This is a genomic window from Rhodospirillum sp. A1_3_36 (assembly GCF_047263945.1).
Classification (GTDB): domain Bacteria; phylum Pseudomonadota; class Alphaproteobacteria; order Rhodospirillales; family Rhodospirillaceae; genus Rhodospirillum.
On the sequence record NZ_JBLAVB010000001.1, the window covers coordinates 57,672 to 173,014 of the forward strand.

The 115,343-nt window shown below is 61.7% G+C and carries 94 protein-coding genes, 1 tRNA gene, 1 pseudogene and 1 riboswitch (2 of these 97 cut by a window edge); of the genes and pseudogenes, 57 read left to right on the plus strand and 39 right to left on the minus strand.

Features of this window, described 5'->3' with window-relative positions:
- The 3 genes from ACLIRY_RS00245 to ACLIRY_RS00255 all read left to right on the plus strand — a co-directional run.
- Positions 1–210 carry the 3' portion of an EAL domain-containing protein gene (locus ACLIRY_RS00245; protein ID WP_413203334.1) on the plus strand. The gene continues 1,512 nt to the left of window position 1, outside the view, so the window shows 210 of its 1,722 coding nt (coding positions 1,513–1,722); its start codon lies beyond the left edge, outside the window; it ends in the stop codon at positions 208–210.
- Positions 211–283: 73 nt separating this feature from the next.
- Positions 284–1,381 (plus strand): M23 family metallopeptidase, encoded by a 1,098-nt coding sequence (locus ACLIRY_RS00250; RefSeq protein ID WP_413203335.1) that lies wholly within the window; start codon positions 284–286, stop codon positions 1,379–1,381.
- Between the two features lie 91 nt (positions 1,382–1,472).
- Entirely contained in the window at positions 1,473–2,396 is a 924-nt protein-coding gene (locus ACLIRY_RS00255; protein ID WP_413203336.1) for a DMT family transporter, read from the plus strand.
- 56 nt (positions 2,397–2,452) lie between these two features.
- Here ACLIRY_RS00255 and ACLIRY_RS00260 read toward each other — a convergent pair whose 3' ends face one another.
- Positions 2,453–3,727 carry a diguanylate cyclase domain-containing protein gene (locus ACLIRY_RS00260; protein WP_413203337.1) on the minus strand — a complete coding sequence of 425 codons (1,275 nt, stop codon included), beginning with the start codon at positions 3,725–3,727 and terminating at the stop codon, positions 2,453–2,455.
- 302 nt (positions 3,728–4,029) lie between these two features.
- Here ACLIRY_RS00260 and ACLIRY_RS00265 point away from each other — a divergent pair.
- Positions 4,030–4,331 (plus strand): annotated as a pseudogene (locus ACLIRY_RS00265) (transposase); the annotation flags it as partial.
- Positions 4,324–4,533, plus strand: coding sequence for a hypothetical protein (locus ACLIRY_RS00270; RefSeq protein WP_413204196.1), 210 nt, complete (start codon positions 4,324–4,326; stop codon positions 4,531–4,533). The pseudogene ACLIRY_RS00265 and the gene ACLIRY_RS00270, both read left to right, overlap by 8 nt.
- Positions 4,534–4,692: 159 nt before the next feature.
- Here ACLIRY_RS00270 and ACLIRY_RS00275 read toward each other — a convergent pair whose 3' ends face one another.
- Both ACLIRY_RS00275 and ACLIRY_RS00280 read right to left on the minus strand, forming a co-directional pair.
- Positions 4,693–6,474: a PHA/PHB synthase family protein gene (locus tag ACLIRY_RS00275; RefSeq protein ID WP_413203338.1), complete on the minus strand. Its 1,782-nt coding sequence runs from the start codon at positions 6,472–6,474 to the stop codon at positions 4,693–4,695.
- Positions 6,475–6,558: 84 nt separating this feature from the next.
- Positions 6,559–7,539: a 2-hydroxyacid dehydrogenase gene (locus ACLIRY_RS00280; RefSeq protein ID WP_413203339.1), complete on the minus strand. Its 981-nt coding sequence runs from the start codon at positions 7,537–7,539 to the stop codon at positions 6,559–6,561.
- Between the two features lie 95 nt (positions 7,540–7,634).
- On the opposite strand from ACLIRY_RS00280, the gene ACLIRY_RS00285 reads away from it, so the two are divergent.
- The 10 genes from ACLIRY_RS00285 to ACLIRY_RS00330 all read left to right on the plus strand — a co-directional run bounded on the left by ACLIRY_RS00285 (position 7,635) and on the right by ACLIRY_RS00330 (position 21,434).
- Positions 7,635–8,528, plus strand: a complete 894-nt coding sequence (locus ACLIRY_RS00285; protein ID WP_413203340.1) for an NAD(P)-dependent oxidoreductase — start codon at positions 7,635–7,637, stop codon at positions 8,526–8,528.
- A 114-nt stretch (positions 8,529–8,642) separates the two neighbouring features.
- Complete coding sequence (locus tag ACLIRY_RS00290) at positions 8,643–9,344, plus strand: CoxG family protein (protein ID WP_413203341.1); 702 nt, start codon at positions 8,643–8,645, stop codon at positions 9,342–9,344.
- Between the two features lie 18 nt (positions 9,345–9,362).
- The gene (locus ACLIRY_RS00295) at positions 9,363–9,521 is read left to right on the plus strand and encodes a hypothetical protein (RefSeq protein ID WP_413203342.1); all 159 of its coding nucleotides are present in this window, start codon (positions 9,363–9,365) and stop codon (positions 9,519–9,521) included.
- Positions 9,514–9,825, plus strand: coding sequence for a DUF1244 domain-containing protein (locus tag ACLIRY_RS00300; RefSeq protein WP_413203343.1), 312 nt, complete (start codon positions 9,514–9,516; stop codon positions 9,823–9,825). The genes ACLIRY_RS00295 and ACLIRY_RS00300 overlap by 8 nt, the downstream gene beginning before the upstream one ends.
- A gap of 754 nt (positions 9,826–10,579) precedes the next feature.
- Positions 10,580–12,604, plus strand: coding sequence for a multiheme c-type cytochrome (locus ACLIRY_RS00305; protein WP_413203344.1), 2,025 nt, complete (start codon positions 10,580–10,582; stop codon positions 12,602–12,604).
- A gap of 4 nt (positions 12,605–12,608) precedes the next feature.
- Positions 12,609–14,045: a hypothetical protein gene (locus ACLIRY_RS00310; protein ID WP_413203345.1), complete on the plus strand. Its 1,437-nt coding sequence runs from the start codon at positions 12,609–12,611 to the stop codon at positions 14,043–14,045.
- 18 nt (positions 14,046–14,063) lie between these two features.
- On the plus strand, positions 14,064–15,308 hold the full coding sequence (locus tag ACLIRY_RS00315) for a 2Fe-2S iron-sulfur cluster-binding protein (protein WP_413203346.1): 1,245 nt from the start codon (positions 14,064–14,066) through the stop codon (positions 15,306–15,308).
- A gap of 78 nt (positions 15,309–15,386) precedes the next feature.
- On the plus strand, positions 15,387–16,430 hold the full coding sequence (locus ACLIRY_RS00320; RefSeq protein WP_413203347.1) for a cytochrome c family protein: 1,044 nt from the start codon (positions 15,387–15,389) through the stop codon (positions 16,428–16,430).
- Positions 16,431–16,464: 34 nt separating this feature from the next.
- The gene (locus ACLIRY_RS00325) at positions 16,465–19,089 is read left to right on the plus strand and encodes a 4Fe-4S dicluster domain-containing protein (protein WP_413203348.1); all 2,625 of its coding nucleotides are present in this window, start codon (positions 16,465–16,467) and stop codon (positions 19,087–19,089) included.
- A gap of 2 nt (positions 19,090–19,091) precedes the next feature.
- A complete protein-coding gene (locus ACLIRY_RS00330; RefSeq protein ID WP_413203349.1) occupies positions 19,092–21,434 on the plus strand; it encodes a cytochrome c3 family protein in 2,343 nt (780 codons plus the stop codon).
- 201 nt (positions 21,435–21,635) lie between these two features.
- Here the strand turns inward: ACLIRY_RS00330 and ACLIRY_RS00335 are convergent, their stop codons facing one another.
- The 3 genes from ACLIRY_RS00335 to ACLIRY_RS00345 all read right to left on the minus strand — a co-directional run bounded on the left by ACLIRY_RS00335 (position 21,636) and on the right by ACLIRY_RS00345 (position 24,477).
- Complete coding sequence (locus ACLIRY_RS00335; RefSeq protein WP_413203350.1) at positions 21,636–22,019, minus strand: 2Fe-2S iron-sulfur cluster-binding protein; 384 nt, start codon at positions 22,017–22,019, stop codon at positions 21,636–21,638.
- Between the two features lie 271 nt (positions 22,020–22,290).
- Positions 22,291–23,847 carry a DEAD/DEAH box helicase gene (locus tag ACLIRY_RS00340; RefSeq protein ID WP_413203351.1) on the minus strand — a complete coding sequence of 519 codons (1,557 nt, stop codon included), beginning with the start codon at positions 23,845–23,847 and terminating at the stop codon, positions 22,291–22,293.
- Positions 23,848–24,309: 462 nt separating this feature from the next.
- On the minus strand, positions 24,310–24,477 hold the full coding sequence (locus ACLIRY_RS00345; protein WP_413203352.1) for a hypothetical protein: 168 nt from the start codon (positions 24,475–24,477) through the stop codon (positions 24,310–24,312).
- Between the two features lie 226 nt (positions 24,478–24,703).
- On the opposite strand from ACLIRY_RS00345, the gene ACLIRY_RS00350 reads away from it, so the two are divergent.
- A complete protein-coding gene (locus ACLIRY_RS00350; protein ID WP_413203353.1) occupies positions 24,704–25,339 on the plus strand; it encodes a hypothetical protein in 636 nt (211 codons plus the stop codon).
- A 22-nt stretch (positions 25,340–25,361) separates the two neighbouring features.
- On the opposite strand, the gene ACLIRY_RS00355 is transcribed toward ACLIRY_RS00350, so the two are convergent.
- Together ACLIRY_RS00355 and ACLIRY_RS00360 are read right to left on the minus strand one after the other, a co-directional pair.
- A complete protein-coding gene (locus ACLIRY_RS00355) occupies positions 25,362–25,802 on the minus strand; it encodes a hypothetical protein (protein ID WP_413203354.1) in 441 nt (146 codons plus the stop codon).
- A 174-nt stretch (positions 25,803–25,976) separates the two neighbouring features.
- Entirely contained in the window at positions 25,977–26,933 is a 957-nt protein-coding gene (locus tag ACLIRY_RS00360; RefSeq protein WP_413203355.1) for a LysR family transcriptional regulator, read from the minus strand.
- A gap of 157 nt (positions 26,934–27,090) precedes the next feature.
- On the opposite strand from ACLIRY_RS00360, the gene rhmD reads away from it, so the two are divergent.
- From rhmD to ACLIRY_RS00390, 6 genes are all read left to right on the plus strand, one after another.
- A complete protein-coding gene (gene rhmD, locus ACLIRY_RS00365; RefSeq protein WP_413203356.1) occupies positions 27,091–28,275 on the plus strand; it encodes an L-rhamnonate dehydratase in 1,185 nt (394 codons plus the stop codon).
- Positions 28,276–28,324: 49 nt separating this feature from the next.
- Positions 28,325–29,311, plus strand: coding sequence for a TRAP transporter substrate-binding protein (locus ACLIRY_RS00370; RefSeq protein WP_413203357.1), 987 nt, complete (start codon positions 28,325–28,327; stop codon positions 29,309–29,311).
- Positions 29,308–29,829, plus strand: a complete 522-nt coding sequence (locus tag ACLIRY_RS00375) for a TRAP transporter small permease (RefSeq protein ID WP_413203358.1) — start codon at positions 29,308–29,310, stop codon at positions 29,827–29,829. The genes ACLIRY_RS00370 and ACLIRY_RS00375 overlap by 4 nt, the downstream gene beginning before the upstream one ends.
- Complete coding sequence (locus ACLIRY_RS00380; RefSeq protein ID WP_413203359.1) at positions 29,826–31,112, plus strand: TRAP transporter large permease; 1,287 nt, start codon at positions 29,826–29,828, stop codon at positions 31,110–31,112. Before ACLIRY_RS00375 ends, ACLIRY_RS00380 begins: the two co-directional genes overlap by 4 nt.
- 31 nt (positions 31,113–31,143) lie before the next feature.
- The gene (locus ACLIRY_RS00385) at positions 31,144–31,890 is read left to right on the plus strand and encodes an SDR family NAD(P)-dependent oxidoreductase (RefSeq protein WP_413203360.1); all 747 of its coding nucleotides are present in this window, start codon (positions 31,144–31,146) and stop codon (positions 31,888–31,890) included.
- A 107-nt stretch (positions 31,891–31,997) separates the two neighbouring features.
- On the plus strand, positions 31,998–32,837 hold the full coding sequence (locus ACLIRY_RS00390; RefSeq protein ID WP_413203361.1) for a fumarylacetoacetate hydrolase family protein: 840 nt from the start codon (positions 31,998–32,000) through the stop codon (positions 32,835–32,837).
- 481 nt (positions 32,838–33,318) lie between these two features.
- Here ACLIRY_RS00390 and ACLIRY_RS00395 read toward each other — a convergent pair whose 3' ends face one another.
- The 3 genes from ACLIRY_RS00395 to ACLIRY_RS00405 all read right to left on the minus strand — a co-directional run bounded on the left by ACLIRY_RS00395 (position 33,319) and on the right by ACLIRY_RS00405 (position 35,600).
- Positions 33,319–33,732, minus strand: coding sequence for a MerR family transcriptional regulator (locus ACLIRY_RS00395; RefSeq protein WP_413203362.1), 414 nt, complete (start codon positions 33,730–33,732; stop codon positions 33,319–33,321).
- Between the two features lie 103 nt (positions 33,733–33,835).
- A complete protein-coding gene (mgtE, locus tag ACLIRY_RS00400) occupies positions 33,836–35,248 on the minus strand; it encodes a magnesium transporter (RefSeq protein WP_413203363.1) in 1,413 nt (470 codons plus the stop codon).
- A 265-nt stretch (positions 35,249–35,513) separates the two neighbouring features.
- Positions 35,514–35,600: transfer RNA gene (locus tag ACLIRY_RS00405), tRNA-Leu, on the minus strand.
- A gap of 124 nt (positions 35,601–35,724) precedes the next feature.
- Here ACLIRY_RS00405 and lipB point away from each other — a divergent pair.
- Complete coding sequence (gene lipB / locus ACLIRY_RS00410; protein WP_413204168.1) at positions 35,725–36,399, plus strand: lipoyl(octanoyl) transferase LipB; 675 nt, start codon at positions 35,725–35,727, stop codon at positions 36,397–36,399.
- A 220-nt stretch (positions 36,400–36,619) separates the two neighbouring features.
- Here lipB and ACLIRY_RS00415 read toward each other — a convergent pair whose 3' ends face one another.
- Complete coding sequence (locus ACLIRY_RS00415) at positions 36,620–37,036, minus strand: ATP-binding protein (protein ID WP_413203364.1); 417 nt, start codon at positions 37,034–37,036, stop codon at positions 36,620–36,622.
- Positions 37,037–37,357: 321 nt separating this feature from the next.
- Here ACLIRY_RS00415 and ACLIRY_RS00420 point away from each other — a divergent pair, with 321 nt between their 5' ends.
- The 3 genes from ACLIRY_RS00420 to ACLIRY_RS00430 all read left to right on the plus strand — a co-directional run bounded on the left by ACLIRY_RS00420 (position 37,358) and on the right by ACLIRY_RS00430 (position 42,185).
- The gene (locus ACLIRY_RS00420; protein WP_413203365.1) at positions 37,358–39,889 is read left to right on the plus strand and encodes an MFS transporter; all 2,532 of its coding nucleotides are present in this window, start codon (positions 37,358–37,360) and stop codon (positions 39,887–39,889) included.
- Between the two features lie 4 nt (positions 39,890–39,893).
- A complete protein-coding gene (locus tag ACLIRY_RS00425; RefSeq protein WP_413203366.1) occupies positions 39,894–41,372 on the plus strand; it encodes a glutamate-cysteine ligase family protein in 1,479 nt (492 codons plus the stop codon).
- 69 nt (positions 41,373–41,441) lie between these two features.
- On the plus strand, positions 41,442–42,185 hold the full coding sequence (locus ACLIRY_RS00430) for a hypothetical protein (protein ID WP_413203367.1): 744 nt from the start codon (positions 41,442–41,444) through the stop codon (positions 42,183–42,185).
- A 21-nt stretch (positions 42,186–42,206) separates the two neighbouring features.
- Here ACLIRY_RS00430 and modD read toward each other — a convergent pair whose 3' ends face one another.
- From modD to ACLIRY_RS00460, 6 genes are all read right to left on the minus strand, one after another.
- Positions 42,207–43,061: a ModD protein gene (modD, locus tag ACLIRY_RS00435; RefSeq protein ID WP_413203368.1), complete on the minus strand. Its 855-nt coding sequence runs from the start codon at positions 43,059–43,061 to the stop codon at positions 42,207–42,209.
- A 95-nt stretch (positions 43,062–43,156) separates the two neighbouring features.
- On the minus strand, positions 43,157–43,831 hold the full coding sequence (locus ACLIRY_RS00440; protein WP_413203369.1) for an HAD family hydrolase: 675 nt from the start codon (positions 43,829–43,831) through the stop codon (positions 43,157–43,159).
- Positions 43,832–43,853: 22 nt separating this feature from the next.
- Positions 43,854–44,249 carry a hypothetical protein gene (locus ACLIRY_RS00445; RefSeq protein ID WP_413203370.1) on the minus strand — a complete coding sequence of 132 codons (396 nt, stop codon included), beginning with the start codon at positions 44,247–44,249 and terminating at the stop codon, positions 43,854–43,856.
- A 171-nt stretch (positions 44,250–44,420) separates the two neighbouring features.
- On the minus strand, positions 44,421–47,660 hold the full coding sequence (locus ACLIRY_RS00450) for an error-prone DNA polymerase (protein ID WP_413203371.1): 3,240 nt from the start codon (positions 47,658–47,660) through the stop codon (positions 44,421–44,423).
- Positions 47,661–47,942: 282 nt separating this feature from the next.
- Positions 47,943–49,538 (minus strand): hypothetical protein, encoded by a 1,596-nt coding sequence (locus ACLIRY_RS00455; RefSeq protein WP_413203372.1) that lies wholly within the window; start codon positions 49,536–49,538, stop codon positions 47,943–47,945.
- A 117-nt stretch (positions 49,539–49,655) separates the two neighbouring features.
- Positions 49,656–50,408, minus strand: a complete 753-nt coding sequence (locus ACLIRY_RS00460; protein WP_413203373.1) for an ImuA family protein — start codon at positions 50,406–50,408, stop codon at positions 49,656–49,658.
- 404 nt (positions 50,409–50,812) lie between these two features.
- Here ACLIRY_RS00460 and ACLIRY_RS00465 point away from each other — a divergent pair, with 404 nt between their 5' ends.
- Positions 50,813–54,010, plus strand: coding sequence for an EAL domain-containing protein (locus ACLIRY_RS00465; protein ID WP_413203374.1), 3,198 nt, complete (start codon positions 50,813–50,815; stop codon positions 54,008–54,010).
- A gap of 278 nt (positions 54,011–54,288) precedes the next feature.
- Here the strand turns inward: ACLIRY_RS00465 and ACLIRY_RS00470 are convergent, their stop codons facing one another.
- The 3 genes from ACLIRY_RS00470 to ACLIRY_RS00480 are packed head-to-tail and all read right to left on the minus strand — an operon-like array spanning position 54,289 to position 57,127.
- Positions 54,289–55,152, minus strand: coding sequence for an ABC transporter permease (locus ACLIRY_RS00470; RefSeq protein WP_413203375.1), 864 nt, complete (start codon positions 55,150–55,152; stop codon positions 54,289–54,291).
- Positions 55,149–56,108 (minus strand): ATP-binding cassette domain-containing protein, encoded by a 960-nt coding sequence (locus ACLIRY_RS00475; RefSeq protein WP_413203376.1) that lies wholly within the window; start codon positions 56,106–56,108, stop codon positions 55,149–55,151. The genes ACLIRY_RS00470 and ACLIRY_RS00475 overlap by 4 nt, the downstream gene beginning before the upstream one ends.
- Positions 56,105–57,127 (minus strand): cation diffusion facilitator family transporter, encoded by a 1,023-nt coding sequence (locus ACLIRY_RS00480; protein ID WP_413203377.1) that lies wholly within the window; start codon positions 57,125–57,127, stop codon positions 56,105–56,107. Before ACLIRY_RS00480 ends, ACLIRY_RS00475 begins: the two co-directional genes overlap by 4 nt.
- A 169-nt stretch (positions 57,128–57,296) precedes the next feature.
- On the opposite strand from ACLIRY_RS00480, the gene ACLIRY_RS00485 reads away from it, so the two are divergent.
- The 3 genes from ACLIRY_RS00485 (at position 57,297) to ACLIRY_RS00495 (ending at position 62,601) form a co-directional block, all read left to right on the plus strand.
- Positions 57,297–58,889, plus strand: coding sequence for a peptide chain release factor 3 (locus ACLIRY_RS00485; RefSeq protein ID WP_413203378.1), 1,593 nt, complete (start codon positions 57,297–57,299; stop codon positions 58,887–58,889).
- Between the two features lie 45 nt (positions 58,890–58,934).
- Positions 58,935–59,564, plus strand: a complete 630-nt coding sequence (locus tag ACLIRY_RS00490) for a LysE family translocator (RefSeq protein ID WP_413203379.1) — start codon at positions 58,935–58,937, stop codon at positions 59,562–59,564.
- 574 nt (positions 59,565–60,138) lie between these two features.
- Complete coding sequence (locus tag ACLIRY_RS00495) at positions 60,139–62,601, plus strand: PAS domain S-box protein (RefSeq protein WP_413203380.1); 2,463 nt, start codon at positions 60,139–60,141, stop codon at positions 62,599–62,601.
- 296 nt (positions 62,602–62,897) lie between these two features.
- Here the strand turns inward: ACLIRY_RS00495 and ACLIRY_RS00500 are convergent, their stop codons facing one another.
- On the minus strand, positions 62,898–64,298 hold the full coding sequence (locus tag ACLIRY_RS00500) for a serine hydrolase (RefSeq protein WP_413203381.1): 1,401 nt from the start codon (positions 64,296–64,298) through the stop codon (positions 62,898–62,900).
- Between the two features lie 313 nt (positions 64,299–64,611).
- Between ACLIRY_RS00500 and ACLIRY_RS00505 the strand changes: the two genes are divergently transcribed.
- The 4 genes from ACLIRY_RS00505 to clpA all read left to right on the plus strand — a co-directional run bounded on the left by ACLIRY_RS00505 (position 64,612) and on the right by clpA (position 69,650).
- Positions 64,612–65,313 carry a hypothetical protein gene (locus ACLIRY_RS00505; RefSeq protein WP_413203382.1) on the plus strand — a complete coding sequence of 234 codons (702 nt, stop codon included), beginning with the start codon at positions 64,612–64,614 and terminating at the stop codon, positions 65,311–65,313.
- 309 nt (positions 65,314–65,622) lie between these two features.
- Positions 65,623–66,459: a phasin family protein gene (locus ACLIRY_RS00510; protein WP_413203383.1), complete on the plus strand. Its 837-nt coding sequence runs from the start codon at positions 65,623–65,625 to the stop codon at positions 66,457–66,459.
- 372 nt (positions 66,460–66,831) lie between these two features.
- Positions 66,832–67,164, plus strand: a complete 333-nt coding sequence (clpS, locus tag ACLIRY_RS00515) for an ATP-dependent Clp protease adapter ClpS (RefSeq protein ID WP_413204169.1) — start codon at positions 66,832–66,834, stop codon at positions 67,162–67,164.
- 140 nt (positions 67,165–67,304) lie between these two features.
- Complete coding sequence (gene clpA / locus ACLIRY_RS00520) at positions 67,305–69,650, plus strand: ATP-dependent Clp protease ATP-binding subunit ClpA (RefSeq protein WP_413203384.1); 2,346 nt, start codon at positions 67,305–67,307, stop codon at positions 69,648–69,650.
- 52 nt (positions 69,651–69,702) lie between these two features.
- Here clpA and ACLIRY_RS00525 read toward each other — a convergent pair whose 3' ends face one another.
- The 7 genes from ACLIRY_RS00525 to ACLIRY_RS00555 form a co-directional block, all read right to left on the minus strand.
- Positions 69,703–71,646 carry an asparagine synthetase B family protein gene (locus ACLIRY_RS00525; protein ID WP_413203385.1) on the minus strand — a complete coding sequence of 648 codons (1,944 nt, stop codon included), beginning with the start codon at positions 71,644–71,646 and terminating at the stop codon, positions 69,703–69,705.
- A gap of 451 nt (positions 71,647–72,097) precedes the next feature.
- On the minus strand, positions 72,098–73,942 hold the full coding sequence (gene thiC / locus ACLIRY_RS00530) for a phosphomethylpyrimidine synthase ThiC (protein ID WP_413204170.1): 1,845 nt from the start codon (positions 73,940–73,942) through the stop codon (positions 72,098–72,100).
- Between the two features lie 105 nt (positions 73,943–74,047).
- Positions 74,048–74,180: riboswitch (TPP riboswitch) on the minus strand.
- A gap of 250 nt (positions 74,181–74,430) precedes the next feature.
- A complete protein-coding gene (locus tag ACLIRY_RS00535; RefSeq protein ID WP_413203386.1) occupies positions 74,431–75,408 on the minus strand; it encodes a biotin-dependent carboxyltransferase family protein in 978 nt (325 codons plus the stop codon).
- Positions 75,398–76,273 (minus strand): 5-oxoprolinase subunit B family protein, encoded by an 876-nt coding sequence (locus ACLIRY_RS00540; protein ID WP_413203387.1) that lies wholly within the window; start codon positions 76,271–76,273, stop codon positions 75,398–75,400. The genes ACLIRY_RS00535 and ACLIRY_RS00540 overlap by 11 nt, the downstream gene beginning before the upstream one ends.
- A 10-nt stretch (positions 76,274–76,283) precedes the next feature.
- Positions 76,284–77,648 carry an acetyl-CoA carboxylase biotin carboxylase subunit gene (locus ACLIRY_RS00545; RefSeq protein WP_413203388.1) on the minus strand — a complete coding sequence of 455 codons (1,365 nt, stop codon included), beginning with the start codon at positions 77,646–77,648 and terminating at the stop codon, positions 76,284–76,286.
- Positions 77,649–77,651: 3 nt separating this feature from the next.
- Positions 77,652–77,888 carry an acetyl-CoA carboxylase gene (locus ACLIRY_RS00550; protein ID WP_413203389.1) on the minus strand — a complete coding sequence of 79 codons (237 nt, stop codon included), beginning with the start codon at positions 77,886–77,888 and terminating at the stop codon, positions 77,652–77,654.
- 49 nt (positions 77,889–77,937) lie between these two features.
- Complete coding sequence (locus ACLIRY_RS00555) at positions 77,938–78,723, minus strand: 5-oxoprolinase subunit PxpA (protein ID WP_413203390.1); 786 nt, start codon at positions 78,721–78,723, stop codon at positions 77,938–77,940.
- Between the two features lie 259 nt (positions 78,724–78,982).
- Between ACLIRY_RS00555 and ACLIRY_RS00560 the strand changes: the two genes are divergently transcribed.
- On the plus strand, positions 78,983–79,897 hold the full coding sequence (locus ACLIRY_RS00560) for a LysR family transcriptional regulator (RefSeq protein ID WP_413203391.1): 915 nt from the start codon (positions 78,983–78,985) through the stop codon (positions 79,895–79,897).
- 23 nt (positions 79,898–79,920) lie between these two features.
- On the opposite strand, the gene ACLIRY_RS00565 is transcribed toward ACLIRY_RS00560, so the two are convergent.
- Positions 79,921–80,931 (minus strand): GntR family transcriptional regulator, encoded by a 1,011-nt coding sequence (locus ACLIRY_RS00565; RefSeq protein ID WP_413203392.1) that lies wholly within the window; start codon positions 80,929–80,931, stop codon positions 79,921–79,923.
- Positions 80,932–81,242: 311 nt separating this feature from the next.
- Between ACLIRY_RS00565 and ACLIRY_RS00570 the strand changes: the two genes are divergently transcribed.
- The 12 genes from ACLIRY_RS00570 (at position 81,243) to ACLIRY_RS00625 (ending at position 92,945) form a co-directional block, all read left to right on the plus strand.
- Positions 81,243–82,307, plus strand: coding sequence for an ABC transporter ATP-binding protein (locus ACLIRY_RS00570; RefSeq protein WP_413203393.1), 1,065 nt, complete (start codon positions 81,243–81,245; stop codon positions 82,305–82,307).
- Entirely contained in the window at positions 82,304–83,221 is a 918-nt protein-coding gene (locus tag ACLIRY_RS00575; protein WP_413203394.1) for an ABC transporter permease, read from the plus strand. The genes ACLIRY_RS00570 and ACLIRY_RS00575 overlap by 4 nt, the downstream gene beginning before the upstream one ends.
- A gap of 2 nt (positions 83,222–83,223) precedes the next feature.
- Entirely contained in the window at positions 83,224–84,072 is an 849-nt protein-coding gene (locus ACLIRY_RS00580) for an ABC transporter permease (RefSeq protein WP_413203395.1), read from the plus strand.
- Positions 84,069–84,797: an SDR family NAD(P)-dependent oxidoreductase gene (locus ACLIRY_RS00585; protein WP_413203396.1), complete on the plus strand. Its 729-nt coding sequence runs from the start codon at positions 84,069–84,071 to the stop codon at positions 84,795–84,797. Before ACLIRY_RS00580 ends, ACLIRY_RS00585 begins: the two co-directional genes overlap by 4 nt.
- Complete coding sequence (locus tag ACLIRY_RS00590; RefSeq protein WP_413203397.1) at positions 84,794–85,558, plus strand: SDR family NAD(P)-dependent oxidoreductase; 765 nt, start codon at positions 84,794–84,796, stop codon at positions 85,556–85,558. Before ACLIRY_RS00585 ends, ACLIRY_RS00590 begins: the two co-directional genes overlap by 4 nt.
- A 66-nt stretch (positions 85,559–85,624) precedes the next feature.
- Positions 85,625–86,851, plus strand: a complete 1,227-nt coding sequence (locus tag ACLIRY_RS00595) for an ABC transporter substrate-binding protein (protein WP_413203398.1) — start codon at positions 85,625–85,627, stop codon at positions 86,849–86,851.
- Positions 86,852–86,930: 79 nt separating this feature from the next.
- On the plus strand, positions 86,931–88,016 hold the full coding sequence (locus ACLIRY_RS00600; RefSeq protein WP_413203399.1) for an ABC transporter ATP-binding protein: 1,086 nt from the start codon (positions 86,931–86,933) through the stop codon (positions 88,014–88,016).
- Positions 88,017–88,029: 13 nt separating this feature from the next.
- On the plus strand, positions 88,030–88,905 hold the full coding sequence (locus tag ACLIRY_RS00605) for a polysaccharide deacetylase family protein (protein ID WP_413203400.1): 876 nt from the start codon (positions 88,030–88,032) through the stop codon (positions 88,903–88,905).
- Between the two features lie 317 nt (positions 88,906–89,222).
- Entirely contained in the window at positions 89,223–89,495 is a 273-nt protein-coding gene (locus tag ACLIRY_RS00610) for a hypothetical protein (RefSeq protein WP_413203401.1), read from the plus strand.
- The gene (locus ACLIRY_RS00615) at positions 89,492–90,553 is read left to right on the plus strand and encodes a CobW family GTP-binding protein (RefSeq protein WP_413203402.1); all 1,062 of its coding nucleotides are present in this window, start codon (positions 89,492–89,494) and stop codon (positions 90,551–90,553) included. The genes ACLIRY_RS00610 and ACLIRY_RS00615 overlap by 4 nt, the downstream gene beginning before the upstream one ends.
- Before the next feature lie 176 nt (positions 90,554–90,729).
- Complete coding sequence (locus ACLIRY_RS00620) at positions 90,730–91,941, plus strand: ABC transporter substrate-binding protein (RefSeq protein WP_413203403.1); 1,212 nt, start codon at positions 90,730–90,732, stop codon at positions 91,939–91,941.
- A gap of 23 nt (positions 91,942–91,964) precedes the next feature.
- On the plus strand, positions 91,965–92,945 hold the full coding sequence (locus tag ACLIRY_RS00625) for an asparaginase (protein WP_413203404.1): 981 nt from the start codon (positions 91,965–91,967) through the stop codon (positions 92,943–92,945).
- Positions 92,946–93,055: 110 nt separating this feature from the next.
- Here ACLIRY_RS00625 and ACLIRY_RS00630 read toward each other — a convergent pair whose 3' ends face one another.
- From ACLIRY_RS00630 to ACLIRY_RS00645, 4 genes are all read right to left on the minus strand, one after another.
- The gene (locus tag ACLIRY_RS00630; protein WP_413203405.1) at positions 93,056–93,988 is read right to left on the minus strand and encodes a putative B6 ABC transporter permease subunit 1; all 933 of its coding nucleotides are present in this window, start codon (positions 93,986–93,988) and stop codon (positions 93,056–93,058) included.
- A 2-nt stretch (positions 93,989–93,990) separates the two neighbouring features.
- Positions 93,991–95,106, minus strand: coding sequence for a putative B6 ABC transporter permease subunit 2 (locus ACLIRY_RS00635; protein ID WP_413203406.1), 1,116 nt, complete (start codon positions 95,104–95,106; stop codon positions 93,991–93,993).
- Positions 95,103–96,701: a putative B6 ABC transporter ATP-binding protein gene (locus tag ACLIRY_RS00640; RefSeq protein ID WP_413203407.1), complete on the minus strand. Its 1,599-nt coding sequence runs from the start codon at positions 96,699–96,701 to the stop codon at positions 95,103–95,105. The genes ACLIRY_RS00635 and ACLIRY_RS00640 overlap by 4 nt, the downstream gene beginning before the upstream one ends.
- 319 nt (positions 96,702–97,020) lie before the next feature.
- The gene (locus ACLIRY_RS00645) at positions 97,021–98,049 is read right to left on the minus strand and encodes a putative B6 ABC transporter substrate-binding protein (RefSeq protein ID WP_413203408.1); all 1,029 of its coding nucleotides are present in this window, start codon (positions 98,047–98,049) and stop codon (positions 97,021–97,023) included.
- A gap of 104 nt (positions 98,050–98,153) precedes the next feature.
- On the opposite strand from ACLIRY_RS00645, the gene ACLIRY_RS00650 reads away from it, so the two are divergent.
- From ACLIRY_RS00650 to ACLIRY_RS00680, 7 genes are all read left to right on the plus strand, one after another.
- Complete coding sequence (locus ACLIRY_RS00650; protein WP_413203409.1) at positions 98,154–98,618, plus strand: hypothetical protein; 465 nt, start codon at positions 98,154–98,156, stop codon at positions 98,616–98,618.
- 620 nt (positions 98,619–99,238) lie between these two features.
- A complete protein-coding gene (locus ACLIRY_RS00655) occupies positions 99,239–100,726 on the plus strand; it encodes a 4-hydroxyphenylacetate 3-hydroxylase N-terminal domain-containing protein (RefSeq protein ID WP_413203410.1) in 1,488 nt (495 codons plus the stop codon).
- A 118-nt stretch (positions 100,727–100,844) separates the two neighbouring features.
- Positions 100,845–102,302: an amidase gene (locus tag ACLIRY_RS00660; RefSeq protein ID WP_413203411.1), complete on the plus strand. Its 1,458-nt coding sequence runs from the start codon at positions 100,845–100,847 to the stop codon at positions 102,300–102,302.
- The gene (locus ACLIRY_RS00665) at positions 102,299–103,660 is read left to right on the plus strand and encodes an amidase (RefSeq protein ID WP_413203412.1); all 1,362 of its coding nucleotides are present in this window, start codon (positions 102,299–102,301) and stop codon (positions 103,658–103,660) included. Before ACLIRY_RS00660 ends, ACLIRY_RS00665 begins: the two co-directional genes overlap by 4 nt.
- Before the next feature lie 14 nt (positions 103,661–103,674).
- On the plus strand, positions 103,675–104,709 hold the full coding sequence (locus ACLIRY_RS00670) for a leucyl aminopeptidase (protein WP_413203413.1): 1,035 nt from the start codon (positions 103,675–103,677) through the stop codon (positions 104,707–104,709).
- Between the two features lie 90 nt (positions 104,710–104,799).
- Entirely contained in the window at positions 104,800–105,954 is a 1,155-nt protein-coding gene (locus tag ACLIRY_RS00675) for an AbrB family transcriptional regulator (RefSeq protein WP_413203414.1), read from the plus strand.
- Positions 105,955–106,131: 177 nt separating this feature from the next.
- Positions 106,132–106,665, plus strand: coding sequence for a flavin reductase family protein (locus ACLIRY_RS00680; RefSeq protein ID WP_413203415.1), 534 nt, complete (start codon positions 106,132–106,134; stop codon positions 106,663–106,665).
- A 48-nt stretch (positions 106,666–106,713) separates the two neighbouring features.
- On the opposite strand, the gene ppaT is transcribed toward ACLIRY_RS00680, so the two are convergent.
- On the minus strand, positions 106,714–107,892 hold the full coding sequence (ppaT, locus tag ACLIRY_RS00685; protein WP_413203416.1) for a pyridoxamine--pyruvate transaminase: 1,179 nt from the start codon (positions 107,890–107,892) through the stop codon (positions 106,714–106,716).
- A gap of 328 nt (positions 107,893–108,220) precedes the next feature.
- Between ppaT and ACLIRY_RS00690 the strand changes: the two genes are divergently transcribed.
- Both ACLIRY_RS00690 and ACLIRY_RS00695 read left to right on the plus strand, forming a co-directional pair.
- Positions 108,221–108,946, plus strand: a complete 726-nt coding sequence (locus ACLIRY_RS00690) for a FadR/GntR family transcriptional regulator (protein ID WP_413203417.1) — start codon at positions 108,221–108,223, stop codon at positions 108,944–108,946.
- A gap of 107 nt (positions 108,947–109,053) precedes the next feature.
- Positions 109,054–110,595 (plus strand): GMC family oxidoreductase, encoded by a 1,542-nt coding sequence (locus tag ACLIRY_RS00695; protein ID WP_413203418.1) that lies wholly within the window; start codon positions 109,054–109,056, stop codon positions 110,593–110,595.
- A 191-nt stretch (positions 110,596–110,786) separates the two neighbouring features.
- Here the strand turns inward: ACLIRY_RS00695 and ACLIRY_RS00700 are convergent, their stop codons facing one another.
- The 4 genes from ACLIRY_RS00700 to purE form a co-directional block, all read right to left on the minus strand.
- Positions 110,787–112,076 (minus strand): DUF2325 domain-containing protein, encoded by a 1,290-nt coding sequence (locus ACLIRY_RS00700; RefSeq protein ID WP_413203419.1) that lies wholly within the window; start codon positions 112,074–112,076, stop codon positions 110,787–110,789.
- A gap of 305 nt (positions 112,077–112,381) precedes the next feature.
- Positions 112,382–113,143, minus strand: coding sequence for a hypothetical protein (locus ACLIRY_RS00705; protein WP_413203420.1), 762 nt, complete (start codon positions 113,141–113,143; stop codon positions 112,382–112,384).
- Between the two features lie 137 nt (positions 113,144–113,280).
- The gene (locus ACLIRY_RS00710; protein WP_413203421.1) at positions 113,281–114,393 is read right to left on the minus strand and encodes a 5-(carboxyamino)imidazole ribonucleotide synthase; all 1,113 of its coding nucleotides are present in this window, start codon (positions 114,391–114,393) and stop codon (positions 113,281–113,283) included.
- A 5-nt stretch (positions 114,394–114,398) separates the two neighbouring features.
- Positions 114,399–114,899 (minus strand): 5-(carboxyamino)imidazole ribonucleotide mutase, encoded by a 501-nt coding sequence (gene purE, locus ACLIRY_RS00715; protein WP_413203422.1) that lies wholly within the window; start codon positions 114,897–114,899, stop codon positions 114,399–114,401.
- 179 nt (positions 114,900–115,078) lie between these two features.
- Between purE and ACLIRY_RS00720 the strand changes: the two genes are divergently transcribed.
- Positions 115,079–115,343 carry the 5' portion of a hypothetical protein gene (locus tag ACLIRY_RS00720; RefSeq protein WP_413203423.1) on the plus strand. It continues 638 nt past the right edge of the window, so 265 of the gene's 903 nt are visible here — the first part of the coding sequence; its start codon is at positions 115,079–115,081; its stop codon lies beyond the right edge, outside the window.

The following is a 115,343-nucleotide window of genomic DNA, read 5'->3' on the forward strand; positions in this document are numbered from 1 at the left end:
TTGACCGAGCTCTGTCGCCGGTTGGGGGTGCGGACCACCGCTGAAATGATTGATAGCCCGGAAAGCCTGGGTTTTGTGCGAGACTGTGGGTGTGACTTTGTCCAGGGGTTCCTTTTCGGACGGCCTTCGCTCGACATCAGGGACTTTCAACCGTTGCCCCAAGCCAAGCTTTTCCGACCCGAGACCTGGGTACCGGTTGTCCCAAGGTAGGGGGCGTTTTATGGTGACCTTTCAGGGTATTCCAAATTGGCGCAGGTGGAAACCGACTATCGAGGGACGGCTTATGGGCAGCTTGAATGGATGGCTATCGCAGACCTTGTTGCTGATCGGGTTGGCCTTTGGGGGACTGGGGGCTGCTGGTTCTGCCGTGGCTCAAGGGGCTGGCACAGCGCCCTCCGATGGTATCCGGGGCGGAAGCCAGCCCCGTTTGGTTTTTCCCATGGATTGCACCATTGGTAAGGATTGCTGGGTCACCAGCTATGTGGATGACGACCCGGGCCCTGGGGTCGAGGACTATATGTGTGGTGTCCTGTCCAAGCGGGATTCCCGCCCCGGGAAAGGGGAAACGGACATTGGGCACAAGGGGACCGACATCGGTATCGGCCACCTGCAAGAGGGGCGGAGCGTTTCCGTTCTTGCCGCTGCGGCGGGAACGGTGGTTGGGACCCGTGATGAATTGCCCGATATCAGCAGCCGGGCAAAGAATGCTCCCAATGTATCCGGCAAGGAATGTGGCAATGGGGTGCGCATTGACCAGGGCGACGGGTGGGCGATCCAGTATTGTCATATGAAGCGGGGCAGCATCGCGGTGCGCGCCGGGCAGGCGGTCCAGGCTGGGCAGAAACTGGGGGAGGTGGGGCTGTCTGGCATGACCGAGCATCCTCATCTACACATGCAGGTCACCCATGATGGCGTGGTCTATGACCCCTTCAAGGGGCGTCCGGCGGCGGAGGGGTGCAAGGGAACGGACGTCCCGCTGTGGACGCCGGAGGTCATGGCAAAGCTGCATTATTCTCCCTTGGTTTTGAACAATGTGGGGTTCGCCTGGGAGAAGCCGGATCGGGTGCGCGTGCGCGATGGGCTGTACGCCAAGGACAGCTTTCCATCCGATGCCCCCGTCATGCTGGTCTTCGTGGACCTGATGGGGGCGAAAAAAGGGGACCATTTGATGATGCAGATCCTCGGTCCGGACCGCGCGCCCTTCCATGAGTCCAAGCTCGATTTTGACAAGAAGGGGTTCACCCAGTGGTTCGGTTTCGCCGGGAAGCGGCTGGGCAATCGGGACCATTGGCCTCTGGGGACCTATACTGCGGTGGTGACCGTCGAACGGCCGGGGAAGGGCGTGGTTGGTTGGCGGGAGGCACAGATCACCGTTCAGTGAGCGCTCAGGGGGGGGTGAGGCTTGCCTTCCCGACGCGGGGCGTCCATGGTGCCGATACAATTTTGTCCTCCCCCGTTCAGGCGTTCCTCCCTTGTCCACTTCGCTGTCCGACCCCGCACATAGTGTCGCTGCCAAAGCACATGCCCGCCGTAACGGCATTCTGATGACTTTGGTGGGCATCTTGATCCTCGTCCCTGATACCCTGTTGATCCGCTTGTCGGACATGCCCGCCTTGCCCCTGCTGGTGCTTCGGGGGAGCATTTCTGGCCTTGTGCTACTGTTGGTCTGGATGACCTTTGAGCGAGGGCGGCTGTGGGACCTGCCACGGGTCCTGGGCCGGGAGGGACTGGGTGTGGCGGCCTGCTATGGGGTGAGTACCTTTGGCTTTCTGATGGCTGTTGAGACGACCACCGTCGCCAGCGCCGTGTCTGTTTTGGCTTGTATTCCCTTGGTCGCTGCAATTCTGTCGCGGCTGTTTCTGGGCGAAGGCATCAAGCCGTCGACCCTGGTGGCCATCGCAGGGGCTGCGGTTGGTCTGTCCCTGGTGGGTGGGGGCGATATCATGGCTGGGCGGCTTGTCGGTCTGCCATGGGCTCTGTTGACCGCCGTTGCCATGGCCGGTGCCCTGACCATTTTGCGGGCCACACCGGGGTTGGAGGTCGCACCCTGCACCGGTCTGGGGATGTTTTTTACGGGTCTGATCGGCTTGACCCTGGGGGGACGGGTGGAGCTTCCTGCAGAGTCGATACAATGGCTGTGGATCGGTCTCGACTCGGCCTTTGTGGTGCCTTTTTCCTTCCTGCTTTTGTTCCGCGGTCCCCGAGTTCTCCCGGCGGCGGAGGTCGGTTTGATTTTCCTTCTGGAAACGGTGCTCGCGCCTTTCCTGATCTGGGGTGTCCTGGGAGAGTTCCCGGGGTGGATGACCGTCGCTGGTTGCACGGTTGTCGTCGTTGTCCTGTCCAGCCAGGGCGTTTGGCGAATTGCCCACCGGAAACGACGGCAATTGACTGCTTAACCCGACAGTGACGGGTCCTCAGTCTCCGACGTCGAAAAAATCTTGTCTCAATCTGTTTACGCCACCTGATAGAACCCCTTGCCGTTCTTCTTGACCTTGTACATGGATTGGTCGGCCACTTTCAGGAGTTGCTGGATTGTGTCGCCGTGTTCCGGGTAGAAGGCGATTCCGATACTGGCTCCGACCCTGCCCTTGGCGTCGATTCCGATGGAAGACAGGTCAATGGGCCAAGTCAGGGATTCGATGATTTTTTGCGCCACATCCTTGGCGTTTTGAATCTCATGGACGTCTGTTAGGAGCACCACGAATTCATCCCCGCCGATGCGCGCGACCTGATCGCTTTGGCGCAGATGTGCAGGAAGGCGGCGGGCCACCTCCTTGAGGACTTGATCGCCTGCGTCATGGCCCCAGGTGTCGTTGACCTGCTTGAAACCGTCCAGGTCGATAAACAGAACGGCAACCTTGCCCTTGTTCCGGGCCGCATGGGCGAGGATGACTGCTGAGCGTTCCTGGAGCAAGTTGACGCTGGGCAATTCGGTGAGGCTGTCGTAATGGGCCAAGCGGCGCAGCCGTTCCTGGGCGTCGTGCAAGTCCGTGACGTCATACTCGGCGACCATGAAGAGGAAGTCCCCATTCAAAGGATGGCGGGTCATCCGGATGTCGAGCTTGTGGCGTCTGATCCCCTGGCTGGTTGCCATGTCGTGAGTCCAGCAGCCGCCATTCTCCTCCATCGCCCGCTGGAAGCAGGCGTTCCCTTCCACCAGATCACGGAAGCGGGCGGTGAACCCGTTGGCTCCTGCGGGTAGGGAATCCATGGAGATTGATTTATAGGCTTCCGTTGCGGCGGGGTTTTCCACCAACGGTGTCCCATTCCGGGTAAAGGTGGTCACGAGAACATTGGTGTAGCGCATGGACTCAGCAAGAAGCAGGTTCTCGGGGGTCTCGCCCAGGTTCACTTCTTCGTTGATATAGGCGATGATCGCCCGATGCCGATCCGGCCCCACCAGAACGGCGCGGTGCATCATGAACAGGGTCTTCGGCTTGCCGTTCGGATAGGTCGTCCAGGGATCGATTGTGAGGCCGTTCTTGGCTGCCAAGTCAAAGGTCTGTCGGGTGCGATCCCGGGCCCCTTGGGTGTCGCCGGAGAGGTCCTTGTTCACCAGATCCTCGACGCAGTTCAGGTTCCAAAACTTGACCGCCGCATCGTTGCCCCACCACCAACCGTGCTTGTCCAGATCGAATATCCAAACCACGTTGGGAATCAGCTCATAGAGGGTGAGCTCGCTCCAGTCATGGATATGGGTCAGATGGGCGTGCCTGTCTTGGTCCATCGTCGATCCTTAGGAATCACCAAGTAAGTTCACAAATCTTAGCGTAAGAAGTCGGCGAGAGAGTAGGGAAAAAGATGTGTCCGGCTATTCTATATGGTGTGAAGAGTGCCGTATCTCTTGTTCTATCTGAAGGTGCTGCTTCTGTTGTGTTCGGTGAATTGATGGTATTTGTTTTAGATTGCTTCGAGAAACTCTAAGTGTCTGTCCGGAGAGTTTGTGAATCGCGAGAATCAGTTGGTATTTTTCATCTTGGGCGAGTGGAATCGGTTATGATTCCTTGTAAGGCACCATTTTCCATAGGAGGGTGCCAATGGCGAGCGCTTCCGAAGGATTTGCCGCCACGGAGCACGCTCTACGACGATTTCGATCTCTGGACCTGGGATCGGACATTGGAGCGCATTCACCAAACCCTTTCCGTGGCCAGTCGAGAACACGCCGGACGGGAAGCCTCTCCCACGGCAGGCATCATTGATAGCCAGAGCGTGAAAAGCGCAGAAAAAGGGGGCGCTACATTGATGAGAACGGCTACGATGCGGGCAAGAAAATCAAGGGAAAGAAGCGGCATATTCTCGTCGGCACCCAAGGCTTCCTGATGCATGCGCTATTCCTCGGGTGCGGGGGGGCTGGAGTGGCTCAAAGAGACCTCCGAAGACCTGCGTGTGACTCCCTTGGACGCGTCGACCCGGACCCCTCTGGCGGAGTGGTCCGGGCAGACCTATCGCGATGCCGCAGACCTGATTCGTGCCAAAGCGGAGGGGCGGTCGCCCCGTCCGTCAGCCAAACTCGTCCCAGGTGTGAAAGACTGAAACACCGAAGCCGTCGGCCTCCACTCCACTTAAACGCATGGGATCAAAGGGTCCGCGACCCTTTGCCGGTCTGGGCAGAGCCCAGAGTGTTCCCTGAGATCAAACAAGTTGAGCATCGAGTGGACCGGAAAACCGGTGCCCACTTTTCCGCTTGATGCTCTAGACCCGCACTTTCACATAGGATCCCGGTGCGTCTTCGATCGGTTTGAGCTTGCCGTCGCCGGGCTGACGGGCAGGAACCTCGGGACCGGAGTGTTTGGTGTTCCATTCGGTCCAATTGGGCCACCAGGATCCCTCATGCGCCTTGGCGGCGTTGAACCAAGCTTCCGGATCTTTGTATTTCCGGCTGTTGGTCCAATAGCCATATTTCACCTTTGTCGGTGGGTTGATCACCCCGGCGATATGGCCGCTGCCCGACAGGACGAAGCGCACCGGACCGGAGAACAGGTTGGTGGCGCGGAAGGTGCTTCGCCAGGGGGCGATGTGGTCCTCCTTGGTTGATAGCATGTAGACGGGCGTTTCGACCGCCCGCAGGTCAATGGGGGTGTCCAGTAGGGTAATGCCGCCGGGCTGGGCCAGCTTATTCTTCTCGTACATTTCCCTCAGGTAGAAGCTATGCATCATGGCGGGCATGCGGGTGCTGTCGGAATTCCAATACAGCAGGTCGAAGGGCATGGGGTCCTTGCCCAACAGGTAGTTGTTGATGAAGAAGGACCAGATCAGATCGTTGTCCCGCAGCATGTTAAAGGCTGTGGACATGTAGGATCCGTCCAGATAGCCGTGCTTGGCCATGTAGTCGTCCAGCTTGTCCAGCAGGTGGGGCTCGATGAAGACGCCCAGTTCGCCGGGCTCTTCGAAATCGGTCATGGTGGTGAAGAAAGTGGCGGCCTTCACCCGGTTGTCCCCCCGGGCGGCCATCAATGCCAGCGTACTGGCTGTCAGAGTGCCGCCGATGCAATAGGCGGCCATGGTGACCTCTTTCTCTCCCGTTGCCTGTTCGATGGCGTCAAGCGCGGCCAGGGGCCCTTCGGCCACGTAATCTTCGAATTTTTTGTGGGCCAGGGTTCCATCCGGATTGATCCAGGAGATGACGAAAACCGTGAAGCCCTGGTCTACCATGTACTTGAGCAGGGAGTTCTTTTCAGTCAGATCCATAATGTAGAACTTGTTGATCCAGGGGGGCACGACCAGTAGTGGGCGCTTGCGGACGGTTTCCGTGGTCGGGCTGTATTGGATCAACTGCATCAATTCATTCTGGAACACCACCTTGCCCGGTGTCACGGCGATGTTGCGGCCCACTTCGAAGGCGTTTTCGTCGGTCATGGCGACCCGGAGACGACCCTTGCCGCGCTCCATGTCGCGCAGCATGTTTTCGATACCCTTGAGCAGGTTCTGGCCGCCGCTTTCGAGGGTGGCGCGGCGGGCCACAGGGTTGGTCGCAACGAAATTGGTGGGGGCAAGGGCATCGACGGTCTGACGGGTGTAGAACTCGATCCGTTCACGCAATTCAGGATCGATGCCCTCGACCTTGTGCAGGGAATTGTTCATCAGTCGAGAGGTGATCAGGTAACTCTGTTTGATGTGGTCGTAGAGGGGATCCTGGGTCCAGGCGTCGTCTTTGAACCGCTTGTCGCCGGGCTCCGGTTCGATGATTGGTTCGCCGTCCACGCCCCGCAGGCGGTTGGCGCTGACCTCGCACAGGGCGATGAAATCCCGCCACCAAGTGGCCTGGGCATCCAGGAAGGGTTCGGGATTTTCCAGGATCTTCTCCGCCAAATGACGGAAGCTGTCCTGAACCGCGTCCGGGTCGGGGATTTCAACTTCCGGCTTGTTGACCTGGCTGGCCAGGGTGGCGGCCCAGAGCTTCTGGCTTTTCTCTGTCCAGTCCGCCCAGGCTTTCCAGGCTTCGGAAAAGGTGGTGTCCGGCCGTTTGGTGGTCATGGGATATCCTCTCGGCGTTTCAGTCGGGCTGTGCTTCGGCACTGGGTCGGAGTGGCTCAGTCATATCCCGAAACAGGCAGATACTCAGGCGGTGGGATGGATCCGGTTTGGTGGGATCCGACCCTCGAAATGGGCATCCAGGTTGTCCAGGGCTTTGAAGCCCATGGCTTCACGCGTTTCCACGGTCGCACTCCCCAGGTGGGGCAGCAGGAAGGTGTTGGGCAGGGCGGCGTAGCCGGGGTGGACCTTGGGTTCGTCGTCATAGACGTCCAGCCCGGCCGCGCCCACCTGGCCATGGCGCAGGGCGGCGATCAGGGCCTCGTCGTCGACCACGGCGCCCCGGGCGGTGTTGATCACGATGGCGCCCCGGGGCAGCAGGGCCAGCCGTGCGCCGTTCAGGAACTTCCGGGTCTGGGGCGTCGCCGGGACATGCAGGCTGAGGGCGTCGGATTGGAACAGCAGATCCTCCACCCGGACCTGGTACTGGGCGTCTCCAGCCTCCTCCTTGGGGAGGGGCTTGCGGTTGTGGTAGAGGATGTTCATCCCCAGGGCCCGGGCGCGGTGGGCCAGGGCCTGGCCGATGCGGCCCATGCCCAGAATCCCCAGGCGCTTGCCCCGCAGGTCGGTGCCCAGAAGCTGGGTGGGCGTCCAGCCGGTCCAGGTGCCCGCGCGCATCATCCGTTCGCCCTCCGATGCCCGGCGGGCCGCGCCCAGCAGCAGAAGCAGGGCGATGTCCGCGGTCGCCTCGGTCAGAACGCCGGGCGTATTGGTCACCAGGATGCCCCGGGCCTCGGCGGCTTCCAGGTCGATATGCTCGTAGCCGACGGAGAAGGTGGCGATTATTGCGATCCGGTCGGGCAAGGCGGCGATGACATCGGCGTCCATCCGATCGGACGGGGTGACCAGCAGGGCTTGTGCTCCGAGGTCCCGGGCCTTGGCTGGCAGGTCGGAAACCGAAAGGGGCTCGGCCTCCGGGCTGGCGTGGTAGTCGTATGTTCGGCTTGCCCGCGCTTCGACTGCGGTCGGAAGTGCGCGTGTAGCGATAAGGACTGGTTTCACAGTCACGATGCCTTCCCTATATGTTCCCTGTTCGATTTTGGTTCAGAATACACACGGCGTTAGACGGCCGTCACCATAACATAACCTTTGGAGGAGTTCCTATGACAGTCACCCCCGGAAGCCATGCAATTGGGTTCGTCGGCCTGGGTATCATGGGCAAAAGCATGGCCCGTCATTTGATGGCCGCGGGGTTCACGGTCAACGCCTATACCCGCACCAAGGCCAAGATCGAGGATCTGCTTTCAGAAGGCGCCCAGTGGAAGGAGAGCCCGGCTGCGGTGGCTGCGGAGTCTGATGTGGTGATCACCATGGTCGGCTATCCCCATGACGTTGAGGAAGTCTATTTTGGCAAGGATGGCGATGGGGGCATCCTGTCGACGGCGAAGCCCGGAACGGTTCTGGTGGATATGACGACCTCATCCCCCAGCTTGGCCCAACGCATCGCGGAAGCCGCCGAAGCCAAGGGCCTGAAGGCCCTGGATGCGCCGGTCTCAGGCGGTGACGTGGGGGCGAAGAACGGGACTCTGGCGATCATGGTCGGTGGCGACCAAGGGGCCTTCGATCACGTCTTGCCGCTGTTCGAGGCCATGGGGAAATCCATCGCCCTTCTCGGTCCTGCGGGAGCGGGCCAGCATACCAAAATGGTCAATCAGACGGTCATCGCTGGAACCATCATGGGCGTCGCCGAAGCCCTAGTTTATGCCAAGAAGGCGGGGCTGGACAGCAAGAAGGTGCTGGAGGTGATTGGTGGTGGTGCGGCGGGGGGCTTCCAGCTCAATGTCCTGGGCGCGCGCATGGTCGATGGGGACTTCGACCCGGGCTTCTTTGTGCACCACTTCATTAAGGATCTGGGCATTGCCGAGTCCGAAGCCGAAAGTCTGGGGTTGGATGCCCGTGCCTTGAAGCTGGCTAAGTCCCAGTTCGAACGGCTGGCCCAGGAACCCAACGGTAAGGAGTTGGGGACACAGGGGATTTTCACACTTTACGACAAATGACTTATGGCACCTTTTGCCCGGCAAAGGCATCCTGGCCCCACCCGGCCGCTTTGCCGGGCGCAGATGTGACCATGAGGCTGAGATTTAAGGTCCTGACAACAAAGGATTAAGGACATGGACTTCACGGGGGAATACCTTGTGCCCGCACCCATTAACCGGGTTTGGGAAGGGATCAATGATCCCGAAATTCTAAAGCAGTGCATCGACGGGTGCGAGGAACTGAATAAAACATCCGACACCGAGTTCACTGGCAAGGTGAAGGTCAAGGTGGGACCCGTCTCGGCCAAGTTCTCCGGTACGGTGAATATGGAAGAGATGACCCCACCCACAGCCTGCACCCTTGCGGTCAAGGGACAGGGGGGCATGGCCGGGTTTGCCAAGGGCTCCGCCAAGGTCACCCTGACCGAGGAAGGGGCCGGAACCAAATTGGTTTACGAAGCCAAGGCCGAGGTCGGTGGGAAGCTCGCCAGTGTTGGCGCCCGGTTGGTGCGAGGTGTGGCCGACAAGACGGCTGCGGACTTCTTTGCCAAGTTCTCCAATCTTGTGGGGAGCAGCCCCCCTGACTCCTCGGCCGAGGCCCCAACCGCAGCCGCTTCGCCAGAGCCAGAGGTCGCGCCGACCCCCGCGCCACCGCCGACGGAGCCCGTGGCCGCCGTGGTGGAGGAGCCCTTCACCCCGGTTCCCGTCTCCGTCGTCGGGCCGTCGCAGACCCGCGATGAATTGCCCATTACGGGATCAAATGTCATTGTTCTCGGAATTTGGGGAACGATTGTGGGGCTGGTCGCGTTGGGAGTCCTGTACAGCATCTTTATGTGATGCGAACAGGAGGTTACAATGAGCTACGTCAAAAAGAGTGATGCGGGAGCGGATGATTTTCGCCAGGCAGGGGTTCCCCTCCGGTTTATGTTCTGGTTGGTGCTGCCTATGGCCATCTTTATTCTTGGGGCCATGCTCTACATGACGTGGAGAATGGGAGATTTCGTGCATGGATGATCAAACACGTCTGGAGGTCGAGGCGGCAGCGTTTCGCGGATTGGTGGCTCATCTGCGGCGCCGGACCGATGTCCAGAATATTGATTTGATGAATCTCTCCGGATTCTGTCGCAATTGTCTGTCCAAATGGCTGATGGCCGCAGCTAAGGAACGCGGTGTCGACATGGATTATGACCAAGCGCGGGAGGAGGTTTACGGCATGCCCTATTCGGAATGGAAGGCCAACTACCAAGCCCCGGCGTCTGGCGAACAACTGGCGGCGTTCAAGGCAGGTGTGGACCTGCACGCGTTCAAGGACCATTGACCCGGATCGGGGGCCGCTCAGTCCTGTAGATTGGGGACCACCTTCTGCAATCTGATTTGGAATCGGATTGCAGAAGGTGGTCCCCATCTTATTTTTGGGCGATTACCCAAACCTCTATTTTTTTAGTTCGAAGTCTGGGGCCTTTCGGCCAGCAACTGCCCGGGGTCTGTTGGGGGGCGGCCTCACTGGCCTTGTGGTCGGTATTTCCCGGGAAAGGCATGAAGGCATCCTGCATTTGCTGGTCTTCGGTGCAACGGCGGTCATTGCGGGTGCCAAACGCAACGGGAAAGCCCTTTCCCCTCTCATCGTCAAAGCCGGAAGGAAACGCAGCCCACACACGGGGCTATGCGGTGGAAGATGTCGCACTGTGGCGGACTTCCGAACGCGCTATCTGGCGGGAACGAATCGTGGAACCCTGCACGGAGGGGATATGGAGCTGTCACCCGGGCTTTGCCCGAAGAGTGATTGGATTCTGACTTTGGTGTGGATGCGGGCCTTTCCAATTGGGAGATGAAGAGAAAGGGGATGGGGCCCCAGGTTTCTTCGTTTTTGGCAGGCTGTGTGGAGACCTGCCCGTTTGATCAAATACTTCCAATTGTTTTCCAAGTTCTCAAGCGTTGTATTTATGGCGTATTCCACGCATGCTTTGGTTTCCAAAGGTGCGTATCTGGGGTGTCGTGGTGGTCTTGTAAGGCGGGGCGAAGGGAGGCCCGGGGATCGTCGATGACCCGGCGATACTGGGTGGAGTGGTGGGATGGTGATGATGGCTTGGGCTTCCCGGGCGATCGGCCTTTTGGTCGCGCTGGGAGTTGGTTTAACGGTTTTGGAAGGCGAGGCACAGGCTGCTGAGGGGCGGACTCTGTCTCTCCTTCAACTGGCCAATCTACTGGAAGACGATGCCGGTGATCTGTTGGGCGGGGGCGATTTGCTTCCTGCTGATCCCGTACCCGAACCGGCTGCGGCAGCTCCCTCTGCGGCGGAAGGGGATCCCCTCGGGGGCTCGCTACTGGACGACGGGGAGCTGTTGACCGAGGATCCCTCCTCGTTGCCCAGCACCGAAACCCTGTTCGCCGAGGAGGGGACCCCCGAAGACGAAGCGCCTCTTCTTTCCAAGGCAGCCCAGGACCATGCCCGTTTGTTCGAGGAAAGTGATTACCCTTCGGCCATCACTTGCGCCTCCTGCCATCCCCGGCAGTATGACGAATGGTCCGTGTCCCAGCATGCTTATGCCCAACTCAGCCCGGTCATGCTGACCATGCAGAACGCCATCAACGGCCTGACCTCCACCACCACCGGAGATTTCTGTCTGCGCTGTCACGCTCCGGTCGGATCCGAGCTGAACGAACCCCTGACGGCCTCCAACCTGGACCGCCATCCGGCGTCGCGTGAGGGGATCACCTGCGCGTCCTGCCACCGGATGAGCAAGATCTTTGGTCGGATCAATGGGCGCATCGTTCTGGAGAGCGGCGATATTTTCCGTCCCGTCTATGGTCCCACGGGCAATGCCGGTTTGCAGAAGGTCCTGGATAATCCGGAAACCTTCCGGGTCACCACCAGCCGCGACGAGCCGGGTCGGGACATCCATGTCAAGGTCGAGAAATTCTTCGCCCTGACCCAGCCCGAATTCTGCGGAACCTGTCACGATGTCAGTGTTCCCAATGGTCTGCGTATCGAGGAAGCCTTCAGCCTGTTCAAAGCCTCTCCTGCGGCGCGGGCGGGAACAACCTGCCAGGACTGCCATATGGGCAAGACCCAGGGACGGGCAGAGGGCTATGACATCGGTCCCGCCGCCACCGTGGGAGGAGTGGATACCGAACCCCGGCGTCTGACCAATCACTTCTTTGCCGGGCCGGATTATTCGCTTATTCATCCGGGGTTGTTCCCCAGCAATGTGGACGCGGCCAAGCTGAAGACCATGGGGGAATGGCTGGAGTTCGATTACGAAGCCGGATGGGGCACCGACGCCTTCGAGGACAACTTGCCCGAGGGGTACACATTCCCGGACTCCTGGGTTTCCATCGACGACCGATATGACGCTCAGGCCATTATTCAGGATCAACTCGCCAAGCTGGAATGGGCCAAGACCAAGCGGATGGAGGTCCTGCGCAATGGCTTCGACCTGTCCGATATCCGTGTGACCCGGGCTGATGCCGGGGGGGTGGACTTCGAAGTGGACGTCAAGAACATCAGCGACGGCCATGTGAACCCCGTGGGCTTCGATGCTGAGCGGCTGTTCTTCCTTCAAGTGACTGTAACGGATGGGGATGGGGCGGTGGTTTTCCGCTCCGGCGACCGGGATCCGAACGGGGATATCCGCGATCGCCATTCCCTTTATGTGGAGGAAGGCGAGGTTCCCTTGGATGATCAGGTGTTCAGTCTGCAATCCAAGTTCATGGCCCGTCTGAGGAACGGAGCGGAGCGGGAACAGGTGCTTCCCGCGCCCGTGGCCCTGACCGTCGCCCCTTTCATTCGACCCGAAGCCCGTCCTTCGGGGCTTTACGGGGCGTTCAAGGCCATCCGCAAGCACCGCAAGGGGATCTCCCCCTTGGACCATAGGACGGCGGCCTATTCGGTGAAGGGCGAGGCCCTGACCGGCAAGGGGCCCTACCGCGTGGATGTGGCTCTGATCAGTCAGGCCCTGCCCGTCAATCTGATCGGCACCATCCAGCACACTGGGTTCGATTATCGCATGACCCCAAAGGACGTTGCCGAGGCCCTGATCAAAGGGGCTGTCACCCTGCGTGAAACCAGCGCTGAGATTACCTTGGCGGGAGAGTGAGGTCATGACCGGAGGCATGAAGAACAGCGGAAACCGGGCTATGGGGCATCGCTGGACCCTGGCCGCCCTTTTCGGGGCCACGGCTCTGACCTCTCCCATGGGGGCCTGGGCGGCGGAAGACATGGAGTCTTCCCCTGAAAAGTCCAAGGCGGCTCTGTCCGACACTTACATTCCCATGGCGGGGCCGGATGTCGTGGGGCAACGGACGGCGCCAATCGTCGAGATTGGCAATCCGTTTCTGGCAACCGGGCGGCTGAGTGAACCCGTGGAGATCTTCACCGGTGCCGTCTGGACCCCCTCCATCCAGATCTTCGGGTCCTATCGGGCGGCCATCCAGGGCGTCGACGACGAACGGGCAAAACCCTATGTGGAACTCGTCAATCGCCTGAACCTGTTCGGCAACCTCCAGCTTTCGGGAACCGAGCGGATCCTGGTGGGCTTCACGCCGCTCAATGACGGCGGCAAATTCACCCGTTACGTCGTCGCTGGCGGTGATGAGGGCTTTCATTCGGAGCATGGCGCCCATCTGACAACGGCCTTTGCCGAGTTTCAGGTCGATCAGGTTTTCCCTTTCCTCGATCCCTGGGGCGGCGGTTTCCTGGATTTGAACGTGGCCGCAGGCCGACAGCTCATCGAGGCCCAGGATGGCATGTTGGTCAATGACACCATGGATTCCGTGGGCGTCGCCAAGAACAGTATCCAATTGCCGGGCAATATCCACGGGCGGGTGACTGGCATCATGGCCTGGAATGAGGTCAACCGGGGCAACAATCTGTTGGATGGAGACGCCCTGTTCTATGGGCTGTTCACCAGTTGGGATACCTTCAAGACCACCTATGACCTGGATTTTGCCTATGTGGACGGTCAGGCGGGCCGGGTGGGCGATAGCATTCATGTGGGGCTGTCCGCAACGCGGCGGTTCGGCCTGTGGAACGCTGCGGGGCGGATCATGGGCTCAACCGCGCTGGACGGTGATAGCGCCGGGGCCGACGATGGGGTGCTGAGCTACGTGGAGACCTCCACCTCCTTTCCCGGGGATGAGAATATTTTTTATGCCAATGGCTTCTGGGGGATCGGCTCGTTTACCTCTGCCTCCCGGGCGGACACTGCGGGTGGTCCCCTGGGGCGGACGGGGATCCTGTTCAATTCGGCTGATCTGGGTGCCTATGGCGCGCCCTTGGACAACCGGGGTCAAAACGTGGTGGGCGGCGCCGTCGGCTATCAGATGTTCCTGGGCGGCGTTGATCAGCAACTCACCTTCGAGCTTGGGGGCGTGGCCGATACCGTGGGGGATGACCGGGGCGGTGTGGGGTTTGGTGCGAGCTATTCCCGGAAGCTGACCGATCGGGTTGTGTTCCGCGCCGACAGCTATGTGGCCCACAACGAGGATGACCGGGGGACCGGATACGGACTTCGCTCGGAAATCCAAGTGATATTTTAAGTCCAGGTCCCAGGCCCCATGTCCCTCACTCCCACCGAAATCGCTGGCCTTCTTGCTCTGGGGAGCGCCCTTGGTCTCGCCGCCCGGGCCTGTGCCGTCTGGGTCGGCGCAAGGGCCGAAGACGATCGCCGATTGCGCACTCGTCTGGAGGCCTTCCAGGATCAGGTGGGGGATCTGTTGACCCGGGCTCGCGCCCTGCGCCGGTCCGAACGGGCAAGGTGGAAGGGCTGGCGGGATCTGGTGATCACTCGGATTGTGGAGGAGGGGCCGGATGTGCGCTCCTTCCACTTGACGGCCCGGGATGGGCGCCCTTTGGCGCCCTTCGAACCCGGGCAGTTCCTGACGTTCCGCCTCCATGTGGCCGGGGCCGGAAAGCCGTTGATCCGCTGCTATTCCCTTTCCGGTGATCCCGGGGAACTTGGGGAATACCGGGTGAGTGTGAAGCGGCTTTCGGGGCGGGAGGGGGCACCCGATGGTGTCGGATCCTCCCATTTTCATGGCCTGTCCGAGGGGGATATTGTCGAAGCCAAATCGCCTTCGGGTCACTTCTTTCTGGATCGGCGGTCCCGGCGGCCGGTGGTTCTGGTCGGCGGTGGCATCGGGATTACGCCGGTGTTGTCCATGGCCAAGGCGGTGGTCAGCCGCCCCGATGCGCCGGACTGCTGGCTGTTCGTGGGCAACCGGGACCGGCGGGGCAAGCTGTTCGCCGATGAACTGAAGTCCTTGAAAGCCGCTGGCGTCCGGGTGGTTCTCTGCCACAGCCGCCCCGAGGCGGATGAACGCCCGGGCCTGGACCATGACTTGGCCGAACGGGTATCCCTCGACCTGCTGCGCCGTGTGTTGCCCGATGGGCAGCGGCGGTTTCACCTGTGCGGTCCTGCGGCGATGATGGCCGATCTGGTCGCCGGGTTGGAGGCCTGGGGCGTGGCGGACAGCGATATCCTTTACGAGGCCTTTGGTCCTGCGACGGTCAAGAGGGCCTCTGCGCAAGCGGGGCCGGGCGACGAGGCTGCAGATGTGGTCTTTGCCAAATCCGGTAAGACCCGTCAATGGACACCGGCTGCCGGAAGCTTGCTCGATCTGGCCGAGGCTGCGGGGATCGCCCTGGAGGCCGGATGTCGGGCGGGCAATTGTGGGACCTGTGCCATTCCCTTGATCGAGGGGGAGGTATCCTACCTCTCCCCTCCCGGTGAGCCGCCGGAGGAGGGGACTTGTCTGCCCTGTGTCTGTCTGCCGAAGGGGCGGGTGGTCGTTCAATCCTGATCCAGTTCCCTTTTTCTGCTATAGTTTTCATCCGTTCAGTCACCATTCGGACGCGACCACCGAGAAGGATCCGCCCCCATGAACGCCGCCCAACACCCCTCTTCCTCGCCCTTTAGAACCCTGGCCCTCGCGGCCGTGACTCTCGTGGTCGCTGTCCTGGCCCTGGGAGGTGTCCAGGGAAGCCTTGCTGCGCAACCGAAGGATTATGCCAAAGTGGTGGGTCCGAAGGAATGTGCCGAATGCCATAAGGTGACGACCAAGGCTTGGCAGGCCTCTCATCATTTCGCCACCTTCACGGACATGCCCCGCTCCAAGGAGGGCCGCGAGATCGCCGAACGCATGGGGATCAAACGGGTGAAGACGGACAGTCTTTGCGTGGATTGCCATTTCACCAGCCAGGAAAAGGCCGGACAGGTGGACACCATTGCCGGTATTTCCTGCGAGTCTTGCCACGCCCCGGCTGGCGACTGGCTGAAACGCCATTCGGGATACAGTGGCAAGAAGAAGGGCCAGGAGACGCCCCAGGAAATCGCCAAGCGCTGGGCCGATGCGGAAGCCGGTGGCATGATCCGCCCCCATATGACCTACAAGCTCGCCAAGAACTGCTATTCCTGCCATATCACCCCAAACGAAAAGCTGGTGAACGAGGGCAAGCATAGTCCGGGTAGCCCCTTCGAGCTGGTGTCCTGGTCCCAGGGCGAGGTGCGCCACAAACTGTGGTACAATGACGGCAAGGCCAACCTGGAAGCCACCCCGGAACGCAAGCGCATGCTGTTTGTCGTTGGTGCCATGGTTGAGTTGGAGGAGTCCCTGCGTGCCGTGGGTCAGGCCACAGTGAAGGCCAATTACGCCGTGACCATGGCCAAGCGCGCCCAGATCGCGGCCAAGCGCATGGCCGCCATTGCCCAGGCCGTCAAGACCCCGGAGACTGCGGCGATCCTTGAGGTGGTCAAAGGCGTGAAGCTGAACCTGAACAATGGGGCAGCTCTGACTGCGGCAGCCGACAAGATTGGCGCTTCGGCCCGGAAATTCTCCGATGGCTACGACGGGTCGACCCTGGCTGCGGTCGATGGCATGATTCCCGGCTCGGACAAGTACAAGGGCAAGGTCTATCAGCCGTGAGGCAAGCGTCGGGAGTGAAGGGGAGAGGGTGTCCATGACCCGCAAGGGCGCCGGATGGCCGGATCGGTGGGACCGCCCCTTCGCGGGCGAGCCCCTATCGGATCGGGATCTGGAAAGAGCCCTGGCCCTGCCCCAATTCGTCTTCACCGATGAGGAGGGGTTCTCCCACCGCATGCCCTTCCGCGAGATCCTGCGCCATGATGCCCGGGTGGTGCGCTACCGCCGGGGGGAGGTGGTGACCCTGGCCGGGAGTTACGGAAGCTCCGTTTATTTCATCCTGTCCGGGTCCGTTCGCGTCTTCGTCGATCGGGATAATGACCCCGCCCTGTCCCAGCGGCGGAAAGTGGTTCGGGGGTCCTGGGGGCGGGCCTTGGCCCGGGTCGGACGGAAGGCCGGTCCTCCAGAGGTCCACCCGGATCCCAATGAGACGGGTGGAGGCGGCTTGGCCGGGCTCGCCCTGCGGGGCGGCGGGGACGATCGGCGGGTCTTTATCTCAGACTTGGACCGGGCGATCGAGACCACGAAGACCGTCACGTTGATGGACGGGCTGATGTTCGGGGAGATTTCTGCCCTCGCCCGGACGCCGCGGACAGCCTCGGTCATCGCCGATCAGGACTTGGAACTCCTGGAGATGCGGTGGCAGGGGTTGCGGGAGATCCGGCGCCGGGATCCGGTCTTCCGCAGCGTGATCGACGGGGCCTACCGGGAGCGCTCCCTGCGCAACCATTTGGCCGAAAGCCCCCTGCTTGCTCATTTGGACGCTGAAGCCCTGAAGACACTCAGCGAGCATACGGCCTTCGAGACCCATGGGGATTTCGAGTGGAGCGCTACCTTTCGCCGCATCCAAGGTCAAGATTACAGTATCGACGCCGAAGAGGCCCGCGATCTGGTGGCCACAGAACCCCTGATTGCCGAGGAGGGCACCCTGCCGGAGGGGCTTCTGTTGATCCGGCAAGGGTTCGCCCGGGTCAGCCGTGGCTTGGACCAAGGCCATCTGACCGTGGATTACGCCACGGCGGGCGATGTGTTCGGGCTGGAGGAACTGGTGGCTCAAGCCCGGACCGGCAAGCCCCAGCCCCTGCGCCATCGCCTGTCAGCAGTGGGCTATGTGGATATTCTGCGGGTGCCAACGGATCTGGCCCTTAAGCTGATCCTGCCCAACCTGCCGGTCGAGTTCCAACGGCGGGACCGGGGATGGAACGGGCAAGAAGAAGAGGGGGGGCCAGTCGGGATTGGCGCCGGGATTGGAACTGGGATTGGCGCCGGGATTGACGATGGGGAGGGACTGATGGGTCTCAATCGGACCCAGGCCTTCCTGGACTTTGTCGTGGACAACCGCATCATCAATGGCACCTCGGCCATGTTCATCGATACCGAACGGTGTGTCGGATGCGATGATTGTGTGTCCGCCTGTGCCGTCAACCATGACGGGGATCCCCGGTTCATCCGCCACGGACCCGAGCACGGATCCTGGATGGTGGCCAACGCCTGTATGCATTGCGTGGATCCGGTCTGCCTGATCGGCTGCCCGACGGGCGCCATCAACCGGGAAGACGGCACAGGGGATGTGTTGATTGACGATGGTGCCTGCATCGGGTGCGGGACCTGCGCCCAGGCCTGTGCCTATGGCAATATCCGCATGGTGGAGGTCCGGAACACCGACGGAACAGTGCGGATGGATGGGGAAACGGGGCAGGTGGTCAAAAAGGCCACCAAATGCGACCTCTGCGCCGGATCACCGGGAGGCCCCGCCTGTGTTCGGGCTTGTCCCCATGATGCTCTGCAACGGGTCGACATGCGGGACCGGGCGACGGTTCGGACCCTTGCCGAGCGGTCATCGAGCCGCCGTTGGATGCGCCGGGCCGGAGACTTCGCCTTGGGGGGCGTGCTCTTGGTCGGTCTGCTGCTGGGGCTCGAGGCCTATGGGGGCGATTTGGGGGATACCCGCTTCGCCAGTGGATGGATCCTGGGGGGAGTGGTGCTGGCCATGGCTGCGTTCAATATTCGCAAGAAGCTGCCGTCCCTGCCTTTGGGGCGGGCGGCCACCTGGACCCGGATCCATGTTGTCTTAGGTTTGGTGGCTTTGGGGTTGTTCGTCTATCATGGCGGCGCGCGCGCGCCTGATGGACTTCTCGAAGTGGGCCTTTGGGTCCTGTTCCTGGGCACTGCGGGTAGCGGTCTGGTTGGTCTGGCCCTGTCCCGCTTGTTGCCCAAACGGTCGGGGCGGGACAGGGAACGCCTGTTGTTCGACCGTATCCCCCGCTTGCGGGCCGAGCTGGAGACACAGGCAGAAGCCGCCGTTCTGCGTGCCATTGAAGCCACGGGGTCCGAGGCGATCCGCTCGTTCCACGAGGGCGTTCTGGCGCCCTATTTCGCCGATGTTCGGAACATGGGGGCGCATCTTCTAGGGGGAGCGCCCCTGACCGACATGGATCGGCGTCTGGTCGCTCTGGAACGTTATCTGGAAGCCGATGGACGGGAGGCGCTCGCAGAAATTCGGGAACTTGTGGGGGCAAAGGATAACCTGGATCGGCAATATGCCCGTCAGGCCGTCACCCGTGGGTGGCTGTTTCTGCATGTTCCCTTGACCTTGGCCACGGTGATCGCTGCGCTTGCCCATTTGGTGGTCATCCAAGCCTTTTCGCCCTGGGGACTTTGACCGTGGGGACATCTCCGCACACCCACACCAAGTTGCAGCTCGTGGATCCCCGGTCCAGTGGCTATGACCGAACCAACCGGGATTGGATCTGCGGGCGCGCCCGTCTGGGGAAACCCTGTGCGGCCGGGCCAGATATCTCGGGTCGCTGCGGTCTCCAGGCCGATGAGGGGGGTGGGGCCGGGGCCGGGGATCCTCCCTGTCGGCCGCGCCGCTCCTGGCGCTCCCGGCGCGGTTTGGTTTCCCTTTGGGTTGGATTGTTGGTCCTCGGGCTCGTGGCCCTGGGGCTGGGTGGCCATTGGGTGGAGGAGGTCGCGAGCCCCGGCCCCGTTTCCCCCCACCATGCCGCTGTTGCCGATTGCGCCGATTGCCATGACGCGCCGCTGGACGGGGGGGCCTTGCCCCTGATCTCTGCGGCCCTGGGGCTGAAGGGGAACGAGGGACCAGCGGATGAGGGAAAATGTCTGGTTTGTCACGCTGTCGGGGATCATCCCATGGCTCCCCATGGCTACGGCCCTGACATTCTGGAGGCCAAGCTGTACGCTGCGATCAGTCGGGCCAGGGCCGTCCATCCATCCCTGGCAAAGGGGGCGGAAAAGGATGGGGGGGAAGACCACCTGGTGTGTTCCACCTGCCATCGGGAGCATGGGGGCGACGCAAATCTGGTGAGAAAGGCCGCCGCGCAAACCTGCCAGTCCTGCCATGCCTGGGGTGAGATCGCTTTTCCAGGGGCGCATCCCCCGTTCCAATCCTATCCAGCCAAGCGGCGGACGACTATTTTCTACGATCATGAGTCTCACAAGAAGCAGTACTTCCCGGATAATCCGACCTTCGCCCGGAATGACTGCAAGGATTGTCACCTTTTGGCCGACGACGGAGGCCGCATGGTCAACAGGTCCTTGACCACCATGTGCCTGGATTGCCACGGGCGGGAAACGGAGGCCCCCGTTATGGGGCCGTCGGGGGTGGTCTTCCTTAATCCGCCCGGGTTCGATCTGGACACTTTGGCGGACAAGGGGCTGGGGGTGGGCCAATGGCCGGTCTTCGCTGAGGCTCCGCCCTCGGCTTTGACACGCATGATGCTGACGGGAGATCCGGACACGGCGGCGGCCCTGGATCGGTTGGACGGAAAGCCGCTGATGGATTTGACAGATGCGCCGCCCGAGGTTCTGAAGGATGTCCAGACCCTGGCCTGGGGCGTGAAGGATCTGCTCGTGTCCCTGCGGGATCAGGGGCCAAAGGCCGTCCTTACGCCCCGGCTGGAACGGGTGTTGGGTCGGGCGCCTACGGAAGAGGAGGTCAAAGCTCTGGCGGGCGGTTTGCCCCGGGATGTGCTGGCCCAGGCGATCGCCCATTGGTTTCCCGCTCTGGACGCAGAGGTGGCCGCCCACGACAAAGGTGAATTGGTTCCAACCGTGCCTTTGATGGACGGTAAACCCATGGTGCCAGTGGATGTTGCGCCCCCCGTTTCTCCGGCTGAGACAGCGACGGAAGACGGGGGGAGCATCCTGGGGGAGAAGTCTTCGATCCTGGGAGATGAGGGGATCCTGGGAGATGAGGGGATCCTGGGAGGTGAGGGAGGTTCCATCCTTGGCGAGGAGAGCTCCATCTTGGGGGATACGGGGTCTGGTGGGGATACCGGTTCGATCCTGGGAGACGAGGGATCCATTCTCGGGGGAGAAGACGGCGGGCTCTTAGGCGCCGATGCATCCATGCCAAGCTTGGAAGACTTGACGTCTCAACCAGAACCCGAGGGGGAGGCCGGTGGGGACGGAGAGCCCCAGAATCACACCAAGGAACTGGCCGCGGCGGATTGGGCCAACCTTGGTGGATGGTTCGACGAGGATTTCGCCATCCTGTACCGACCGGCAGAGGTGATCGACGATACGATTCATAAATGGATTGACCTGTCGGGGGCACCGGGCTTTACCCATGGGCGATCATCTCCTTTCCAGGAGCTTGCCGCCCCTGGCGCAGTCAGCGCCTGCGGGAAATGCCACGGGTTCACGGGGACGCCGGAAACGGGGCTCGCCCTGGAATGGGTGCCGCACATGCCCGCCCAAGGGGCGACGGTCTTCCGCCATGCGCCCCATGTGACAGCCCCCCAGGTTGACGGGTGTCGAAGCTGCCATGTGATGGGTGAGAACTCGGCGGCTCTTCAGGCGTCGTTTAAACAGAACAACCCCCTGGATTTCCGGTCTAACTTTACGCCCATGACCGTCAAACAATGCGCCACTTGCCACACATCGGAGAAGAGCGCACTTGGGGCCTGTTCCACCTGCCACCGATACCATCCGGGGGGCGTGGCGCCAGCCTTCCCCGAAGGGAGACATGCGGACCTGGATTAGAGCATTTTGCGCATAAAAATACGATTTGTCTGATTCGCAACAGCGTACACGACAGGGGGCTTTCCCGTCACGGGGCTTTGCCCCGTCCCCCACTGGGGCCGAAAGGCCCCAGATCCCAAGCCCAAAAAACACGAGACACTTTCGTGAAAAAAGAAGCCCGGAAACAAATGCTTCCGGGCCTTTTCTGGATCTGGAAGACCCTTACTTGCGCAGGTCGATTTCCACGCCGGGTTCACCGGAGAATTCGACCAGGATATCACCGTCCGGAACCCAGTACTGGCAGGCCAGACGGTAAGCGGGGGGGAAGTCCTCGACTTCGGCTCTCGCCAGAAGTTCCTTGGACAGCTTGCCGTTGACGGACAGGGTGGTCTTTTCCCGTTCGGTCAGGGCCTGGGCCTTGGGGCCCTTGTTGTCCAGTTGGGTGATCTTCACCAAACAGGACCCGCATTCCCCATCCTGACACTGGAAGGGAATGGGGACGGCTTTTTCCTTGGCTAAGGCCAGGAGAGTGCCCTTGGACCCCGCGATGGCATAGACAGTGATGTCCTTGGGCAGGGTGGGTGCGGAAAAGGTAACGTTGGCCATGATATGGTTTCCCCCGTGACAATGGGCCTTACAAAAGACGGACAAGTCCTAGGGCTGGGCCAAGTTAAACCCAGATCCGGGCCTGTCCGCGTCAGTCAACTGGGGGGAAGTCCGAGGAGTGCCTAGGGCACCGACTCGCAGTAGACGCCGGGAGTCTCACCCCCAATAGCCCTAACTGTCAAACGGGTTTTTTTGTTTCACCCAGAAAAGAAAACACCCCCGAACGGTGAGACCGTTCGGGGGTGTTTCGTCGTCTTGTGGGTCCGGAGACTTACGCGGCGCGGGGAGATCTGCGGCGGGACGCGGCCTGGGGCCGGTCGCCATTGGCCTGCCGCTGGGGACGACCATTGCCGCCACCGTCGCCCTGGCCACCCTGGGGTTTGTTGAAGCGGGGTTTGCGGGGGGGAGCGCCAACATCCTGGCGGGACTCCTGGCGACCCTCAGCGGGGGCGCGCGTGGAGCGGTTCAGTGGAGTCCAGCCATCACCGCGCAACTCCTCGACACCGTCACGACGATCATCGCGGGGAGCAGCGGAGCGAGGCGGGCCCCGGCGGTCGCTGTTCTGGCTTCGATTGCCAGCGCCGTTTCGGGCATTGGACCCGTTCCGATTCCCATTTCCACCACCGCTGCGCTTGGGAGCGCCGCCACGACCCGCCGTTTTGGCCAAGTGGGCTTCGGCCAGGGCCGGAGCGTGGTATTCGTGGTCATCATGCACGGCGATGGTCGCCTGAATGGTCCGCTCAATGGCGCGCAGGTAGTCCAACTCAGGCTCGGCACAGAGGGACAGGGCGATGCCAGAAGCGCCGGCCCGGGCCGTACGACCGATGCGGTGCACGTAGCTTTCCGGTTCGTTGGGCAGGTCGAAGTTGATGACGTGGGACACCCCATCGACGTCAATACCCCGGGCGGCGATATCCGTCGCCACCAGGGCGCGGACACGACCACTTTTGAAATCGTTCAGGGCCCGCTGGCGGGCACCCTGGGACTTGTTGCCGTGGATCACGTCGACGCCCACGCCGAACTTCTCCAGGAACTGGCCCAGTTTGTTGGCCCCGTGCTTGGTACGGGTGAAGACAATGGCCCGGGTCACCTCGCGCGGGTCACCGAGCAGGTTCAGCAACAGGTTCCGCTTGTCTCCTTGCTGAACGAACAGGATTTTTTGCTCTACCTTGTTGGCCACTGTGGATTCCCGAGCAACCTCGACGCGGACCGGATCGACCTGCAGGCTGGAGACCATGCCCGTCACTTCCTTGGGCAGGGTGGCGGAGAACATGACCGTCTGGCGCTTGCGGGGCAGGTTCTGAGCGATCTTATTGACCGTCGGGGCGAAACCCATGTCGAGCATGCGGTCGGCTTCATCCAGGACGAAGACTTCCACGGCGCGCAGATCAACGGCGCGGCGGTTCATCAGGTCCTGCAGACGACCCGGGGTCGCAACCAGAATATCAAGGCCGGACTTCAACATGCGTTGGTGGCGCTGGATGTCCACGCCGCCGACAACCACACCATGGCGGATATCGGACATGAAACGCCCATAATCCCGCACGCCTTCGGAAACCTGAACAGCCAACTCGCGGGTTGGGGTGAGGATCAGCGCCCGGGGACGACCGGGAACGCGGGGTTGGGGATCGTTAAACAGCCGCTGCAGCAGGGGCAGGGCGAAAGACGCGGTCTTACCCGTTCCCGTCTGGGCCAGACCCAGGACATCCTTGCCTTCCAGCTGCGGGGGAATGGCACCGGCTTGGATCGGAGTGGCTTTGGTGTACTCCAGATAGGCGAGGGCACGAGTCAGGGGCTCGACGAGACCGAGCGTAGAAAATTCAGTCATATTAATTCGGATACCTTCCGTTTCGTGGTTCTTGTTGGATATGGCCGCCAATTGGACCAATCCGCCACGAAATCGGCGCGGTCCAGCGGAGCGGGAATGACCCTGGCCCGCTCCTAACGGGGTGAGCCGTCTTCGGTTCCAGGAACAACGGGGGCTCAGTGGAACCAAGACAACTCCGACCGGCCCTAAACAGTGGGCCGTATTCGATCAAATCGTAGGGAGGATGAAAATCCTGGGGCGATGTCGCGACGGGTTCAGGGTTTGGACGCCATTGAACCAGTTTCTCTCCGCTCGGGATATCATTCCATTTGGAAAGCCGTCACAGAAAAGCCGCACGCCGCCGGGTCGGGATAAACCCAGTGCAATTCGATGGCGTCTATTTGGACCCGACAGCGTCATCTGTCAAGACCCTTTGCCGCAGTGCGCCATAATCTGGGTGGGATTTGGCCGTTGACCGCCTTTTTAGGTTTTTCCGGGGGCATAGGGGCGGGCCGGGGATATGGGATCGCTGGAGGGGAAGCTTTCTTCCAGGGCCTCGTCCAGTAACTCCTCCTTCCGGCGGTCGTCCTCGGTCCCGCCGGAGCCGAGGGGCGGGCGCGGGGTTTCAGTCAGGGTTTCTCGGACGATCATTCTTCGTCTCCTGTTTCCTGGTTCGAGGGGGGGGGAGCGCTTTGCCCGTTTGAGCTGCCTCACGCTCCCCCGATACCAAACAAACGGCAATCGGCTTTGGGAGTTCCCGAAACCCGGTCAGACAGCGTGCCTCCCTTCTGGCCTTCCCGGATTCCTTCATGCATGATGCGGCCCAATAGGTGGCCCACCTGAGGGCCCAATCACGTGACAGAATGCGAGAATTGCCATGGCGTACGCGCGGGCGAAGGGCTTGGGCCTTTTGATGGGACGACTGGTGGGGGCGGCTTTGCTGGTCGGAAGCGGTGTAACGGCTCTGGGCCCGGGTGCCTGGGCGGAGACAGCCCAGATCGGTGGTTGGTTCGTGTCTGACGAACGCCTGCCAGATGGAACGTTTTCCCACTGCATGATGATGGAGCCATACCTGAACGGTGAGCGAAAGGTGCTGTTGTCAGTGACCCTGTCCAAGGACAAGCTGGCCATGCTGGGGGTGTCTGATACGGAGTGGACCCTGAAGGAGGGGGAGAAATATAGCGGGAAGGTGGCTTTCGACGGCAGCAAGCCTGTGCCCCTGACGGCAACCAACATTGCGGGGATTGCTCGTTTGCAAATTCCCCAATGGTCTCCCTTTGCCGCAGCCCTGCGGAAGGCCAAAGTGCTGGCGGTGAAGTCCTCGGCTGGGGTCGTCTCCTTCAACCTTTATGATACGAGCGAAGCCATCCGCGCCTTGGAATCCTGTGTCCTTGTTGGGCATCCACCGTCCATCAAGCGTATCGTTCGGGACAGCGAGGGGAATGTGATTCGTGAGGAAACCATCCCCCCGGTCGCGGAGCCGATGCCCGATATCGTCATCAAGAAAAAATAGGACCGGAGCGCGGCCTGCCCCTTCACTTTGCCGGGGCAAAGATCAGCATGTCGCCGATCCATAGCGGACCCAACTCGTCCTGGTCCAGGGTCATCAATTCGTCCTCGTCGTCATCTTCGCGGATATCGATGCTTGCGGGTGTGCCATCGCCTGCGGGCGCAATGGCAGCGAGGATGGCCGTGGACTGGTCGCGAAAAATCATCAGGGCAGGCAGACGATCGCTCAGGTCACTGAGCTCAGCCCAGGACAGGCGTTTGTATTCCGCAGGCATGCCCGCATCCGCCGACACCGCCAGCACCGTGGACAGGGGGACCGGATCGCCGGTGAAGCCGTGCTTGGTGCCGATCTCCCGGGGGCTGACGCTAAGGCCCCGCTCCCGCGCCAATTTGGCGACCCGACCGAGGAAACAGGTATCCACTTCCAGGCCCGCAGCCTCCTTGGGCAGGGTTTCGATGTCGCTCATGGTCTCGCCGCTCCCATGGTGTCTCCTCCGGACCCGGGGCGTCGGGTGCGGGGGCCGGTGAAAGAGAAGGGGGGAATGACCATTGTTTTCACGTCATAGCCCCTTGGGCAAGGGAAATGTCGCGGTGCGAAAAGACTGGTCTTTGGTTCGAGGAACAGGATCAGCCCAGCAGGATCAACGGCTCCCAGGAGCGGTCGCTATCTCTTGGCTGTCGCTGACTCTGCGCAGGATGTCTCGAAACTCTGCGGCCACTTCGCTGAGGGGCTCGTTGCGGCGGAGCAGGATGCCGAACTCTGGAATGGATTGACCGATGGGGTTGGGCAGGCTTGCCAGGAGTCCCATGTGCAAATGATCCCGAACGACTGAGTAGGGCAACAGCGCCAAGGCGTCCGAGGTCTGGAGAAGATGCAAGATAGCGAAGATCGAGACGGATTCCACGCAGTTCGTGGGTTCCTCCAGGTTCCGTTCGGCGAGCACGGTCTCTAGAAATCCCCGGGTTGGTGTGGCCTTGGGCTGGAGGATCCAGGGCCACTGCACAAGCTCGGCCAGATCGGGAGCCTGATCTGCGGCGGTGCTCAACGGATGGCCCGCCCGGACCGCAAGCACCATTGCCTCGTCGGCGAGGGGTTCGAAGGAGAATAGGGTGCGTTGACGGTTCGTGGCGAACCGGCCCACCGCCAAGTCGATTTCTCCCCGTTCCAACATGTATAGGATGTTGTCGCTCGTCTCCCCCAGCATCCGGATGCTCAGCAGGGGGCGGTGGTGCTTTAAGGTGGCGACGGCTTTGGCCACCAGATCCGGGGCGGCCCCCATGATCGCCCCCAGGGAGAGCAGGCCATAGCCTCCCTGTTTCCGCAGCTCGAACTCCTCCGCAAAGCGGTCCATTCGGTTCAGGATGTCTTCGGCGTTGAGGAGGGCGAAGCGCCCTAGGTCGGTGCACCGCATGCCACGGGGGTCCCGGAAAAAGAGGGGAGCCCCCATGATGTCCTCCAGGTCTTTCAACATCTTCGATGCCGTCGACTGGGTCATGTTCAGGACCCTGGCCGCCTGGTGCATGGTGCCATGTTGGGCCAATGCCTGAACCAAGGCCAGATGCCTGAGGCGGAGGAAACGCGCCAAACCCTGTGTCATGACCTCTCTCTTCCCTCTCTTCCCGGGTGGATAATGCGATCGTGTTTTGCGATCGCAGAATAGGAACTCTTCATTAGACCGCTATCGCTCTGCTGCCTACCATCCAGGGCGTCAAACATTCGGCAACATGGCCAATCACCCATGAGGAGGTTCTCCGTTGGCGGTACCCATTATCAAGCATATCAGAGCTTTCACCGTGCGGGGCGGTGGCGCGGACTATCACGACCAGGGAGAGGGGCACTGGATCGACGACAATATTTCCACCCCCATGTCCAAGTATCCCGCGTACCGGGAAAGCCGCCAGAGCTTTGGCATCAACGTCCTGGGAAGTCTTGTGGTCGAGGTGGAAACCGATACCGGCGTCAAGGGGATCTCGGTCACCACGGGCGGGGAAATTGGCGCGTTCATCGTCGAGCGGCATCTGGCCCGCTTTGTCGAGGGACGCAAGGTCACGGACATTGAGTTGATCTGGGATCAGATGTTCAACGGCACCCTGTACTACGGGCGCCGTGGGGTGGTGTTGAACACGATTTCCGGTGTCGATCTCGCCCTGTGGGACCTGCTGGGCCAAGTGCGCGGCGAACCGGTCCACGCGATGATCGGCGGCGCCGTGCGGGAGCAACAACCGTTCTATGCCACTGGCGCCCGCCCCGATCTTGCCAAGGAGATGGGGTTCATCGGTGGCAAGTTGGCCGTCCAGCATGGTCCGGCCCAGGGCGCAGAGGGAATGCGGCGGGAACTGGATCGCCTGGCGCTGATGCGCGATCGGGTCGGTCCGGATTTCTGGCTGATGTTCGATTGCTGGATGAGCCTGGATGTGGATTATGCGACCCGGCTGGCCTTGGCGGCGCAGGCTTACGGGTTGAAATGGATTGAGGAATGCTTACCCCCCGACGACTATTGGGGATATGCCGCGCTGAAACGCGCCGTGCCCACGGGAATGCTGGTGACCACCGGTGAGCATGAGGCGACCCGTTGGGGGTTCCGCATGCTGCTGGATATGGACTGCTGCGATTTCATCCAGCCCGACGTGGGGTGGTGTGGTGGACTGACGGAGCTTCTCAAGATCTCCGCCATTGCCGATAGCCACGGGAAGATGGTCATCCCCCACGGGTCGAGCGTCTACAGCTATCACTTTGTGATGACCCGCCATAACAGCCCCTTCGCCGAGTTCCTGATGATGGCGCCGAAAGCGGACGCGGTCATTCCCATGTTTTCGCCCCTTCTGGAAGGGGAGCCGGTGCCACGGGATGGACATCTGTCCATTGGAGCGCTCGATCAGCCCGGGTTTGGCGTGACCCTGGCGGCCGATGCCAACTTGGCCCGGCCGTATACCCACTGAAGACCAAAAAAAATCAATAGAACAACGAACCCATAGGGAGGTTTTTTCCATGAAAATCACACGTCGTAGCCTTGGGCTTCTCGCCCTGTCCGCCGGTTTGGCCCTTTCAGGGGTCGCCCAGGCCAAGACGGTCATTCATCTCGCCCATCACCTGCCTGAAACGTCCGAGCAGCATTTGGCCGCCACGCGTATGGCTGAATTGGTCAAGGAACGGAGCCATGGGGAGTTGGAGATGCAGGTGCTGCCCAGTGGCCAGGTTGGCGGTCAACGGGAGATCATCGAAGGGGTGCAGATGGGCACCATCGAAATGGGTTATGGGGAGAGTGGTCTCTATGCCAACTACGTTCCCGCCTTCGGTATTCTGACCCTGCCTTACCTGTACACGGGTCCGGCCCATTGGGCGAAGGTTGTTGAGGGGGACATCGGTTCGTCCCTGGTCAAGGAGCTTGAGGACAAGACAGGGCTGGTCGTTCTGAACTGGATCCAGGCAGGCTATCGGGACACCTATACCGTCGATAAGAAGATTGAAAAGCCCGAGGATTTCGCCGGGCTGAAGATCCGTGTGCCGGAATCACCGGTCTTCGTCGAAACCTTCTCCGCCCTCAAAGCCGAGCCGACGCCAATTCCTTCGCCTGAAATCTACACGGCGATGCAGACGGGCGTGGTGTCCGCCATGGAGGGGACGCCAGAGGTCGGGTACATCCAGCGCATGTATGAAGTGGCGAAGCACTTGAACAAGACACGCCATATCCTGTTTGACGGAAGCTTCGTCACCAGCCGGACCTTTCTGGACAGCCTGAGCGAGGAAAACCGGAAGATTATCCTCGACGCCGCCAAGGAAGTGGCCGCCCTGCAACGCAAAGAGACCGGTGAGCGGGAAGCGGCCTGGTTCGAGAAGCTGTCCGCCGCGGGCATGGAAATCCACGAGGTGGATGCCGCTCCGTTCCGCGCTGTCCTGACGCCTTTGCAGGATCGCTTCGCCAAGGATGCCGGGGCCACCGAGATCCTGGCGGACATCCGCGCCCTGGCCCAATGATTCGGGCGTCCCATGGTCCGCGACGTGCCATGGACCGGGCCATCGCCGCCTTGACGGCGGCGGTGGTCGGGATCTTCGCGGCGATGATGGCACTTGTTTTTCTGCAGATCGTCGATCGGTTCGTTCCGGCGTTCAATTGGTTTTGGACCGAGGAAGTCGTCCGTGTCTTGCTGGTCTGGTCGGTCATGCTTGGCCTGCCCGTCGTGCTGTACCGCCATGAGGAAGTGTTCATCGACATTCTGTCGTTACCCGCCCGGGTAACCCGATGGCGGCTGCGGCTCGCGGGGGCCTTGTCCATCGTCTTTCTCGTCATTTTGGCTTGGCATGGGGAAATCTATACAGCGCGGTCGGCTGCTTTCCTGTCGCCGACGCTGGGTATCTCCCGGGCCTGGATCTACGCCCCGATTCCCATCGGGGCCTTGCTGGGGGCCATTGCCCTGCTGATCCGCAAGGAAGAGGACTCCCCGGCCTGGCCCCATCCCGGAGATACCACCATCCATAAGGATGAGAGGTTATGACCGTTCTTCTTCTGTTCGTTCTGTTCACACTGCTTTTGCTGGTTGGCGTGCCGATTTCCTTCGCCATGGGCCTCTCCGCAGTGGCGATTTTGGTCCTGGGGGGCACCGTCCCCCTTCTGGTTCTGCCCCAACGGTTTTTTTCCTCGCTGGACAGCTTTCCCCTGATGGCCATTCCCCTGTTCATCCTGGCCGGAAACCTGATGAACGTCAGCGGGATAACGATGGCGATCGTGCGTTTCGCGAATTCCCTGATCGGCCATGTGCGGGGAGGATTGGGGCAGGTGAACATTTTGACCAGCCTGCTGTTCTCCGGCATTTCCGGCTCCGCCGCCGCAGACGTGGCCGCCGTTGGCTCGATGTTGCTCCCTGCCATGAAAAAGGAAGGGTACAAGCCGGAATGGGCCGCTGTGATCACCGCCGTGTCTGCCATCCTGGGGCCGATCATTCCGCCCAGTCTGCTTATGGTGCTTTATGGATCAATGACCGGACTATCCATCGGGACCCTGTTCTTGGCCGGAATCCTTCCCGGTCTGGTCATCGCCGGGCTTCTGATGGCCTATACGTGGTATCGCGCCGACGACATTGGCGGTATTCGCCATCCTCGGGCCAATTTGAGTGAAGTGCTTCCCGCCTTTTGGAAAGCCCTTCCTGCCCTTGTTCTGCCCGTGCTGATCATTGGTGGAATTGAGACCGGAGCCTTCACGGCGACCGAGGCCGGGATCCTGGCTGTGGTCTATGCGCTCGCCTACGGTCTTCTGGCTCGACAGTTGGGGTTCAGGAATACCTACGTCTTTGTTCGGGATGCGGCGATTTCGACCTCCTCGATCTTGATCATCCTTGGGGGGGCGGCGTTGTTCTCGTGGATCATTGCGCGGGAGGGCTTTCCGGAACAGTTGGCCACGGCGCTTCAGGCCTTGACCACGAACACATATCTGGCCCTGGGCCTGATCGTTGCGGCCCTTCTGGTGCTTGGCATGTTCGTCGAAACGATCTCGGCTCTGATCCTTGTCACGCCCATGTTGTCCCCCATCGGTGCGGTCTACGGGCTCGATCCCATCCATTTCGCGGTGGTGACGGTCATTACCGTTCTGCTTGGATCCATCACCCCACCGGTGGCCATCATCCTGTTGCTTGCCTGTCGCATTGGCGAAGTCCCCTACGCCAAGGCCATGAAGCCATTCCTTCCCTACTTCGGGATCGTGCTGGTTGGCCTGCTCATCATCACCTTTGTGCCCTCTGTGACCCTTGCCTTGCCCTGGGCTCTTGGTGTCCTGGGCAATTGACCTTCTTTCCGTTTCGAATGCTGGAGTGATTATGAACGCTATCGATCTGAACAACCAAGTCGCCGTCGTCACCGGAGGCGCGCAGGGAATCGGGCTGGCGGTGGCCAAGCGCTTCGTCGCCAGCGGCGCCCGGGTGTCCATCTGGGATCAGGACGTGGAGCTTGGCCAGAAAAGTGCGGCCATGCTGGGAAGCGCGGTTGAATTCCGCGCAGTCGACCAAACCGACTACGAGGCTGTGGCCGACGCGGCCGCTGCGACTGAGCGCGATTTCGGACCCATTTCGATTCTGGCTGCCGTTGCGGGTATTGCTGGAAGCAATGCTCCCCTTGTCGACTATGAGCTGGCAGAGTGGATGCGGGTGATTGATATCAACCTGAACGGCGTATTCTATTTGAACAAGGTGATCGTGAAGGGAATGATCGCGCGCGGCTATGGGCGCATTGTCAATGTGTCCTCCATCGCGGGAAAGGAGGGCAATCCCAATGCCGGACCCTATTCCGCGTCGAAGGCAGGCGTGATTGCCTTGACCAAATCTCTGGGCAAGGAGACCGCTGGTCAGAACATTGCGGTCAACTGCATCACACCAGCCGCAGCCCGGACACGGATTTTTGATCAAATGAAGCCGGAGCATATCGAGTACATGCTGTCCAAGATCCCCCGCGGGCGGTTCTTGGAGGTGGACGAGGCTGCGAATATGGTGGCTTGGTTGGCCAGTGCGGAAAACTCTTTTACCACGGGGGCGACCTTTGATTTGTCGGGGGGACGCGCGACCTATTGACGTCTTCCCGAGCCTGTCGCCCTCAAGTGTGGTTTCTTTTTCCTGGCCCCAGCGGTTCCGATGGGATCTGATGTGGCCTTTTTGTCGGTTATACAAGGAGCGTATTGATGAAGTTGTTGAGAGTTGGACCTGCGGGCGCCGAGCGGCCAGCCATGCTAGATGGCGAGGGACAGGTCCGTGACTTGTCTGGCATCGTCGATGACATTGCGGGTGATGTTCTGATGCCAGAGGGCTTGGCCCGCTTGGCGACTGTGGATCCCACGACCCTTCCTGTGCTGCCCGTGGATCGGGTCGGGCCTTGCGTTGGTCAGGTCGGGACGTTTCTGTGCATTGGCCTGAATTACGCCGACCATGCGGCCGAAGCTGGCATGGACTTGCCTAAGGAACCGGTGATGTTCATGAAGGCGACGTCGGCGGTCTGCGGACCCACGGACAATGTCCGGCTGCCACGCGGATCGACCAAGGGCGATTGGGAAGTGGAATTGGGTGTGGTGATCGGCAAGGGAGGCTCCTACATCGACGAGGAAACCGCCCTGGATCATGTTGCCGGTTACTGCGTGGTCAACGACGTGTCCGAGCGGGCCTTCCAGATCGAGCGCGGCGGCCAATGGACGAAGGGCAAGAGTGCCCCGACCTTTGCCCCGATCGGTCCGTGGCTGGTGACCCGCGATGAGGTGGCCGATCCCCAGGACCTGGCTCTCTGGCTGGAAGTGGATGGGCACCGCTATCAGAGCGGATCGACGCGCACCATGGTGTTCGGTGTGCGCCATTTGGTCCATTATGTGAGCCAATTCATGTGCCTGCGACCGGGCGATGTCATCTCAACCGGGACCCCGCCAGGGGTGGGCATGGGGCAGAAGCCGCCGGTCTACCTCAATGGCGGTGAAGTCATGCGGCTTGGGATCGACGGTCTGGGGGAGCAATGTCAGTCCGTTGTGCGTGATTGACGAATATTTTTGCCAAGTGCCGTAACCGGTGAATCGGGCTCGACGGTCTTACGCTTCGGGTCCGATTTTCCGTCTAGAGCATCGAGCGGAAAAGTGGGAACCGGTTTTCCGGTCCACGCGATGCTCTAACTATATGATTTTAGATCAAACCGCCCTAAATCGATTCCGATTTAGGGCGGTTTGATCTAGAGCGGGGTGGGGTGAACCCCACCACAATACTCGACATGCGGGTGTCCCGTCACGGGGCTTTGCCCCGTCCCCCACTGGGGCCGAAAGGCCCCAGACCCCCAGCATTTACTGGCCGAAAGGCCCCAGACCCCAGGCTCAGAAAAAAAATGGGGGTTTGGGGGCATCGCCCCCAAATGGGCTTGGGCTATCGCCCAAAAAGACGAGACACGGTCGTGTCCTGAGGCCCCCCGCCGCTTTTCGTGCGTTCAAACGGCAGGTGGGGCGGCCCGTTGGCCCCTTGGTAGAAGGCCTGCTATTTCGATGAAGCCCGAGCGCCGAGCAGTCTGGTTTCGTCCAGCAGCTTTTGGCACTGGTTTTCCACCGCGTCGATTTCCTCCAGGGTAACCTGGATGTCCTCGAGCTGCTGGCGGAGAGAGTTCCTGGATTTTTGGCAGCTTTCGATGAGCTTCATATATTGAGCTTCGCCCGTCGGTTCGGCGTCGTAGAGATCGATGATCTCCTGGATTTCCTTGAGCGAGAATCCCAGCCGTTTGCCACGCAGGATCAGCATCAGGCGCACCCTGTCCCGGGGCGAATAGATCCTGCGCAGACCATCCCGTTCAGGGGTGATCAGGCCCTTGTCCTCGTAGAACCGGATGGCCCGGGGAGTTACATCGAACTCTTTGGCCAAGTCGGCTATGGAATAGCTGTTCCGCGTTGTGCTCATGGCGTCAGCTTACGTATACGTCAAAACCCTGTCGAGGATTATGTGTACTTGCGGACGTTCGGGGGGCTGCCACCCAGGCGTCGGAGCTTCGTGCCTCGTGCTGTCAGGGCACAAGGAAGGCTGCGGCAAGACCGAGAAAGGCGAAGAAACCCACCACATCCGTGATCGTCGTCAGGAAGACTGCGGAGGCCACTGCAGGGTCGATATTGAGACGCTCAAGGGCCAGGGGGATGGCGATGCCCGATAGTCCGGCAACGGCCAGGTTGATGACCATCGCCGCAGCGATCACCCAGCCGATCTCTGGCCGTCCGAACCAAACCCAGGCGATGCCACCGATCAGAAGGGCGAAGATGGCGCCATTGAGCAGGCCGACCACCAATTCCTTGCCCAGGATTCGTTTGGCGTTGGCCTGGGTGAGTTCCTTTGTCGCAAGGGAGCGCACGGCCACTGTGAGCGCCTGTGTGCCTGCGTTCCCCCCCATGGAGGCGACAATGGGCATCAGGACGGCAAGGGCTACGACCGATTCGATGGTTGCTGAGAACAGACCGATGACCATGGAAGCGAGGATGGCCGTCAACAGGTTGACACCCAGCCAGGATACCCGGGCCTTTACCGTATCGATCACGGCGCGGTACAAGTCGACCTCGGCGACACCGGCCAGGCGCAGCATGTCGTCCTCGGCCTCTTCCTCGATCACGTCGATGATGTCGTCGACGGTGATACGTCCCACCAGCCGACCAGAGGCATCGATGACAGGCGCAGACATCAAGTCACGGTCCCGGAACAGCCGGGCCACTTCCTCCTGGTCCGCCGTGGTGGAGATCAGGGGCATTTCCTCGCCCATGATTTCTCGCAGACGGATTCGGCGTTGGTGGCGCAGCATGGTGGACAGGCGGACCAATCCCACCGGGCGGTGACGGGGGTCCACAACGTAAATGACATAGAAATCATCGGGTAGGCGTGCCGCTGAGCGCAGGTAGTCGATGGTCTCGCCCACGGTCCAATAGGCGGGGACGGCCACCATTTCCCGCTGCATCAGGCGGCCAGCGGAATATTCCGGCAGGGACAGCCCCTGTTGGATCACGGTGCGGGTTTCCGGAGGGAGGCGCTCGAGAACGGTGGCCTGTTCCTCCTCGTCCAATTGGGCGACGACGTAGAGGGCATCGTCGGAATCCAACTCGCCCAGGGCCGAAGCCAAGTCGTGATACCCCAGGATTTCGACGACTTCGTCGCGCACGTAGTCGTTCAATTCCGGCAGGATTTCGGCGTTGAATTCCCCTCTTAAAGCTTTGATCAGAGTCGCGCGAGCATCGGTCGGCAGGTCCTGGATCAGGTCGGCCTGATCGGCGTAATGCAGGGGCAGGACAAGGGCCTGGACGGCCTTGGCCACCTCGTCGGGATCCTCGCCCTCCAGGGTGAGGCGCATCTCCTCGACGAATTCAGGAAGTAGCCCGTAGACATCTTCGGCCTGGTTGACGTCTCCATGGATTTGTTCGCGTTCGCCAAGGTCGATCATGGGCGTCTCCCCGGTTCAAGAAGGTGAGGGGCGGGCGGGGCGGGACCTGCTTTTGGGTGAGGTCCGCGCAAGGGGATAGGTGGGGCGTGGATGCATCCGTTCAACGGTATGGACCGAAGGATGGTTCCATGGAAAAGGCAGGGAGAAGCGTTTCGGCGAAATCAAAGGGCTGGAGTGAAACGCCCTTTCCGAGAAAAGGCTCTTTCTCAGAAAAGCATTGGGCCTGTCCAGTTTAAAACCAGACAGGCCCAATGCTTTTGAAGAGTGGTGCGGTCGAGAAGACTCGAACTTCCACGGCCTTTCGGCCACAGCGACCTCAACGCTGCGCGTCTACCAATTCCGCCACGACCGCGATGTGCGAGGGCTTGCCCCGCGAGGACGGATGAAATACCAAACCCCTTTGGGTTGGGCAAACAAAATCCGCATCGCCCCCCAATGATTTTTTTTTGGAAGGAATCCCGTCGATGACCCAAGGGGTGGAATGGCGCTTTGCCGACACACGCGTACCCTATCCGGACGCCCTGGCTTTCATGGAGGATCGGGTGGCCAAGATCTGTGCGGGGGAGGCGAGAGAGTGCCTGTGGATGCTCGAGCATCCCCCCCTCTACACGGCGGGCACCAGCGCCAATGCTCGGGATTTGCTGGCACCTGACCGTTTCCCCGTTTACGAAGCAGGGCGGGGCGGTCAATACACCTACCACGGTCCCGGCCAACGGATTGGCTATGTGATGCTTGATCTGCGCAACCGGGGGCGGGACGTCCGCTGCTTTGTTCATCGCCTGGAGGATTGGGTGATTCGGGCTTTGGCCGAGTTCAATGTCGTGGGCGAGCGGCGCGATGGCCGGGTCGGCATCTGGGTGTCCCGGGGGGGCGGACGGGAGGATAAGATCGCGGCCATTGGCGTGCGGGTGCGACGCTGGGTAACCTACCACGGATTTTCACTGAACGTGGAGCCGGATTTGACCCATTTCCAGGGTATCGTCCCCTGCGGGATCAGTGAGCATGGGGTCACCAGCCTGTGGGATCTTGGCATCCATGTGACCATGGAAGAGGTGGACTCGGCCCTTATGCGGACCTTCCCTCTGGTTTTTTCCGACAAGGGGGAGGAAGGGGGGGCTCAGTCCTGTTCCATGGCAGAGGACCGGGGATAGAAAGGCCGCTCTCTGGGCTGTCCACTCTCTGGACAGTCCACGGTCATCGGACCCTTGACGGGGAGCCGGGTCCTGGAGCCGTGGTCAAGACCTGATCGCCTGTCCTTTAGCAGAATTCGGAAAAAGTCCGAAAACGCTCCAAACTTGTCATTCCTGCCTGCGCAGGGATGACGACAAAAGAGTTTTTCCGCACCCTGTTAGGGGGCTAGAGGGCGGGCGATCAGTAGGCGATGTGGAAGGTCAGGTGATTTTTTCCGTTCTCGTGGCGATAGGCTACCGTTCGGGAGAGTTTGCGGATCAGGTGAATGCCCAACCCGCCAATGGGGCGGTCGTCGAGGGAGGCCAGCAAATGCTCTGGATCGGGGCGGGCGAGGGGGTCATGGGCAATGCCATCATCAATAACCTCGGCGATGATCTCATCGCCATTGGGAGACAGGCGGACGGTGATATCGTGCTGTTCCTGCTCTGGAAACCCATAGGAAATGATGTTCGTTACGGCTTCGTCCAGGCAAAGGCCAAGGCGTTGGACGGTTGCAGGACCGGGTCTGGGATCCCCGTCCAGTCCCTCGACAAAGGCTTCGACCTTGTCCAGAAGCCCAGGGATTTCCTCCAACGTGTTGCGAAGCGTTAGCTCCAAGGGGAGTCCTCCCTTTGGTTGAGGGCGGGATCTCCGCCCGGTCCAGAGACCCTAGCAAAGGCGCCGAAATCGTACCAGAGCGGTTTTTCTGGAGCTGAGTTAAAGTCACCTGCGACGGGGGGACAGAGTTGGATGACATTTGGTCAGGTAAGACTTCCGGCAGGATTGCCGTTTTCCCCACTGGTTTGGTAGGTTGCACCGACAACGGATTGTTTTTTTCAGGTCTTCACGTTTGTATCGGATAGGGTGGTCGGATAGGGTGATCCCTTGCGGCTTATCCGATCAGGGAGGACGCTTGGCTTCTTTTTCTGTCGAGGCAAGATGACCGGACGCGTCGCCACGTTCCTGAAAGTGCTTTTGAGTTGCCTGGCTCTGCTTGTCGCGGCCCAGGCATTTAATGGCATTTTGACCCTCTCCTCCCTTGAGCGCTTGTATTCGGATATTCTGACCTCAGGGTTTCGGATTTCCGGGCACGATGCGGCGTCGAAGATCGAAACGGCCATGCGGCTAGGCAAGCCGTTGGAGCGGTTCTTTGGATTCGATCGCCTGGAGGACGGTCTGCGTGAGGACCTTCCCGAAGCCCGCCATATCTTTCTGGTGACCGCCGATGGAACCGTCGTCCAGGGCTCCAAGCCCCCTCCGGCGGAAGCGGGACCTTTGGTCGCGGCCGCTTTGAGCCGCATGGACGTGAAGAAAGAGAAGGCGGAGTCCAGCCATGGCCTGTCTTCACTGATGGTGGAAGGCCAGGTGGACCGCTATGTGGTCTTCCCCCTGGTTAATCCGAATTCCACCTCCATTGATGGCGCGCTGGTGCTTGGCTTTTCCGCGGAATTGTTACGGGGCAAGCTCCAGGCCGTGGTGGAATCCAGCTTGGGCGGTTTCCTGTTGGCCACCGGGGCTGCCGCCCTGGTCTTGTTGCTGTCCATGAACATCATTATGCGTCAGGCCCGCATGAGTGGAGGCAAAGGGATTCGCTTCCTGTTCATTCCTGCGGTCATCCTGATTGGCGCCCAGGTGTTCCATTCTGTGGAAACGGTGCGCTTGTACCGGGACGCTTATGTGGACGCGGCCCGGGAAAGTATGTTCGATCTCATGGGGCAGGTACGCGACGACATCCAGTACGTTGTGAACAAGGGCTTGGGCATGGACCGGTTGCGGGGCATCGAAAAGCGCTTGGCCGATATGATCGTGGTCGTTCCCGAGCTCGCCGGACTGACCATTACCGATGCCACCGGTAAGGTGATGAACGAAGCCAAGGCCAAGGCCAACGAAAATGCAGAGGCCCTGACCAAGGGAGTCATCAACCTTTCGGGCATGGAGGCCGGTGACGACCGCCTGAAGTTGAGCATGGATATTGTCCGCACCGTGGATGGACAAAAGACCGTCGTTGGACATCTGAATGGCGAGCTGGATCCGGTGAAGCTGGAAATCAGTCTTCGCGACCGGGTTTTGGACGCGGCCACCGTGTTGCTGGTCTCGTTGTTTTTTATGTTCGAGATGTTCGTGTTGTTCGGCATCGCCATCCATCGCTCCTTGGCCCAGGACGCGGCCAAAGGCGTTTCCCTGCCCTCCATGGCCAAGGCCAAAGCCTCGGCGAGGGAGAAGGATGAGCAGGCCAACCGGCACCTCTTGGCCCGTCCTATCGGATTCGCTTTGCTGTTTGCCTGGGCCATGCCGCTCTCCTTCATCCCCTTGCGCATGCGCGAATTGCCGGATCTGGGCTTGGATATCTCGCCGTCCCTGCTGCTTGCCTTGCCCCTTTCGGTGGAGGCCCTCTGCGCCCTGTGTACGGCCCTGTTGGCCGGGCGCTTGTCCGACCGCTACGGGTGGCGGTTGCCCTTTATGGCGGGGTTGGTGGTGAGTGTCGCGGGGGCGGTGGCCTCGGGGCTGGCGACGGAGCCTGCCACCTTTATTGCATCGCGGGGGCTGACCGGGTTGGGGTACGGCCTGTCGTGGATGGGGATTCAGGGCTACATCTTCCAGCATGCCCCCCCGGGCGCAAGGGCTCAGGGGATTTCCAACCTCATTTCCGGTCTGCTGGCGGGCTATCTTTGTGGGACGGCGATTGGCGCCATGCTGGCGGAACGGTTCGGTTATGGTACGGTCTTCCTGATCTCCAGCGTTGTGATGGTCACACCGGGCATGCTCGCTGTGGTCTTCTTGCATCGCTATATGAAGGGCGGTCGGCCGGTGGAAGGCCGCAAGATGAATCCTGGAGCAGGTCACCCCAAGGGAAGCCTCTTCCACCTGCTCACGGACAGGCGGTTCCTGGCGGTGATGATTTTCTCCGTCGTGCCTTTTTCCGTCGCCCAGGTGGGACTGTTGTATTTCACTGTCCCCCTGTACCTGAACGAGCTGGGGCTCAATCAATCCAATATCGGGCGGATCCTAATGATCTATGGGATATCCGTGATCTATTTGGGGCCGATTATCAGCCGCCGGGTGGATGTAACCCAGGATAAGCGCTGGTATATCATCTCCGGTGGTGTTGTCGGTGCCCTGGGGCTGATGGGGTTGGTCTATGACGGTGGGCTCATGATGGTGGTTCTGGGGGTTTTCCTACTGGGGCTCTGCAGTTGTCTATCCGAATCGGCCCGTTCGGCCTTCGCCATGGCGCTGCCGGTGACCAAGGCCTATGGCACAACCTCGGCGATGAGCGTCCAGCGGGCGGCGGACAAGCTGGGACAGATGATCGGTCCCCTGATGTTGGGGGCCCTGTTCTCGACCCTGGGCATTCAGATGAGTGTGGCCTTGACCGGCAGCCTGTTCCTGCTGGCGACGGTCCTGTTCTTCTTCATGACCGGTGGTCTGTCCCCCCGTGTGCAGGCTGGGTCAACCGGTTCGGCGAAATAGGTCGATGGCCGCCTCTTTGATCGGACAGGACTTGCTTGGTCTGGAATTGGAGATGATCCCCGTCAATCTGTCGGACGGGAGCCTTCATGTCGTGGACGACGCCTATTTCCGTGCCCTGAACGCCCTGCGCGGTGGGGCAGACGAGGAAAAGGTTCTGGAGGGGCATGTCGTCGCCCTGTCCGGACCCCGGGGTGTGACGGGAATCGACAACGGGTTTGCGCTGTTGGAAACGGCCTTCGCCCCCCTGAACGCTTGTCCCGGTGTCATGGCCGAGTTGGAGGCCCTGGTTGCCCGGGAACTGTCGGAGATCTCCCAGGTCCTGAAGGGCCGGGGAGCGGCCTTGGTCAATCTGGCCCGCCATCCAGATGCACCCACGGACCACGCGGCTTGGCGGCGGCTGAAGGCCCCCCGGTCCATTTATGATTACTTGGTTCATGACCGGGGCTGGACTCATGCGGCAGGGTTTGATTCCCAGGCCCAGAATGGCCCCACCACGTCCATTGGTCCCGGGCAGGTCGTCGCCGCACTGAACATGTTGTTGCGCGCTGGACCGGCCTTCATCGCCCTGTTCGCCAACAGTCCCTTTGCCCAGGGGCGGGCCACGGGTCTGTTGGAATCCCGTATGACCCTTTGGGAGCGGGTCACGGCGACCTCTCGCGTTTCCGGAGACCGGGCCGTCGTTGGTCTGCCCGACGCACCGTTCCGGGATCTCGCAGACTACTTCACCTGGACCTTCGGGCGGGGCAGAGCGATGCTGGCCCTTCCCCCAGGAACAGGTCCCTATAAGGGAGAGGGGGGATTGGTGCGGGTGGTCGGGGATCCCTGCTTCCTCGATTTCCTGGCAGGTGGCCCCTGGCAGGCCCATGCCATTGGACCCGGCGGCGCCGATCGGGAGAAGTGCCAGGAGGTGTCGCCCCAACTGGCCCATGTGGACGCTTTGCAATGGTCTAATTTTCTGGATTTCCGCATCCGCTATGCCCTGACCGGGGCGGAGGAGGGGCCGGGGGCGTTCCTCGATGCCCTCCGGAAACCGGGGGAGATGGAGGCATTTTTCTCTGAAAAGGCGAGTAGTCTGTATCTGGAGAACCGGGTGGCCGGGGCCTGTTTTTCCGAGTCGCGGTCGAAGTTGGATCCAGAATCTCCGATTCGACGCTCGATGCCCCTCGCCGCGAGCGCTCTGCAGTGGGGTTTGATAAAAAATCTCGACCGGGCTGCGGCCACATTGGAAGGTGGGTGCTGGACCGATTTGGAAAGAGATCGGGAGGCGGCAATCCACGTCGGATTGGCTGACCCTGCGGTAAAAAAGCGAGTGGAGACGGTACTTCGCCTCGCCGAAGAGGGGCTGCCGGAAGAAGACCGGTGGGCCTTGTCCTATGCCTGGGACGTTTGGTCGACTGGTCGGTCGAATGCTGATCGAGCTCTGGAAACAGTCGCCTCTGACGGTATTGTGAGTTTAATACCTGCGCGTCTCTTGGTAGATTAGGGAAATGAGAAAGCCACTATAACCGCTTTGTTTTCTTAAATATTTCCCTGTAAATGGGCGTAAACGAACATGCTGGATCAATTGCTGGATGCCTTCCGGGCGCGCCATAGGGCGGTTCGGGTCCATCCCCGTCCCGTCGACCTGACCGACTGTTTCTGGTCTTCGGTGTCCAAGCGATATGTTTCTCCCCGGGGCTTCGGTGCCCTGGGAGGAGAGCGGCGTGTTCTGGCCTATATGATTGGAAATGCGCGCTTTGTGGAGAAGTACCTGCGGGACGACAATGGGGTGGTGGTCCGCGAAAATGGAACTCCGGTCATCCGTCCTTTCGGTCTGGATAACATGGTGAACGCCTGTCTCTGCCTGCGGGATATCCGAAATACGTCCTTCCACGAAATCTCCGATGCCTTGGAAGGGACCCACAAGATTCAAGGCTTTCGCCGCTGGCATATCCGCGAGATCGAGGACACCTTGACCCTCCTTCGACCGGGCTTCAATGCCAAGACGGACACTTGCTTTCTGTTTGCTGGGGCGCCGTCCCGCGCCCTGAATCGCATAGCGCTTTCGGCCCTTTGGCTGGAGCAGATGGTGACCCTTGGTGCACGGGCCTGTTCGACGATGGGCGAGCGGGAAGCGGATTTGATGGAGCGGGTTTTCCCTGAGGACGTGCTCGCCGGGAACCGGGAAGCGACCCTGCGGGCGGGCTATATGTGGGACCGGCCCCTGTGGCAGCCCCAGTCCGCTGAGTTTCTGGCCCGCAAGACCACGGCTCGCCGCGCCTGGATCACCTATGGCGGGCACCGGGCGGTCATGTGAGGAAGGGCGAGGGGAGGCTCTTTACAGAGCCTTCATGCGGACTCGCACGTCCGCAGGTTTGGCGAAATAGGGCGCACTGGTGACCAGGATTGCAGCGCCCGCCCGGGCGTACTCTGCGGCATTGGCCAGGGTTACCCCTCCTGCGGCGGCCAGGATGACCCGGTTGTCGACCCCTTCTTCCACGAGCCAAGCCGAGAGTTCGGTCACCTGTTCCGGAGAGAAACGCTCCAACTGGAGAACATCGACGCCTCCCTGAACGGCGGCATGGGCTTCCTCCGGGTCGCAGACTTCTGCGACGACTTTCTTCTCCGGGCAGAGGCTGCGCAGCTGGCTCAAATGGGTCCGCATCTCCTCCTTGGTCAGAAAGCAGCGGTGTTCGGCGAAGACCAGCAGGGTTTCCGAGAGCCCCAGGCGGTGCACGGAGGCGCCCCCCGCTTTCACGGCCTTGACCGCGAGCGCCCGGGTGCCGGGAAAGGGTTTTCGTGTGGTCACCACTTGGACATTCGGATTTTCGGTTCGGGCGGCATCCACCAGGGCTCGTGCGGTGGTGGCGATGCCCGAGGAATATTCCATCAGGTTCTGAGCCACCTTCCAGGCCCGATGCAGGCTTGCAGCGGGACCTTCTACCCGCAGCAGCATGTCGTCAGCCGCCATCCGCTCTCCGGAGGCCGCGTGCAGCATGCTCCGACATCCGGTCAGTTCGCAAAGTCGGGCGGCGTCCTCGACCCCTGCGGCGACCATGGACCCCCGGGCGGCGAAGCTCATCAGTCCCAACCGATCGCCGATTCCCAGGGAGTGGGTGGTCAGGTCCCCATGGGGGGTGTCCTCCTCCAAAAGGGCTTGGAGCGCGCCATCGGACAGACGGGATGTGGGCATGGTTCGTGTCTCTTTCCACCTTTATGTGTGTGCAGGGGCAGTTTACTCGGCGCCTGGACTGCTTGGCATTGACAAAGCGCACCGCCTCGGACCGGTCACAGGGGGGTCATGCAGTGGATCCTCTGGACACGGAGCGGTCCGGACGGGGCTATGGGGGTGACCTCGATGTCCCGGTAGTCCCGAATGGCCGGATAGGGAGGGTCGAGGGGGGCGACATGGGTTGCGGTGATGGCCAGGACAGAGGCGCCTGCGGCCTCTCCCGCTTGAAGGCCGGCGGGGGCATCTTCGAACACCAGGCAGTCGGCGATGGGAAGACCCAGCTTTTCGGCGGCGAGCAAGTAGCCTTGCGGGTCGGGCTTGCCCCGTGTGACATCTTCGCCGGTGACCATGATCCGGGGGAAGGGAAGGCCCGCAACGGAGATCCGCAAACGGGCGAGGGCGGCCGGAGCGGAGGTGACGATGGCCCACCGGTCCGGCGGCAGGGCTTCGAGCAAGGCCTTGGCCCCGGAGATGGCAATGACGCCCTCGCTGTCAGCCAGCTCCCGTTCCAGAAGAATGGCGGCTTCTGTCTGGGGATCGATATGGGGCAGGTTCATGCGGGCGATGACGTCAACGGCCCGAACCCCGTGGGGCATGGACCGGATGACGGCGTCGGGAATGCCCCGGTCCTTGGCCCATGTGGCCCAAACCCGCTCCACTGCGGGGATGGAATTCAGGATGGTGCCATCCATGTCGAACAGCAAGGCGGCATGCGTGCGATTTTCTGTCATGGGACCTGTCATTGGGATGCAGTTATTGGCGGCCGGTACCATCCATGGGACGTTGGGCTTCGCGGCCACCGGGGCGGTACCGATCCATCACCCTATCGAGGGAGTCGTTGGTGATGTCCGGATTGGCCTTCTGAAGGCAGGGCAGCAAAACGGCTTTGTTGGCGTGAACCCGTTTGGTGGTGGTGCGCTGGCCCGCGCCCACGGGATTGACATTGTTGAAACAGGCCACGAATTGGTCCGGCGTAATCCCCAAATCGGCGCTGATCCTACCTACCGGGCGCTTGGGGTCGTTGCGTAATGGAGCGGGGTTCTGGCCCTGACCGGGGGGAGGGGGTGGTGGCTGGGTTTGCGCTTGGGCAGCGGGGATGATCAGAAGAACGGTTGCGATCAGAGGTGCGAAAAGACAGCGTGGGCACATGTCTGGGGTCCCTTTCCATGATCCACTCGTTTCGATAAGACAGGCTACCATGGATGGGGAGAGAGAGAAATCTGGCGAGGCGGCAGGCTTGCGGTTTCGCTCCACCGAGAGTGCTTCGAGATCAAGTTGGGCCACTTTGCGGCCCAACTTGATCTCGAAGGTACTCTAAACTCACTCTAAAACAACGGGCCGGTTGTGGCGAACCCGGTCGGCTCGGGCGGTTTCCATGACCCGGGCCACGGTTTCGCGGGGGTGGTCCTCCGGCGTCAGCGCAGCGAGCAGGCCCGTCAGGTTCGACAGGGCCTCCACCACCAGATGGATCACCAAGCCGTCCTTCTGCACCCGGCCCGTTACCATCAGCAAACGCCCGCCCATGACAGTCTGGCGGTGGGCCTCGAAGACCTTGGGCCAGACCACCAGATTGGCGATGGCGTCCTCATCTTCCAGGGTGATGAACACAACGCCCGAAGCGCTGCCCGGCCTCTGGCGGCAGACGGCGAGCCCGGCGATGGTCACCTTCGCCCCGTCGGGCAGGCTTTCCAGCTTGCGGCAGGGCTGGGCGCCCGCCTGGGTGAGCCGTCCGCGCAGGAGCCCCAGGGGGTGGGCGCGCAGACTGAGGCGCAGGGCGCTGTAATCTTCGGTCAAGGCCTCGCCGGGGGAGAGGTCGCGGAAGTGGATGTCGTGCTCTACTAGTAGATCTGGCCCCCGAGTGGGATCGGCTTGGCGTTTTTCGGCGGCTTCGAACAGGGGGAGAGGTTGGGCCTTCAGGGCTTTTACGGCCCAAAGGGCACCGCGCCGCTCCAGGCCCAGGCTGGCGAAGGCATCCGCCTGGGTGAGCTTGTCGAGCAGGGGGGCCTCCACCCCGGCCCGGCGCCAGACCGCATGGGGGTCGCCATAGCCTTTGCCCCTTGCCGTGCTGATGGCCCGGGCGGTGGTTTCCGGAAACCCCTTGATCTGGCGGAATCCCAAGCGCAGGGCCACGCCTCGTTTGCCGCCGGGGCGTTGAAAAACCTCCAATTGGTTGTCCCAGTCCGAGGCGTTGATGTCCACCGGTCGCACCTCTACCCCGTGTTCCCGGGCGTCGCGGACGATCTGGGCCGGGGAATAGAAGCCCATGGGCTGGCTGTTGAGCAGGGCACAGGCGAAGGCCGCAGGGTAATGGCGCTTCAGCCAGGCCGAGACGTAGACGAGCAGGGCGAAACTGGCGGCGTGGCTTTCCGGGAAGCCGTAGTCGCCGAACCCTTCGATCTGGCGAAAACACCGTTCGGCGAAGGCCGGGGTGTAGCCATTGGCGGTCATGCCCGCGAGGAACTTTTCCCGGTAGGTCCCCAGGGCACCGGTGCGGCGGAAGGCGGCCATGGATCGGCGCAGACCATCGGCTTCCTCGGCGGTGAAACCCGCGCCCTCAATGGCAATGCGCATGGCCTGTTCCTGGAACAGGGGCACACCCAAGGTCTTCTCCAGGACTCGCCGGAGGGTTTCGGAGGGGTAATCGACTTTCTCCTCGCCTCGGCGGCGGCGCAGGTAGGGGTGGACCATGTCCCCTTGGATGGGGCCGGGGCGGACGATGGCCACTTCGATCACCAGATCATAGTAGGTCCGAGGCTGTAGGCGGGGAAGCATGGACATCTGGGCGCGGCTTTCCACCTGGAAGACCCCCAGGCTGTCCGCCCGGCAGAGCATCTCGTAGGTGTCGGGGTCCTTGTCGGGTACGGTGGCCAGGGTCAGGGGGCGGTGATGGTGGCGGGCCACCAGATCCAGGGCCTTGCGGATGCAACTGAGCATACCGAGCGCGAGCACGTCGATTTTGAGGATCCCCAGGGCATCCAGGTCATCCTTGTCCCATTGGATGACCGTGCGGTTTTCCATGGCCGCGTTCTCGATCGGCACCACCTCCGACAGGGGGCCGCGGGTGAGCACGAAGCCCCCCACATGCTGGGAGAGATGGCGGGGGAATCCCACCAGCGCCTCGGCCAGACGCAGAGTCAGGGCCAGCCGAGGCTCCCTGGGGTCGAGACCGCTTTCCCGGATCCGGGTTTCCTCCGGTATCCGGGATGAGGACCCCCAAACGGTGGCGGCCAGGGCTGCCGTGGCGTCCTGGGACAGGCCCATGACCTTGCCGACTTCGCGTAGGGCACTTCGGGCGCGCCAGGTGATGACCGTGGCCGCCAGTCCGGCCCGGTCCCGGCCATATTTCTGGTAGATATATTGGATGATCTCTTCCCGCCGTTCGTGTTCGAAATCCACGTCGATGTCGGGGGGCTCGTCCCGGGCCGCAGAGATGAACCGCTCGAATAGCAGGTCGACCCGTTCGGGATCCACGGCGGTGATCCCCAGGCAATAGCAGACGGCGGAGTTGGCGGCAGAACCCCGCCCCTGGCAAAGGATCCCCCGGGCCCGGGCCTCGGCCACGATGTCGTGGACGGTCAGAAAATAGGGAGCGTAGCCCAGCTTGCCGATGATCGCCAGTTCCTTGTCCAGACGCGCGCGGGTGCCCGGGGGGACACCCTTGGGATAGCGGCGGGCGGCGCCCTCGGTCGTCAGGCGAGCCAGCCGGTCATGGGGGATCTCTCCGGGTGCGAGGTCCGTGTCGGGGTATTCGTATCGCAGTTCATCCAGGGAGAAGCGGCAGGCCTGGGCGATCTCCACGGAGCGGGCCAGGGCCTCGGGATGGGCGGCCATCAGGGCGGCCATGGCCGCAGGCGCGCGAAGGTGGGCCTCGTCGTTGGGGGCGAGGAGTAGGCCCGCCGTCTCGATGGTAACATGGTGGCGCAGGCAGGTCAGGACATCCAATAACGGTTTCCGCTGGGGGGTGTGCATGCGCGCGCCGCCCAGGGCCAGGGGGGCAACCCCCTCCGCCTCGGCCAGCCGGGCCAACCGCCAGAGATGGCGGGCGTCTGTGCCATCCAACCGGGGCCGGAGCCCCAGGGAGAGGCGTGGACCCGCAACCGTCTTCCAATGGCGCAAGTGATCGACGAAATCCGCGTTTGCTCCGGGATCGGTCAACCCCTCCGGCGGCAAGAGGGTGAGCCATTGGCCCTCGGCCTGGGCTTCGATGTCCGCCCGGGTCAGGTGGCACTCGCCCTTTGGCGCTGCCCGCCGCCCGCTGGTCAGGAGCCGGGACAGGCGGCCATAGGCAGCCCTGTCCTCCGGATGGCAGAGCAGCTCCGGCCCATGGCCGGGCAAGGGGGAGAGAAGGGCGCCGACGATGAGGGGCAGGCCCGTCCGCTTGGCCGCCACATGGGCACGGACCACTCCGGCGAGGCTGTTGCGGTCGGTGATTGCCAGGGCGGTGAGACCCAGAGCACCGGCGGTGAGCACCAGTTCGTCCGGGTGAGACGCGGCCTCCAGGAAGCTGTAGTTGGTCTGGGCGAACAACTCCGCATAGGCCGGAGGAAGGGGAGGGCTCATCGTGGCATTCCGTGACCCGGTGGGGGATGGGCGTGGAGAAGGCGGGAGTGATGTTCTTTTGTCGTCGTCCCCGTGTTGGCGTTGAGGAATACGCGTGTTTCATTTTACTTCGTCATATTTTTATTTCGTCATGCCCGTGAAAACGGGCATCCAGGGTTGATTTCGGTGTCACTGTTGAAGTGCGCTCCTGTTGCGTTGATCGCTTCCGTCCTCGGTTTCCACCCTGGATTCCCGCGTACGCGGGAATGACGACTGAAATGAAATTGATTTCGGGTTGAGCCCTCAAGGGAAGATGCCATGGACAAACCAGCGGGTGCCCCCTCGGAAGAGCCAGAGACGGCGGCCGTCCTCGGCTTCGACCCGCCAGTAAGCGCGGGCGGGGGCGTCGTTCTCCAGCCACCAGTCCGGATCGATGCGTTCTGGCCCGGCATGGTGGAGGACCTTTTGCGGGGCGCCTTGGCGGCTGAGGGCCAGGGTCTGGGGAGCGCCCTCCGGTCCCACGGTCACCCGGGCGGGCAGGGGGCGGGGGAAGAGGCGGGCCGGGCGGGTGGCCACCACGGTATGAGGCGCCACTGTATGATCCGGGGCGGGGACGGTCTGAGCCGGAGCTTTCATCGCCATGCCCAGGGGACTCTCCTGTGTGGTGTGTTCGGGCTGGTGGGCTGGATGGGGCAGGGGGCGGCGGGGACCACCGAGGGATCCCAAACGCCCCATCAGCCGGTCGGCGAGCAGGGCCAGATCCTGGGCCGCCCGGGGGGATCCCTCCCGGGGGCGGCCTTCCTCGGCCAGGGCTGCGCGGGTCAGGTCCTCCTGGGCGGGGGAGAGGCTGTCCGTCGCGAGTAGCCCCAGGGCCATGGCCTCGATGCCGAACCCGGCGTCCAAAGCATCCAGGCGGTCCTGGAACAGGCGTGCCAGATGGGCCGGATCCCGGGTGGGCAGGTTGGTGCCGACGCGACAGCGGGAGACGGAGCCATCGACGCGATAGACGGACAGTTCCACCATCCGGGCCCCCCGGCGTTCCCGCTCCAGGGGGGAGAGCAGGGCGGTCAGCAACCGGTCCAGGGCGGCGGTGACGGCGCTGGTCGTGGCGATGGGCTCGGGGAAGGAGAGGCGGACGATATCCGGTGCCACCGGGCGGCGTGGCGAGAGGGGCTCGGGCAGGCGGCCCAGGGCTTGATCGAGGCGACGCAAGGCTTCGAGCCCCAGTCGGGTGGCCAGGGGGCCCCGGGGTAGGCTGGCAAGCGCGGCGATGTCTCGCGCACCCAGGCGGCGCAGGGTATCGATCACAGGAAGAGAGAGGCGCAGGGCCGCCAGTGGCAGACTGCCCAGCAATTGGCGGTGGGCTCCCTCGGGCAGGAGGGCGATGTCGTGCCTGTCGGTCATGAAATGGGCCGCAGCCCAGGCGGCGCCCGGCGTATCCGCCACCCCCAGGCGGGCGCTGAAGCCCAGGCGGGCCAGGGCGTCGTGAATGGTCTGGAGCAGCCGTTCCTCCCCCCCGAAAAGATGGGCGCAGCCGGTGATATCGAGCCAGAGCCCAGCCCCCTGGCCCTGGGATCCGTCGCCGGGGTTCTCCTCGGCGACCAGGGGGGTGAACCGACCGCACCAATCGGCCAGCCCCTCCAGCACCCGGGCGTCCTCCGTCGGATCGGCCTCGGTGACGGTCAGATGGGGCAGGAGGGCTCGGGCGTCCGCCAGGGGGAGACCCGGCCCCAATCCCTCCCCCTGGGCGACCCCATTCACAGCAGCGAGGACCAGAGCCCCATGGCGCGGGGCAAGGGTGGCGAAGGGTTGATCCCGGCGGGAGGCCTGGGGGGCTCCCGTTCGAGTCATCCGGTCGGTCTGAAAGGTTGGCAGCCAGAGAGAGATTACCCGTTTCATCGGTCCACCCCAAGGTCGAGTTTGTTCTCTCTATGTTCTAGTTCTTCTTTTGTTCCTTTTCAAGGGATTTTAGACCCTTTGAACGGGGGCCGACTGAGGACCTGATTTTGAACCGTATCACGGGTCATCAATCGCGGAGAGGGTTCCCGTCTCGTCGTCCCATTCCATGGTCCAACGTCGTGGAGTCCCCCCCCGACAGCGTTCCAGGGCGACGTGCCACCGGGCGGGGCCGGGGCCACCCCAGGGGGGGGGATGGGAGGGCAGGGTTTCAAGTCTCCAGCGGGTCGTGGCCGTACCCGGTGCTCCACCGGCGCCCCGGCTATCCATTGCCGGGTCGAGCAGGGGATCCCCCTGTCGATCACGGGGCAGGCGACTGAGGACCAGGCCGGTTGTTCCTCCAGCCTCTGCCGCCAGCTGAAGGCGCCGGGCGGCGGTCAGGTCCAAGCGGTCCACTTGGCCGATTACGGTGCCCAGGGCCGGACAGCGCAGACCTTCCTCCATGGACCAGAGAACCCCGGCCCCGTCCGGGCTGCGGACCAGGAGCAGGCGCCCGGGGCTGAGGCCGAGGGCGGCCAGTCCAGGTGCGTGGATGGTATCATCGCGTCCGGCTTCCAGACACCACAGAACCGGTCCCCGGCCTTCGGACAATCGGGCGGCGAGAAGGCTGGCGAAGGCGGTGGCCGCCCCGTCGAAGGCCATCGGTCCGGCGACCACCTGGTGCAGGCAGGCCAGGGGCAGCCCCCCCCAAGGCAGGGCCGCGTCTACTATGCTCAGGCCCAGGGAACGGACCGGCGCCGGAGGGCGCCCCCCCCGCTCGACACGGCGCACCTGGGCACGCAGAGCATCCAGATTGTTGGGAGGATGTGGCATGTTATGTTCCTGTATTGTTCTTTTTGTGTGTTCTATGTCCTGTTTCGTTTGAAGGCAAGGGAGATTGAGGGGCGATTTCGTTAGGATGGTTCCGTTGGGGAGGGATCGAGTGCGGTCATACCAAGCGGCCGCCGCGCCTTCTGGCGCGTTAAAGCCTGCGTGGCGCTTGAATGTGCGAAAAGCAGCGTGGGTTTCAACCCGAGCTGCTTGGGATAAGTCCGCTTTGCCGGACGGCCCACTTGGGGTAGCGTGACAGTTCGATCTATTTGGGTGCTGTTTGCCCGCGTCCTTGAGTAGGTCTGCGCCGTGGGGCCATGTCGTAACTTCAAAGCAGTTCAAGTTTTGTGGTGCTCTTGCTGCGATCCCTCGCCGTTTCCTTTTGTGTTTCCTTGGATTTTCTACCAATGCGCTTTGTTTTGATTGTCATTACCCTGGCTGTTTTGGTTTGGGTCGCTGTTGTTGGAGATGCGGAACGTCGTGCGAACGCACATTTGGCTGACCAGTTACGTATCGTCCAAGCCGGTGTTGAGGTTACCCTGGAACAGGTCCGTCAGACGGAAGAGATGGCTCTGTCTTTCCTCATGGATCGACCAGGCCTGATCACAGCTCTGGAGACGGTCAATGGGGCGCAGACTGCCATTCAATGGGACACGACGCGGAAGGAATTGGACGCCTATTTGAATTATCGGCATGGGCAGTCCGCCGAGAGGATCCTTCAATCCCATGCCTTGCTGGACCAGGAAGGACGGGTGCTTTGGCGCGCTTCTGCAAGCGGTGCTCCCAGTGTGGATATGCGGGATCACTCCCCTCTGGTGGCCCGCGCCCTGATCCAGGCTCGTCCCGTCCAGGGTATGGTGCCGAATGAGGGGTATGTGGTGGTCAGCCCGCTGTTCGATGGGTCAACGGTGGTGGGGTTTTTAAAAGCCGTGGTGCCTTTTAACCGGCTTATCTCCGCCCTGAAGACGACGATGCCGATGGTTTCCTCTCTCCGGTTCCATATGGGGATAAAGCCGGATCTGGATTTCTGGGGGAAGGAGCAAGGGAGAGGCGGTCAAGGGAAGGGAGAGGTCTTCGACGCTTCTGTTCTGGCGGCGTTGGATCGTGATGCGTTGCTTCGGGGATTCGTCTCGGGTCAACCCTTTGCCCTGTTTGCCGAGGGCCGCATCGGCGCGGCGTTCTTCTTGCCTCTCCCAGATTTCCAGGGGCGGACCATGGGGTATTTGGTCGGAAGCTGGCCTACGGATGTCCATCAAACAATACAGTGGGTTATCTTTCCCTTGTTGATCGGCGGTAGCGTTCTACTGCTTCTGTTCTGTCTGGCCGTCTTGACGTTGAAGGTGATTTGGAAGCGTGTCGAACGAGACCGCAGCCATCTGGCTGCGGTCACCGACACCATGGCTGAGGGGCTTTGTGTCATGGATTCCTTTAATCGGATCGCCATGGTCAACACTGCGGCGGAAACCCTTCTTGGTTACAGGGCCGAGGAGATGATCGGCGCGAGCGCCCATGACCTGTTCCATGCCCATTCCAGCCATCAGACTCTCGATGCCTCTGCCCTGGGCCAGTGCGCGATCCAACAGGCGATCAGGGAACGGCGCAAGGTGCATCTGGAAACGGAATTTTTCCGACGTCGTTCGGGAGAGATCTTTCCCGTCGAGGTTTTCTGTTCCCCCGTCGATGAGGACGCCCTGGACCGGCGGCGCGCGAAGCTCCTGCGATCCCGATCTGTCTCCCACCGGGTCTTGGAGTGGCTCATGGGGTCGGTTTTCCCGGGGCGTAGCGAGCGTCGGTGGTCGGAGGAAGTGGCCGTGGTGACCTTCACCGACCTGTCCGAACGTCGCCATTCCGAAGCGACTCTGAACAAGCTCTCCCAGGCCGTGGAGCAAAGCTCCGCCAGCGTGGTCATCACCGATTCCGATGGAGTTATTGAATACGTCAATCCGGCCTTTACCCGGATCAGTGGATACGACGCCAGAGACGTCATCGGTCAGAAGTCCAGCCTGTTGCAATCCGGCCAGATTTCCAAGGAAACTTACGAGACTCTTTGGGCGACCATTACCAGTGGGCGTGCCTGGAAAGGGGAGTTTCATAACCGGCGAAAGGATGGATCCCTGTATTGGGAGCGGGCCACCATCGCGCCCATCCGTGCCGGAGAGGGGACCATTACCCATTTTGTCGCGGTTAAGGATGACATCACCGATTGGAAGAACGTAGAGCAGGAGCTGTTCCACCGTGCCAACTATGACACTCTGACAGGGTTGCCCAACCGCCAGTTTCTCATGGATCGCCTGACCACTGCGCTCGCCGTGGCCCAGCGGGAAGGCCATGGTGTTGCGGTTCTATTCATGGATTTGGATCGATTTAAGCAGGTCAATGATAGCATGGGGCATGCGGCGGGTGATGTGTTGCTGAAGCAGGCGGCTTCGCGCATGGCTGCGGTCTTGCGTCCACAAGATACTCTGGGGCGTTTGGGGGGAGATGAGTTTCTGGTGGTTTCGACCGGCCTGAAAAACGAGACCGAGGCTGCGAAGGTTGCGTCACGTCTGCTTGATGTTGTTCGAGAGCCCTTCACCATCGACAAGCGCGAGGCTTTCGTTTCCGGCAGCATTGGCATTGGCATAGGTCCGGGCGACTTTCCCGGTGATGACAACAAGGGGCCTGTGACAGCCCAGACTCTGTTGCGTCATGCGGACGCGGCCATGTATCTGGCCAAGGAGCAGGGGCGCGACGGCTACCACTTTTTCACGCCCGATCTGGAACGGAGCGCCCACCGTCGGTTGATCATCGAGACGGGGTTGCGGACCGCGACAACGGACGGCAGTCTGCGCTTGGCCTTCCAGCCGGTGGTTGAAACCGCCACAGGAAAGGTGATCAAGGTGGAAGCACTGCTGCGGTGGACGCATCCCCAACTGGGCGCTGTCGGGCCGGATGAGTTCATTCCCTTAGCTGAGGAGACAGGGCGGATCATTGATCTTGGCCATTGGGTGATCAAGGCGTCCTGCGACGCGGTCCTGGCCCTTGGCGTACCAGGGGACGGATCCTTCCGTCTGGCCTTTAATGTATCGAGTAAGCAATTCGCCGATGATGTGCTTGGCGCCATCACCCAGGCCCTGGAAAGTCGAAACCTGGATCCCAGGATGTTGGAGGTGGAAATCACTGAACGGTTGATGCTCGATCCGTCTTCTGATGCCCAAGATCAATTGAATGCCTTGCGCGCCATGGGCGTGCGGGTGGCGATCGACGATTTCGGAACGGGCTATTCAGCCCTGAGCTATCTGACCCATTTCCACATCGACACCTTGAAGATTGATAGGGGATTCGTTTCCGCGATCGTAGGGGATATGCGCGGGCAAGCGCTGATCGGAGCCATCACGGGCATGGCCCATGGGCTGGATTGCACGGTGGTTGCCGAAGGCGTGGAAACACCGGAGCAGGCGGGGTTGCTTCGGGATCTGGGGGTAGACGCTTTACAGGGGTATCTTTTGGGACGGCCCATGTCCCTGGAGGACTTGATGGATCGCTTTGGGGTTTCCACCGAATGGTCCATTCCGCTCCCCAAAGCGCATTCTGATTATGACGTGCTTCTTGGGGGACCCGATTAGAATAGGCCCTGACGTCTTTTTTTCACCACTCATCCCCTGCGGCAGACTGTCGAGCGCTTTAGAGTGCTCCGAGATCAAGTTGGGCCCCTTCGCGACCGGGGTACAGGACAGGGAGTGTTTTCCCGTCACGGGGCTTTGCCCCGTCCCCCACTGGGGCCGAAAGGCCCCAGACCCCAGACATTTAGTGGCCGAAAGGCCCCAGACCCCAGACATTAATTGGCCGAAAGGTCCCAGACCCCAGGTCCAAAAAAGACGAGACATCGAAGATACTCTCAGATTCACACCTTCGCCCCGATATCCCGCTTTCCCACCCGCTTGGCGCTGATAGTCAGGACGAGCCCCACCCAAACCAGCACCACAGCCAAGGAGGTCAGGTAGCTTGGGTCGGTCAAGAAGGTCGAGATGTCCTGGTAAAAGGGCGCGCGGATCAGAGTCATGCCATGGGCCACAGGGTTCAGCCAAATGATCACCTTCATCACGATCGGTAGCCCCTCGGTGGGGAAGAGCGCACCGGAGAGGAACCAAAGCGGCATCAAAACCAGCATCATCACCGCATGGAATCCCGAGGTGGAGGACATGCGCCAAGCCACCATGAAGCCAAGGCCCGTGTAGCCCAGGGAGACCAGCGCCAGGGTCACCAGAATGATCGGGTAGTTCTCAACGGGCATGGGGAAGCCCAGGAAGGGCGCGACGAGCAGCATGATCACCGCTTGGGTCAAGGCGATGGCCGCAGCCCCGCCAACTTTGCCCAGAACAATGGCCATGCGGGAGATGGGCGCCACCAGGACCCCTTGCAGGAACCCCTGGTCCCGGTCCTCAATCACGGTGATGGAGGAGAAGACACCGGCAAAGAGCACCATCATCATCAACACACCGGGGTAAAAATACTCGGTGTAGGTCATGCCCTCCATACCGGCAGGGCGGAAACTGGGCGACAGGCCCGCGCCCAGGACGATCCAGAACAGCAGGGGTTGGCCGATGGATCCGGCGACCCGTGAGGGCTGACGCATGAACCGTGTGTATTCGCGCTTGGCCAAGGTCCAGGCCACAGAGGCCATGCCCGCTGTGTTGGGTGCGGTCTGGGTGGCTGTGGGTGCGACGTAGGAGGAGGTGGTGTCTGTGGTTGTCGTGCTGTTGGTCATTCCGCAGCCTCCCCGGCCTGCGGATCGCTGGCCTGCTTTGTTACATGGATGAAGACGTCTTCCAGGGTCGGACGTTTTACGGCCACGCTGGTGACATCGTCACGGAAGTTCGACAAAATCGCGTCGATGGCTGGCACCGGCCCGCCTTCGGGGATCCTTTCGACGCGCACTTCATCCCCATGGCGACTGGTGGGAACGCCCAGGAGCAAGGCGATTCGGGGGGCCAGGGTCTCGGCATCAACCGCAGAGATCACCAGCATGTCCTGGCCCAATTGGTCGCGCAGGGCGTTGGGGGAATCGTGGGCGAGCAGAACGCCCTCGCGCATGATCGCCACCCGGTCGGCGTCTTCGGCTTCGGAAAAGACGTGGCTGGTCATCAGGACGGTCATGCCCCGCTCCCGCTGGATCCGGGTGAGGGTGTCCAGGAAGGCGCGGCGGGCCGCCGGGTCCAGGCCCGTTGTGGGCTCGTCCAGTAGCAATACCCGGGGGTGGGTCATCAGACATTTGGCCAGTTCCACCTGCCGGGCCAAGCCACCCGAAAGGGTGCCGACCTTGTCCTTCAACCGGTCCTTCAACCCGGACCAAGCCAGGGCCTCGTTCCGCCGATTGGTCAGGGTCGTCCCCGACAGGCCATACAGGCTTGCATGGATATCCAGGTTTTCCGCAACGCTCAGATGTTTGTCCACCGCAGGGGACTGGAAAACAACTCCCATCAAGCCCCGGGCCGCAGCCGGTTCCGCGAACAGGTCATGGCCACCGATGTGGACCGTTCCGGTGCTGGGCAGGCAGAGGCCGCAGAGGATGCGGAACAGGGTGGATTTGCCGCTGCCATTGGGACCGGCGAGGATGGTAAAGGCCCCCTCGGCCACCGAGAGAGAAAGCGACTGGATGGCGATGCGGGCAGGTTTGCCCCGGCGACCGGGGTAGGCGTGGGTCAGGCCCTTGATGCGGATCATGGCGTGGGTTCGGGCTCCGTTTTCAGACCAGGATGGGACGGGTGCGGGCTGGCGGAGGAGGACCCATGACCCACATCGGGGCAGGGGCCACACTCCACCTGAATGACGGAATGGCGGATCGCCCAACGAACCTCCAGCCGCTGTTTCAGCGAGGCGAGCGTAGCCTCCGGGTCGGCCTCATGTCCGACGACGACGTGGAAAGTGACCATCGGATGGTCCGGCGTCAAGCTCCAGGCGTGCAGGTGGTGGACGGCGGCCTCCCCCTCGACGGTGCGTTCCATGTCCAGGGACAGGGAGTGGATGTCCAGGCCGGGGGGGGTGCCCTCCACCAGCACATGGGCGCTTTCGCGGATGATGGCCAGGGCCGACCGGGCAACGAGGGCGGACACCAGAATGGAGAGCAAGGGGTCAGCGACGGTCCAGCCGGTGGCCAGGATGATGGCTGCGGCGAGGATCGCCGCTCCGGATCCCAATAGATCGCCCATCACATGGGCTAAGGCCGCCCGGGTGTTCAAATCCTTGTTGCCCCCATGTGCCCCATGCCCATGTCCCCCATGCCCGTGTGCATGACCGGCAGCGTCGCCTCCGTCCCCGGACAGGATGCGATAGACCGCGATATTCACCACCAAACCAAGAACAGCGATGAACATCATTGGTCCGGCGATCACCGGTTCAGGGCTGGTAACACGCGGAATGGCCTCAATCACGATCCAGATCGACAGGCCCATCAGCAACAGGCCATTGACGAAGGCGGCCAGCACCTCCAGCCGGTGCAATCCATAGGTTCGTCGGTCGTTGGCCGGTCGCCGAGCAAGGGTCATGGCCCCCAGGGCGAGGGCAAGCGCGCCCGTATCGCTGAGCATATGGGCCGCATCGGCCATCAGAGCCAGGGAGCCGGTGATCCAACCGCCAATAAGTTCGGCCACCATGAACCCACCGGTGAGGATCAGGGAGAGGGCCATACGATTCCGCCGCCCGTTGTCCTGATTCTGGGAAAATTCGGTGTGGAAGGAGGTCATATTATCGGGTCAATCCATTTGGGTGCGAACGCGTCTGGGCCGCGATCTTAGCCGTTTGGTCGCTGTGAACCCAAGGGAAACAAAAAAGGACTGGTAAACCGGCCTCGCACAGGACACAGTCCGCCCCTTCCACTTTAAATCACGCCCTCGTGTCCCGAGATGGTATCCCATGTCCCGCATTGAAGATGAAGTAAACCGTCGGCGCACCTTCGCCATCATCTCCCACCCCGACGCCGGTAAAACGACGCTGACCGAAAAGCTGTTGCTGTTCGGGGGCGCCATTCAGCTTGCCGGGGCGGTCAAAGCCCGAGGCGAGGCCCGTCGAGCCCGTTCGGACTGGATGAAGGTGGAACAAGAACGAGGCATTTCCGTGGCCTCGTCGGTGATGAGCTACGAATATGACGGGCGCGCCTTCAATTTGCTCGACACCCCGGGCCACGAAGACTTCAGCGAGGACACCTACCGCACCCTGACGGCGGTCGATAGCGCCATTATGGTGATCGATGCCGCCAAGGGCATCGAGGAACAGACCCGCAAGCTGTTCGAGGTCTGTCGTCTGCGGGACGTGCCCATTATCACCTTCATCAACAAGTTGGACCGGGAGGGGCGGGAGCCCTTCGAGCTGCTGGACGAGATCGAGCAGACCTTGGCCCTGGACGTCACCCCGGCGAGCTGGCCCATCGGCATGGGCCGGAGTTTCCTGGGGTGTTATGACCTGTTCCACGAGCGTCTGGCGCTGATGGCCAAGGGTGCCAAGGGTGGCATGCCGGATATGGGGGAAAGCTGCGAGGGTCTGGACGACCCCAAGCTGGACAGCATGCTGCCGGAAGATGCGGTTGCCAAACTGCGCGAGGACGTGGAGATGGCGCGGGTTCTTTGCCCGGAATTCGACGTCGAATCCTATCGCGCCGGCCATATGACACCGGTCTTCTTTGGCTCGGCGGTCAATAATTTTGGCGTGCGGGAGTTGCTGGAGGGTGTCGCTTCGCTCGCGCCCACGCCTCGGCCCCAGCCGACGGCCGACCGGGATGTGGAGCCGACGGAAAATAAGGTCTCGGGTTTCGTTTTCAAGATTCAGGCGAACATGGACCCCAAGCACCGGGACCGGATTGCCTTCGTCCGCCTGTGCTCTGGCCACTTTAAGCGGGGGATGAAGCTGGCCCATCCGCGGTCGGGCAAGCAGATCAATATGCATAATCCAGTGATCTTCCTGGCCCAGGACCGGGAGCTGGCCGAAGAGGCTTTCGCCGGGGATATCCTGGGTGTGCCCAACCATGGTCAGTTGCGGATCGGTGATGCCCTGACCGAGGGGGAAGCCCTGCGGTTCACTGGAATTCCGAGCTTTGCCCCCGAATTGCTGCAGAAGGTGCGGCCCATTGATCCCCTGCGTGCCAAGCATCTGGGCCGCGCCCTGCAACAGATCGCCGAGGAAGGCGCCGCCCGGGTCTTCAAGCCGGTCATGGGCTCGGACTGGGTGGTGGGGGTCGTCGGTGGCCTGCAGTTCGAGGTCCTGGCCGACCGGATCCGCACGGAATTCGATGTCCCGGTGATTTTCGAACCAACAACCCTTTATACGGCCCGTTGGGTTGCGGCGGAGGATCATTTGATCCTGAAGAAATTTCTGGATGGCAACCAGTCGGCCATGGCCGAGGACCACGATGGGGATCCGGTTTTCATGGCGCGCAACGCTTGGCACCTGGACCGCGCTCAGGAAGATTTTCCCAAGATTCAGTTCCATAAAACAAAGGAACAGGCATTCTGAGATCCGGATTGGGCTGGTAATCCAGCCAGGAAAGAAGGCGAGACCATGTCCATCCATGAAATCCTGTTGTTTTTTCCCGTGGCGTTGCTGATGGCTGCACCGTTCGGTCCCAGCAACTTCCTGGTCTTCACCAATGGCCTTCGCCATGGGAGTCTGCCAGCGGGCACGGCTGGCTTCGCCCGGATTTCCGCCTTCGCCATTCTGATCGCCGTCACGGCCATTGGCTTGGGTGCGGCCCTGTCTGAGGCCGCTTGGCTTCTCTTGGTCATTAAATGGTTTGGCATCGGCTATTTAGCCTACCTGGGCTGGCGGATCTGGCGAAGCCCGCCCCCGGATCTGGCTGCGGCCAGGACTTTGGGGCGCTCGTCCCGCGTGGTGTCCGTTTGGAGTTTGGCTCGGATGGAATTCACGACGGCCCTGGCGAATCCCAAGGCCATTCTGTATTTTACTGCCGCCTTTCCCCAGTTCATTGGCCAAACCGAGAACTTTACCGAACGGTTTCTGACCATGGGGGCGGTTTTCCTGGTCAGCGAATATCTGGTGTTGTGGGGCTATGCCTTCGCAGGGGGCGGGCTCGGGCGGGCAGGGTGGTTGGATTGGGCGCAAGGCTGGATCAACAGGGTCACCGGAGCCAGTTTCATTGGTTTCGCGGGTTGGATGGCCTTGAGGGAGTAGACCCCGTCTTCTTCTCAGCGATAGACCAAACTGCCCTCAATCGGACTCCCCGATTGAGGGCGGATCATTTGATCTAGACTCATATGGTGAGAGCATCGCATGGAGCGGGAAACCGGTTGTCCTATCCGCGTTCCCTAGGGTCCCCAGTTTCCCGCTCGATGGGCGAGAGTCCTCCGAGATCTATTTAACTAGAGCATGTTGCGTGAAATGTGATTCACGCAACATGCTCTAAACCTCTGATATTGAAGCAAATCGTCACGCCTACGGCGTGCGTTCCGCCCGTCGCAATCTGTTCCGGATTGCTCGGGATTTGCTCTAGAGTGAAACTGGGCCAGCTTGACTCAAGCTGATCCAATTTCACTCTAAGAGTTGATGAGATAGAAGTGTGAAATCCTAGGTTTTGGGGTAATTTAATACCCTGAGCTTCTACCTTATCCGAAGAAAGCGTTGTGAAGCGGAGGGCTTGAGGCATGACCGTCTTGAAGGAACCGGTAATCATGAAGCGGGGTGTCGGTGCCGCTTTGTGGAGTCGACTTGTCGCTCCTTCAGAGCGATTGTCCCTGTGGGCCCCCCTATGACACGGGGTGTCCTTACGCTCCGTCGATCCATCTATCTGGCCCCGACCGTGGCAGGCGTCATTTTCCTTTTGTTGATCGCGGTGTTTCTGCAGGCGTTGAACCGCGAGCGTCGGACATGGGAAGGGGCCTGGGAAGCCCGAGAGCAATTGACCCGCGAGGTCAATGTGCAGTTCGACCGGTTCACCCTGGGCCATTCCAATTTTTTATTCGGAATCAGTCAAGTGAGGGAGGGGCTTCGGGCTGAAGTGATCCTTGGTCCCGAAGAGGAACATCTTGCGTGGGTGCGCAGCATTCGGGCGGATGTTCTCGCCCTGGATGCCCGGGTAGCCAAGGGGGAGGGGGTTTTTGAAAATCGGGAATTGGAAGGTCTCTTCAACTGGACGCTTGTCGCCCTGGAGAAGTATGAGGTGCAGGCAAGGCGGACAGTGGGGGACGCAAGCCTTGGTGGTGCGAAGCTCGGCGCAGAATTGAAGGAAACAATCCGGGGGTTTCATCTCACGCACAAGGCTTTTACGACTCTGAGATCCCGCCTGGAAAGCTCGGTGCTCGACTCCACCATGGGGGCCATTTCTGAAGGGCAACAGCAAAGCTTTATCGTTTGGGGGCTGGCCCTGGCGCTGGTGCCGGTCATGTTTCTCCTCGCCCGCTGGGTCGCGCAGGACGTGACTGGATCTTTGGTACGCACGATCGATCGCCTCCGCAGCCTGGGGGCTGAGGCGCACCGCGACCTGTCCGGCAGTCCCGAAGACGGGGGGGAGGGGAAGGGTCTTCCATTGGAGTCGGTGTCGCAGGAGGGGCGCGCGCCCGGGAAGGAACGCCAGGAGACCTATGATCCTTTTTCTCTCCTTTGGGAGTCCGTCGATGCTTTTGAACAGGTGCTCCAGGAATTGCGGACCTCCCGGAGGATACTCAGGCATCATCTGAGGGAATTGGCCTTACAGACGGAGGGGAGGGTGGCGGCGGAGGCTGCTTTTGGGGTCAGTGAACATCGTTTTCAAACCCTGGTGGATAATGCCAACGTGGCTATTTTCGTCCATCGGCGGGGTGAAATGCTCTATGCCAACCCAGCCCTCTGTTCCTTGATTGGCGCGACGCAAATGGGCGTCGACATCCATGAAATCGCGACCGATCGTCTTGTCGAGTCCGAAGCAAGGGGCAAGATCTGGGAGTGCCACGAAGCTTGTCTGCGTGGGGAAAGTGCTCCAACCGATTTCGAAATGGTCCTGGTGCGTTTGGACGCCGCCCGATTGGTGGTCATCAACCGCTCCTTCCTTATTGAATGGGAGGACGGCCCGGCCGTCTGCACGACCCTGTTGGATCACACGGAGCGGCGGGAGGCGTTGGACCGGCTTCGGATCCTATCTGCGGCTATCGATCAGACGCCGAACATGTTTTTCATCACCGATACCTCTGGCCGGATCGAGTATATCAATCCGGCCTTCACCGAATTGACCGGATACTCTGCGGAGGAGGCTTTGGGGGAGAAGCCGAGCTTGTTGCGACATCCCTCGACCTCTCCGGAAACCTATAAGGATCTATGGAGGACGATTCGGTCCGGACGCGAATGGCGTGCGGAGATCGTGGATCGCCGCAAGGATGGGTCCTACTTCTGGGCTTTCACCAGTATTTGCCCGGTGCGAGACGGGCAGGGGCACATCACCCATTATGTGGCCATGCACCAGGATGTTACGCCGCAGAAGACGGCAGATCTGGCCTTGCGCCAGGCCATGGAAGAGGCGGAGGTTGCCAACCGGGCAAAAACCGATCTTCTGGCCAATATGAGTCACGAACTGAGGACGCCTCTGAACGCGATCATTGGCTTTTCCGAAACCATGCTGGGCCAGTTTCTGGGGCCGATGGACCAGATCTATCTGGAGTACGCCAAGGATATTCGCGATTCCGGTGCCCATTTGCTGTCCTTGATCAATGATATCCTGGATGTCTCGGCCATTGAAGCCGGCCACATGCCCCTGCGGGAGGAGGTGACGGATCTGGCCGAGGTGATGGACAGTGTCCAACGTTTGATCCGGCCCCGTGCCGAACTTGCAGGTTTGACCTTGCAGATCGACCCCCTTCCCGTGTCACTCAACCTTTGGTGTGATGGGCGACGGCTCAAACAGATCCTGTTGAATTTGCTCTCCAACGCCGCGAAGTTCACGGAAGAGGGCGGGCGCATCAGCCTGATGACCACCGTCGGGGCCGATGGGGGGGTTCGCATGGTGGTCCGCGATACGGGGATCGGAATGGATAGCCATGGGATCGAAACCGCCCTTTCCCCCTTTGGGCAAGTGGATAGTGGCCTTGGCCGTCGCCACCAAGGCAGTGGGCTTGGGCTTCCCTTGACTCAGGGGTTGGTCAGCCTGCACGGAGGCCGCTTGACCTTGGAGAGTGAACCTGGACAGGGGACCACCGTAACGGTGGTCTTCCCGCCGGAGCGGACATGGGTCCACACCGCCTGACCCCAATTCGGATTCTGCGGAACAAAAGAACAAGCCAATCGGCGAGGGAACGCCGAACGGCTTTGCTATGGCCGGATTGGAACGGGATCAGCTTAAGTGAAGCTGGCCCAGCTTCACTCTGGGACCCAACTCACGGCACACGACGGTGGTGTTTTCCCGTCACGGGGTTTGGGCAATCGCCCAAAACATATAAGACACTGTCGTGTACCGAGGAGCCGACTTGATCTTCCACTCTGACCATAGGATTTGGATCACGTTTATGAAATCAGGTCGAACAGACCTGATTTCATCGTGTTCTAGCGGAAGACTATGCTGCTTCCTGTAGGCATAACGACCAGGCAGGACCGGTTGGACCGCTGGATCAGAGCGCAGGCACCCCGGGCTTCTTTCTCGTTCGCCATACCAAGGATTCGGGCGCGGAAAAGGGTGCCGCTCGACGCCGGATGGGGAAGGACCTGGGGGGTCAACCTGCCGTAGGACGGACTGAGCAGGCCTTTTGCCCGGGTTGCCGCGTTGCGAGCCGCATCGGCCTGACTATATGCCCCAACCTGAATACCCCAGGACCCTTTGCCAGGAACGGTATTGGCGGACTTGGACGCTCCAGATTTGCGGATCACGGGCGGGGTCGGAGGGGTTACCATGGCAACCTGCTGGGTAACTTTTTGCGTGACCTGGGCGACCTGAGTGCCGGGCTTGGGCGGCGGGGGCAGGGGAGGGTCGTCAGCAGAGCCCATATCGGTTAACCGGTCGTCGCCGAATCTCGGTCCACTGGATGCCGCGACCACTGTACCGGGCTTTAGGTCGGGAACGGGGACGGCGGGGTTCAACTTGGCGACCTTGGTAAAACCTTCGTCCAGCAACTTCATCATATGGGCGTCCCGGCTGCGCGCCGTGCGGCCTCCGAAGACGACTCCAATGACGCGATGGCCGTTGCGCACCGCCGAAGAGGCCACATTGAAGCCCGAAGCACGAATATAGCCGGTTTTAAGGCCATCGGCGCCCTTATACTCTTTCAGCACATGGTTATGCGTGGTGATGGTCCTGTTGCCGAAGCGGAAGGATTCCGTGGCAAAATAGTGGTAATGATGGGGGAAGTGCTTCATCAGGGCCATGGACAGGACCGCGATATCCCGTGCGGTGGACATCTGCCCATTATTGGGTAAGCCAGAGGCATTGCGGAAGGTTGTCCGGGTCATGCCTAACTGCTTGGCTTTCTTGGTCATCAGTTTGGCGAATTTGGATTCGGTGCCACCCAGCGCCTCGCCCACGACCACGGCCACGTCATTGGCGGATCTGGTGACCAAGGCCTTGATGGCGTCCTCAACCTTAATGGTGGACCCTTGTTTCAGCCCCAATTTGGTGGGGGGTTGGCTCGCCGCCCGGGCGGAAACCTTCAGGCGGCTGCTCGTGGTAAACTTTCCCTGGTCCATGGCCTCGAAAAGCAGGTAAAGGGTCATCATCTTGGTTAAGGAAGCCGGATAGTTGCGGGTGTCCGCGTTGCGGGCGTGCAAAACGGTTCCGGTTTCGGCGTCGACGACGATGGAGGCATAACCAGCCCAAGACCGGGTCGGTACCGCCAGCGCCACGACCAGGGAAAACGCCAGTGCCAGGAGAGTCACCGCGCCAAATCGGCGGCCGTGCATGGCCAGGCGTCGGCTTGAGGGCCATTTGCCTACGGGGTGCGTGTCTTGTTCCAAAATTGCGTCCATCGCGTTCCCGTCCACGTCTGAAGATCGTATGAGAGGACATTGCCCGTGCAGGGCTGTCAATATCCCCATCTGGGAGAGGCCAAATGAAGAGAGAGGACCTGTCCTCTGATTCGGTCCGGAGGATACGGTAGCCCCGATTCGCTGTCCATGGCGAAGAGGCACTTTTTCCCACAGATTAGCCACATAGGTGGCCTATTTCTAAAGTAAGATCTTAAGAAGAAAGGGTTAAGAAATGATTTTTGGGTCAAGGGAATTTCACAGGGGTGAAGAGGATGTTTCGGATTCGTCTCAATCACCCCTTTTGTCATGCGTTTTTGTTCTGGCTATTTTGCTTTTGGGCGGCTGTGCCAGCTCCGGAGATATCAATAGTCCCGTCGAGCGTCGCCTCTCCTGGTACTCCTATTTGAATGGCGATGACATTCGTGTCGCCTGTCAACCGGGGGCTCCCGATCACCTGCGGGCCACCTTCAACGGGGTCTATTCGGAGGATCTGCGCCTATACGAAATCCAAGACCTTGGCGGAGATCGGAGTCTGTCGTCCCGGATGATTGGCCCGGCCGATTTGACCACCTTGGCCAATATATCCGGCCTCTCCTCGCTCTTCGACCCCTGGCGTGGAACCAGTCGGGTCCAGGCCTTGGATGGGGTCGGTTGGTCGCGTTTGCTTGCGGCGCTGGACGCCGATGGACTCACAAAGCCGCCACCTGTTGGCCTGGAATTGCGCTCTGACCGCTTCTATTGGGTTGTGGTGGGGTGTCTTGATGGGGCTGTGGTTTTCAATGCCTGGGCTGATCCCTCCTCCCGCTTCGACGCCTTGACCTTTGATGACGTCCTCGTCGACCTGGATAAACCCAAAAGGCCCTTGCCCCACTATGAAAAGGCCATGCGAGGAAGTCTGGAAGCCCAGCGTCGGAAGGACTTTCTGTTTCGTTTGCGGGTGGGACCCAACGGTTTGATTGACGGTGCGCCCATCGGGGGCGAAGTGCCGAAGTTCGGCTCCTGAAATCCGAACCTGACAGGGTTGGGGCGCGGCAAAAGCAGTGACACTTATAATGAGAATGTTGCGGCGCGACAATCGCGGTTGACTTGGCATGAGGTGCGGATCATAGTTTGATTATATTGCGACGCAGCATTCTTGCCGACCCAGCGAGCGGCGGGATGTGGCGTGGTAGGCACGCGCGAGCGCGCGGGGAGACCGATCAAGGTTTGGCCCAAGGCGTCGGTGGCGCGTGGCACACGAAATCCAGGGAAAGGTCGCCCCCGGCGCCGCGAAGGTGAAGGGGGCCTGAGAGAGCCGAGGAGTTCAGTCCCCATGTCCGAGCCAAATAAGCCTGAGGGCGTCGCCCCAACCGCATCCGCTACTCCGAAGACTGCAGCAGCCAGGCCCTCCGCCCGTCGCGCCAAGGCCGCTGCGGCGAAGGCGCCTGCTAAGCAATCGGCTCCTGCAGAGCCCGGTTCTGTGAAACCCGGCCCCGTGGAGCCGGTGGTAGAGGCCACAGCGCCGCCGGTAAGCACTCCCGCTGCGGAACCCGTCGCCGCCAAGCCGACCGCTTCGGCTGAGGCGCCTGCCAGTGCTATTGAAGGCGAAATGGCCTCGGTGGATCTGTTGAAGGCCGTAGAAGATGTGGTTGAAGCCGGTTCGGTGAGCGCTGAGGCCGGGCGATCCGCCTTGGAGACCGTCGCTCGAGTCGGCGTCGACGTGGTGAGTGAGACCTACGAAAAGGCCATTGTCTTCACCAAGGAACAAGTTGAAGTGGTTGAGAAGGCTGGTGGACCCTTTGGGTTGGGTGTTGGAACGGGCATTGAAGATGGCTTGTCCTTCCTGAAAGCCAATCTGGAAGCCATGGGAGAGTCCTCCGCCATTTTGGTGAAGGGTGGTCAGGATCTTACGATTCTCTCCTATGACTATATGAAGGACATGGTCGAGGACGGGGCCACGTTTGGCCGCGACCTGATGGACTGCGGTGGTCCCGAGAAAGCCCTTGAAATGGAAATGGCCGCCGTCGAGAAAGCCACCGAAAAGGCTATGGCTGTTGGTCAGCGGGTTGGTGACCTGGTCAGCAAGATGCTTGAGGACGCCACCGTGCCTTTGACCGAACGGGCCGAAAGCGCCGTCGCAAGCCTGAATAAGGCTTTCGCAGTAAAATAGGGTGAACCCTTGTTCGGGACCTATTGATCGAAGTCTTTCTGGCCCTCAAATGAGCTTCATAGAGCTTTACCGGGTCATCTGGGTGCCTCACGACTAAAGTCGCATTTTCGGACCGGACCCTTGTTTCCGGGAGGGAGGCGGGCGAAAAAAAACAGGCTTCCCCCGGCCATGGGTTGGGGGAGGCCTTTGTTTTTTGAGGCTCTTGAAAGAAGCCCATGGAATAAATGGGTCTTTATCGGCGGAAAAAATTACCAATATGATGGGTGTGTGACGCATCACTCATCGGGTCTCCCCAGGGGGGCGCCACGGTGGATGGATGGAGCGCAAAGATGGAAGGCATGGGTAAGGATGGCTAACGAGATTAAGATTTGGATGGCCGAGAATGGAGACGACAATGGGTCGGATGGACGTCCTGGCACCGGTGTCGTGGTCAAGGCCAAGCCCAAGACCAAAAAGCCCTCCATGTACAAAGTTTTGATGCTGAACGACGATTATACGCCCATGGAATTCGTTGTTCACGTTTTGGAGCGGTTTTTTTCCAAAAGCCATGAGGAGGCGACCCAAATCATGCTGCATGTCCACCAAAAGGGCGTGGGGCTTTGCGGGGTTTTCACCCACGAAGTGGCTGAGACGAAGGTTAATCAGGTCATGGATTTGGCCAGGCGCTCCCAACACCCCCTCCAATGCACCTTGGAAAAGGAGTAGGGGCATCTCATGCGCCGACGGGTTGGCGCATGCACCTGTGGTTGAACGGGGACTGAAACGGCCAAGGACCAAGAGGGGCTGAGGGGACGCCTTAGGCGCGACCAGGCCAGAGCGGAAAACAGGTCACGGAAGGAGCGGGCATGCTGTCGCGCAATCTAGAGCAGACTCTTCATAGGGCCCTGGCACTCGCCACCCAGCGGAGGCATGAATACGCCACCTTGGAACACTTGTTGCTGGCCTTGGTCGATGATCAGGACTCGGTTTCCGTCCTGAAAGCCTGTTCCATCGATATCGAGAAGCTGCGCAAGCAGTTGACGGAATTCGTCGAGCACGAGCTCACTGGCCTTGTCGTCGCCGTTCCTGAAGGTGACCCCAAACCCACTGCCGGGTTCCAGCGCGTGGTTCAGCGCGCTGCCATCCATGTTCAGTCCTCTGGGCGCGAACAGGTGACCGGCGCGAATATCCTGGTGGCCCTGTTCAGCGAGCGGGAAAGCCATGCGGTCTATTTCCTGCAGATGCAGGACATGACCCGCTTGGACGCCGTTAACTACATCAGCCATGGCATCGCCAAGGCTCCTGGCTACGGCCAGCCCCGGAGCCCCAAGGGCGCAACCGAGAATGAGAGCAAGGGCGAGGAGCCCGTCAAAAAAGGACGGGAGGCGCTCGACGCCTATTGCGTGAACCTGAACGAGAAGGCAGAGGCGGGCAAAATTGACGCCCTGATCGGTCGCGATCTCGAAGTGGAGCGCACCATCCAGATTCTCTGCCGTCGCACGAAGAACAATCCCTTGCTGGTGGGTGATCCGGGTGTCGGCAAGACGGCCATCATTGAGGGGTTGGCCCTGCGCATCGTCAAGAAGGAAGTGCCGGAAGTTCTCCAGAATGCGACCATCTTTGCGCTCGACATGGGCAACCTTTTGGCTGGTACCCGCTATCGGGGAGATTTCGAGGAGCGGCTGAAGGCCGTTGTCAGTGAATTGGAGGCCCTGGACGGGGCGGTCCTGTTCATCGATGAGATCCATACGGTGATCGGAGCGGGCGCGACTTCCGGAGGCTCCATGGATGCGTCGAACCTGCTCAAACCTGCCCTGGCCCAAGGGGCGTTGCGCTGTGTCGGTTCGACGACCTACAAGGAGTTCCGGGGGCACTTCGAGAAGGACCGCGCCCTGGTGCGACGCTTCCAGAAGATCGATGTGTACGAACCCAACCTTGAGGACGCGGTCAAGATCGTCCGAGGGATCAAGGGCTACTACGAAGACCATCACAAGGTCCGCTATACCAACGATGCCGTCCGTGCGGCGGTGGAACTGTCCAGCAAGTACATCCATGATCGTAAGCTGCCTGACAAGGCCATCGATGTGATCGACGAGGTGGGAGCGGCCCGCATGCTCCTGCCCGAAAGCAAGCGGCGGAAGACGGTTTCGGTGAAGGATATTGAGGAGATCGTCGCCAAGATCGCTCGGATCCCGTCGAAGTCCGTGTCCCGGGATGACCAAACGGTTCTGAAGTCCCTGGAAAGGGACCTGAAGACTCTGGTTTTCGGCCAGGATGCGGCAATCACCGCTTTGTCCAGTGCCATCAAACTGGCTCGGGCGGGACTGCGCGACGCGGGCAAGCCGATCGGAAGCTACCTGTTCAGCGGTCCGACCGGTGTCGGCAAGACGGAAGTGGCTCGGCAACTCGCCAATATCATGGGCATCGATCTGGTACGCTTCGACATGTCGGAATACATGGAGCGCCATTCGGTCTCTCGGCTGATCGGCGCGCCACCGGGGTATGTGGGCTTTGATCAGGGGGGGCTGTTGACCGATGCGGTGGACCAGCAACCCCACTGCGTGCTGCTGCTCGACGAAATCGAGAAGGCCCATCCGGACCTGTTCAATATCCTTCTGCAGGTCATGGACCATGGCAAGCTGACCGACCACAACGGCAAGCATGTGGACTTCCGCAATGTGATCCTGATCATGACCACAAACGCGGGCGCCCAGGCCCTGGCCAAGAACGCCATCGGCTTTGGCCGTGAGGTCCGGGAAGGCGATGACGTGGAGGAGATTGAACGCTCCTTCTCGCCAGAGTTCCGCAATCGCCTGGACGCCATCATTCCCTTCGCTGCCCTGGCATCGGAAACGGTGGGGATGGTTGTCGATAAGTTCATCATGGAGCTTGAGGCCCAGCTGGCCGATCGCAACGTGACCATTGAGCTGACCGATAAGGCCCGGAGCTGGTTGGCGGAGAAGGGCTACGATCCGCGGATGGGGGCCCGGCCACTGGCCCGGGTCATCCAGGAGAGCATCAAAAAGCCTTTGGCCGAGGAACTGCTGTTTGGCAAGCTGGTCAAGGGTGGTCGGGTCAAGGTCGGCGTCAAGGATGGCCAGCCCGACTTTGCCTTCTTCGATCTGCCCAAGGAACAACAGGCCAAGATCGATGCCAGGGAAGCGGGCGAGGAGTCCGACGAGGACATGCCGACGGAAGACGTCGGGAAGTAGGGGCTGTCAAGGTTGATGAGAGGAAGATGGCCTCACTTTAATAATAATGACTTTAGAGTGAGGCCATTTTGGCGCGAATAACTTGGCTCAATCCGATAAGCCGGGAATATTTTGTGTTGAGGACCAAGGTCTGTTCTGTGTCGAGGAGAGGGGAATCAGATGGCGTGACGAGGTCGTTCAAAATGGTGTCCATGGCGATGGGCTTCAAATGGGGGCTGCCTTGCGTGACGCTGCCGAGAAGTTCGATAATTTGATTGCGGTCCCGTTGGAACAGGATGTTTTGGTCCGCCGCCTGATGTCCGCAGAAAAAGGTGGCCAAACCAGCGGTCGATATGTGGCGTTCGTAGAGGGCTTGTGCGAAGGCGCGATCCCGTCCTCGAATGAAGAAGGGCAGGGGAAGGGACAGGCAGAGGCGGACAACCCGTAGATCGCAGCTGGGGTCTCTCACGTCGATCTGATCCAATCCCAGCATAGCCTTGCGCAAGGTCCCAATGTCGACTTGGGTCATCCGGTTCACGCGGAAATTTCGGGACAGATCCGGGTCGGTCATACCGCCGATGAGTTGGTTGCGGATGCGCGTATCCAGGTCGTGACGTGTTCGGATCGAATCATGGAGCATGTCCTCGTTCGTCGAGGATTTCGTCCGCATGGGACGGGCGAAACGGCGCTGAAGAGCGGCGTATTGTGTGCTGGTGAGAAGGGCGCGCAGGGTATGGGCAATAGCCGTTCGGCCTGTTATCGCCCCCTTCCGCCACAACTGCCAGGACCCCTTGGCCAATGGGAGCCCAAGACCACGGGCCATAAATTCCGTTGAGAGGGAGGGGAGTCCGGCGCTGAACGTAATCGTCCCGAATTGACCAGATAACATCGTGGTGACGCCTGCTGACCTGGCATCCTGGTTGATGGCGTCCATCCAGACGCCATTCGGCAGGTTCGGCGGGGTCTCATTCATGACCCTCACATATCGAGCATTGGTTTCCAGCATGGAGGACGCGTCGTTGAAGACCCGGTGGTGGATGATATTGGGGAAATGCGCAGCGACTTTCACGGCTTGGGGCCATTCGTCACTGGTGGGGCGCAGGGCCGGGGGGATGGCGGTCGTGTCCCGTGGTGCGGCCGTAAAGGTATGTAATGGCTTATCGGCCTTGGTCAGAGTTCGGGCAGCCAGGGCGGTGATGACGCCGCTGCTCAACCCGGCGCTCAACTGGCTGCCGACGCCACCCGTTGACCGTGTCATGGCGTAGGTGGCCCGGGTCATCGCCTCGTCCATGGCTTCCAGGGCGTCCTCGAAGGACAGGGACGATGCCTCGGGGATGGCTGTCAGGTCAGACCATGGATGGATCTGTTCCTGGCCATCTGCGGAAAGCCTTGTCCAGTGTCCGGGCATGACCCGGTTGACCTGGGCGTAGAGGGTGGATGGACTGTCCTGGGGAAGCAGGGCGAGGTGCTCTGCCAGTCGCTTTTCATCGAAGTCCCTCTCAACCTCTGGCAGGGCGAACAGCCCCTGGATCATGCTTGAGACCGCCAGGAACCGGGATTGGCGACTATAAAAAAGGGGACTGAGCCCTATGGGGTCGCGGACCAGGGTGATGGATCCGTCTTGTCTATCCTGGATGATCAAGGCGAACACGCCAACGAGGCGGGGCAGCGTGTCTTCCAGTCCCCAGCGGTCCAGCGCGGCGGCCAGTACGCCACCATCGGCAAGCATGCGCGCCTTTGACGCCGGGATGTCGAGTGCGTCGAGCAGGTCATCACGGTTGTCGAGGCGTAGATCTGCGGCCATCATGGCACGACCGCCACCGATGATAAACGGTTGGCGGTCCATCAGGTCATCTGGAACGGTCCGCATGAGATTGCGCCCGCAGGCAAAGGAGCCATCACCCCATAGGGTGGTATGGTGCGGGCCGAACTGCTTTTGGGCGGTGAGTATGCGGTCGGTGATGGAGCGGGCGTGGGCATTGGCAGACCACGACAGGCAGGCAGCAAGAGCGGTCATCGACGGCGTCCAGAAATTGTAAGCGTGTTCTCGAAGCGGGATCCAGTGGCATGCTCGGTTTTGGCCATCTTGCATTGGATGGAGTCTGGACCGCCTTAGACTGGTCTGGTCCATGGCGGAGCATAGGTCAAGGGAGGAGGTGGGGGAAGTCTGGCAGCAAGGGAAAAGGGACGAAATGGCCAGATTCTATCTTTAAGGCCAAATTTCGGGGCCCCAGGCCCGGCCGGAGGAGGTGTGTTTTAGGGGAGAGGGGCAAGCTCCTTTCCACAAATCAGTCGCCCAAAAAAGACAAGACACTGTCGTGTACTGTGAAAACGGGCATCCAGGGTTGGTTTCGGTTTCGGTGCTGAATTGCACTGTCGTAGCTGGTGCTCAACTTGTTGAATCTAGATCAAACCGCCTTGAATCGGAATCGATTTAAGGCGGTTTGATCCAAGGACAAGATTTTCGATCAGGGTTGAATTTCGGCAGCGACCTTGTGGAGGGTTTGCGTATCCAATTGGACTTCGCCACCGGCGGCCTGGAAGGCCTTGCTCATGCGCGCCATGCCCGCTTGCGCTTCCTTGGCGGCTTCGTCCCGGACCTCGTGACTGATCTTCATGGAGCAGAACTTGGGACCGCACATGGAGCAGAAATGGGCAGTCTTATGGGCTTCATGGGGCAGGGTTTCGTCGTGGTAGGCCCGCGCCCCGTCCGGATCCAGGCCCAGGTTGAACTGGTCCCCCCAGCGGAAATCGAAGCGTGCCCGGCTGACGGCATCGTCGCGGATTTGGGCGGCGGGATGGCCCTTGGCGATGTCCGCCGCATGGGCAGCCAGTTTATAGGCGATGACCCCGGCTTTCACGTCGTCCCGGTTGGGGAGGCCCAGGTGCTCCTTGGGGGTGACGTAGCAGAGCATGGCCGTGCCGAACCAACCGATCATCGCCGCCCCAATGGCCGAGGTGATGTGGTCATGCCCGGGCGCAATATCCGTGGTCAGGGGGCCGAGGGTGTAGAAGGGAGCCTCGCCGCAGGTTTCCAATTGGCGGTCCATATTGGCCTTGATCTTGTGCATCGGCACATGGCCGGGGCCTTCCACCATGACCTGACAGCCCTTATCCCAGGCCAGTTTCGTTAATTCGCCCAGGGTGTCCAGTTCGGCGAACTGGGCGGCGTCGTTGGCGTCCGCCACCGAACCCGGGCGCAGACCATCCCCCAGGGAGAAGGAGACATCATAGCGCCGCATGATGGCGCAGATGTCCTCAAACCGTTCGTAGAGGAAGCTCTCGCGGTGATGGGACAGGCACCATTTGGCCATGATCGATCCCCCCCGGCTGACGATGCCAGTGACCCGGTCCGCCGTCAGGGGGATATGGGCGAGGCGCAGGCCGGAATGGATGGTGAAGTAGTCCACGCCCTGTTCACATTGCTCGATCAGGGTTTCAGCAAAGACGGACCAATCCAATTTGGTCGGATCGCCCTTGACCTTCTCCAGGGCCTGATACAGGGGAACGGTGCCAATGGGCACGGGGCTGTTGCGCAGGATCCATTCCCGGGTGGCGTGAATGTTCTTGCCCGTGGAGAGATCCATGACCGTGTCGGCGCCCCAGCGTATGGACCAGACCAGCTTGGCAACTTCCTCCTCAATGGAGGAGGAGAGGGCGGAGTTGCCGATATTGGCGTTCACCTTCACCAGGAAGTTCCGGCCGATGATGGTGGGTTCTAGTTCCCCATGGTTGATGTTCGCCGGAATGATGGCCCGGCCCTCGGCGATTTCCTTGCGGACGAACTCCGGAGTCACATGGGCGGGAAGGGCAGCGCCGTGGGACTCCCCTTTGGTCAGACGCTCCTCGGCCCCGGCGACGGCCGTCTCGCGGCCCAGGTTTTCCCGATGGGCGACGTAGACCATCTCGTCGGTGATGATTCCCGCGCGGGCGCATTCCAACTGGGTGAAGGGGCCTTCTCCAATCCGCCGCAGGGGGCGATGGAAGAGGGGGAAGATCTCGGAGGTTTCGTCCCGGGGAATGGGTGCGCCGTCGTAGTTCTCCACCCCTCCTCGGGCGGAGACCCAGGCCGTCCGGAGGCGGGGTAAACCGGCTTTCAGGTCAATCCGAGCCTCGGCGTCCGTATAGGGGCCGCTGCTGTCTGGCACCCGCACGGGGGCCTCGCCGGGGTCTGAGAGGGTCACCTCGCGAAAGGGAACCCTCAGGTGAGGGCGTTCGGCGGGCGCGGCGTAGTGCTTGCGTGAGGCCGGGAAGGGGGTCCGGCATTCGGCCAGGGTAAGGGGCAGGGAGTCTTGGTTTGGTGTGACAGCCATCGTCTTCTCCGTTTGGATGGACCGATGGGTCTGTCGACGGAGGCGGGAGGGGGCGACGCCGGGGAGGGGATGGATCGCGGTTGTCTTGGGTGACGGATCCGATGTGGCGCGGCCCTGGTTCCGTCCCTTCGCCGGCATGACCCGGATCAGGTTCGAAGGGTCACCGCGCGTCCGTCCGGATTTCCCCGGATGACCAACGGTATCTCAGTCCCTTGCCGGGACCCCCCTGGAACAGGTTCTTTTAGGATAGGCAAAATCGGCGTGCACTGTAAACGGGAAATAATAAGGATGAGCCCGTGAGGAGCTCATCCGGGGGGATACATAGTACAGGGCACTGTTTGGTATTTTTTGGGCGATTGCCCAGGTCCATTTGGGGACCAATGCCCCCAAACCCCCTTTTTCCAGGTACTGGTGTCGGAATGAGCTCTCTGGTAGGCGAAGGATGCTATCGAAAGGAACCGTCCACGGGAAAGAGTGCGACCGTGATGTCACTGATCGGAGAGGGTTTCCCGGATCGCGGACAGCAGGGCCGCGCGTCCCCTTCGGGCCGTCAGGGCCTCTTCCATGGTCACGCGGACGAATCGCGTGGGAGTATGTGGCTGCAACTGGCCGATCAGGTCCATATCCGCCGATACCACCGCGCCGAGGGTGAAATATCCGCCGCCAGAGACCGCGTCACGGTGCAGAACGATAGGTTCGGATCCACCCGGAACCTGAATGGAGCCATAGGAATAACAGCCGTCAACGATGTTCGAGGGATCCGACCCGGCGCCAAAGGGCTGGTCGCGGAGAACGAATTCGATGGGTTGACCACCGCGGAACCGAACCCCCATGCGGTCGGCTTCCGGCGCGACCTTCCATTCGTCCTCGAAAAAGTTTCGGCCCGCCTGCTCCGTAATCAAATGCCAGTATAGCCCCGGCAAAACCCGCAGTTCGGTCGGAGAACCGGGGCGGCGGCGCATGGAGGCGGGAATGCTGCGCCCGGCTTTGACCGGTCTTCCCTCGCCTAATGGCACCCGATCTCCCTTCGCCAGTGCCCGACCGTCGTAGCCCCCCAACGCACCGATGGGGTAGGTGGAGCGACTGCCCAGGTGAGGGGGGGTGGTGATCCCGCCGGAAAACGCGATGTAGGCCCGGGCACCCCCTTGAAGGTAGTCAAAGGTCAGTTTTTGGCCAGCCTTGACCGGAAAGGCTGTCCACAGGGCCTGTTCCTCTCCATCGACCCGAGGAGGCAGGACTGCGCCGGTGACGGCAACCATGCTGTCCACCTCGAATTCCAGTTGGGGCCCCATGAAAACGGCTTCGAGCCCGGCGGCTCCCTCTTCGTTGCCGACCAGCAGGTTGGCGGCGCGCAAGGCGTAGCGGTCCATGGCGCCGGAGAGGGGGATCCCCAGGTGGAAATAACCCGGCCGTCCCAGGTCCTGAATGGTGGTGAGCAAACCGGGATCGATGACTTTAAACGTCATTGAGGGTCTCCATCAGTTGCGCGTTGAATCCGTCCATATCGGCCTTGAAGGCCTCCAGATCGAAGACCACCTCCCTGATCTTGGGCGTATAGCGGTTGGCTTCGACCTGGGCGAGGATGGCGTCGTATTCTGCCCGATCGATGGGCTTCCATTTGACGATGTCACCGGGGCGGAAGAAAACCAGGAAGTCCTTCAGGTAGGACAGGGTTTGTGTCGGGTCGTAGATCGGCATGGGGGTGATGCCGAACATCTGATAGCCACCGGCACCCCGCACCGAATAGATGCAGGAAAAACACCCGCCGTATCCCACGGTCTGCTTTGGGGTATCCGTTCGAGGGCGAAGGTACTTGGGGACCTCAATCTGCCGATCCCGGTCCACCAGTTGATAGAGAAAAGGCAAGCCCGCGACAAAACCGACCATGGACACGAACCAGGGCGAGGAATGGTGGGCGGTGATGAAGGCCTCGACGCTGTCATAACCGTTGATGCGCGCTGCGTATGCGAGGTCGGAGCCGGAGGGGTCCTGGTGGCGCTCGCGGAAGCGCATCAGGGTTTCATGGGTCCAGGGGTCCTGATAATAGACCGGAATCTCGATGATCCGTGTTGCCAGGGTCTTGTCGCCGTCTTCGGCCTTGTGTTCCAAGGCCTTGATTTTCTCCATCATTTCCGATGGCGGAATCCTTTCCGGATCGAATTTGACCTGGAAGCTGCTGTTCGCGGGGCAAATTTCGATTACACCGTCAATCTGGGCCTCGCGAACGGCATTGGTCAGGGACAGGCTGATGAAAAAGGCGTCCAGGGACATTTCTTCGCCGATTTCGACGAAGATATGTTCGTCGCCCCCATGGGAATAACGAATCTTCATCCGGTCCTCCTTACGCTTGAGCCAGGCCATGGGTGGCCAGCCAGGGTTCCAGGAATTGAGTGTGGACGGCGCCCGCGCGAACCGCAGGGGCTGTGCTGAGGGCTTGGTGCAGGGGAATGGTGGTCTTGACGCCCTCGATCTTTAAGTCGGACAGGGCCGTTTGCAGGCGCTCAATGGCCTGTTCGCGGGTGTCGGCCTTGACGATCAGCTTCCCCAGAAGGGAGTCATAGAACGGGGGGATGGCGTAGCCGTCGTAGAGCATGCCATCGAAGCGGATGCCGTCGCCCTCTGGCAGGGTCAGGGACCCGACCACCCCGGGGAAGGGCATGAAGTCGTTGGCCGGGTCTTCGGCATTGATGCGCACTTCAATGGCGTGGCCGTCCAGGTGGATATCCTCCTGCCTGGGGCTAAGGGGCGCCCCACCGGCGATCTTGAGCATTTCCCCGATCAGGTCCAATCCCGTCACCATTTCCGTGACCGGATGTTCCACCTGAATGCGCGTGTTCATTTCAATGAAGTAGAACGCGCCGCTGTCATTATCGTAGAGGTATTCCAGGGTGCCTGCGCCCCGGTATCCAACGCTTTCGGCCAAGGCGACGGCGGAGGCGCAGAGGGCGGCTCTGGTTTCTGTGTCCAGGCAGGCGGCGGGGGCCTCCTCCCAGACCTTTTGCCGACGCCGTTGCAGCGAGCATTCCCGCTCGAAACAATGGACGACGCGCTGGCCATCGCCAAGGACCTGGACCTCGATATGGCGGGCCTTGGTGATGACCCGCTCCAGGTAGAAGCCGCCATCACCGAAGGCGGCCAGGGCTTCGGCTTGGGCCTGGGGGGCGAGCTGGCGCAGCTCTTCCTCGGTTTCGGCGATGCGGATGCCTCGCCCGCCACCGCCTGCCGTGGCCTTGATCATGACCGGATAACCGATGGTCCGCGCCGAGGCGACGGCATCTTCGATATCGGTGAGCACCCCATCGCTCCCCGGCACCACGGGAACACCTGCGGCGATGGCGGTTGCCCGGGCGGTGGCCTTGTCGCCCATGGTCCGGATGGTTTCGGGGCGTGGCCCGACGAAGGCCATGCCTGCGGCCTCGACCGCTTCGGCGAAGGCGGCGTTTTCCGCGAGGAAGCCGTAACCGGGGTGAACGGCGTCACATCCCGCTTCCTTGGCGATGGAAACCAAACGGTCGGCGGCGAGGTAGGAGGTCTTTGCCGCTGGTGGACCCACACAGACGGCATGAGTGGCCATCTTGACCGCCAGCATGTCCTGATCCGCTTCGGAGTAGGCCTGGACGGTTTCCATGCCCAATTCCGTGGCGGAGCGGTTGATGCGGACGGCAATCTCGCCCCGGTTTGCGATGAAGAGGCGTTTTATTGGCATCGTTCAGTCCGCCAGCTCGACGAGGACGGCGCCGGCCATAACCGGGGCTTCGTTGTCGACCAGGAATTTGACCACAGTGCCGGAGGCCTCGGATTTGATTTCCATGAAGGACTTCATGACCTCGACCAGGCCGATGACATCTCCCTCGGCCACAGGGTCGCCCTCGACCTTGAAGGGGGGCTGGTCGGGGGAGGGGGCGCGGTAGAACGTGCCGGGAAGCGGGGAACGGATCTCGGGCATCGGATTTTCTCCTGCTGTGGCGGTGGGGGGGGATAAGGGGAGGAGGGGGTCAGGCCTTGGCTTGGGCAACCACTTCGGCTGCCGGGGCGATACGGATCCCGGCCTCCACCAGGGTCTTGCGGACGGCCGTGCCGATGGCCAGGGCACCCGGCGTGTCGGAATGGAAGCAAATGGACTCAAAGGTGATCGGCAGGTCTTCGCCCTCTACGGTCCGCACGGTGCCCTCCAGGCAGGCCCGCAAACATTTGTCGGCGACGGCCTGGGGGTCGAGGCGGCGCATCCCGCGGGCGAAGACGATGGAGCCGGATTGGTCATAGTCCCGGTCGGCGTAGAACTCCCGGATCACGGGCAGACCGACCTGTTTGGCGATGGGGTAGGTGAGGGAGGATCCCATGCAAAACAGAAAGGAGTCCGGCGCGGTCTTCAGCAGCGCCTCGACCATTTGAGTGGCCAGATCCTCGTTGGTTGCAGCGCGCATGTAGAGCGCCCCATGGGGTTTCACATGCTGTAGCCGGGCCCCATGGCGCCGGGCGATTTCTCGCAGGGCGCCGACTTGATAGAGGATATCGTTGACCAATTCCTCTGGTCGGGCCTCGATGGTCCGGCGACCGAAGCCTTGCAGGTCCCGATACCCGGGATGGGCGCCCAGGGCGACGCCATGACTCACCGCCAAACGACAGACCCTGTCCATGAGGTTGGGGTCCCCGGCATGGAACCCCGTCGCCACGTTGGCCGAGGAAATCAGCCCCATCAGATCCTCGTCGGAGGCCTCTTGGGACCATTGGCCAAAGCCCTCTCCCAGATCGCAATTCAGGTCGACCAATTTTTGCGTCACGGGCGGTGCCTCCTCTGGATGTCCGGAATGGGTGTCGGTGACCCCGTCGATTGTCTGATGTAGCTTTGCCTATCCGGACCTCTATTGGCAAATTCTGTTTTTAGCGCCATCATTATCAAATAATCAGAAGAAGCAGGTTCTGTTCGACAGGAGAATCCGCCTGAAAGTCAGGCGTTCAATCGGAGCGTGTGTTCAAAAAATGGTCATCGAATTTGATATTGCCATGGGGTGGTATTCGTTTTTCCAATGAGGTGGTCCGGTGAGCTTGAATTTCCGACATGTGAAGTACTTTGTGGCCGCAGCGAACCTGGGCCAGATTTCCCGAGCTGCGAAGGAGCTTTCCGTTTCCCAATCGGCGATCACGACGGCGGTCAAGGAGTTGGAGGTCCTGACCGGAAGCAAGCTGTTTGTAAGGACCGCCCGGGGCGTGGAATTGACGGAAGCGGGGCGCCGTTTCCTGGGCTCTGCCAATCGGATTTTGGCGGGCGTGACCGATGCCTTGAACGCGGGGGTAGCCAGTGACGAAGTGGCTGGAACGCTGTCCGTTGCCGCCAGCTACACGGTGATGGGCTATTTCCTGCCCCAACACCTGGAGCGGATCCACCGACGCTTCCCTCGCATGGAAATCCAATTGGTCGAACTGAGCCGGGAGATGATCGAGGAAGGCCTGATCGGGAACCGCTTCGACATGGCCGTGGTGTTGACCTCGAATATTGCGAGCCCCGAGATCGTCACGGAAACCCTGTTGAGCAGCCAGCGGCGTTTGTGGTTGCCGCAGGATCATCCCCTCTTGGGGTTGGATGCCGTCGGTCTGCGGGAGATCGCCGAAGAGTCTTATATCATGCTGACCGTTGATGAGGCAGCCCATACCACCCTGCGCTACTGGAATACCACTCCCTACGTTCCCAATGTGCGGCTGCGCACCTCGTCCATCGAGGCTGTGCGCTCAATGGTCGCCAACGGTCAGGGGGTAACGATCTTGTCGGACATGATCTATCGCCCCTGGTCCCTGGAAGGGCGCCGGATCGAAACGGTCGGTCTGGCACAGCCCGTTCCGGCCATGAATGTGGGGCTTGCCTGGCGTCGGGGGGCGGAGCTGTCACCGGCCATGAAGCTGTTCCGTCGGTATTTCAGTCAGGCCTACGAGATGCCTCTCCCCCTACAGCCGGAGTGATCGGCGTCCCGTTCTCTTCGGGCTTAACCGATTTGCAGGTAGGGGGCGAGGTCCTCGGGCGGACTCATGACTGAGACGATTTTCAACTGGGCAATGGTTCGGTCCTGGGACTTGGCCAGGTGGGTTTCAAGCATATCGGCCGCCGCCGGTACGGTTCCGCTCAATACCAGATCCAGGACAATCCGCAGTTCCCGAAGAGATTGGATGTCGGCGGGGAGGCCGATGGCATGCAAGGCGTTCTGAGAGGCCTGAAGGGCCTTGCGATTGGTGTTGATGAAGGACGCAAGATCCGCGTTGGGCGTGGACAGAATCGTCAGATCAATGAAATCGTTCACCAAGCCGAACCAGTGGGACGGCTCGATTTTGCCGATTCCTTCGGCCTGGATAATGCGTGCCCTGAGGCGCTCCAGAGCCATCAGGTCATGGTCGGCGGACCGCAGGGCGGCCACTTCTAAAATCATCCGGAGTTCGAACTTGTCGCGGATCCGACGGGCCGTCAGGGGCTCGAGGATCCAGCGCGAGGAAGCGCTTTTGGAAACGATTCCCCGCTCTTGCAAGCGCCCAAGGACATCGCGAACCACGGTGCGGCTCACTTCGTAGGTCTCCGCCATCAGGGTTTCGATCACCCGGTATTGACCGAAGACCAGGGCGCGGGAGGCTTCCTGTTCGACCGCATCGTGAATGCGAAGCCAGTTGGGTTGCCCCGCCGTTCCATCCAGAAGCGACAGGTCCATGGCCATTTCCCGAACGTTTTCCCGGCGGGGTTCTTGGCGCGCGTCACCCACGATATAGCCCCGTCCGGAAAATCGATTGACCAGCCCCTCGGCTTCCAGAACGGCGAGGGCCCGTTTGACCGGAGCCCGGGACATGGACAGCCGTTCCGACAGGGCACTTTCCTGCAGAACCAAGCCAGGGGGCAAATGGCTGTCGAGAATGTTCGCGCGGATGACCTCTGCTGCGACTTCAAAGAGGGGGGGCGGCTGACCCTCGGTCGTGGTGAACCGGTCCGAAGGGGGGGGTGTGTCGGTCTTCATCCCGTCGTTTCATCCAAGGTTGTTCCGTGAAACGGCAGAATGACCCCACAGGTTGGACTTTGGCAATGATCGATTCTTTGGTGATTCGTACACAAAATTCATTGTGAACTATGGATAAGACGCGAAAATAGGCTATTTTTCGCCAAAAAAGTTTAGAGATGAGCTCATTTGCATAATTTATGAGCATTTTTTGGGCCTTAAAAAACGAATTATGTATTCGAAAGACATTTTTGTTGCCGACGTCAAAAAACGGTGTCTGTATTCGAAAGTCATTTTTTGAACGCACCGGAGAGGCTTCGACCATGCTGAGCATGAACGGCATAACCCGGCGATACGGCGACGTCGTGGCCCTGAGCGGGTTGGATTTCGAGGTGCCTGGTGATCGCTACATCGTGCTTTTGGGCGCATCTGGAGCGGGCAAGACAACCCTGCTGCGGGTTATTGCCGGGTTCGAGGAGCCGGATGCGGGTCAGGTTCTGTTGGATGGTCAGCGGTTGGACGGTGTCCCCATTCACCAGCGGGATGTGGGGTTTGTGTTCCAGAACTTCGCGCTCTTTCCCCACCTGACGGTGACCGACAATGTGGCCTACGGTTTGCGCCATCGGGCAGAGAGACGGATGACCGACCCTGCGGAGGTGACGCGTCGGGTGAAGGACATGCTCGATCTGGTAGGGCTCACGGGCCTGGGGAACCGGGGGATTGGCGCCATCTCTGGCGGGCAGCGGCAGCGGGTTGCCCTGGCGCGCACTCTGGTCACCGAACCGCGTATTGTCTTGCTCGACGAACCCCTTGGCGCCCTGGACGCCAATCTGCGAGACCGCATGTGCGAGGAATTGCGCGCCATTCGGCAGCGCTTGGGGATCACCTTTCTTCATGTGACCGGCTCGGAAACCGAGGCCCTGACCATGGGGGACGAGGTGGCGGTTCTGTCAGGGGGGCGGATTGCCCAATGTGCCAAGCCGACGGAGCTCTTCGCCCGTCCGGTCAGCGCCGAGTCCGCCCGTCACCTCAATGCCTGGAACATTTTCCCTGGACGGGTGCGTGATGGCGTCCTGTCCACCGGCGCCGGTCCCCTGCCCATGCCCCGCCCTTTGGCCGAAGGCAGCCAGGCGGAGATGGCCATTCGCTTCGACCAGATCGGCGTTTGCCTGCCGGGTCAGGCCCCCGGGGGGCAGGACCACTTCACCGCCCGCTACATCGCCGGAGAATTCAACGGGTCCACGGCCCTGGCCTTTTTTCGAGCCGATGATGGGGGGCTGGTCCAAGTCGTTGACCATCTGGGGGCCCCCCGCTTGCCGGACCTGCGCGAGGGAGAGGAATACGCCCTGTATTTTCCGCCCACGGAAGCCCTGTTGTTCGAGAAGACCCCGTCATGACCGTCCCCAACGTCTCCCCATCCTCGTCCACGCCGTCTTTCCTTTCCCCCGCCGCCCGGCGGGAGCGCGAGGGGCGTCGCCGCGCCTTTTGGCTCCTCTCTCCGGGGTTGGTCTGGATGACCCTGTTCATGGTCCTGCCCATGGCCATGGTTGTTTATGTCTCGTTCTGGACCCAAACCACCTTCGCGGTGAAGCCGGAGCTGACAACAGAGAGTTGGGCGCGGTTTCTCAGCTCGGCCACCTATCTGGGATCCGTCGCCACCACCCTGAAGATTTGGGGGATTGTTCTGCTGGCGACCTTGCTTATCGGCTATCCGGTAGCGCTCTTCATTGGGTTGTTCGTGCGGTCGAAGACCGTCCAGACCGCCCTGTTGGTCGCTTGTGTGATTCCCTTTTGGACCTCCTTCCTGATCCGCGTCATCGCCTGGCGCCCCATGCTGGGGACCGAGGGGGCGGTCAACACCATCCTGTTGAACCTGGGGATCATCGATCATCCTTTGACCTTTCTGTTGTTTTCCGAGTTCTCGGTGTTGGTGGGCATGACGCAGATCTATTGCGTGTTCATGGTCGGCCCCATCACCTTCATGCTCGGCCGCATTGAGCCCGCCGTGATCGAGGCTGCCCGGGACTTGGGAGCCGGATTTGGCACCATTTTCCGCCGCATCATCCTGCCCCTCTCTCTGCCCGGTGTTGCGGTTGGCGCGATCTTTGTCTCGGTCATGGTGTTGGGGGAATTCGCCACAGCGGCCTCGCTTTCGGGCCGCAAGGTCAACCTGCTGGGCAACATCATTGTCAGCCAGGTGGGGTCCTTGAAATGGGCTTTCGCTGCGGTCGCCGGGGTTGTTTTGACGCTTATCATTGCCGCCGTCATTTCCGTGGCGCTGCGCATCGTCGACCTGCGGAAGGAAATGTAACCATGGATCTGCCCTTTCTCCGGCGGGGCCTCGGCCTGTACGCCTGTCTTTTCCTGCTGTTTCTCTATGGCCCGATGATCGTGCTGACGATCCTGTCCTTCCAGGGGCCAACGGGGGGGCCCCAGTTTCCCCTGACCGATCCGGGCCTCTATTGGTACCAGCATCTTTTGGGGCTGACAGAGACCTCGCGTGTCTCGCAACTTCCCGTGGGCGGAAGTCTTGTGCGGTCCCTGACCTTGGCGTTCATGACCACCGTGGTGGCCACGGTCCTGGGTGTGATGAGCGCTGAGGCCTTCCGCACCCGCTTCAAAGGGGCCGGGCCGGCCTTTTACCTGATCATCCTGGGGATGATGGTGCCCGGCGTGCTGGTCGGCTTGGGCATGGCCCTCTTCTCCAACCTGTTGGGCATTGAGCGGACCTGGTGGGGCACGGCTTTCGTCCTCCATGTGGTCTACACCTATCCCTTCGCCTTCCTGGTGATGCTGGCCATCTTCAACCGCTTCGACCGGAGCGTGGAGGAGGCCTCCATGTCCCTGGGCGTGACCCCGGCGGAGACCTTTCGACGGGTGACCTTCCCGATCATCTTCCCGGGCGTCCTGTCGGCCATGCTGTTCAGTTTCACGCTCAGCTACGACGAATTTGCCCGGACCCTGTTCACCGCAGGACGGGACCTGACCCTGCCTTTGGCCATCTACGGCACCTTCTCGGTGGAGGTCTATCCGAACATTTTCGCCTTCGGGGTTCTGACCACCCTGTTTTCCTTCACGCTTCTGGTGATCTACGGCTTGCTGATGAAGCGGTTCACCAGCCGGAACACGGTCCGCTTCAAGGGTCAGGAGGTCGAGGCATGAGTGCTCTTGTCACCGGGGCCGGGTCGGGTATCGGCGAAGCCATCGCCCTGCGCCTCGCCAAGGACGGCCTAGCCGTTGCCGTCAATGATCTGCGGGCCGACGCTGCAGAGCGAGTGGCCCAAGGGATTCGAGAAGCCGGGGGCACCGCCCATGCCGTCGCTGCCGATGTGTCGGACACCACCGCCGTGGCCAAGATGGTTGCCGAGGTCCGCTCGGTCCTGGGGGATCCCGCCATTCTGGTCAACAACGCCGGACATGCCCATCAGGCCCCCTTTCTGGAGATCGCCCCGGAAGAGTTCGACCGTATTTTTGCGGTTCACGTCCGGGGCACCTTCCTGGTCACCCGGGCTTGCCTGCCTGCAATGCTCAAGGCCGGGACTGGGGTGGTGGTCAATATCGCCTCCCAACTGGGGCAGATCGGGGGCGTGGACCTGGTCCATTACGCGGGCGCCAAGGCGGCGATCATCGGTATGACCAAATCCCTCGCCCGGGAGGTCTCCACCCGAGGGGTGCGGGTCAACGCCGTGGCGCCCGGCCCCATTAATACCCCCCTTGTTGCCGCCCTGTCAGAGGAGTGGAAAACCGCCAAGCGCGCCCAATTGCCCCTGGGCCGTTTTGGTGAGCCCGAGGAGGTGGCCGGGGTCGTGTCCTTTCTGACCTCGCCCGAGGCGGCCCTGTTCGTGGGCCAGACTCTTGGGCCCAATTCGGGAGATGTCATGCTGTGAGCAAGACCAAGGAACAACGGGTCGTCATCGTGACCGGCGGAGGAATCGGCATTGGCCGGGCCACCTGCGCGCAGTTCTCCGCCCAGGGGGATCATGTGGTCATCACCGACGTGCTGGAGGATGAGGGGCGGGCCCTGGCCGAGGAGCTGACCGCCGCAGGGGGAGACTGTGTCTTCCTGCCCTTGAATGTGCGGGATACGGCCCAGGCAGAAGCCGTCGTGGCCGAGGTGGTGGCCCGTCATGGCAAGGTCGATGTCGTCGTGGCCAATGCGGGCATCGCCCACCGGGTGCCTTTGGCGGAGTTGTCCGACGAAAAATGGGACGAGACCTTCGACATTGACCTGAAAGGCATGCTGCGGGTGATCCGCCCTGCCGTTCCGGCCATGGGTGCGGGGTCCTCCATCATTTGCCTGAGCTCGATCATGGGGGTCGCCTATGGCTGGGACGCGCATGTGCACTACTCCTCGGCCAAGGCCGGGGTGGTGGGGCTCGTCCGGGGCCTGGCCGTGGAGTTGGCCCGCTCGGGCATCCGTGTCAACGGCGTCGCGCCGGGCTATATCCGCACGGCCCAGTTGCTCAGCGAGAAGAACAGCCTCGGCCCCAAGGCAGCGGAAATTGCCTCCCCCTACATCCCCATGGGCCGCCTGGGAGAGCCTGAGGAAATCGCCAAGGTCATCGGCTTCCTGGCCTCTGCGGATGCGTCCTACCTCACCGGGCAAGTGCTCACCGTGGATGGCGGCCTGTTGGTGGGGCGGTACTGAACCGCTCGGTCCATCCCCCGCATTTTTCGATGAGTCCCGTTTCTCGAATAGATTGGGAGTTTCACTATGATTAAGTCTTCCCCTGTCACCCGCCGTGGCCTGCTCAAGGCGGGCGCCGCCCTGGGCGTGGCGACTTTGGGTGTTGGTGTCCATCCCTGGACCCGCTTCGCCCGCGCCGCTGACCTGAGCAGCGAAAGCCTGCGGACCACGGGCCTGTCCGTGACCGTGCAGGACCGTATCCTGGAGATGTTCAAGACGGCGAGTGGCGTGGGGTCCGTGTCGGGGACACCGTCCACCTATCCGGACGCCCAAACCAAGATCCTGTCTGGCGGTTCGGACTATGATGTCTGGGAGATCATTGCCGAGCGTCTGCCCGCGCTGATCGCCACGGACAACCTGGAGACCATTCCCGTGTCAGAACTGCCGAACTGGGCAGGGATCCGCGATACCTTCACCAAGGTCGATCCCAAGTGGGACGCGCGGTCACAAATCACCGGGCAGATCTGGGCCGACGAGGCGCAGACCGAGCTGTTTATGGTGCCAGCCGTCTATAACTACGACTCCGTTGGCTACAATCCGGATGTGGTGTCCGATGAAGAGGCCAATACCTGGACAGCCATTTTCGATCCCAAATGGAAGGGCCGCTCCGGCCTGAACGTGGATCCTCTCATCGCCATCGGTCAGGCGATTATGGCCATGAACACTTTAGGCCTTCTGGACGTCAAAAACCCCGGAAATCCCGGCAAGGACGATATCGACGAGGCGGCTAAGTTCCTGATTTCCAAAAAGAAGGACGGTCAGTTCCGTGCCCTTTGGGGGGACTTTGGCGAGTTGGTCAACCTGATGGCCTCGGGCGAGATGGTGGTTTGCGACGCCTGGCAGCCTGCGGTTATGGCGGTCAAGGCCCAAGGCAAGCCCGCCAAATACGCAACCCCCAAAGAAGGCTACCGGGCCTGGGCCATCGGTCCGTCGATGCTGAAGGGCACCCCCAACCGCGAGGCGGTGATCTCCTACGCCAATTTCTGGCTCTCCGGTCCGCCGGGCATCGCGGTCACCGAACAGGGCTATTACTCCCCGTCCAAGAACATCAAGGATTTCATGGATCCGGACAAATACGCCTTTTGGTACGAGGGCAAGCCCTGGGTCGGCCCCGAGGAACGGGGCATCAAGGAAGGGGATCTGCGCGATGGCGGTTCTCTGAAAACCCGCGCCGCCAACGTTGCCTATTGGCACCAGTGGCCCGACGAATATGACCACCTGATCCAGCGTTGGGACGAGTTCCTGAACGCTTGATCCGGTTCCGCCCGGTCCCCCGACCCTTCCCTCTCCCCAACGTTGGGGGGCCGGGCTTCTTTCTTCCTGAGGGCTATCCATGGTGCATGATCTGGAACTGGTGTCGGTCGGCAAGACCTATGCCGATGGAACCAAAGCTGTCTCGAATTTCAATTTACAGGTGGAGAAGGGCGAGTTCGTTGCCTTTCTCGGCCCCTCGGGCTGTGGGAAGTCGACCACGCTGCGCATGATCGCCGGGTTCGAGGAGATCACCGAGGGTGATATCCTGATCAAGGGACGGAATGTGTCGGCCACGCCGCCGGAAAAGCGGCCCACCTCCATGATCTTTCAGAACTATGCCCTGTTTCCGCATATGACCGTGCGCCGGAACGTCGGCTTTGGTCTGGATGTGAAGGGCCTGCCCAGGGCCGAGCGGGACCGCAAGGTGGACCGAATCCTGGACATGTTCGACCTGACGGAAGTCGCCGACCGCAAGGCCGACCGTCTGTCTGCGGGGCAACGCCAGCGCATCGCGCTGGCCCGGGGGCTGGTGGTGGAGCCGGAGATTCTGCTGCTCGACGAACCACTCGGTGCCCTGGACGCCAACCTGCGTCGCATTATTCAGAACGAACTCAAGCTCCTGCAACGGGAACTGGGGATCACCTTTGTTTTCGTCACCCACGCCCAGTCGGAGGCCTTGGGGCTGTCGGATCGGGTGGTGGTCATGTCCAACGGCGTGGTGGAACAGATTTCCACCCCCAAAGAGCTTTACCTGCGCCCCCAAACCCCCTTTGTCGCACGCTTCATTGGCGCCAATACCTTGATCGAGGGGCGGCCCCTGGCGTCAGAAGGGGGGGCATTGGGGAAGGCGTTTAACCGCATCGACACTGCGCTGGGTCCGATTTCCGGTATCGGCCCATCGGGATCGACCCTTGCGGTCATTCCCGCCGAGGCGTTCCGCTTGGCGCCCGAGGGCCAGCCCGGGGAGATGACCCTGCCGGGGCGGGTCGTCTGGAAGCAATTGGTCGGCGCCACGGGACATTTCCGCGTGCGCCTGGCCAATGATCAGGAGATCGGTATCGAAACCCATTCCGATACGGCCCGCGCCCAAATCCTGGACGTGGGTGCTGTGGTGACCTTGGGCCTGGATCCCGGGGCCGTCACCCTCATGCCATCGAACCCATAAGGAGACTATGACAATGGCGAAGGAAATCTTGGTTGGCTTTGGCATCGACGTGGACGCCGTCGCCGGTTGGTTGGGGTCCTACGGCGGCGAGGACAGCCCGGACGATATTTCGCGGGGCCTGTTCGCTGGCGAGGTGGGCAGTCCCCGTCTGTTGAACCTGTTCGACAAGCTGGGGATCAAGACCACCTGGTTCATTCCCGGCCATTCCGCCGAAACCTTCCCCGAGCAAATGAAGGAGGTCGCCAAACGCGGGCATGAGATCGGGATTCATGGATATAGCCATGAGAACCCCATTGCCATGACTCCGGAACAGGAAGAGGCCGTTCTGGACAAATGCATCGGGCTGATCACCGAGTTGTCGGGCCAGCGCCCCACGGGCTACGTCGCCCCCTGGTGGGAGTTTTCCAATGTCACCAATGAAATGCTGCTGAAGAAGGGCATCAAGTACGATCATTCCTTGATGCACAACGATTTCAGCCCCTATCGGGTGCGCGTGGGTGATAGCTGGACCAAGATCGATTATGCGGGCAAGCCCGAGGACTGGATGAAGCCCCTTGTCCGTGGCGAGGAAACCGACCTGATCGAGATCCCGGCCAACTGGTACCTGGACGACCTGCCGCCGATGATGTTCATCAAGAAGGCCCCGAATAGCCACGGGTTCGTCAATCCCCGGGATATCGAGGAGATGTGGCGCGATCAGTTCGATTGGGTCTATGCCAATATGGACTATGCCGTCTTCCCCATGACGATTCACCCCGATGTGTCCGGCCGCCCGCAGGTTCTGTTGATGCTGGAACGCTTGTTCAACCACATCAAGGGACATGAGGGTGTCCGCTTCGTCACCATGAACGAGATGGCCGATGATTTCGCGAAGCGCTGTCCCCGCTAGAGTATTCCGAGATCAAGTTGGGTCTCTTCGAGACCACAGTATACGACAGTATCTTGTCTTTTTTGGGCGATTGCCCAAGCCCATTTGGGGGCAAATGCCCCCAAACCCCCGTTTTTCTTTTACAAATAAGAATTTGGGGTCTGGGGCCTTTCGGCCCCAGTGGGAGACGGGGCAAAGCCCCGTGACTGGAAAACGGCCCTGTCGTGTACAGTGCTTCAAGACCACACTTGGCCTCGAATGTCCTTCCACCGACAGGAGGGCCTGTCATGTGTTCGCTTTGCGGTATTTTGGGTTGTGATGATCATTGGACAAATCCGGTGGCGCGGCCCGGGGTCTATTCCCGGAACACCGATCGCCTGTCCCGGCGGACCGAGACCGACCGCCGTATCGCCAGCATCAACCGGATCCTGGGGTATCGTCGCCTGAAACTGAACCTGTGGGGGGGGACCTCCCATGTGCTGTCCAGTCCCACCGGGGCGACCCAGGTGTTCGAGGCCCTGTCTCACCTCTGGCCCGAAGCGGAGCGCTTGGCCGGAAGAGCCTTCGATCCCCTGGATCCGGATCTGATCGATTGGATGGAGCGGTCATGACCAAGGTACCATCATCCCATCCAACTCCGGTGATTCTGGTGACGGGCTTCCTGGGGTCGGGTAAGACGACCCTGTTGCAACGCCTTTTGACGGATCCCGCCATGAACCGGGCTGCGGTCCTGATCAACGAGTTTGGTGAGATCGGGCTCGATCACCATCTGCTCGACCGGATAGATGACACGGTTGTTCTGATGAAGTCGGGCTGTGTCTGCTGCACGGTCCGGGGCGAGGTGGCCGATGCCCTGGGCAATCTCAACAGCCTGCGCGCCCGCGGCGAAATCGACTTTGACCGGGTGGTCATCGAAACTACGGGGTTGGCCGATCCTTATCCCATTCTCCAGACCCTGCGGGCCCATCCGGTGCTGCGCAGTCATGTCATCGCCGGTGGTGTCGTGACAACGGTCGACGCGGTGAACGCAGAGAGCCAGCTCTCTGGCCGGGCTGAAGCGGTCCATCAGATCGCCGCCGCTGATCGGATCGTTCTGACCAAAACGGACCTTGTCGATGCCCGGGCGGTTTCCTCCCTGCGCGACCGTCTGATCAAGGTCAATCCCTCGGCTCCGGTGGTGACCGGAGCTGATCCGGTGTCGGAGATTTTGGCGGAGCTTTCGCCTGCCCGATCCCTGCTGAGGACCCCCGGGGGCGCGATGGGGGGCGCGATGGGAGAGGGGGACCCGCAGCGGCATCACCACGACGAAGCCTTCGGGGTTTCGACCTTTTCCCTTGTTCTCGATCGCCCCTTGAACTGGACCGACTTCGGTGTTTGGTTGACGCTGCTGTTGCACCGGCATGGGGACAAGATCTTTCGCGTCAAGGGTATTCTGGCCATCGCCGGAGAGGATCGGCCGGTCGCCATTCACGGCGTCCAGCATTTGGTCCATCCGCCCGTCCATTTGCCCGCATGGCCGGACGACGACCACCGGTCCCGCATCGTGTTCATCTTTCGCGACCTTGACCCGAACCGGATTAAGCGGTCTTTGGTTGCTTTTACGGATTTTGGCAGAAAGGAAGCGGATCACACGTCTTACGGTGACCCCGCACCTCGGGTGAGGATTTAGCCTTTGTCAGGAACATGCGAAAATCCACTTTCCCGTGAAGACAAAGAGGATCAAAAGGACCTCGGGTCCGGTCCCTGCGGTGGGATTGGGACGGAGTGGACCCTTGTTTTGTTTCGTATCGGTCGCGTCGGGTCGGGTTCCGGGCCGCGATCCATGCCCCATTTGGAAGCACTGTGTTGACCAAGCCCCTACGCGTTCTGTGCACGGAAATTCTTCCCTGGCGTTTGCTCCAGGCACGCGCTCAGGTGGATCTCGGGTTTCCCATCGAGTTCCATGAGCATGATTTCGTGACCACCCAACGTATCGCGGCGACCCAGCCGGAAACCTATGACGTCTATGACCAGTGCTTTCATAACCTGGACATCGTGTGGCATTGGGGGGCGATCCAGGCCATTGAAACGGACCGGATTACCACGTGGAACGAGGTGACGGATCTGACCAAGAAAGGGGGCTTGGATGGGCGCCGACTGGGTTGCGGGGATGCGCCGGTCACGCGGTTGTACGTCCAGCCCGACGGGGGATTGTCCAGTCAGACGACGGGCCGCATTTCCATGCTGCCGACGGTCCACAATTTCGACAGCTTCGCCTTGAACCTGGACGCCACGGGCAAGGATGTGGACAACGAAGTCACGTCCTGGAGTGAGTTGCTCGATCCGCGCTGGAAGGGGCGGGTGGCCCTGGTGGATGAGCCGGCCATCGGTGTGTTCGATCTGGCCATGGCCCTGCGCGCGGCGGGCAAGGTGCGGTTCCGCGATCTGGGGAACTTGACCCTTTCGGAGATCGATCAGGTCATCGACGCCGGGTGGGACCTGGTCCAGTCGGGGCATTTGGCGCCCTTCTGGACAACCACGCTGGAGGCCACGGACCGTCTGCTGTCCGGGGAGTTGATCGTTGCCTCCCTGTGGTCGCCGTCGGTGGTCGCGGTGAAGGCCCGAGACATGCGGATCCGTCAGGCGGTGCCCGTGGAGGGCTATCGTGCGTGGCACGGGGGTCTCTGTCTGGCCAATCATTTGACGGGCGAGCGGCTCGACATGGCCTATGCCTGGATGAATTGGTTCCTGTCGGGGTGGCCCGGGGCGGTCATGGCAAGGCAGGGATACTATTTATCCGTTCCCGGTCGGGTCCGTGCCCATCTGGACCCGGAAGAATGGGATTATTGGTACGAAGGCTTGCCCGCAGCGCGGCCCTTGCCCAACCCTTCCGGCGCCCTGGCCATTCGCCTGGGCGAGGTCCGCTCCGGTGGATCCTACCGGGCGCGCTCTTCCCATGTGGCCGTCTGGAACACGACGATGGACGAGCACAACTACCTTGTGCGCCGTTGGAATGACCTGATGGCCTTTTCCGCGTCCCGGGGGACCCGCCAGCGGCGCGCAGTCCAGCCCGGATAACCCTTGTTTTCGGATATTTCCCCATGGCCCATATTCGTCTGATCGCCACCGGTGGCACCATTGCCTCCACCGAAACCGAAGCGGGGGGACCTGTCACCGCCGCACTGGCCGGAGAGAGGCTGCTTGCCGCTCTTTCCCAGGGATCGCCCAAGGGGGTAACGGTGAGCGTCGAGGACTTCAAGGCCCTGGGTAGCTATGCCTTGGACCTGCCTACGGTCCATGCGCTGTGCCTGCGGATTGATGCGGTCTTGGCTGACCCGATGGTGGATGGGGTGGTGGTGACCCACGGGACGGATACCATGGAGGAAAGTGCCTGGCTGGCTGATTTGCTGGTGACATCCGATAAGCCCGTGGTTTTCACCGGGGCCCAACGCCATGCGGGTGAGCCCGATAGCGATGGACCGCGGAACATCGCCGACGCCTTGAGTTGTGCCGCGAGCCCGGCGCTTGTGGGCTTAGGGGCGGTCATCCTGTTCGAAGGGGACATTCACGCCGCCCGAGAGGTCACAAAAACACACAGCGCACGCACCGATACGTTCCGCTCCCCTGGTTTGGGCAAGATCGGCGAAGTGGACAGGGGCGAGGTTCATCTTTACCGCACCCCCAGGTCCGGCTTGCGCCTGTCCACAGAGTGTCTGGAGGACCGTGTGGACCTCTTGTTGCTTGGCCTGGGGATGGGGGCGGACCTTTTGGATCTGCTCGCTGATCGGGGGGCTCGGGGCATTGTCCTTGCGGCTTTCGGTCGCGGGAACGCGCCCCAGGGCTTTGCCGAGGGCGTCGCTCGGTTGCGCGAGCGGGGTGTGCTCGTGGTGGTTTGCTCCCGCTGTCCGGAGGGCCGGACAGCGGGAGTCTACGGTGGGGATTCCGGAGCAACGACCTTGGTTGAGGCCGGGGCGATCCTGGGGGGCGACTTTTCGCCGATCAAGGCGCGTTTGCTCCTTTCGGCTTTGCTTGGAGCTGGCGCCGACAAGGACCGGATCACCCAGGTCTTCGCCGGCCCGTGAGGGGAGCGGATCCCTTTCTCTTGGGGAGAGGGGCAGGCACCGGGTTTAGAGCATCGAGTGGAAAAGTGGGCACCGGTTTTCCGGTCCACTCGATGCTCAACCTGTTTGATCTAGCGGGCACCCCGCACATAGGGAAGGCCGAGGGCGGCGGGCAGGTTCGCCCGGCGACCGAACACCACCAGGACAACCATGACCGTTGCGAAGGGCAGCATTTGGATCACGTCCGTGGGGACGTCTACTCCAGCGACCTGAAGGGCCGTGGTTGCCGAAAGGCAGGTCCCGAAAATCAGCGATCCCAAAAGGACCCAAAGCGGGCGGCCTCGGGCCAACATGGCCAAGACGATGGCGATGAAGCCCCCTCCCGACGTCATGAAGGGGACGAAAATGCCCGCGCCGACTTCGGCCATGAAAGCGCCCCCCAAACCGGCCATGGTGCCCGCACAGAGAACGGCCAGGGATCGGGTGCCGATCACGTCCACGCCTGCCGAGTCCAAGGCTGCGGGCTTGTCTCCTGCCGCTTGCAGGGCAATGCCCAAGTGGGTGCGGTGGTAAACGAAGGCCGCGAGGGGAACGGCGAGCAGGGCCAGATAGGTGATCGGCGGTTGCTGGAACAGGGCAGGGCCGACGATCGGAATGCTGGACAGTCCGGGAAGGGCCCAGCTCTCGGCGGCGGGCAGGCGGGGGTAGGACCGAGAGAACTGGAAGTGGTGAAGCAGGGCCGTCAGTCCCTCCGCCCCAAGGACGATGCCGATACCGATGACGATCTGGTTCAGCCCCAGGCGGACGCAGAGCAAGACCATGAGTCCGGCGGTGACGGCGCCGCCCAGGGCGCCGGCCAGGAAGCCCAGACCGATGGATCCGGTCTCGAAGGCAACGAGAAACCCGCAATAGGCGCCCATGAGCATCATCCCCTCCAGGCCGACGTTCAGAACGCCCGCTTTCTCGGAGAGTTGCTCCCCCAATCCGGCGAGGAGAAGCGGTATGCCTGCGGTGATCGCCCCCAGGAGAAGGGAGGTGAGGAAGGCGTCGGTGAACAGACCCATGGTCAGGATCCTTTCCCATGGTTTTGACGGCGGCGTTGGTCGATATATTCGGCCAGGGCCAGGACGATGAGCAGGACGGCGACGACCACAAAGGTGAAGTAGTTGGGAACCCCCATGCGCCGGGCTGCGCTTTCCGCGCCGATGGACAGGATGGAGAACAAAAAGACGAAGGCGATGGTGGCGTAGCCGTTGAACCGGGCAAGGAAGACAAGCGGGATGACACCCAGGGAGTAGGCCGGATTCCAATCCGCCCGGACATTGCCCTGGATGCCCAGCACCTCAGTTGCTCCCCCCAGTCCCGCAAGCCCCGCCGATAGGGCGAAGACGGCGATGGTCAGTCGGGGGACGGGCAGGCCCGCGTGGAGGGCGGCCCGGGCATTGGCTCCGACCACCCGCAGGCGCAATCCGAAGGCGGTGCGGGTCATCATCAGATGCACCACCAGTACCGCGATCAGACCCAGGAGAAGGCCACTCGAAACCGTGGTGTCGAAAAGGCGGGGCAGGCGGTCGGCGACGGGTAGGGTCCGGGTCTGGGGCACGCTGGTTTCGGGGTCGAGGAACACCAGCTTGACCATTACGTTCGCCAAGGAGGTGCCGAGAAAGGTCATCATCAAGGTGGTGATGATCTCATTCACACCCTGGTAGGCCCGCAGCAGGGCCGGGATGACCGACCACAGGGCTCCCAGGGCGGCCCCCAGGATCAGGCAGAGGAGGAGGACCCAGGAGGGGGAAACGGTATCCGGCAAGGCCGTGGCTGCGGCGATGGAAAAGACGGCACCGAGCAGGAATTGGCCGTCACCGCCCAGGTTCCAGATGCCCGCCCGGAACGAGACGATCAAGCCGGCAGAGATCAGCAACAAAGGCCCCATGCGGGTCAATGTCGCTTCGAGGCCAGTGGGCGACAGCAGGCCCCGGCGCAGGACATAGCCATAGTAGGACAGGGGATCGACGCCGAGGGCCAGGAGAATCAGGCCGGTGATCAGCAAGGAGGCAAGCACCGGCCCAAGGGCCAAGAGTAAGGCGTGGCCCCATCGGCGGGTCCGCCCGGTCAGGCGGGCGGAGAGGGCGTCGATCCAGGATCCGGAGCGGGCTTGGGGGGGAAGGGCGCGGTCCGTCATTGGTCAAGTCCGCTCATCAGCGCGCCAATCTGCTCGCGGGCCTGGGCCGAGTTGGCAATTGGGGCGCTCAATCGGCCTTGGGCCATCACGGCGATATGGTCGGACAGCTCCAACAGTTCCTCCATGTCGGTTGAAATCAGGATCACGGCCTTTCCGGACTCCGCCGTATCGCGGATGCGACGGCGCGAGGCGGCGATATTATGCAGGTCGAGGCCATAGGTGGGTTTGGCGAAGATCACCACATGGGCGTCGCCGCTCAGTTCCCGGGCGAGGAGGGCTTTCTGGATATTGCCGCCGGATAACTTGCCAATGGGTGTGGTGGCGTCGGGGGTGCGGATGTCGAACTCCCGGATCAGGCGCTGTGCGTTCTCGGCGATGGCCTTGGGGCGCTCCAGCCCCATCTTCCAGAAGGGGGGCGCGCCAATTTGCTTGAGAACCAGATTGGTCGAGACGGGAAAGCTGCCCACGGTGCCTTCACCCAGTCGATCGTCCGTGACATAGCGCAGGCCCCGTTCGCGCCTTTGGCCCACGGACAGGCCATCAACGGGGGTTCCGCCCAACAGGATCCGGCCATCCTTCACGGGGCGTTGACCGGCCAGGGTTTCCGCCAGTTCCTTTTGACCATTGCCGTCAATGCCCGCAATGCCCAAAATCTCCCCCGGCCAGGCCTTCAGATTGACGTTGGACAGGGGGACCTGGGACTCACCCGTTGTGTAGAGGGCGATGGCCTCCAAGGTGGGCCGTTCGGGCCGCGGCACGGTGGTTGCGCGGGCGGGACCGGTCGCCTTTGGCGAGCTCTCCCCCGGCGAAGCCGCCGCGGTGGGCGAGGCACCGAACATCAGGGAGATGATCTCCCCACGGGCCTGCTCCCGGTCCAGGGAGGCCATGCGGTCGGGGGAGAGCTCGCCCACCTTGCGGCCCAGGCGCAGGACCGAAACGCGATCCCCATAGTCCAGGGCTTCGTTGAGTTTGTGGGTGATGAACACCACGGCCAGGTCCTTGGCCACGAGGCGCCGCATGACCGCGCCCAGGTCCTCGGCCCCCTGGGGCGTGAGCATGGCGGTGGCTTCGTCGAGGATGAGAACCCGACTGCCCCGGGCGAGGGCGCGGACAATCTCCGCCTGCTGCTGTTCACCGAGGGAGAGGGAGCCCGTAAGCGCCAGGGGATCGAGGGTGACGCCGATGTCTTCGGCGATTCCTTGCATGCGCGCCACCAGTCCGGCCCGGTCCGGACGCTTCCACCAGGGGCCACCCAGGGTCATGTTGTCAACCACAGAGAGGGATGGCACGAGCATGGCGTGCTGAAAAACGGTGCCGATGCCCAAGTCGAGGGCCCGGCGCGGCGACTCGATGATCACGGGTTCGCCGTCGACCAGAATGCGGCCTTCATCGGGTTGCTGCAGGCCAGAGAGCATGGCGATCAGGGTGGATTTCCCCGCCCCGTTCTCGCCGAGAAGCACATGAACCTCGCCGGGCCAGAGGTCGATATCGACATCGGCGTTGGCGACGACGCCGGGGAAGCGCTTGGTGAGCCCCCGGAGGGAAACCGTCGGGCGGGACGGCGCGGACGAGGGGTGAGCTTGGGCAAGAGTCATGGGAGACAAAACCTCTCCAGGAGGAAACCGGACGGAAGGGGACGTCGAAATGATGGCTTCGGCGTTCCTAGAGTGCTCCGAGGTCAAATTGGGCCAGTTCTTGGCCACGGTACACGACAGCGACACGACTTTTTGGGCGATTGCCCAAGCCCATTTGGGGGACAATGCCCCCAAACCCCCCTTTTTTTTAACCCGGGGTCTGGGGCCTTTCGGCCCCAGCCTCGCCAAAGAGGGGGGGACGGGGCAAAGCCCCGTGACGGGAAAACACCCCCTGTCGTGTATGGCCTCGAAGGCACTCTAACATCACTCTGGGGGCCGCCTATTCGACGGTACTTACCAGCTTGTGCACGGTGTCGGCGTCATAGCTGACCGTCAGGGGGATGGTTCCGTCGATGATCTGCGCCTTGATGGCCTCGATCTCGCCCCAGACCGCGTCGGGGATGGCCTTGGTTTTCAAAAGACCGACGGATCCGTCCTTCAAGGACAGGCCGTAGCCATGGGTGCCGAAGGTATCGCTCTTCAAATCCTCGACCATGGCGGAAAAGACGGGTTCCAGGTTCCAGATGACGGAGCTGAGGAGATAGCCTTTGTCTATGCTGGTCTTGTCGCCGATGACGTCGATGAAATAGACCTTGCCACCATCAATCGCCGGGGTGGTTTCGACGGCTTGCAACATGCCGAAGGTGGAGCCGTTGCCTTGGCCGAAAATGATATCGGCGCCCGCTGCGATGACGGAGGCCGTCACCCGCTTGCCGCCGGCGGCATCGGCATAGGCGGCGGGACCGATGACCGCATAGCGCACGGTCACGTCGGGGTTCTCCGCCTTCACACCTTGGGCAAAGCCAATGGATTGGGCGTTCCAGGCGGGGGGTTCTCCGGACACGACGATGCCGACCGTTCCGGTGTGGGTCATCTTGGCGGCGAGGCGCCCGGCGAGATAGGCGCCCTCGTGGCCGCTGGCCGTGTAATCGGCAACAGCACCGGGCTTGGCGGCGTCGGGCTTGTCGGTGATTGCCACGGGGATGTTCATTTCCGCGCCGATTTCCGGGGCGGCCGTGTTGTAGCCGCTGGCATGGGCAATCATCAAGCTGGCACCATCCTCGGCCAGTTCACGCAGGGTCGGACGGACGTCACCATAGCCCAATCCTTCGGCAACCATCACTTCCAGGCCCATGGCTTCGCCCACGGCCTTGGCCGCGTCGACACCCTGCTGGTTCCAGCCAAAGTCCGTGCCCTGCTCGGGTGTCAGGATCGCGATGCTCTTTACTTCAGCAGCTATGGCTGAAAAAGAAGTGCTGCCCGCAATGAGCGCAATTGCCGAATGTATGATCAGTTTTCTCATTACCATTTCTGCGATCCTTCTTTTGATGCGAGTGTGTTGAGTAAATAAAAATGAAAATGTATATTTCGTTGTCGGCTTTGTTTTTGTTCTCTTTCGATATGGAGGGTTTTATGTTTTCTCGTTTTTTCCAGGTTTGGCGGTTTCTGCTTGTCTCAGCCAGTTTGGTTGGGTGTACGGAGAGCCCTTCGGGACCAAAGGCGGTGGAAGGAGGCGGGCATCTGTCCTGGGAGCGAGGCACGGCGGGCCTGACCGCCGCTCCCCTTGAGATCGACAACCACACCGGGAAGGTCGTCGCCTGCTTCGTTTCCTTGGCCCATTGGTATTCCATGGACCTTGGATCCCTGACAGCGGGAGAGCGGATCACCGTCCCGCTTTGGGTGGAGGAGGATACGGGAACCGTGTTCCTGTTGAACGACCAGGAGGATCGTATGCCCCTGGACAACATGTGGTGTGGGTTGGGCGGAGAGGCCTGGGAAACCCGTGCGGTCATCGCGCTGGAGCGTCGGGCCGGTGTCGCCGCCCAACCGGGCCAGGTGGTCTGTGCGGTTGAAGGGGAGGGGCTGGTCTGCCGATAGGCTGGGACTTGCGGTCGGATGTGTGATGGGCAAGGGGGGATCTCCCGCGCCGGTTCGTCGTGGACGCGCCCCAGTGGCGCGTTCCAATCGGCGCCGAGAATATCAGAGCATCGGGGAAGGTCAACCAATTTACGTTAAAGGTTGAGATTGGGTGGATTATGGTTGGTGGATCGGGTTGCGATTTTGCGTTTCAAAGGGATGAAGGGTGCTAAAATAATCGTCGAACAAAATCTCCTATCTCATAATATTTAGAAAAAATATATCAAATTGCATTCTTAATAGTTCAATTCCTTTTGTATTTGCTAGAATTGAGTAGAGAAATTTCCCATATCTCGCGAATTTTTATCAGTTCTGTTTTGATGATCGTATTTTAATCAATATATATTTTGTTAAAATGGTATTTTCTGCACATATTAGGCGCAAGATATTCTTTTGTGCACTATATGGTTAAATTGTATGCAGGGGGCGATTTTGGTCGCAATTTGATTTTTGGTTGAGAAATGGTTGGAAAATGGTTGACCTTGTCCCTCCGACGTGGTGTGTTTTTGCCGTTGGCTCGGACTCGGGCCGGAACGGATTGCCGCAAGGCGATGGGCACTGATCTTTTGGAGACGCCAGGAATGAACGCGACAGTTAAGCCGGTAAAATCGGAATCCGAAGTTCGTCTGAGGACGGGGGAGCAGTTCAAGGCGTCGCTGGATGACGGTCGGATGATCTGGGTTGGCGGTCGGCGGATTGCCCGTGTGACCGACGATCCGGCCTTGGGGGCAGGCGTCGATCTGCTCGCGTCCATGTTCGATGACCAGTTCAAGCCGGAGTTCGCCGACGCAACCACCTATGTGGATCCCGATAGCGGTGCGGTGGTCAGCCGGGCCTGGCAAGTGCCGCGCACCAAAGAGGATTTGGCCGACCGCCGCAAGATGATCGAATACACCAGCTTGAAGACAGCGGGTACCTTTGGCCGTCCCCCCGATCTGGCACCGGCCATCGTCACCGGCCTGATGGCCTATCTGCCGACCTTCAAGGCCAAGAAGTCTGAAATCGCCGGATGCACGCCGGATTTTGCCGAGAACATCGAGCGGTATATGGCTTACGGCCGGGACACCAATCTGACCGCGTCCGAATGTCTGGCCGGTCCCCAGAACGACCGCTCTTCGCCCAAGGGGGCGGAGGCCTCTCTGCTGCGTGTGAAAAGCGTGGAAAAGGGGGGGATCCGCATTTCCGGGGCCAAGACGGTGGGATCGATCGCCGCCCAGGCCAATGATGTCTTCTTCACCAACCTGGGCGGACTGCGCGACACCCCCGCAGAGGCCTGCATCTGGGGATCCGTGCCCGCTGCCTCCGAGGGGATCCGCATGGTCTCCCGGGAAATGGTCTCCACCCCCGGGGCTGATCCCTTCGATCACCCGGTGTCCCGTTTGGGCGAGGAAGCCGATCAGCTCATCATTTTTGACAACGTCTTTGTTCCCGTGGATCGGATCTTCAACCTGGGCGATCCGACGGCCATGCAGTACTACGGTCCCGTCTGCACCTTCGCCCACTGGCATGTGCTGACCCGTCTGGCGGTGAAAGCGGAACTGTTCGTTGGCGCAGGGCAATTGGTGCTCGACGTGCTGGGCACGGGCCACATTCCCGCCGTCCAGGGCATGTTGGGCGAGATCATTCAGTATGCCCAGACCCTGCGGGCTTTCGTCACTGCGGCGGAGAGCATGGCCCGTCCCACCGAGGGCGAGGTCATGGCACCGGATGTGGGGATGCTGACCGCAGGCCGCCTCTATTCCATCGAGCATTATCCGCGGATCGTGCACATCCTCCAGGAGCTCTGTGGTCAGGGTCTGGTCATGCGGTTCGGAAAGGCGGCCTTCGATAACCCGGAGATCGGGCAATACCTGGAGGAGATCCTTCCCGGCAAGGGGGTGAAGGCCCAGGAAAAGGAACTGCTCATGAACTTCGTTTGGGACATGACCTGTGGTGCCCTGGCGGGGCGGGTGGCGTTGTTCGAAAACGTGAATTCAAGCCCGGCGCCCCGCCTGCGCGAGCGGCTGTTCAACGAGGTCAAGCGGGAGGCCTTCGTCGGGCAGGTGAAGCGGCTGTCCGGCTTGTCCTGATCTCTCTCAGGTGGGGTGGAGCGTCGTCCCTCCCCAAGGGAGCTCTCCACCCACGCCGTGAGTGAATCTCCATAGATTTTAGAGCGCCTTTCCCCGGCCCCGTTCAGGACCTTCTTTCATGCGCTTCTCCGACTATGCGTCCCTTGATGCCACAGCCTTGGCTGCGGAAATCCGCGAGGGATCCGTGACCCCCGCCGAGGTGCTGGACACCGCAATCGCCCGGGCGGAGGCGGTTCAGCCGGTTTTGAACGCCATCGTGCATCCTTTTTACGATCGCGCTCGCGCCTTGGTCTCCCAGGGACCGGCTTCGGGTCCCTTCCATGGCGTGCCTTTTGTGTTGAAGAATACCGGGTTGGAGATGGCCGGAACGCCGCTGTCCAATGGCTCCCGCCTGTTCGACGACGTGGTGTCCGGGAGAGACGCCACCTTGACCGCCCGATATCTCGGTGCGGGGCTGGTGCCCATGGGCAAGGGCAATACCCCGGAGTTCGCCCTCAGCTTTACCACCGAACCTTTGGCCTTCGGCCCCACCCGCAACCCCTGGGACCTGACGCGCTCGCCCGGTGGATCCTCCGGTGGGTCGGCGGCGGCTGTCGCTGCGGGCGTGGTCCCCATGGCGCATTCCTCCGATGGGGCCGGGTCCACCCGGGTCCCTGCGGCCCATTGCGGGTTGGTGGGGTTCAAGCCGAGCCGGGGGCGCACGCCCCTGGGGCCGGTGGCCATGGAGGCGATCGCGGGCATGTCCACGCCCCATTGTGTCAGCCGCTCGGTCCGCGACAGCGCCGCCCTGCTCGACGCAACGGCAGGTCCGGACCGGGGCGACTCCTATGCGGCGCCCCCCGCCCCGGGGTCCTTTCTGTCCGCGCTGGATGCGGATCCACCGCCCCTGCGCATCGCCTTCACGCCGGGCTCGCCCCTGGGGACGCCAGTGGATCCCCAATGGCTGGAGGCCACCCGCCAGACGGCGGCGCTGTGCGAGTCCCTGGGCCATCGGGTGGAGGAGGTGGACCACGCCGAATACGATGCCGAGGCGTTGAAGCGGGCCTGGCGGATCATTGTCGGTGTCAATATCGGCCCGGCGGTGGCGGCCGCCGGGGTCCGGCGGGGTTTGGCCGATCCCCTGTCCGGGGTCGAGCCGGTCAATGCCGCCTGGATCCGGGAGTGCCAGACTCTTTCCGCGACGGACTACCTGTGGGCGGTCAACCAGTTGCATGCGACGGCGCGGGCCTTGGGACGCTTCTTTGACCGATACGACGTCTTGTTGACACCCACGACCGCCGAACCGCCACCGCTTTTGGGCCGCATGACGGGGGACACCGAGGATGTGGATGCATTCTACGACGCCTTTTGGGCCCATGCGCCCTTCACCTGCGCCTTTAACGCATCGGGTTGTCCGGCCGTGAGCCTTCCCCTGGGCTGGTCGCGGGAGGGGTTGCCCATTGGCGCCCATTTCGGCGCGGCATTCGGGGCGGATGCTCTGCTCTTTGCCCTCTCTGGACAGTTGGAGCGGGCGGCGCCCTGGGCGGCGCGCCTCCCCGCTCTCCCGTCATTGGCCCCTTTGGAGACAGCGCCATGACCGGTCTGGATACCGATCTGGATTTGGATACCCTCCGCCTCCGGACCCTGCCGGGCTTGATCGCCTCGGGCGCCGTGACGGCGGAGGCCGTAGCTCTGGCCTGCCTCACGGTCATCGACGACCGGGAGCCGGAGGTCCGCGCCTGGGCTCACCTGGATCGGGAGCGGGTGCTCACCCAGGCTTGCGCCATTGACCGGGAGGAGGTTTCTGGTCTGCTTGCGGGCGCGCCCCTGGCCATCAAGGACGTGATCGATACCGTCGATTGGCCCACCGAATACGGCTCGGCGATTTACCGGGGCAACCGCCCGGCTTGGGACGCCCCCTGTGTCGCCTTGGCCCGGACGGAGGGAGCTGTGGTTCTGGGCAAGGCGGTGTCTACGGAATTCGCCATGGCCAGCCCAGGCCCCACGCGTAACCCCTGGAATCCAGCCCATACGCCGGGCGGCTCCAGCAGTGGATCCTGTGCCGCCGTGGCGGCGGGGATGGCTTTGGCTGGCTATGGGACCCAGACGGCGGGGTCTGTCATCCGTCCCGCAGCCTATTGCGGTGTCGTCGGCTACAAGCCGAGCTTTGGCTTGCTGGACCGGACAGCCATCAAGGTTTTGTCCGATAGCCTGGATACCTTGGGGCTGATCACCCGGGACGCGCGGGACGCGGCTTGGCTGGCCGCTGTCCTGTCCGGGCGTCCGGGGCTCGCGGGGGGAGCGGGGGATGGAGACGCCGGGGCAGCATTCCGCGTCGGTGTCTATCGGACCAGCCGATGGGGCGCGATGGATCCCTCCGGCCGTGCGGGCTTCGAGGCCACGCTGGCGACGTTGGCCAACCTTGGTTTGGATCTGGTGGAGCTGGAAGACGCGCCCTGGTTTGAGGATGCCCTGGAGATTCAGGACCAGGTGATGGGGTGGGAAGTCACACGAGCCTTGGCCTTTGAGCGGCTGACCCGGTTCTCGGACATGGCCCCCGTCACCCAGGCCTTCCTGGAGGCCAAGGCTCAGGTGGGAGAGGCAGGCTATCTGGATGCCAAGCGACGGATGGCCGCCTTGCCCGCCGCCTTGGCCCGGACCCTGGGTGACGTCGAGATCTTATTGACACCCGCTGCGCCAGGACCTGCGCCAGAGGGGTTGGACGCGACGGGAGATCCATTGTTCAATCGGGCCTGGACCGCCATTGGCGCCCCCTGCCTGACCCTGCCCACAGGGATTGGCCCGGGCGGGTTGCCCCTGGGCCTTCAGGTGGTGGGCCGCCGGGGAGAGGATGCCCGGGTTCTGGCCTTGGCGGCCAGGGTTGAGGGTCTGCTCGACCGGGTGCGGGGACCCTGGACGCCCGCGGGGCGGGGCCTCGCTGCAAGCGATCGATAAAAGGAAAGCAAGACATGGCGATCGATTTCGAGATGGTAACCCTGTTCCGGGCCGAACTGGAGCTGTGCAAGGTGAAGCCGGGTGAAACACTCGCCGTCCTGTCTGAAGGCGAGATCCGGGGAGACTATGCGCAGGCCTTTCTCCTGGCCGCCCGGCAATTGGGGGCCGAGGCTTTGCAAATCACCGTTCCCCGGATGGCCAGCAAGGACGGCAAGTTCCTGCATGGTCGCAATGCCCTGTCGGGCAACCGGACGGCCATTGAGACCCTGAAGGCCGCCGACATTGTCATCGACCTCATGGGCCTGCTGTTCTCGCCGGAGCAGGAGGAGATCACCGCCACGGGAACCCGGATGTTGCTGGTGGTCGAACCCATTGAGGTCCTGCGGGCCATGTTCCCGGACACCGACTTGCGGCGCCGCGTGGAATATGGGGCAGAGCTGATGGCCAAGGCCAAGGTCCTGCGGGTGACCTCCGATGCCGGGACGGACGTCACCTATGGCATGGGAGCCTATCCGGTGATGACCGAATACGGATACACCGATGAACCAGGCCGTTGGGATCACTGGCCATCGGGCTTTCTTTTGTCCCAGGGGGGCGACCGAGAGGTGAATGGCCGGGTTGTCCTCCAGCCCGGTGACATCAATGCCACCTTCCGCCGCTATATCCACGCCCCCATCGCCTTGACCATACGCGAGGGTTGGGTGACCGACATTGAGGGCGACGGCCTGGATGCCAGCCTGATGCGGGAGTACATGGAAAGCTTCGACGATCCCCGGGCCTTTGCCGTCTCCCACATCGGCTGGGGATTGAACCAGAATGCCAAGCGCTATCATCTGGCCACCAGCCGAACCCTGGACCAGGAAATCGGGGTCCATGGCTTGGCATATTACGGCAACGTCCTGTTTTCCCTGGGGCCGAACACGGAACTGGGCGGAACGAACGACACGGCCTGTCACACGGACCTTCCCATGCATGGCGCAAGCCTGTTCCTTGATGGCTTGCCCATCGTCGACAGGGGGCGGATCGTGCCTGAGGTTCTGCGCGCCTGACCGGATGACGCCCGCGTAGCGGGCGTGACTCTCCCTGTCGCCGTCTTTGCCTTTTTAAAAGGAGAGGCGGCGACCAACGGATCATTTTCCATGTCTCCGCTTCTTCCAAGGGCGGCGGGCCCTGGCCCGCGTCGGCGCCTCGTGCTGTCCGGAGTCCGCTGGGCGAGCCTCCTCGCCGCTGCCGTTGGGGTCTCCCTGGCGCTGCGGTTGGTGGGTCTGCCTGCGGCCTTCCTCCTCGGTCCCATGCTCGTGGGGGTTCTGTTCGCGTTGTCTGGCCAGGGTCCCCGCATGCCTCGGTCCTGTTTCCTCTTCGCCCAGGGTCTCGCCGGTTGCCTGATCGCCGGAAACCTGACACCCTCCATCCTTGGGGCTATTGCCGGGGATTGGCCCCTGTTGCTGGCGACGGTCGTGGGAACACTGCTGTTCTCCTGCCTCTGTGCTCTGGTGGTCCATCGGGTGTCGGGGGTACCCATGGCGACCGCCGTTTGGGGATCGTTACCCGGCATGTCCGGGGCCATGGTGGTCATGGCCCACGAGCGGGGAGGGGACGTCCGCCTCGTGGCCTTTATGCAATATGTGCGACTGGCGAGTGTGATCCTCGCCGTGTCCCTGGTGTCCCACTTTCTTGGAGAGAAAACTGTGGTCCTGGGGGGGGCCGTCGCGCCCTCATCCGTGGACCGGTCCCTTCTCTTGGTTCTGGCACCTCTGGCTCTGGGCGCCATCGGGATGGCCGCGCCGCTGTTTCGCTGGGTCCCGGCTGCGGGCATGATGGTGCCGCTGTTGGTGGCGACGGCCTTCGAGGCTTCGGGCACCCTGCATGTGGTGCCTCCCGCCTGGGCGCTGCTCGCCGCCTTCATTGTCATCGGCCTGGACGTGGGCCTTAAGTTCACCCGGGCAACGGTGGTCCAGGTGCTTCGTATGACACCGCTGGTTCTGTTCTCCACTGTCCTGCTGATTGGATTATGCGGCTTGATGGCCGCCGCCCTGTCCGGGGTGCTGAAGGTCTCCCTGTTGACCGCATTCCTGGCCATGGCGCCGGGCAGTATCGATTCCATCGCCATCGTGGCGGTGAACAGCCATGCCGACGTGTCCTTCATTCTGGCTCCCCAGACGGCGCGCATGTTCGTGGTCGTGCTGCTTGCACCCTATATTGTGAGATGGATGGAGTCCCTGGTGATCTGGGGCACCGCTGTCCGCGCCAGACGCCGGGCCCGAGCGACCGAGGTCTCCGGGGGCTTGGATTAGAGCATGGAGCGGAAACTGGGCTCCGGTTTTCCGCCCCATGCGATGCTCTAACCCTCTGAGTCTCGATAAATGATCCGCCCTCAATCGATGCCGATTCAGGGCGGCTTGATCTAAATGTGCTGTGGTCCCGGGGCTCCGGTGAGCTTGGACCGATAACGAAGTGGAAAGGATGGCCCGATGAAGACCACCACCCGTAATTCCCCGGAGATCGATCTCCGAACGGCGTTCCTGGACGGCATGAGCCGGGTTGCCACGTCGGTCAGTGTGGTGACCACGGCGGGGCCTGCCGGGCGCATGGGGGTCACTGTCTCGGCCATGTCCTCGGTCTGCGCCGATGACCCCGGCCCCCATCTGGTGGTTTGTGTGCACCGCCTGAGCCCGGCCCGGGCGGCGATCCTCGAGAACGGGGTCTTCTGCGTCAATGTGCTGGGTCGGGAGCAGGCGGAGGTGTCGGACACTTTCGCCGGTCGGCTGTCCGCGCCCGGTGGCGACAAGTTTGCCCCCTTCGCCTGGACAACCTTGGAAACCGGCGCGCCGGTCTTGGCGAATGCTCTGGTGACCTTTGATTGCCGGGTAACGGATATGGTGGAGGTGGGGACCCACGGCGTGATTTTCGGTGCAGTCGCGTGGGTTTCCATGGGGGAGGGGGCCGATGGTGGTCCTCTGCTCCACGCCAGCCGGGCCTATGGCGCCTTCGCTCCCCAGGGCTGATGGGGGCTGATGGTGGGGCGGCTTCTGCTCCACCATCCCCCCGTTTGGTCAGGGAGTAAGCGGACTGGCGCCATCGATGATGGCCATGGCTGCGGCAGCACCCGCACCGATGTCGACCGCCCGGCCCGTCAGGGTCGCCACGCCTGACCCGTAGGCCACCAGCGCGATGACCGCATAGAGGGGATGGGCGGTGGGACCCATATGGCCAATGCGGGTGAGGCGGCCCAATGTCTCCAACCGTCCGGAGGACAAAGTGACCCGGTGGTGCTCGCGGATCAAGGCACGCAGGGCCTGTTCATCGATCCCTTCGGGGGTGCGGACGGCGGTGCAAGTGGGCGAGGCGAAGGACTCATCCGCAGCCCAGAGGGTGAACCCCATGGCCTTGATCCCTGCCCGACAGGCCGCAGCGGTCAGGGCATGGCGGGCCCAGATGGCTTCCGGTCCCTCGGACAGATAGCGGTCCAGGGCGGCGTCCAGGGCGTTGATCTCGGCGACGGAGGGGGTGAAGGGGAAGGGTTGATCCGCCCGCTGGGCGCCCTCCCAGTCGAGAATGGAGAGGATGGAGCCCCTGGGGGCCGTGGGATTGGCCTTCATTTTCTCCCAGGCCCGGTCGCTGATCGCCAGCAGGGACAGGCCGGGAGGGCAGCCCAGGCATTTGTTGGGGCCGGTGATAAACAGGTCGGCTTGGCAACCCGCCGGAGTGATCGCCATGCCCCCGAAGGAGGAGACCGCATCGACGATCAGCAGAGCACCATGGTTCGCCACAATGTGACCGATGGCGTCCGCCGGATTGACGGTGCCCGAGGGGGTGTCGTGATGACAGAGGCAGACGATGGATACCTCCGGATGGGCGTCGAGGACGGCGGAGAGGGCTTGGGGATCAATGACCTCGTTGAAGGGAACGCGCATTTCGTGAAAGGCACCGCAGTGACGCTTGGCCCATTCGCCGAAACCGGCGCCATATACTCCGGACGCCAGATTGAGAACCGTGTCCTGACCGGAGATCAGGGAGGCCGCCGCCGCCTCCAGTCCGAGGACGGGTTCCCCCTGGAGGATCACGGTGTGGTCGGCGTCCGTGCCCAGGGCTCGGGCCACCTTTCCGTGAACGGTTTCGTAGTGGTGGAGGAACACCGGGTCGTAATCATAGGAAATGGGTCGGGCCAGGGCTCGGGAGACCTCGGGATAGATGTCCACGGGGCCGGTGGTGAGGGTGAATAGGGGGTCCATGGAGGATCCAGTCTATTGGGTTGCCGGAAGGGGCAGTTTATGCGAGTGGGTGGTTGGTTTAAACCAAAAAACAAAAATGGTTGATTCTGGTTGACGTTGGTCGGAAATCTGCCTAAAGTTCTCTAGTGAGATGAAATATAAAGAGAATGTGAAGAATTCGGCTCGTTTTTCAGAACCTGTTTCGCACTCGGGACGTGAATCTGAGTCAACCATTTATCATCCGGTTCGTTTTGGTGTATGTTTCCTGGTCGTCAAAGGGCGCGGGGCGAACGAGGGTCCCGCAGAAAGGCGCTTGGCGGGGCGGCCAATGAACGGGGAGAAGATTGGTATGAACTCGGAAGACCAAACCTTAGGGAACGGGCCGGAGGACGGCGCAAAGAGGGACGGAAGCAAAAGGCAACCGCCACTGAACCTGGAGGCCTTGATTGAGGCTGTGCGCGAATTGACCGTAGAGGAGGGGGATGTGCCCCCCGAACGGGCGGTCGCCGAACGGTTGAACGTGAAGCGCTACCAAGTGCGGCGGGCATTGGAGACCCTGCGGGCCAACGGCGAGTTGCCTGCCCCCCGGGTGGGGCGGCGCGCCAATGCGGAAAGTAAGCGCGAGGAAAACTTGGTGCGCTCGACCAATCCGCTCGAGGTGATGGAAATGCGTCTGGTGCTAGAACCAGCCCTGGCGCGGTTGGCTGCCCTGCGGGCCTCTCCGGCGGATATTTCGCGGATTGTCAGCGCGGCAACGACGCCCGCGGGCATGAGTCCCAGCCAGGCCGATCAGATCTTCCATCGGGCCATCGCGTCGGGCGCGGGGAACATGCTCGCCTCCGAACTGCACCAATTGCTGAATCAGGTGGCCACCGATGGGCGCCTCCGGTACGCCGACAGCGACAAGGCCACCACCTTGGCGCGGGTCGAAAGCCGTGACGCCGAGCACCACCGCATCGCCCAGGCCATTGCCGCCCGCGACCCCGTGGAGGCAGAGCGGGCGATGTGGGATCACTTGGCCGTGGTCCAGCGCAAGATTATGGCGCGTCTCTCTCCGGGCATGGACGCGGCCTGACTCTCCTTTTGTGACGCGGGCCTTTCGTGAGGAGGGTGCGGTGCGGAAGGAAGGTCCCTCTCCACCTTGCCGTTCCCCTCCCCCCTGTCACGAAGGGACCCCGTTATATGGTGCATCATGATGTTTTGATCCTGGGAGCCGGTTCCGCTGGCTGTGTTCTCGCCGCCCGACTGTCCGAAGACCCCGACTGCCGGGTTGCCCTGCTTGAGGCGGGGGACTTTCCCAGGGATCCCGATATCGACCGCCCCGATCTCTGGCCTTTCATTCAGGGCCGTGCCTTCGACTGGGACTTCGAGACTCTCCCCCAGCCCCACACGGCGAACCGCATCCACCGTTGGGCGCGGGGCAAGGTGGTTGGCGGGTCCAGTTGCCTGCACGCCATGGCCCATGTGCGCGGCCATGCCGACGATTTCGCCTTTTGGGCAGAGGCCGCTGGGGGAGACAGGCGTTGGTCCTTTGAGGGGCTGTTGCCGGGGTTTAAGCGGTCTGAAACCTTCGACGGCCCGCCGACGTCCAACCATGGAACCGGGGGGCCGATGACGGTGCATTTGCCGGATCTGGAGACCGAGGTCAATCCGGTTGTCGGCGCGTATATGGAGGCTGGCCGGGCCTTGGGGGTTCCAGCGCTGGTTGAACATAATGATGGTCCCATGAAGGGGGCCTGCCCCAATTCCTTGACCATCAAGGACGGTCTTCGGGTCACCGTGGCCACTGCCTACCTGACCCGGGATGTCCTCGCCCGGCCCAATCTGACGATCCTGACAGGGCGGCGGATTCTGCGCTTGAAGCTGGCCAAGGGGCGCATCGTCGGGGTCGAAGTGGAGGCGGACGGGGTCGTGACGGTTTTGGAGGCCGATCGGATCCTTCTCGCCCTCGGTGCCATCGGCACACCTTTGTTGCTCATGCGCTCGGGCATCGGGGACGGCAGGGTCCTGGCCAAGGCCAATGTGTCCTGCCTGCTGGACCGGCGGGAGGTGGGACGGAACCTTCAGGACCATCTGTTGACGGCGGGTAATGTCTACCTCGCCAAACAACCGGTGCCACCCTCGCGGCTGCAGCTTTCCGAATCCCTCATGTACCTGGACGCGGAGGACATCTCCCGACCCGATGGATCGCCGGATGTGGTCCTTGGTTGCGTGACGGCGCCATCCGTGACGGCGGCTTTCCCATCCCCTGCGGCCATGGGCGAGGCCTACACCCTGTTGTCGGGGGTCTGTCACCCGACCAGCCGGGGAGTCCTCGCGATCACAGGACCGGATCTTGACGCCCCGCCGATGATCGATCCCGCCTATCTGTCCACGGACCATGACCGGCGGATGGCGCGGCGGGCCCTGGAACTGGCGCGGCTGGTCGGCGGGGGGGAGGCTCTGGTCCCCTGGCGGGCAGCAGAGGCCCTTCCGGGACCCTCGGTCACGGAACAGGAGGCCGTGGACCATTTCCTCTCCAAGGCGGTAATGACCCACCACCACCCCTGCGGTACTTGCCGCATGGGCGCCGACGAGGGCGCGATCGTTGATCCGGATCTGAGGGTGAGAGGGGTGGAGAATTTGTGGATCGTGGATGCTTCGGTGATTCCCCGCATCCCTGCGGGTCCAATTCATGCGGCCGTTCTGGCCGTCGCCGAAGCTGCCGCCGCTCAGTTGCGATAGGGTCAATAGGCAGCGGCCCTGAGTCACGGCCAATGAGATTTGGCACGACATCCCAAGCATGGACAGGAAAGAGGGCGCAGCACAGTGTCTCGTGTTTTTTGGGCGAGTGCCCAAGCCCCTTTGGGGGCGATGCCCCCAAACCCCCCTTTTTCTTCTAAAAATAACAGCCCGGGGTCTGGGGCCTTCCTGCCCTATTCCGCGGCGAGGACCTGCTGTTCGGTCGGTGCGAGTGAACTGAGGTATCGGGCGAAGGCACCCATGCCCGAGGAGGGGAGGGGGGCGAAGGGGGTGCCCCGGTCCTTACAGGCGCGCTTGCACTTGAGGCAGGCATCATGGCTGACGCAGTCGACGGGGCAAACGACCATGTCTGCGCTCGCCAGAAGGTCCGACAGGTGGGCTCTTCCGTCCTCCCGCCCGGCGTCGTGGTGCAGGAAACGCCCGTTGCTCGTCTCCACCAATTTTCGCAGTCCGGGGATGGCCCGCGCCCGTCCCCCCACATACAAGATCGTTCGGCCACCCAGGTCGGGCGGAGGTGTCGGTTGTCCGTTCACTTCACCGTGGAGGATCGCTTCCAAGGACCGAAGATCCGCCAGATGGTCGCTGAGCCTTGCCCGCAAGGCGTCCCTGTCCGTGTGGGCCTCGGATAAACGCCGTTCGGCTTCCGATAGCTTGCCTTGTAAACGATCGGCCCGCCAAGCCTCGTGGTTGAGACGGTCGCGCACCCCTTCCATGGCCGCTTCCAGGGTCTGTATGCGCAGGTCCTGGCAGCCGCCTTCACCCAGTTTCTCCAATCGCCGGGCCATGGCCCGAGTCCGCCCCCGTTCCTCCTCCAGGGCCGTGCGGAGTTGGGCGATTTCCCCCTGTTTTATCTCCAGGTCTCGTTGGCGACGGGCTTCACTTTCGGTGTATTGCGTCTCGAGTTGGCTGTATGCGGCCTCCATCACAGCCAAATGGCGCACATCTGCCCGGTTCGAAGCACCCACCAGGTGAGAGAGCATGTGCACTTCGCCAAAGGCCTGTTCTAACAGAGTTTTAGGGGATAGAGGGTGACTCATCAGGGCCCAATAGGGTCCCGGGATGTCGCCAGCCTTGAGGGATTCGGTCCAAAGGGCCTCCAGCTCATCGGCGGATCCGGCACGGCGAAACTGGGTCAGGGCCCGGGCATGGCGCTTTTCCAGGGCCTTGTCCATCAAACGGGCCAGTCCTTTTTCCGTTGGGCTGGGGGCAGCCGCAGCGCGGGTGAACATCCCGTGGAGACGGTAATCAGGCGCGTCCGCAGGGAGGGTCACCTTTGCCTTGGCCGCCATCTTTCGCAGATCCGGCAGGGCCAGGCAGGTGCCGACAATGGAACAATGGAAATGGGGGTCCAGGTCCCATAGGCGCCTCCGTCCGGTGATCGGGCGAAGACCAGATGTCCGGAAGAAGGGGGGCTTGGCGGTGGACGTCGACAGGGTTGGCGCGGTGAGGGGAAGATTGACCATCGGGAGGCCTTTCCTGGTCCAGATGAGACGGAGGGGCGCGGGGCGTCCTTGTCTTCAGGGGTACCAAGGGAAGGCAGTTTCGTCAATGCAAGTGATAATCGTTATCAATATGTTGGGTGCGTAAAGGATATGCTCTGCCCCGGGAAAGGGGTATCTCGTCTGGGGTGGTCTCACTCTCAGGACAGTGTCTTGTTTTTTTTGGGGCTTGGGGTCTGGGGCCTTTCGGCCCCAGTGGGGGAAGGGGCAAAGCCCCGTGAGAGGAACCGGCCCGACCTGATCTCGATACTCAATGGATTGAAGCTAGATCAGGTGATGTGGAAGCGCTTCAGGCATTCGGCGAGGTCAGAGCCAAATTCGCTTCCCTTGCGCAGGTATCCGGCGGAGTTGGGCAGATTGGAGAGGAAGGCGTTGCCTCGCTCGAAGCTGGTCAGGATACAGAAGGGGATTTTGCTGGTGACGGACATGGCGGCGAGGGCGCAGCCCAGATCGACTCCCGATAGCATGTCGAGGACGGCCGAGGAAATCACCAGGTCGGGCTTGGTTCTGGCCACCAGTTCCAGGGCCTCGATGGACCCCTTGGCGGTTGTGACCTTATACCCGCAATTCTGCAGTTCCCGGGCGATAATCGCAGCGCTGGAGCGCTGGGGTTCGACCAGCAGAACTTCGATATTCAGGTGCTCAAGGTCGGCGAGATCCAGGGGACGCCGGGTGGGGAGGCTCCGGAAAAACTCTGCAGTATCCGTATCGGGCTCGATTTCCTTGGCCAAAAGACCGGAGATCACGTCGATGAAGGTCTCGCAGTCCGTCATATTGGCGTCGGTGGGGTGCTCCAGGTCGCGCATATAATCGCTGAAACGTCGCAAGGCGAGGTCGAGTAAGGGAAAGTCCGTGGCCGCTCCAAGCAGGTTCAGGCGGGCCACCAGGGCGCGCAGACGGTCGGTCCCATCCTCGACGGAGAGTGCTGCGGACCGCATGTTGCCGATCGTTATCTGAAGTTCGTTGGTGGTGTCCTGAGCTTCTTCCAGGAATTCTGCTTCCACCTGGGCGCCGTAATCCTCGCGGGCCATGCCGATCCATCCCTTTGTCGGTGTTTGAAAACATATGTAGGCTTTATGACGGACCAGTGTACCTGCGGTTCGGAAGGAGCGGGAAGAGAAAACCGCGCCAAAGGAAGGGGGGGGACCGTCTTCTCAAACAGATTTTCTCAGAATTGGTCTGTAGGCATGTTGACGTGGCCCATCTTGCGGCCCGGGCGGCTTTCGGATTTTCCATAGAGGTGGAGTTTGGCGCCGGGTTGGGCGAGGAGCCTAGGCCAGGAGTCGGCATCGGCGCCGATCAGGTTGAGCATGCGCATGGACCGGAACCGGGTGGGATCGCCCAGGGGGAGACCGCAGACCGCGCGGACAAATTGTTCGAACTGGTCAACGTGGCAGGCGTCCATGGTCCAATGGCCGCTGTTATGGGGGCGCGGTGCCATTTCGTTCACCAGGATCTCCCCCGTCCGGGTGACGAACAGTTCGACGGCCAGAAGGCCCACCAGATCAAGGGCCTCCGCGGCACGGGTGGCGATGGATTGGGCGGTTTTGGCTTGGTTTGGCGTCAGGGCCGAGGGGACCGTGGAGGTATGGAGAATGCCGTCCCGGTGGACGTTCTCCGTCGGTTCAAAACAGGCCGTGGCACCATCCACCCCCCGGGCGACGATCACCGAGACCTCGCAGGTGAAGTCGACGAAGCCCTCAAGTACCGCAGCATCCGTCTTTAGGCTGTCCCAGGCGGTTTTTGTGTCGGTCTCGGCAGTCAAGCGGGCCTGTCCCTTGCCATCGTAGCCCAAGCGAGTGGTTTTCAAGATGGCGGGGCGTCCCAGTTTCATCAGGGCGGCGTCCAGGCTGTCGAGTCCATCAACGGGCACCCAAGGGGCGGTTGCGATGCCCAGGTCGTTGAAAAAGGTCTTTTCCGTGATCCGGTCTTGGGCGGTGTCCAGAGCGCGCCAGCCCGGTCGAACGGCGACTCGTTCGGCCAGATGGGCGACACTGGCGGCAGGGATGTTCTCGAATTCGAAGGTGACCACGTCCACGGCGTTGGCGAAGGCCTCCAGGGCGGCGAAGTCGTCGTAGGGGGCAATGGTGACCGCAGAGCAGACCTGTTCTGCTGGACCGTCGGAGTCTGGGGTGAAAATATGACATCGAATGCCCAGACGGGCAGCCGCAAGGGCGGTCATGCGGCCCAACTGCCCTCCCCCGATGATGCCGAGTGTACGACCGGGACCGATAGGGAAGGGCGGTGAGGTTTCGGAAAGCCTGTCCTGGGCGGTTATCATCGTTATCAGGCCTCGTCCATGGGTTCCTGGGCGACCGCATCGGTCTGCCGGGCGCGCCAGGCTGTCAGGGCGGCATCCACGGCAGGATCGGACAGGGCGACGATCGAGGTGGCGATGAGGGCGGCGTTAATGGCACCAGCCTTTCCAATGGCCAGGGTGCCAACGGGTACGCCACCGGGCATTTGGACGATGGACAACAGGCTGTCCATACCGGACAGGGCCTTGCTTTCCACGGGCACGCCAAAGACCGGAAGGGTGGTCATGGACGCCACCATGCCCGGCAGGTGGGCCGCGCCGCCAGCTCCGGCGATGATGGCTGACAGCCCGCGCTCTTTGGCGGTAGAGGCGTATTCGACCATGCGCTGGGGGGTGCGATGGGCGGAGATGATGCGCTTTTCGACGGGAACGCCGAGGGCCTGGAGGGTTTCCCAGGCGTGCCGCATGGTCGGCCAGTCGGACTGGCTGCCCATGATAAGGCCGACCAACGGTTTGGCGGTTTGGGACATGGGGTCGAACTCTCCCGTCGTTTGCTGGAAAAGGGGCGGAGTATGGCGAGCGCTGGCTGCCCTTGCAAGAGGGCGCATAGGGGGATTTCCGAAATGGGGCAGCGGCTCCCTTCGTGATATAATATCGCTTCTCGGCCTTCCAGAAGGGAGGGCAGACAGGCCAGAAGGGGAACAAAACCATGTCCGATGATATTGCCCGAGCCGCGCCGATTCCAGGATTGAACTGGCAGGACGCGTCCAGGGATCGGAAAGGCGGCTCACGCAGCCCGTACCGACGCGCGCCGTCCAGGAGGCGCCTTGCGGAGGAAGAGACCATTGGCGGCGAAGGGAAGGGCAGCGAAGGGAAGGGCGCCGAAAGGACTGGAGCCGACGGAAATAGGGGGCAATGGGGGGAAAGTTTTGCTGATCGGGTGACCAATGCCTATCAGGTGGGGCGTGCCCTAA

Coding starts and splice junctions, on each gene's coding strand:
- ACLIRY_RS00250 (WP_413203335.1), top strand. CDS start 284: ATGGGCAGCTTGAATGGATGGCTATCGCAGACCTTGTTGCTGATCGGG.
- ACLIRY_RS00260 (WP_413203337.1), bottom strand. CDS start 3,727: ATGGACCAAGACAGGCACGCCCATCTGACCCATATCCATGACTGGAGC.
- ACLIRY_RS00270 (WP_413204196.1), top strand. CDS start 4,324: ATGCGCTATTCCTCGGGTGCGGGGGGGCTGGAGTGGCTCAAAGAGACC.
- ACLIRY_RS00275 (WP_413203338.1), bottom strand. CDS start 6,474: ATGACCACCAAACGGCCGGACACCACCTTTTCCGAAGCCTGGAAAGCC.
- ACLIRY_RS00285 (WP_413203340.1), top strand. CDS start 7,635: ATGACAGTCACCCCCGGAAGCCATGCAATTGGGTTCGTCGGCCTGGGT.
- ACLIRY_RS00290 (WP_413203341.1), top strand. CDS start 8,643: ATGGACTTCACGGGGGAATACCTTGTGCCCGCACCCATTAACCGGGTT.
- ACLIRY_RS00295 (WP_413203342.1), top strand. CDS start 9,363: ATGAGCTACGTCAAAAAGAGTGATGCGGGAGCGGATGATTTTCGCCAG.
- ACLIRY_RS00300 (WP_413203343.1), top strand. CDS start 9,514: ATGGATGATCAAACACGTCTGGAGGTCGAGGCGGCAGCGTTTCGCGGA.
- ACLIRY_RS00305 (WP_413203344.1), top strand. CDS start 10,580: ATGGTGATGATGGCTTGGGCTTCCCGGGCGATCGGCCTTTTGGTCGCG.
- ACLIRY_RS00310 (WP_413203345.1), top strand. CDS start 12,609: ATGACCGGAGGCATGAAGAACAGCGGAAACCGGGCTATGGGGCATCGC.
- ACLIRY_RS00315 (WP_413203346.1), top strand. CDS start 14,064: ATGTCCCTCACTCCCACCGAAATCGCTGGCCTTCTTGCTCTGGGGAGC.
- ACLIRY_RS00320 (WP_413203347.1), top strand. CDS start 15,387: ATGAACGCCGCCCAACACCCCTCTTCCTCGCCCTTTAGAACCCTGGCC.
- ACLIRY_RS00325 (WP_413203348.1), top strand. CDS start 16,465: ATGACCCGCAAGGGCGCCGGATGGCCGGATCGGTGGGACCGCCCCTTC.
- ACLIRY_RS00335 (WP_413203350.1), bottom strand. CDS start 22,019: ATGGCCAACGTTACCTTTTCCGCACCCACCCTGCCCAAGGACATCACT.
- ACLIRY_RS00340 (WP_413203351.1), bottom strand. CDS start 23,847: ATGACTGAATTTTCTACGCTCGGTCTCGTCGAGCCCCTGACTCGTGCC.
- ACLIRY_RS00345 (WP_413203352.1), bottom strand. CDS start 24,477: ATGATCGTCCGAGAAACCCTGACTGAAACCCCGCGCCCGCCCCTCGGC.
- ACLIRY_RS00350 (WP_413203353.1), top strand. CDS start 24,704: ATGGCGTACGCGCGGGCGAAGGGCTTGGGCCTTTTGATGGGACGACTG.
- ACLIRY_RS00355 (WP_413203354.1), bottom strand. CDS start 25,802: ATGAGCGACATCGAAACCCTGCCCAAGGAGGCTGCGGGCCTGGAAGTG.
- ACLIRY_RS00360 (WP_413203355.1), bottom strand. CDS start 26,933: ATGACACAGGGTTTGGCGCGTTTCCTCCGCCTCAGGCATCTGGCCTTG.
- ACLIRY_RS00370 (WP_413203357.1), top strand. CDS start 28,325: ATGAAAATCACACGTCGTAGCCTTGGGCTTCTCGCCCTGTCCGCCGGT.
- ACLIRY_RS00375 (WP_413203358.1), top strand. CDS start 29,308: ATGATTCGGGCGTCCCATGGTCCGCGACGTGCCATGGACCGGGCCATC.
- ACLIRY_RS00380 (WP_413203359.1), top strand. CDS start 29,826: ATGACCGTTCTTCTTCTGTTCGTTCTGTTCACACTGCTTTTGCTGGTT.
- ACLIRY_RS00385 (WP_413203360.1), top strand. CDS start 31,144: ATGAACGCTATCGATCTGAACAACCAAGTCGCCGTCGTCACCGGAGGC.
- ACLIRY_RS00390 (WP_413203361.1), top strand. CDS start 31,998: ATGAAGTTGTTGAGAGTTGGACCTGCGGGCGCCGAGCGGCCAGCCATG.
- ACLIRY_RS00395 (WP_413203362.1), bottom strand. CDS start 33,732: ATGAGCACAACGCGGAACAGCTATTCCATAGCCGACTTGGCCAAAGAG.
- mgtE (WP_413203363.1), bottom strand. CDS start 35,248: ATGATCGACCTTGGCGAACGCGAACAAATCCATGGAGACGTCAACCAG.
- ACLIRY_RS00420 (WP_413203365.1), top strand. CDS start 37,358: ATGACCGGACGCGTCGCCACGTTCCTGAAAGTGCTTTTGAGTTGCCTG.
- ACLIRY_RS00425 (WP_413203366.1), top strand. CDS start 39,894: ATGGCCGCCTCTTTGATCGGACAGGACTTGCTTGGTCTGGAATTGGAG.
- ACLIRY_RS00430 (WP_413203367.1), top strand. CDS start 41,442: ATGCTGGATCAATTGCTGGATGCCTTCCGGGCGCGCCATAGGGCGGTT.
- modD (WP_413203368.1), bottom strand. CDS start 43,061: ATGCCCACATCCCGTCTGTCCGATGGCGCGCTCCAAGCCCTTTTGGAG.
- ACLIRY_RS00440 (WP_413203369.1), bottom strand. CDS start 43,831: ATGACAGAAAATCGCACGCATGCCGCCTTGCTGTTCGACATGGATGGC.
- ACLIRY_RS00445 (WP_413203370.1), bottom strand. CDS start 44,249: ATGTGCCCACGCTGTCTTTTCGCACCTCTGATCGCAACCGTTCTTCTG.
- ACLIRY_RS00450 (WP_413203371.1), bottom strand. CDS start 47,660: ATGAGCCCTCCCCTTCCTCCGGCCTATGCGGAGTTGTTCGCCCAGACC.
- ACLIRY_RS00455 (WP_413203372.1), bottom strand. CDS start 49,538: ATGAAACGGGTAATCTCTCTCTGGCTGCCAACCTTTCAGACCGACCGG.
- ACLIRY_RS00460 (WP_413203373.1), bottom strand. CDS start 50,408: ATGCCACATCCTCCCAACAATCTGGATGCTCTGCGTGCCCAGGTGCGC.
- ACLIRY_RS00465 (WP_413203374.1), top strand. CDS start 50,813: ATGCGCTTTGTTTTGATTGTCATTACCCTGGCTGTTTTGGTTTGGGTC.
- ACLIRY_RS00470 (WP_413203375.1), bottom strand. CDS start 55,152: ATGACCAACAGCACGACAACCACAGACACCACCTCCTCCTACGTCGCA.
- ACLIRY_RS00475 (WP_413203376.1), bottom strand. CDS start 56,108: ATGATCCGCATCAAGGGCCTGACCCACGCCTACCCCGGTCGCCGGGGC.
- ACLIRY_RS00480 (WP_413203377.1), bottom strand. CDS start 57,127: ATGACCTCCTTCCACACCGAATTTTCCCAGAATCAGGACAACGGGCGG.
- ACLIRY_RS00485 (WP_413203378.1), top strand. CDS start 57,297: ATGTCCCGCATTGAAGATGAAGTAAACCGTCGGCGCACCTTCGCCATC.
- ACLIRY_RS00490 (WP_413203379.1), top strand. CDS start 58,935: ATGTCCATCCATGAAATCCTGTTGTTTTTTCCCGTGGCGTTGCTGATG.
- ACLIRY_RS00495 (WP_413203380.1), top strand. CDS start 60,139: ATGACACGGGGTGTCCTTACGCTCCGTCGATCCATCTATCTGGCCCCG.
- ACLIRY_RS00510 (WP_413203383.1), top strand. CDS start 65,623: ATGTCCGAGCCAAATAAGCCTGAGGGCGTCGCCCCAACCGCATCCGCT.
- clpS (WP_413204169.1), top strand. CDS start 66,832: ATGGCCGAGAATGGAGACGACAATGGGTCGGATGGACGTCCTGGCACC.
- clpA (WP_413203384.1), top strand. CDS start 67,305: ATGCTGTCGCGCAATCTAGAGCAGACTCTTCATAGGGCCCTGGCACTC.
- ACLIRY_RS00525 (WP_413203385.1), bottom strand. CDS start 71,646: ATGACCGCTCTTGCTGCCTGCCTGTCGTGGTCTGCCAATGCCCACGCC.
- thiC (WP_413204170.1), bottom strand. CDS start 73,942: ATGGCTGTCACACCAAACCAAGACTCCCTGCCCCTTACCCTGGCCGAA.
- ACLIRY_RS00535 (WP_413203386.1), bottom strand. CDS start 75,408: ATGACGTTTAAAGTCATCGATCCCGGTTTGCTCACCACCATTCAGGAC.
- ACLIRY_RS00540 (WP_413203387.1), bottom strand. CDS start 76,273: ATGAAGATTCGTTATTCCCATGGGGGCGACGAACATATCTTCGTCGAA.
- ACLIRY_RS00545 (WP_413203388.1), bottom strand. CDS start 77,648: ATGCCAATAAAACGCCTCTTCATCGCAAACCGGGGCGAGATTGCCGTC.
- ACLIRY_RS00550 (WP_413203389.1), bottom strand. CDS start 77,888: ATGCCCGAGATCCGTTCCCCGCTTCCCGGCACGTTCTACCGCGCCCCC.
- ACLIRY_RS00565 (WP_413203392.1), bottom strand. CDS start 80,931: ATGAAGACCGACACACCCCCCCCTTCGGACCGGTTCACCACGACCGAG.
- ACLIRY_RS00570 (WP_413203393.1), top strand. CDS start 81,243: ATGAACGGCATAACCCGGCGATACGGCGACGTCGTGGCCCTGAGCGGG.
- ACLIRY_RS00575 (WP_413203394.1), top strand. CDS start 82,304: ATGACCGTCCCCAACGTCTCCCCATCCTCGTCCACGCCGTCTTTCCTT.
- ACLIRY_RS00580 (WP_413203395.1), top strand. CDS start 83,224: ATGGATCTGCCCTTTCTCCGGCGGGGCCTCGGCCTGTACGCCTGTCTT.
- ACLIRY_RS00585 (WP_413203396.1), top strand. CDS start 84,069: ATGAGTGCTCTTGTCACCGGGGCCGGGTCGGGTATCGGCGAAGCCATC.
- ACLIRY_RS00595 (WP_413203398.1), top strand. CDS start 85,625: ATGATTAAGTCTTCCCCTGTCACCCGCCGTGGCCTGCTCAAGGCGGGC.
- ACLIRY_RS00600 (WP_413203399.1), top strand. CDS start 86,931: ATGGTGCATGATCTGGAACTGGTGTCGGTCGGCAAGACCTATGCCGAT.
- ACLIRY_RS00605 (WP_413203400.1), top strand. CDS start 88,030: ATGGCGAAGGAAATCTTGGTTGGCTTTGGCATCGACGTGGACGCCGTC.
- ACLIRY_RS00615 (WP_413203402.1), top strand. CDS start 89,492: ATGACCAAGGTACCATCATCCCATCCAACTCCGGTGATTCTGGTGACG.
- ACLIRY_RS00625 (WP_413203404.1), top strand. CDS start 91,965: ATGGCCCATATTCGTCTGATCGCCACCGGTGGCACCATTGCCTCCACC.
- ACLIRY_RS00630 (WP_413203405.1), bottom strand. CDS start 93,988: ATGGGTCTGTTCACCGACGCCTTCCTCACCTCCCTTCTCCTGGGGGCG.
- ACLIRY_RS00635 (WP_413203406.1), bottom strand. CDS start 95,106: ATGACGGACCGCGCCCTTCCCCCCCAAGCCCGCTCCGGATCCTGGATC.
- ACLIRY_RS00640 (WP_413203407.1), bottom strand. CDS start 96,701: ATGACTCTTGCCCAAGCTCACCCCTCGTCCGCGCCGTCCCGCCCGACG.
- ACLIRY_RS00645 (WP_413203408.1), bottom strand. CDS start 98,049: ATGGTAATGAGAAAACTGATCATACATTCGGCAATTGCGCTCATTGCG.
- ACLIRY_RS00650 (WP_413203409.1), top strand. CDS start 98,154: ATGTTTTCTCGTTTTTTCCAGGTTTGGCGGTTTCTGCTTGTCTCAGCC.
- ACLIRY_RS00655 (WP_413203410.1), top strand. CDS start 99,239: ATGAACGCGACAGTTAAGCCGGTAAAATCGGAATCCGAAGTTCGTCTG.
- ACLIRY_RS00660 (WP_413203411.1), top strand. CDS start 100,845: ATGCGCTTCTCCGACTATGCGTCCCTTGATGCCACAGCCTTGGCTGCG.
- ACLIRY_RS00665 (WP_413203412.1), top strand. CDS start 102,299: ATGACCGGTCTGGATACCGATCTGGATTTGGATACCCTCCGCCTCCGG.
- ACLIRY_RS00670 (WP_413203413.1), top strand. CDS start 103,675: ATGGCGATCGATTTCGAGATGGTAACCCTGTTCCGGGCCGAACTGGAG.
- ACLIRY_RS00675 (WP_413203414.1), top strand. CDS start 104,800: ATGTCTCCGCTTCTTCCAAGGGCGGCGGGCCCTGGCCCGCGTCGGCGC.
- ACLIRY_RS00680 (WP_413203415.1), top strand. CDS start 106,132: ATGAAGACCACCACCCGTAATTCCCCGGAGATCGATCTCCGAACGGCG.
- ppaT (WP_413203416.1), bottom strand. CDS start 107,892: ATGGACCCCCTATTCACCCTCACCACCGGCCCCGTGGACATCTATCCC.
- ACLIRY_RS00690 (WP_413203417.1), top strand. CDS start 108,221: ATGAACTCGGAAGACCAAACCTTAGGGAACGGGCCGGAGGACGGCGCA.
- ACLIRY_RS00695 (WP_413203418.1), top strand. CDS start 109,054: ATGGTGCATCATGATGTTTTGATCCTGGGAGCCGGTTCCGCTGGCTGT.
- ACLIRY_RS00700 (WP_413203419.1), bottom strand. CDS start 112,076: ATGGTCAATCTTCCCCTCACCGCGCCAACCCTGTCGACGTCCACCGCC.
- ACLIRY_RS00705 (WP_413203420.1), bottom strand. CDS start 113,143: ATGGCCCGCGAGGATTACGGCGCCCAGGTGGAAGCAGAATTCCTGGAA.
- ACLIRY_RS00710 (WP_413203421.1), bottom strand. CDS start 114,393: ATGATAACCGCCCAGGACAGGCTTTCCGAAACCTCACCGCCCTTCCCT.
- purE (WP_413203422.1), bottom strand. CDS start 114,899: ATGTCCCAAACCGCCAAACCGTTGGTCGGCCTTATCATGGGCAGCCAG.